Source organism: Hymenobacter mucosus, from assembly GCF_900188255.1.
Taxonomy (GTDB): domain Bacteria; phylum Bacteroidota; class Bacteroidia; order Cytophagales; family Hymenobacteraceae; genus Hymenobacter; species Hymenobacter mucosus.
The window spans coordinates 115344-230686 of the sequence record NZ_FZNS01000002.1 but is presented as its reverse complement, the minus strand read 5'-3'; the positions used below and the strand labels follow the sequence as shown (position 1 = coordinate 230686).

Sequence of the window (115343 nt, the reverse complement as noted above, 5' to 3'; positions counted from 1 at the left end):
GGGAGCCGTACTTTCACCAATGGCCACTGTTGGAACTAGACGCAATGGAACACCTAATCCTCCGCTATAGCCATAGCCTTGAGGGCTACCGCCCCAGAGGCCAACAAGATTCATGTATGATAAGGCCCGGATAGCACGTGCCTGCGCCTGGGTCGTTAACTTAGGAAAAGCTGGATCGGTTATTTTTTCGCTTTCCTGTATAAGGTAGTTGGCACGGTTAATTGTGGCATAGATAGCGTCCCATGTATTTTGGATCTGGACATTATCAGGTTGCGCCTGATTTTGCGCAATCAAACCAAGTGTGGTCGTAAAGGTACCAACATGTGCCACGTCACCTGATATCAGGTCAGAAATGGTAGGAAACCCCACACCATAGTAGTCAGTTAATTGCAACGCATCATATACACCTAGTAAACCTGCTGCGGCGTCTTCTTTGGTTGTAAACCCAGTGTCAGAGCTAATGCTATTACTGGGTTCAACATTAATTGCCTTATCGCAAGCAGCAGAACCTAAACCAAGACTTAACAGCAGTGCTGAGCGTGTGGCAAGTTGACGAAGGGAAAGTATTTGCATGATTCAAGTAAGTCGGAGAATTAGAAGCCGAGCGTAATACCACCAGTAATGGTGCGCGCCTGCGGGTAAGTAAAGAAATCAGTACCGATAGATGTATTAGAACCACTAAAGGTGCTCACTTCTGGATCTAGGCCTGAGTAGTTGGTAAACGTAACCAAGTTCTGAGCCTGAGCATATACACGTACAGTGCGTAAGTGTACACGGTTAACGATTGATTTTGGTAGTGTATACCCTAAAACCACGTTCTTAATACGAGCATATGATCCATCCTCCAAGAAGCGGTCAGAAGTTCTAGTATTGCCGTTAGGATCACCTGCTACAGCACGGGGTATGTCAGTGTTTGTGTTAGTTGGTGTCCAGCGATTCAATACAGTTGCATCTTGACCGTAATTAGTGCTCATTCCTTCTGTGTTAGAACGAGCGCTGTTATAAATGTCATTACCGACATTATATTGTAGAAAAGCTGAGAGGTCAAATCCCTTATAGCGCACTGTATTGTTAAAGCCACCAAAAAATTTGGGCTGGGCATTGCCAATAATTTCTTGGTCACCCGTAGCAGTTATACGGCCATCACCATCTAGGTCGCGGAACTTGATGTCACCTGGACGAGTCAAAGAGGATTGATAAGTACCGGTAGAAGATCCTGCATTCAAAGCATCAATTTCTGCTTGTGTTTGTAGAATGCCTTCTACACGATATCCAAAAAATGCACCTAATGGTTCGCCAGCTTTCAAACGGCTTGCGAAGCCTTGTGCAGTACCTGTCGGGCTTGGATCTGATACTTTCGTTACAAGGTTGCGGTTAAAGCTGATGTTAAAGTTGGTTTCCCAGTTAAAGCCGTCGCCCTCATTGCGGAAGTTTACAGTGGTAAGAGCAAACTCTAAACCCTTATTCTCAATATTACCAACGTTGGCACTATAGCTTCTGAAGCCGGTGTCAGAAACAAGCTGCTGAGCTAAAAGCAAGTCATCCGTTTTCCGCAAGTAAGCATCTGCTGAAACGTAGAAACGATTTTCCAAGAAGCCCAAATCCATTCCAACGCTGGTTTGCTTGGTGCGTTCCCAACGCAAATCTGGATTAGCTAACTGATTGAGTGATAAACCACCTTGTTCTAGGTAATTGAACCCAATCCCAATCAAACCGCGTGAGCCAAAATTACCAGTTGGCTGATTGCCTGTTATACCGTAACTACCACGAAGTTTGAGTTCACTCAATACATCTTGATCCTTAAGAAAATCTTCTTCAATGATACGCCAGCCTAACGATGCGGCAGGGAAGTAACCTACTTGGTTGTTCGCACCGAAGCGAGATGACTGATCTCGACGTACTGAAGCCGTGACGAGGTAACGACCCTTGAATGAGTAATCAACTTTGCCCAACAAACCAAACAGTGCATTGCCAGTTGCTGTTGACGATGCAGATGTTTTAGTAGCACCAGCCGCTAGTTGACGAATTGAATTACTTGGAAAGCCAGTAGCCTGAGCATACGTATCACTATACGCATCGCGTTGGTACTCTGCTACAAATAAAGCGCTTAGCGTATGGTTATCACCGAAGTTTTTAGCGTAGTTAAGAGAGCTAATATGGTTATAGTTTATGTCCTGAAGGGTTGCAACAGTTGCTTCGCCCCTCACGTTAGCCCCGGCATTGGTTAGAGTAGAGTAAAATCTATCATCACGGCCGTACGTGAAGTCTAATCCAAATGTGGCCCGGTACCTCAAGTTTTTGATGAGTTCGAACTCTGTGTACTGTGAACCAATTAAGCGATTATTAACGCTTTTGATGTATGGCTCATTAGCAGCTGCAACCGGATTTTCTAAAGATCCAACTTTATAATAAGTTCCGTTAGCGTTATAAATTGGTAGATCAGCAGCGTATAAGCGCGAAGTAGTTAATACTCCATATATACTATTGTCATTATTAATTCGATTGTTAATGCTGCTGCTCAAACCAATCGAGGTGCCCATCCGGATTTTCTCCGAAAGCTTATTGTCAAGCGATACTCGAGCGCTTGCTCTTTTATAGCCAGAGCCGATAATGGTTCCTTCTTGATCGAAATAGTTTAGTGCTACTCTATAACGGTTTTGATCAGATCCGCCTGAGAACGTCAACCCATAGTTGCTGATTGGAGCGGTGCGCAATACTTCATCAGCCCAGTTAGTAGAAGTAGAGGTGCTAGGATTCTGGAACTGGCTTAGTGGGCGTATTGGACCTGCATCAACATAGGAGGCTAAACCATTGGAAACAGCAGCATCCCCAGGTCCATATAAATAGGCCGCTAAGTCTTCTTTGCTACGAAAAGTAAGCGTTGATGAATATGGATAATTACCGTTCGCGTTTGCCGGATAACGGTTTACTGCTTGATCTATAAACAATAAAGTTTGTTGCTCTCCATTTAGGACACTGGGTTTCTTCCATACCGTTTGAGCACCAGTGTAATATTCCAAGTCAACTCTCGGCGTACCTGCTTTCCCCCGCTTTGTAGTAATAATTACTACTCCGTTAGAGCCTCTAGATCCGTAGATTGCAGCTGAAGCCGCATCCTTTAATACCTCAATGCTTTCAATATCATTGGGGTTAAGATCATTAAGCCCATTGGTTAGCTGATTGCCAGTGCCTAGTTGTGTCGTATTACCACTAATTACAGGTAATCCATCAACTACATACAATGGCTCATTGCTAGCTCCTATCGATGCCGCACCACGCACGCGCACAGCAATGCCAGAGCCGGGTGTTCCTGAACTCTGCGAAACCTGAACACCAGCCGCTCTACCTTGGAGGGCTTGATCGACACCAAGAATAGGTTGGTCTTTAAAATCTGTAGCTTTAATTGTAGCAATAGAGCCAGTTATATCCCGACGCTCTCGCTGCTGGCCATAGCCAGTTACATATTACTTCGCTAAGTTGCTTGGTGTCTGCACTCAGTCCGATATTGACCTGGTTGGTTGAACCGATGAGTTGTTCAGTGGAGACATAGCCAACGGAAGTAAAAACAAGTGTTCCTCCATCGGCAGGGGTGGTTAGAGTGAAAGAACCATCACTATTAGTAGATACTCCGTTGGAAGTACCCTTTAATAATACGGTTACTCCTGGTAATCCATCCCCAGTGCTACGATCAGTTACACGACCTGATACTTGCCGAGTCTGAGCCATTAACTGTGTTGCACTTAGCACAGTTAGTGGTATGAATGAAAGTAAAATTCTGCGCATGTGAAAATGCATTAGGTGAAGTTTGTAATGATGATCAGAACAAGTAAGTGGAATACTTCTGTCAAAACTAAGTACCAAAATATAGATTATTGCCAAATAAATCGTTAAAAAAATAAAGATTTATAATTGGTAAGTTTTTAAATATAAATATACGTATATAATATATTGATATATTGCTTTGTGTAATTACGATAGTAGCAGAGCTGTGAAATAGCATGCAGTTAAATAACTGAGACTATTAGCCTGATACATAGGTTTGCTACTTCGGTCAATACTACTAATTGAAACGAGGACGTTGTGTGTGAAAATTTACTTACGTAATCTTGTACATTACGAACTTGATTGTGTTATTTAAATACAATTATATATTGATGAATTCTTATTCTATCCATTGTGTAACGTAAGAATACCATTATGATACTCTTTAAATCTATGATGAATACCTTAGTGAATACATAGGCTTCACGCTGTAAAGACTTTAAGGCCACCCATTAGTATATACAGGTCTTGATTCTTGTGATCTTTAGTTGACAATGCTGATGTGCAAGGTGTATTATGTAGTAATCAATAATATACGTCAGTAATTATTATATTTCAATAATAACTGTTATAAATTAACATTATTACATTAAACATGGCCTATTTATATTAAATCGTATATTTTACGATGGATTATAGTGATACATGCTTAGGCGTAACGTGATGATTGACAATTGATTAGTTCAAGTTGAAAGGGGGCTGCTTACGGGCTTGATGCTGTAGCTAATGACACGTGCTTGGTTTTGATACTGTTTCAAGCACCGCTAGGTAGATAATTCTAATGACTAGAATTTTTTTCTAAATTGCGGTTCCAGGACCTTTGAGCAATGTGCTAATTGATTGTGTACAGAGTATCTGTTGGTTGAGCACACTTTTTTGAATAATTTCGAACTTCTATTAACAAACTTCACTCACTCACACTCAAATGCGGAAAATTTTATTGAGTGCGCTTCTGACCGCGCCCGTGCTGTTGCAGCAGGCGGCCGCGCAGAATCGCCAGATTTCGGGTAGAGTAACAGATCGTACGACGGGTCAAGGTTTGCCCGGCGTTACGGTTCTAGCTAAGGGTACCAGCAACGGTGTGTCAACTAACTCGGATGGCACTTACACGTTGTCAGTACCTTCTTCTGTTACTACCCTCACATTTACTTCTATTGGTTTTATATCGATAGAACGGCCAATCGGTGATGCCACTTCAATAGATATTGGGTTGGCTCCTGATACCAAGCAATTGGGTGAAGTAGTAGTAACGGCTCAAAACGTCGAAAGAACTCGTAACTCATTGCCTTACTCTGCAACGCAAGTTGAAGGCGAGAACATTACAAAAGCACGTAACCCTAACTTCATCAACGGCCTTTCTGGTAAAGTTGCTGGTGTTCAGATCCGTCAGAGCAACTCATTGGGTGGTTCTACCAACGTGTTGATTCGTGGTACTAAGTCACTGTTTGGTAATAACCAGCCGCTGTTTGTGGTAGATGGTGTGCCGATCAGCAATGCTAACACGAACTCTACTGATCAGCAAACAGGCCGGGGTGGCTACGACTACGGTAACGCAGCCGCGGATATCAACCCAGACGATATTGCATCAACCACTGTCCTGAAAGGCGCCGCTGCCACTGCACTATATGGTGAACGTGCCGCCAACGGGGTTATTCTGATTACTACCAAAAAGGGTCGCAAAGGTCTAGGGGTAACAGTTAACCTCGGCGCTACCGCTGGGCGTATTGATAAGAAGACCTTTATCAAGTACCAGAAGGAATATGGAGCAGGGTATGGCCGTTATTATATTGATAACAGCAACAACCCTGCTGATAACCCATATTTTCTTGACCGGGATATCAATGGTGATGGTGTTAATGACTTAGTTACACCGTTGTCGGAAGATGCGTCTTATGGTGCGGCGTTCGACCCCAATCTCAACGTCTATCAGTGGGGTTCGTTTGATCCTACCTCGCCTACGTACAATCAAGCTACTCCTTGGGTAGCAGGTAAGAATGGCCCTGAAGAATTCTTCAAAACAGCATTGACGTTAAACAATAGCGTTTCTATTGATGGCGGCAATGAAAATGGATACTTCAAGTTAGGCTATAATAACATCCGGGATAAAGGTGTTCTGGAGAACAGCGAAGTAAACAAGAATATTGTCAATTTTGCTGGTTCGCTCAACCTAACGCCCAAGCTAACTACGACTGCTTCTATTAACTACACTCGTGTAGATGGTAAAGGTCGTTACGGCACCGGATATGGAGATGGCAACGTGATGACGAACTTCCGTCAGTGGTGGCAAACCAACGTTGACATAAAGGAGCAAAAAGAAGCGTTTGAACGGACGGGACAGAATAGGACCTGGAATTACTCTAGCCCTTCTGATCTATCTCCTATCTATTGGAATAACCCCTATTGGGTTCGATACAAGAACTACGAAACCGATAGCCGTAACCGTTTCTTTGGTAACGTAACTGCTACCTACAAAGTAGCAGACTGGTTCAACATCTTGGGCCGAGTTACTGCTGACTCATACGATGAAATCCAAGAAGAGCGTAACGCTATTGGTAGTGTAGGTCTTTCTAGCTATAACCGTTACAACCGTACTTCACGCGAGTATAACTACGATCTGATTGGTAACTTCTCTAAGAACGTTACTGAGTCGTTCAGCTTGCGCGGTTTGATTGGTGCTAACTTGCGTCGTCAGTATGTTAGCAGCATCTACGCCGCTACTAACGGCGGTCTGGTAGTACCCGATTTGTACTCTTTGACCAACTCGGTAAGTGACCCTCTACCTCCTACCGAGAACGAGACCCAGATCGGTGTTGACGGTATTTTTGCCAGTGCTACACTTGGCTTTAAGGAGATGCTGTTTCTTGACCTGACAGCCCGCCGTGACAAGTCAACTACACTGCCAGCTAAGAATAATACATTTGTTTATCCTTCTGTGGCAGGTGGTTTCGTGTTTTCTGAACTGCTAAAGGACGTTTCGTGGCTGTCTTACGGTAAGGTGCGTGCGAACTATGCAGAAGTAGGTCAAGGTGCTGCTGCGCTGTCAGTATTCGATGTGTATACCAAGGTGTCAACCTTCAATGGTAACGCTCTATACTCGGTGTCTGGTACCAAAAATAATCCTGACTTGAAGCCCGAGCGCACGAAAAGCGCAGAAGCTGGTTTGGAAATGAACTTCCTGCGTAGCCGCCTGGGTTTTGACCTGACTGTGTATCAACAGAATACACAGGACCAGATCATTCCAGTTACGCTTTCCACTGCTACTGGATATAACTCCCGTTATGTAAACTCAGGTGAGGTTCGTAACCGTGGTGTAGAAGTTTCGGCCTTTGTGTCGCCCATAAAAAATGCGGACTTCTCATGGACACTGAACGCTAACTGGACTCGAAACCGCAACGAAGTAATCTCACTGTACGAGGGCGTGCCTAACATTGTATTGGCTAGCTACCAAGGCGGTGTAAGCTCCAATGCAACAGTCGGTGAAGCTTTCGGCTCTATCCGCGGATCAAATTATGTTTACCAGAACGGCCAAAAAGTAGTAGGAGCCAACGGATATTACGCTCAGTCTGCTACCTCCAATGAAGTGATTGGTAATCCTAACCCAGATTGGACGGGTGGTGTATCAAATACCTTGGCTTACAAAGGCTTGTCCCTGTATTTCTTGGTTGATGTACGCCAGGGCGGTGATGTCTTCTCATTGGACCGTTACTACGGTCAAGCTACTGGTCTAACTCCGGAAACGGCTGGACTAAACGACTTGGGTAATCCTTCACGTAACACAATCGCAAACGGTGGTGGTGTGATCCTGCCAGGTGTTTTGGCAGATGGCACACCGAACACGCGTCGGGTAAGCAACACGAACTACGGCTTGTACGGTTACCTACGTAATCCTGCTGCTGGTTTCGTATACGACGCTAGCTTCGTGAAGCTTCGTGAAGTTACACTAACCTATTCCATTCCTACTTCTATTGTGTCTAAAATAGGTGCTTTCAAAGGTGTTGACCTTTCGCTGGTAGGACGCAATCTGTGGATTATCTCCAAGAATCTGCCGGATGCCGACCCAGAAGATGCACTGAGCTCAGGTAACTTGGGCCAAGGGTACTCTTCAGGATCTTTCCCTGCCATCCGTTCGTTTGGTGGTAACATCCGCTTAAGCTTCTAATTCACTGTACTAATGAAAAAATCACTTCTCTTCATTCTGCCGGCGATGGTGCTTGCCACCTCTTGCGTCGACACGCTGGATGATTACAATATTGACCCTAAGCGTCCTCAAGCAGGCGAGGTTCCTGCTACTACTCTTGTCTCGAGCGCTGAACGCAGCTTGGCTCGCACAGTAGTTAGTCCTAGTGTAAACTTGAACCCTTTCCGCCTGTATACGCAGTATTGGGCTGAAACTACCTACTTCGACGAGAGTATTTACGACATCAAGACTCGTAATATCAATGGTGGATTTTGGTCGGCAATATATCGTGATGTGTTGCGCGATCTGCAGGAAGCAAGAACCATCATCAATGCCAATACCGACCCAACCTTCGCACCAGCTGTAAGAGCTAACCAGCTTGCTGCAATTGAGGTGTTAGAGGTATACGCATGGGCTACTTTGGTAGACGCGTTTGGTGATGTTCCCTATTCAGAGGCGCTAGATTTTGCCAGACCACAGCCCAAGTATGATGATGATGCTGTTATCTACAGCGACTTGATTACTCGGTTGAATACTGCCATCGGCAAGTTCGATACTTCTGCTGAAGGGCTTGGATCTGCAGATCTAATCTACGGTGGTGATGTAGCTCATTTCGCTCAGTTTGCTAATTCTCTGAAGCTGCGTTTAGCTCTTACCATTTCTGAGGTTGATGCTGCTAAGGCTGGCACGATGGTAAAGGAAGTGCAGGGCAAGCTATTCACTTCGAATGAAGATAATGCTCAGATTGCTTTCCAGACTGCCAATCCAAACACGAACCCTCTGTTCGAAGATTTAGTACAGAGCGGTCGTAACGATTTTGTCGGCACAAGCTTCTTCATTAACAAGCTGACTACGCTGAATGATCCACGTCTGAATGTATACTTCCAGACTCGTGATGGAAAGTATGTAGGAGGTGAATACGGTTCGAACAACAGCTACGAGTCATTCTCTGCACCAGGTGCTGCATTAGAGAGCCCTACTTTCCCAGGTGTTCTACTATCGTACTCACAGGTAGAGTTCTTACAAGCCGAAGCAGTTGAGCGCGGTTTGGGTGCTACTGGTAGCGCTAAGTCACATTACGATGCTGCTGTAACCGCGTCTATTTTGGAGTGGGGTGGTACTCAAGGTCAAGCTACTGCTTATTTGGCCCAACCGACAGTAAATTATTCGAATGCTGCTAGTGGTGCTTCCTTCAAGGAAAAGATTGGTATCCAGAAGTGGATTGCACTATATGGCCAGCCAACTGACTCGTACCGTGAATATCGTCGCTTAGACTATCCTGTTTTAACAAAACCAGATCAAGCGCTATCGAACATTCCGCGTCGTTTCTTCTACCCTGTAGTAGAGCAAAATCTCAACGCTGCTAACAACAGTGCTGCTGCTGCTGCCATTGGTGGTGACAATGTAGATTCGAGAATTTTCTGGGATAAATTTTAATTCATCTCAGGTCTAAACAAAAGGGGCTGCCAATTTTGGCAGCCCCTTTTTGTTTCCTCCAGATCCAACTAGATTTTAGTTCTGCATCAAATAGCCTTTGATATATTCCTCTAAATCCCCATCCAGTACGTTCTGCACATCGGTGCGTTCAATGCCGGTACGAAGATCTTTAATCAGTTTATAAGGGTGCAAAACGTAGTTGCGAATCTGGGAGCCAAAGTCGATACGCTTCTTGCCTGCTTCTACTACTGCTCGCTCCGCATGACGCTTGTCCATCTCAATCTGATAGAGGCGCGACTTGAGCATGCGTAGCGCGTGCTCCTTGTTCATGAGCTGGCTGCGCTCAATCTGCACGGCGATGATGATGCCGGACGGGGCGTGCGTGAGACGTACAGCCGTTTCTACCTTGTTCACATTCTGGCCACCAGCACCACCAGCTCGGAAGGTATCCCAAGAGATGTCAGCAGGGTTAATCTGAATGTTAATCGTGTCGTCGACTACTGGGTAGGCGAATACAGAGGCAAATGACGTGTGGCGACGTCCGCTGCTGTCAAAAGGAGAGATACGCACGAGCCGGTGAACCCCGATTTCGCTCTTTAGGTAGCCGTAGGCAAACTGCCCATCTATTTCCAAGGAAGCAGATTTGATACCAGCGCCTTCGCCCGGTTGATAGCTAACCTGCCGGACTGTGAAACCTTGCTTCTCACCCCACATGATATACATGCGCATGAGCATTTCGGCCCAGTCTTGGCTTTCTGTACCGCCAGCTCCTGGATTTATTTCAATGATGGCGGACAACTGGTCTTCCTCATCGGAGAGCATGCGTTTAAACTCAAGGCGTTCCACAGCTTGTTGAGCTGTATCGAACTCCTGTAGCATCTCCTGCTCCGTGACGTCGCCCTCCCGGTAGAAGTCGTACAGTACCTCTACATCGCCAACAGCCTTTTCAACCGTTTCAAAATCATCGGTCCATACTTTTATGGACTTGATTTCCTTCATGGTTGCTTCTGCCTTCTTAGAATCATCCCAGAAGCCAGGGGCAGTAGTTTGCTGTTCAGTGGCTACTACTTGGGCTTTACGGTTATCGTAGTCAAAGATACCTCCTCAGGGCCTCAGCGCGGCCCTTCAAGTCCTTCACCTGCTCGTGTGTCATGGGGGACAATAAATGTGAACGAATAAGAACAAAATGCGTGATGAGGCAAAGGTCCTCATAAAAAACGAAGCCGGTCTCATAAGAGCCGGCTTCGTTTTTGGCGGTGTGCCTAAATTGCTTCTATTACACGCGTACCATCCAGCCGTGTGTATCAGGTGCCGCACCGCTGCGGATTGCCGCTAAGGCTGCAGAAACTCGGTGCGAGAAAGAATCGGCGGGAGGAGTAGGCAATGCGTAGTCCTCACCTTGATGGCCAATGCTTGCAATAGGCGCAATGGTGGCGGCAGTTCCTACACCGAAGGCTTCCTGCAAGGTACCGTTAGCTTGGGCTTCTAGTACTTCTAAAGCTGATACTTTACGCTCTTCTACGGTCATACCCCAGTCGCGGGCAAGCTGTAGGACGCTGCGGCGTGTAATGCCATCTAGTATGGAAGTGCTGAGTGCGGGAGTGATTACGCGCCCATCAATTACGAAAATGGCATTCATAGTACCCGATTCCTCTACGTACTTGTGCTCAGAGGCATCAGTCCAGATTAGCTGGTTGTACCCTTCCTGCTGAGCCATTTTGGTCGGATACATGGCGGCGCCGTAATTGCCAGCATTTTTAGCGTATCCAGCACCACCTTCGGCCGAGCGTACGTATTTTTCCTCGAAGCGCACGCGTAATGGTTTGCTGTAGTACAAGCCTACGGGGCAAGTAATAACCATAAAGCGGTACGACTCCGAAGGACGTACACCCAACATACCATCGGTAGCAAACATGAAAGGGCGGATGTACAGCGCGCTGCCATCAAAGCTGGGAATCCACTCTGCATCTAGACGGAGCAACTGCACCAAACCCTGCATAAAGACTTCCTCCGGAACGCGAGGCATGCACATGCGGTCTGCGGAGCTATTCAGTCGATGAAAGTTGTCGTAGGGGCGAAACATGAAAATTTCGCCCTGCTGGTTTTTATAGGCTTTCATGCCCTCGAAAATGGCTTGGCCATAATGCAGAGCTGAATTGGCAGGGCTAACGGAGATGTCGCCGTATGGCACAATATGCGGTTCCTGCCATTCACCGTTTTGGTAGTCCACCACCAACATATGGTCGGCGAAAGTTTTACCAAATTCGAGGGTAGCAAAATCTACTTCAGGCAGGCGTGTAGCAACAGTAGGCTGGGTGCTGATGGCAAGCGTGTCAATCATGGGGAAGTGAAAGGAGGGTGGGAAACGATATAGCACATCGAGCACAGGTCATAAAAACCAGACAATTTCCTAATTCGTTGTGCTGAGAATTGGGTGGGAATGGACGAGTTCGGTGGGATAAAGATGCAGAATTTCTAACGAACAGTTGTTAGGAAGGTAACTGCTATTCCATTCGAGGCTTCCATGCTATTTCTTCGACTCCTAAATCGTGCGCCATTTGGCGGCTGAGCACGAAAAGGAAATCGGAGAGGCGGTTGAGATACATCACAACTAACTCGGCCACAAACGACTCTTCCTGTAACCCAATAACGAGGCGCTCGGCTCGGCGACAAACGCATCGAGCTACGTGAGTATACGAAACGGCTGGATGGCCCCCAGGCAAGATGAATACACGCAACTCAGGGAGAACTTCGTTCATACGGTCCATTTCTTCCTCCAATAAGGTAATGTCCGCCGCGTGTAAGTCCGGAATTTTCATTTTCGACTTATCCGGATCGGAAGCTAGAGAAGCTCCGATAGTAAATAAGCGGTCCTGAATTTCTTTCAGCAGGGGCCGACGCGCCAGGTTTACTTCTTGGTCGCTCACCAAGCCTAGGTAGGAGTTAAGCTCGTCTACGGTACCATAGCAATCAATACGCAAGCTAGATTTGGGTACACGCGTACCTCCAATAAGGGAGGTAAGACCTTTGTCGCCAGTTTTGGTGTAAATTTTCAAGGGCTACGGATGTAAGAAGGAAGAGTACCAAAGACAAGTGGCCGGCGCAAATGTTGCGGCCGGCCACTAAAGCAATTACCTAAGGTAGTAGCACCAAACTACTTCCCAATTAAATCCTGATGCGAAGCGACGTCCTGGTTAATCAAGTCAGACTCAATAAGGCCGTCTCGGAGGCGCACTACCCGGTGAGCGTAGCGGGCTATGTCTTCCTCGTGCGTTACCATGATGATGGTATTGCCCTTCACGTATAGTGCCTCGAACAAATCCATGATTTCGTGGCTGGTCTTTGAATCCAGAGCACCGGTAGGCTCGTCGGCCAGAATGATGCTGGGGTCGTTTACTAAAGCCCGAGCAATAGCTACGCGTTGTCTTTGGCCGCCACTAAGCTCATTTGGCTTGTGCAGGGCCCGTTCTGCCAATCCTACACTTCGTAATGCCTCGCGTGCCTTCTCCTGGCGTTCTGATTTGCCGTAGCCAGCATAGATTAACGGTAGTGCTACGTTATCTAGCGCAGTGGCTCGGGGTAGCAAATTGAACGACTGAAATACAAAGCCAATTTCTCGGTTTCGCACGTCGGCTAGTTGATTGTCGGTCATGTTACTGACATTCTTGCCGTTGAGAATGTAGCTGCCACTACTTGGAGTATCCAAGCAACCCACAATATTCATAAGAGTGGATTTGCCAGAACCAGAGGGTCCCATAAAGGCGACGTACTCGCCTCTTTGAATAGTAATCGTTACAGATTGGAGGGCGTGAATTTCCTCCGTTCCCATGCGGTAGACCTTGGAAATATCAGAAGTTTCGATGACAGGATTCGGCATAACCAGTCCAAGGGATTAGTTCCAGGGGGCTCCGGAAGCAGCCCGCGCATCGCGCCGTTTAGCCACCTCCGAACGAAAGGTAGCGTATTCTTCAGGTGAAAGCAAAGCACCAAGGTGCTCCAAGGGTACAATTGTATATTCGTTCAGTCCTATGGCAATGGCTGCCAAGATGTATTCTTTCAGCAAAATCGTTGATTCTGGGTCATATTCGATGCCTCGGAGCAACGTGTTGTAGGCCGCATTGAAATCACGCCGGGTGGTATGAAAATTTGCAGCAGCAGCTACCCCAGCATCCACGTAAGGAGCTTCTCGCACTACTTGCGCATACAGGCGAGCCGCTGCTTCTGGTTTTTTTTCGGCTTCCGCAACTGCAGCTTGGAAGTACACCAACCACCCTCTGTCAAGGCCGGTGAATGTGCCTGTACGCGTCAGGTCACGTAACGCAGTCCAGTTACGCTGACTCGCATACAACTCCCCACGAAGTACATTCCAAGGTGAAGCTTGCGGAGTAGTTACAGCCGGAGCGTACTTCTGGAGTACCTGAGCTACTGCTGATAGCTGGTCCGCCCGAATGGCACGTGGCAACTGGGCTAATAGGGCAGCATTTCGTCCTGTGGGGGTAGTGCTGATTTGAGCGGCCGTAAGAATATCAGCGGCCGGTAATTCATCACCCCGTACTACAAGGTATTGGACCCGCAACGAATCAGGAGCCTGCGTATACTGGTTTCGGAAGTCGGGGTCGAGTATGGCAAGAAGGGTTGCTGCACCCGATGATGCAGAAGAGCCAGCGCTGGCCATAAGCTGACGGGCAATATGCCGTGCCGAGTCGGGCTGGTTGGTGAGGGCTAGCGCGTAGGCCGCGGGCAATGCAGCGGCCGTGTTGCCATTCTGCCGGGCCTGCTCTAAGCGCCCGGCTGCCAGAGCTGGTAAGTGCTGTTCTAACAGCCACAGGCCCTGCAAGTGCTGGTAGTAGGCAGTTCCAATGCTAGAACCCGTGGCGAGAGGCGTAAGTGTGGCCTGCGCTGCTACCGGACGCCCACCGTAGTGCTGGGTGTAAGCGCGCAAGAAAGTCAGCTGATCGAGGTAAGGAGCATTGCCAGGGTGCTGGCCCAAGGCTGTAAGCACAGGTGCAAAGCTAGTATCTACCGTAGCCTTGGTTAACTGGGGACGTAGGAGGGCGGCGTGATAGAAACGTGCGAATTGCGTTTCTGTAAGAGCTTGCGTTGTGTCAGGCTGTGGCCACTTGGGGCCACCATTCGACGAGTTGTGTGGTAGTTGGTGCCACCGTAAAAGCACATTGCTTTGAACAGCGTCATCCTCTTCGTCAAGTAGCTTATCAACTAGCGAGCGGTCTTGATCCTGCGGGGCGACAGTAATTTGGGCGGCAAGCTGGTTTGCTTGCAACACGTGCCTTGTTACCGCAGTTGTGGCGTAGGCTTCTGCCCGCTTCTGGTAGAAGGCCACAGAATCGGTGAGTGACGTACGTGAGTACAGTTGAGCCAAATCACTATTGAGAGCAGCGCTTTGTGGAGTGGCCTTCAGCCCTTCGCGTAAGGCAGCTAAGCGGTCAAAGAAATCAGCAGGCTGGTTGTAAAGCGCAGCCAAGCGCAAGGAGATTTTCTCGGAAGGGCGCCGACCTAAAGCGCGCCGCAGAATATTGATTTCATTCTGCCGCTGAAGCCGAAAACGGTATAAGGCCGCCCGGCCCAAGCTAGCTTTGTGGTTATGAAAGTCTATGGCATCACTTTCGGCGTAGTAGCGCTCTGCCAGCAACGCTAGACCTTCCTGCTCAGGGGCTAGCTCGCTTTGCAGCCGAGTGAGGTCACCCAGGTTGTTGAAGTACGCAGCTCGGGCTTGGTCTACTATAAAAAAGTTGTTGCGCAATTCTACCGCGCCTAGGGCTGCTAACCCAAGCAAGTACATGGCAAAGAAGGGAAAGCGGCGCGGTTCGTAGATAACTCGGTAAACGGGTAGCTTTTGCCGTAGCAGTGGCCCAAAATTCACGAGTACATACAATAAGAAAGAGGACCCAATCGTCAGAAAAGCTAGTGCAATTACATCGCGCGCTGCCGTCAGCAACGGGTCATTGGCCGTGGCGAAGGCGTAGCCTAGTACCGTAGCTGTTAGCAAAACCAGAGTAATGTACAGATAGGACATACCAGGCCAGTAGGGTACCCACTCCGCATACGTAGTAGCTCGCCGTCGCAAGCCCAGCCAGCCAATAGCTACTGCGGGTACTAGAAGCACGAGAGGGTCGAGGTGCCAGCCAGGCAGGATTAGCAGTTCGCCATTGTTCCAATAGTACAAGAAGCAAGTGCCTAGGTACAGAAGGCTAGTTAGGAGAAAGGGTAGCAGCCCAAAGCGGCCACTAGGAGCATCAGCCTGGGTGTTCAGCCACAGCAACCCGTGTATGTTTTCGTATGCTACCCACAAAATCAGCAGCAGTACTGCTACCGCCCCGCTCATGGTAAAAAAGGCTGTGAGGTGTAGGGCAGTTACGTCGGCTGGATAATGGCTGCGTGCGAAGAGCAGCGTACCAAGAGCTGCCACCAGAACCGCGAAAGTCAAAAGCCTCTGTCCGAAGCCTATCTGAGGCCAGAAGGCATGGAAAGCAAAGGCCGGCCCAATCAGTAACAGCAGGCTCATTATAAGGAAGTACTGCTCCCGCTCCGCAAAAATGCCCAACAAGTCAGCGTTGAGGGACATCAGCAAGAAAATCACCAACCCAATGCCTGCTACAAAAGCTGGCCTTTCCAGCGTACTTACTACCGCAAGCCAATAGGCTAAGGCCACACCTAGCAGGCCCACCAGTATAAGGGCTGCCGTAGGCTGCACGTAAGGACCGGCTACATCGTAGGTTTGCGTGATAACATAGCCATTTGCCTGCACAGGGAGTTTTTCCAACCCCACTGCTACGGTGCCTACTGTAATAGGGACGGGCGTTAGCTGGGCTACGGGGCGGATGGGTAGTACTTCATCATCACCCGTGAAGTAGTGCCAGCCTGCTAGCCCTACGGCTAATGCCGTAAGCAGGGCCAGTAGCAGAAAAGGCCCGCGCCACACAGATTTCTGTTGGGACGCAGGCGGAAGAGAAAAGGGAGCCGACACTAGCCTTATTCGAGTACTTTGGGTACGCGGAAGTAATCAGAGTCTTTACGCGGTGCGTTGCTTAAGCCTTCTTGGTGGCTTACCGTGTTGTGCGCCTCATCGGGCCGTAGCACGTTGATTTCGTGGGACAGGTGCACCAAGGGCTCAATAGTAGCTGTGTCGAGCTGACGGAGCTGGTCAACCCAGTCCAGAATCTTGTTGAGGTCGCCCAGCATTTCCTGCTCTTTGGTGGCGTCAAATTCTAAGCGGGACAAGTGGGCCAGTTGGCGGAGAGTGGCGAGGTCGGTGCTCAAAGTAGGGAGGAGGTAAAAATTAGAGTTAAGAATTAGGTGCTTTTGCCTTCTCCGCTGGGTCTGGGGCCGGCGAGGCCGGAGTAGGGCTAGCGGTAGGGCGGCGCCAAGAGCTGGGGGCCGGAATGCCGGCTGCCTCAGGCCGGAAGGCACTGGCAATGATGTCGTGAGTTCGTTGCTTTAGCGCTGGGGCATCGGCGGCAGTGAGGCCAGCCGTTGGGATTGGCTCGTGCAGCGTAATGGCCAGGCGCGAGTACCGCACCCGCAGTCCGGCAACGTCAGGCATGAAGCGGTGGTTCAATGGCATAGTAACGGGTACAATGGGTACACCGGTAGCAATAGCCAGTTGAAAGGCTCCATCCTTAAACTCGCCCATTTGCACGCCGGGCGTTTTAGAGATGGAGCCTTCCGGAAAGATAACAACGGAACGGCCAGCTTCCAGGGTACGACGAGCCTGCACCATAGCCCGGCCTCGGCTCACGGCACTATCTCGGTCAACTGTAATGTACACCCGCCCAAAGATGGGCCCCCACAAGGGCACTTTTGCCAAAGACTGCTTGCCCATGATGTTGAGCCAGCCAGGAATGGTTTTGAACAGCAGCGGAATATCAATATATGAGCTGTGATTGGCTACGTACACGCAAGGTTGCCCTGCTGGCATAGGCTTCTTACGGACTATTTCCACCGGCATACCCCACATTCGAATGAATAGCAGGCTCCACACGCGGTTGAGAGCGTGCAGATACCGATGCCACTGCGGCCGCTTACTAAGAGCCAACTGCAGCGGGTAGGTAACCAGAAACGGCATCACAAACCAAAAGGTAGCCCAAGTGGTGTACAGCCGGTGTCCAATGTACTGCAGCATACGACGCATATCCGCAAATTTAAGCCCCTATGCGGAAAATGCGGACATTCTCGGCGTGGCGGGCTGCTTCGGTACCAGACTAGTCCAGTAGCGTGCTGACACTTACTTATGTAGCAGCCGTGCTGCTTTCAGCAGGCCTGCCACGCTAACGGCGTCCGTAATGCGGTTATCCATTACCATTTCAACGGCTTGTGAAAGCGGTAATTTCCAGATGCGGAGGTCTTCTGTTTCCTCTGGCTCCGTGTCACCTTGTTCCAGATCTTGCGCGAGAAAGACAAAACCTTCCTCGTCAGTTACGGAGTTGGACGTATGCACTCGGGCGATGTTCGTCCACCGCTTGGCTAATAAGCCTGTTTCCTCCTTCAGTTCCCGCTGCGCCGACTCCAGAATATCGAGCTCTACTGGCCCGCCGCCCATAGGAATTTCCCAGCAGTACTCCTTCAGCGCGTAGCGGTACTGGCCTACCAACCAGGTATTCCCTTCCTCATCTACCGGAATGATGCCTAAAGCTTTGTTTTTCATGGATACTACCCCGTACACACCGGGATTGCCAGCCGGATTGATAATCTGGTCTTCCCGCACGCGGATCCAAGGGTTCTCGTATTTGACAGCCGTACCTAGCGTCTGCCAGGGGTTGTGATGCGGATCGTATTCAGGGGCTGAGGTAGAGGACATAAGCCGGAATGAGTTGTCTTGAAAGAGCCGCAAAGGTATAAGGCATTTTGGGGTTTAGTGGCCCCAATTAATCACTTACCGGTTAGAAGCTTTCATTGGTCGGGTCAGGGCTGCAATTGGTCCAATATCCCAGCGGGGTGGGGGAGGGCTGCTGTACATTTGTCTTAATAAGTAATCAACGCGAGAAGAGTTTATGGAAAGGAAGGCTTTTCCGCGTTGTGTTGCTGACGGCAAAAGGAGTAGGGTGGATGAATGATTTTGCCGGCAGTAACACGCCGAAATGGCCGCTACCTTTGGTAGCGGCTTTTCTTTTTTACCCCGGGATGGTAAGTAATACCGCCCAAAATCCTGTAAGGCGTCCTTCTCAACCTCTCAGCTATGGCCTGCGTACCATAAAGTAATCGGCCGTTCACATTCCGGTCGGTGCCGTGTTTTCTATGGCTCAGCAGCCCAAAAACCAAAACGCCCAGCCTCAGCCCGGTGACCCGCTGTTCAATCTCAAGCACGCTCAAGCCGAATCCGAACTAGCACAGCAAACGGGTGGCCTAGGTCCTACCACCAACGTATATACTACCAACGATGAAGACGAGGCCCTTGATGAAGGACCCCGCGACAAGCAAGGCACCCGTCGTGGTGAATCGGGTACTACCGAAACCGGCTCTACAGCTGGTCGCCACTAGAAATGTAGTTTAGATTACCTTCCAGAAACGGCCTCTCCGGGCGCTACGGCTACCGGGGAGGCCGTTTTGCGTGCAGTAGAATACTAATGAGTGCAATAGAAGATTGCCATAGCAAAATGAATTACCAAGGCAAAGGGTAATCCTCGTTGTGTAACGCCACGCGTGGGAGTGGTACTTTTGCTCCTATGTTACTTGCCTCTCATACTAGCCAGCCACTCGAAGCTGGTCTTGACGAAGCCGGCCGGGGCTGCCTTGCCGGGCCCGTGTTTGCGGCGGCCGTGGTGCTGCCTCCCGATTTTGCTCCGCCTTTTCTCAATGATTCTAAACAGATGACGGCTCGTCGGCGGGAACTGCTGCGCGTGGAGATATGCCGGGAAGCTATTGCTTGGGCCGTAGCAGAAGCGTCGCCGGAGGAAATTGCGAGCATCAACATTGCCCAGGCTAGTTACCTAGCTATGCACCGGGCAGTAGCCGCCCTAAATGTGATACCAACCCACTTGGCAGTCGATGGCAACCGGTTTCGGCCTCACCCAACACTACCACACACTTGCATTATCGGGGGCGACGGCATCTACCGGAACATTGCTGCCGCTTCCGTTTTGGCCAAAACCTTCCGCGACGACCGAATGCGGGAGTTAGCCCAGCTTTACCCGCATTACGGATGGGAGCAAAATGCGGGCTACCCTACTGCTGTGCACCGAGCCGGCATCCGTGACCATGGCCCCACGGAGCACCATCGGATGGGCTTTCGGCTGCTCTAAGGGTAGCCTATTGAACGGAAAAAGCCCGGTAGCGCCTCCCTTTTTGTAGTGGATGAGATGCTGCCGGGCTACACGATAGAGGTGAACTACCTTGTGTGCTAATCCTTTAAGCGCAACAGGTCCAAGAATAAGCTAAACCCATCAACGGTAGTGCCGCCTTCCCCAAAGCTGTCAAAGCTTAGGGGTTTGATGATGTATCCGCTAACTGCCAAGTCCTGCGCCTTCAGACGGTCAGATTCGAGGTCGGAAGTAGTGGTAATAAATACATTCAGGTCTACAAACTCAGGGTCGGCCCGGAGAATCTCGAGCAGTTCCAAGCCATTCATGCGGGGCATGTTAATGTCGAGCATGATGACGTTCGGCATGGGTATTTTCGCCTGGCCATTCTCGCCCCGAAGCATGTTCAGTGCCTCTCGGCCATTGCGAGCCACATGCAGAGGTACATTCACATTATGCTTGCGCAACTCGCGTTGCACGTTCATCACGTCCATCTGGTCGTCTTCAACTAGCAGAATGGTGGCTTGAGAATCGGTGGTGGTCATAAGGAGCGAAAAAACAAACAGTACGGCGAGAGGCCTGGGGGCTATACGTGAGTTGAGGCGGTAGTGGCTGCATTACCCGCCGCTTTTGCCTCAATGCCACGCGCTTCCTGCCGCCGCTGGCGCTCTTTAGACCAGGTAAACAGAAAGTTGGCGCCCTGGCCTTCGGCCGACTCTACGTGGATAGTACCGCCCTGGCGTTCCACAATTTTCTTCACAATGGCGAGGCCCACGCCGGTGCTTTCCAGCGTGTCACGTTCCGTAAGAGTTTGGAAAATGACAAAGATTCGCTCGTGATACTCTGGGGCGATGCCCGGGCCATTGTCACGCACAGAGAAGGTATAGTGCGTGCGTTCTTCACGGCACCCAATAAGAATGGTGCCAGTGGCGGGATGGTCGTGATACTTGAGCGCGTTGCTGATAAGGTTGCTGAACACTTGGTGCAACTGTACCCGGTTGGTGGTAAGAGTAGGTAAGTAGCTGGGAAGCTCCATGCGGAATCCCTCGGGTGGGGCCAGCGAATCAATGATTTCTTGTAGCAACTCTCGCACGTTCACGCGCTCATCGGCCTGGGACGTGCGCCCTACCCGCGCTAGCTCTAAGATGCCGCTAATCAGGTTTTCCATACGATGGACGCGGGTGCGCATCAACAGCAAAAACTCGCGGATGTGTTCAGGCAACTCCTGGCCCATGTCTTCCTCAATCCAACGCGACGCTGTTTCAATACCTCGTAATGGGGCTTTCAGATCGTGCGATACAACGTAGGCAAACTGATCGAGCTCTTGGTTGCGGCCCTCCAGCTGCGTGATGTTGCTGTTAATAGTATTCGACATCACATTCAGTGAGTCGGTTAGCTCGGTCATCTCGTCCTGCTCCGGGTCGTGCACGGTGGTGTAGTCGCCATCGGCAATTCGGCGCGAGAGGGTTACCATTCCTCCAATGCGCTGAGAAATCTGCCGCACGAGGTAGGAGGCGTACAGCAAGCCCAGGAAAATAGTAGCCAGGGTAATGCTGATAGACAAAATGCGGGTTTCGCGGATGCTAGCTTGGAGCTTGCCTCGTTGTCCAAGCCGGGAGGTGGTTTCGTCGCGCTCAAAGGCATTAAACACCACCCGAATCTGATCCATGAGCAGCTTGCCTGTAAGGTCGGTGGTAAGGCCACGGTGCTCCAGTCCCTCTAGCGCTATTTGGTTGGGGTCGCGCCGCCGGGCCTCCCGCTTCTCGCTGATGAGCAAGTGCGAGTAGGCAGTCCACTGCTGAAATAAGCGTTGAGCGCGCAAAATGCGCTCGTACTGTTCTGAGCCTACCGTCAGTTCGTTGCGCAACTGAGCAAAGCGGCCGAGTAGGTTTCGCTCGCCCTCGTAATAGTTCTCCAGCAGAATTTCATTTCCAATGAGTAGGTAACCCCGAAAACCGGTCTCCATGTCAATGATATTGCGTAGCAAGGTGGTAGCCTCCCCAGTAATGCGCTGAGAGCGTTCTACCCGCTGAGAGTTGCGCAGCACTTTGCGCGAAAGCTGGTAGTTGATGAGCACTACCGCCGCGAATAGAATGGAAATGGCAACGAAGCCAGCAAAGAGTTTGGTAGAAAGTTTAAGCTTCATGCAGGGCGAGCAAAGCTACTTAGTTGGGTAAGCGGCGACCAGCCTACAAGTCAGCCCGAAGCTTCGCTTCCATGGTCCGCAGCAAGCGGGTCACTTGGTCGGCCAGCTGGTTAACTTCAGCCAGGCCGTCGATAGCAGCGTCGGCTTGGCCCCGTTTGTGAAGATCCATCAGACGGTTGGCAGCCTGATGAATCTGTAAGTGCACGCGGTCTAGTTGCTGAGTTTCGGGCAAATGACGGTAATCGGGCAAGGCGCGCTCCAAAATCCAGCGGCCGAAAGAGCAGGCGCGAGGGTCCCGGATGGGCTCTTCGCTAGTACCGCTACCGTAGAGGAAGGAGCGAAGCTTAGATTTAAAATGCAGGTGCTTAACTAAGGCTGAGTCAAACTCCTGTTTCAGTTCGTCATTCATGAGGGGGGGAGCAAGGGTAGAGCAACACCCAGCGTTATCAGCAGCGCGTGAATCCCAGGTTGGCAAATGCCTTTTGCCAAAAGCAGATACTGGCTTCTTACGTACTAGGGACTAACAAAGATAACAGGATGCTAGTAGGTTGCGGCACGCTAGTAATTGGCTAATTTCGCCCGGCCAAGTATGGCACCAGACTAAAAAGCTTCTGCACACGCGGCCACGCCAAGCGCAACAGTAGCTGGACTTCTTCTTTCTTACTACCACCCTCCTTTCTTCTGATGGCTGAAGACCTCAAAACCGTCCCGCTGAATGATGTGCACCAGCAACTCGGCGCTAAAATGGTGCCATTTGCTGGCTATAATATGCCCGTGCGCTATTCCTCCGACCTCGATGAGCACCACACGGTGCGGCGGGCAGTAGGCATCTTCGACGTGTCGCACATGGGCGAGTTCCGGGCCCGCGGCCCCCAGGCACTCGACCTGATTCAGCGCGTGACCAGCAACGACGCCAGCAAGCTTCAGCCCGGTAAGGCCCAGTATTCTTGCCTGCCCAACACTGATGGCGGCATCGTAGACGACCTGCTGGTATACAAGCTGGCCGAGGAAGACTACCTGCTGGTAGTAAACGCGTCTAACATTGAGAAAGACTGGAACTGGATTCAGCAGCACAACACCGAAGGGGCAGAGCTGGAAAACGTGTCTGACACCATCAGCCTGTTTGCCGTGCAAGGGCCCAAAGCAGTGCAAGCCCTGCAAGGCCTCACCGATGCTGACTTAAGCAGCATTCCGTACTACTCCTTCGTGCAAGGTACCTTTGCTGGTGCTCCCAATGTTATCATCTCGGCCACGGGCTACACTGGTGCCGGTGGGTTTGAGTTGTACGTGCCCAACGAATATGCCCAACAAGTATGGGCTAAAGTAATGGAAGCCGGCCGGCCGTTCGGGTTAAAACCCATTGGCCTAGGTGCCCGCGACACGCTACGCCTGGAAATGGGCTACTGCCTCTATGGCAACGACATTACCGACGAGACATCACCCTTGGAAGCTGGTTTGGGGTGGATTACTAAATTCACAAAGGAGTTTACCAACGCGGCCAACCTTAAGCAACAGAAAGAAACTGGGGTGGAGCGCAAGCTTGTGGGCTTCCTCATGGACGGCGCAGGCATCCCCCGCAGTCACTACCCCTTGGTAAACGAAGCGGGTGAGGTTATCGGGGAAGTAACCAGCGGCACTCAGTCGCCGAGCCTAAGCAAGGGTATTGGGTTGGGCTATGTAGAAACTGCGCTAAGCACGCCTGGTAGCAAAATTTTCGTGCAGGTGCGGGGTAAAAACTTGCCTGCTACCATCGTGAAGTTACCTTTCGTACCCGGAACGGAGGAAGCATAAGTAGTAAATAGATCCTCCTAAAAGAAACAGTCTGCCCTTGTGGAAGCACTTGCTCGCGCCGTTGGGTAGCACTGCTACTCGCCCGCCGGCTGCTTCTGCAAGGGCAGCACCACGTTTTGCTTGAACTGAAATAGCCCCGTTTGCATGCCTTCCGTTGATATTTGTTTTTCCCCCGAACTGCTTCCACTATATAACCTCCAGGGCCGCGTGGCAGTGGTAGTAGATATTCTGCGAGCTACGTCGTCTATGGTAACGGCGCTGGCGCAGGGTGTTACTTACCTAGTGCCGCACAGTGAACTGGACCCCTGCCGGGCTATGGCCGCCGAGGGCTACCTTACTGCTGCAGAGCGCGACGGCGTGCAGGCCGATGGCGTGGATCTTGGCAACTCACCATTCGGCTACCTAGATGGGGTAGTGCCCGTGCGGGGGCGGGCCGTGGCAATTACTACTACCAACGGTACTCGTGCTCTGCACCTGTCGGCGGCAGCGGAACACGTAGTAGTGGGCGCTTTCCTCAACCTAGGGGCCGTAGCTGAGTTCTTGCGCCAGCAGCAGCGCGACGTGGTGGTAGTATGCGCCGGGTGGAAGGGCATGTTTTGCTTGGAGGATACCCTCTTTGGTGGGGCCTTGGCTGCTCGCTTGGCCCCTGGTTTCGACACGACCAGTTCCGATGCAACCCTTGCGGCCCTTGACTTGTGGCAGGCCGCCTCATCCAACGTTGCTGGCTACCTGCTCAAGTCGGCGCACGTGCGCCGACTTAACCATTTGGAAGCGCACAAGGACATGGAATTCTGCGTGCGCCAAGACGTATATGACTTAGTGCCCGTGTTTCGGAACGGCAAAATTATCGTGGCTCAGTAGCCCATACTGCGAGTGTTAGTGCAGCTTGGGATTGTTGTGGTGGCGGTCTGCGTCGCGCTGGGTTTTCTTAGCCAAGTTGCGCTGGAGGGCCTGCGTTAGGTCTATCCCAGTTTGATTCGCTAAGCAGATTACCACGAACAACACATCCGCTAGCTCATCGGCCAACACCTTGTCTTTATCTGACTGCTTAAAAGACTGTTCGCCATACTGTCGGGCAATAATGCGGGCCACTTCTCCTACCTCCTCGGTGAGCATGGCCATATTCGTGAGTTCATTGAAATAACGTACGCCAGTAGTCTGAATCCACTGATCTACGGTCTGCTGGGCTTCTTCAATTGTCATGGTTGAGAAATGGGAAAAGGCGATGGACCTAGTTGCAATGCTGAATAGTACACTTGGCAGGGTGCCTAGCAACTGTACTGCTACCAGTTGTGCTAGCTCTTCCCCGGCGAGTCGAGCACAATGGTAACCGGTCCGTCGTTGAGTAGTTCTACTTGCATATCGGCGCCGAACTCTCCCGTAGGCACTGGCTGACCGAGCAACGTTTGCAGCAGTTGTACAAACTGCTCGTAAAGTGGAATAGCAATGGGGGGCGGGGCAGCCCCTACGTAGCTAGGACGGTTGCCCTTGCGGGCATCAGCTAGCAACGTGAACTGACTGACAACGAGTACCTGCCCGCCCACATCCTGCACCGAACGGTTCATTTTGCCTTCCTCGTCGGAGAAGATGCGAAGCTGAACTAGCTTACGGGCCATCCAATCGAGGCTATGACCATCATCGTCTGGGGCAAAGCCCGCTAGCACCAGTAGACCCGGTCCGATGTGGCCCGTAACGCGGCCTTCTACCGTGACGCTCGCCTGCTGAACCCGCTGAATTACGGTGCGCATGAACTGCAAGAGTTAGAAAGTGAAAAGAATTGGAGAGAGTGGTTTACGCGCGAATGCCGACCTTCGCCGCACGCGAGAAACGCACATGGCAGCCACGAAGAACGACATTCCTACCTCTACCCCCAACCTTGTCTGGCTACTGTTAGGACTGGCGGTTGTGGCAGCAGTGCGCCTCTACGGACTACAATACGTAGCTCTACCCGACTACGACTCCGTACGTAATTGGCAGATTGTGCAGGAAATAGCCCACGGCAACTTGCGCCATTTGTTTCATCATGGCAGCCCTGGCTTCTCCTTCCTATACGCGCCGGTTGCCTGGATTACCACCAATTTTCAGGTATTTCAGCACCTGAACGCCCTATTAGGAGTAGCGGCTCTAGGGGTGCTTATGCGTTTCGTGGCGCAGGAAGCTCGACTAGTAGGTTGGCAGTTGGTCTTGCTCACAGTGTTCACGGGCACTTCCGTGTTCCTGACCTTCTCGGGCCGCGACTTTACCATGAGTAGCGGCAGCTTACTGTGCTTCGCCGGCTTAGTCCAGGCGCATTACCGTCGCCTTCAGCACCCATCCCGGCAGGCATTACTCCGCACTACGGGTTGGCTGGTAGCGGGCTTGTGCCTGAACTATAAATTCATCCTGACGATACCGATTTTAGTAGTGCTAGAACTATGGCACGCCGATGGTCTGCTGTGGAATCCGGGCACGTTGGGCCGAATAGCCTTGCTGCTCTTGGCACCTTATATTGTGCTAGGAATTGTGGGGGTGCTGGCTGGCTTGCCCTGGTATCTTTGGCCCGCGGTGTATTATAAGGTGGCTTTTCCTGATGTGGCTAATGCTGCTGGCCGCGCTACCACTTTCCGCCTAGATGGGCTGTATTATCCACGCTACCTTCAGGATTTCGAATCCCCAGCATTGTGGCCAGGCTTGCTGCTTGGATTGCTGGGGCTACGAAGATGGCTGCCCAAATGGCGTACGCTGCTGCCTATCCAAGGGTATTTAGCCGTGTGGGCTACCTGCCTGGTACTGGGTATGTCGCTACTGCTGAAAGCGCCCCGCGGGCTGTTATGGGCCTATCCCTTGTTCTACACCTTGGCCTTTCTGGGACTTCGGCGGTTGCCCAGCTGGGCATTCGGCTCGGTAGTAGCCGTGGCCATTGCCTGGAATACTTACCGATTGCAACAAGAAATCTTCGACTACTCTCCTACGCGCTACCCTCAAGTAGCGGCCTGGTTGCAGGCCCATGGGGGCGGCCGAGTTGCCAGTACTGTGAGCCTAGGTTTAGCCCCATTTTTGCCCGCAACAGATACTGTACTCGCTATTACCGATGAGAAGCAACTTGCTACTTTGCGGCGTCGAGGCTTTCGCTACGTGCTGCTCGATGGCTACTGGCGCGTAACTGGTATCGCCCGTTTCGATTCGCTACAACAGCAGCGGCCCGTTGCTGCGTGGCCCGAACCCTTGCTAACAGCCCCATTGCTATTCTTAGAGCATTCCGAATACACCGGTCTGGGCTATCTTGAAACGACCAAACGTCAGCAGATTGCTCGCCAAGATAGCCTCCAACTGCGGTTATTTGTCCTGCCATAACCGCAGAATACTACGTACTACGAAGCCCGTACTAGCTTACCGCCTGATGCCTACGCTGTCGAGCATGTGCTGGTAACGGCGCGCGTTCTGCTTATGCTCGGCAAATGTTTCGGCGAAGTCGGAATACCCACTGCGGTCGGGGCGGGCACAGAAAAATACGTAGCGGTGCGCCGCTGGCTTCAGTACAGCGTCCAAGCTCTGACGGTTTGCGGAGGTGATGGGGCCCGGTGGCAGCCCTTTGTGCTTATACGTATTGTAAGGCGACTCCACGAGCTTGTCTTTGTTGAGCACCCGCTTCACGCCAAAATTGCCAATGGCCCAGAGTAAGGTAGGATCAGCTTGCAGGCGCATGCCTCGGCGCAGGCGGTTGAGGTACACACCCGCAATAATGGGCTTGTCTTCTTTCATGCTAGTCTCGCGCTGCACAATACTAGCCAAAACGTGCACTTGGGTAGGCGTGAGTTGCAGCGAATCGGCCCGCTGACGGCGCTGGGCGGTCCAGAAGCGTTGGTGCGTAGCCGCCGCCGAGTCTAGGAACTGCTTAGCCGACGTGTTCCAGAGCAATCGGTAGGGCCCTGGCAGGAACAGCGTGAGGATGGTTGTGGTATCCAATTGATAGCGACGCTCCAAAAAGGCATTATCCTGCAACAAGTGGCGCAGACTGCCAGAATCGGCCTCTAGTTGCCGCGAGATTTGGCGCGCCAACTGAGGCTTGTACTTAAAAGCGTTGAGTTCAAACACTACCGTGTCCTGTTCGCCACGCAGCAGCTTATCGAGCAATTCTTGGTTGCTGAGGCCTGGCGAAACCAAGTAGCGCCCGGGCTGCACATGCGTCGGATAATCGCGCCGGGCGGCCAGCCATGCAAAGGTTCTAGGCTCTTCTAGCAGATCATATTTTAGCAAGGAGTCCTGCACAGCAGCGTACCCTGTGCCCGTGCGGATGTAGAGGTAAGCGGGCCCAAAGGGAGAAACGCGCACATTAGGTTTCCACAACACGTACCATGCTGCTCCTAGCCCCAGTAGAAGTAGCAAACCAAGAGTTAGCAAAAAGGCAGGTAGGAAACGCCGCATGAAAAATGAAGTGGGGTGTATGGCAATGGAAGTGCTGTGCTATATGTCTAGGCCGCCTAGCACAGTACCAACGAAAGAGTACAGATTTTTAGTTGTACACAGCTACTGCATGTGCCAAGGAGTAGCTAGGCTCCGTTCACTAAGGCTGCCACAGCCTCTTCCAGTGCTTGTTGGTGCTGGCGCCGTTCAATTTCAACGGGGGCCGCGGCCCGTACTTCACAGTTGGGAATGGTGCACCGCTCGCACGTTTCGTTTACTTCCCGGTGCAGAATGGCGGGGTCGTCGAGGAAGCGGATCTTTTGGCGCAAGTTATCGTCGCAGAGCAGCCCCACGGTTACACTCACAGCGGGCTCCGTCGCCGAACCGGCCCGGGCTACTGTAATGCACAGGTACTCGTCGTTGTTAGGGTAGTGAGAGCGTTGGGCACCCAGCGTAAAATTGGGCGAAGTTCCGATGGGCTGTAGGCGCAGTTCCGAAAGCAGGCGTAATGAAATCCAGCGTCGGCAGTAGTGCTCGTGCAGCTCATTGCCGTGCGGGTTGTGCAAACGCGAAAGGTGTAGCTCCTTTGTAAGCTTGTAGCCCGCCGCCGCGTTGGCCTGGTCGAAGCGCAGGAAAAACAAGCTTTGTAGCCCAAAATGGCGCGGTAGCAAGTTGGTAATGCGCTGCATAAACATCTCCGGCGACACGTCATACTTCGTTAGCAAGTCGAGCAGCAGGGTAGGCTCCCATTTCTTGGCGGCAAAGAAGCGCTGTAAATCCCGCACCAAGGTTTCCTCCTCCATCAGCAGGGCTCCGGCAAAGTAAGATGCCCGGAAATTGTTGAGCACTTCCTCGAAGGAACGCACTGGGAAGTTGGCATTCACATAGGGCCGTTCGCGCAAGTTGAGGTAGTTGAAGGCTACCTCCCGGCCCAGTACAAAGCCCTCCTGCGCACCCGTTAAGCCGGGCCGCAAAAGCAAGCGGTTGGCTTTGGGCTGAAACACCGAGCGTAACCGCCCCAGGTTCGTGTACTCACCCAGCGCAGTTCGGTCAATGGTATAGCCGTACTTTTCTATTAGGACCCGCTCTAGCTGGCTCCGGTCGAAGGGAGCCGTAGCGTTCAGCTTGTGCTCGACGGTGAAGGTGCGCACATCTTGCTCCTGCTCCTCAAAGTAGTTGTCGTGCATTTCCTGAAAAGAGCGCAGGGCCGCCAGGAAAAAGTGCTCCTGACGCATTTCGTAGTTGCGCCCTATCTCGAAAAGCGTGCTGATGAAGGCATTCATCTTCGCTGGAGCGTTAGCAATCAGCTCTACAATGCGCAATGGGTCCAGCCCAAACATCTCCAGTGGAAACTCCTTCAGCAAATCTGATTGTAGCAACTCAGAAATAGGCTCTAAGCGGCGGCTGAGCGTGAGGGAAGTAAGCTGGTCGTAGCTAACGTCTAGCACCTTGCTCAGACTTAGAATCTTATCGGCCTTCGGATACTTTTTTCCTTTTTCTATCTCGTTGAGATAAGATACCGATACGTCGCAGGCGCGAGCCAGTTCCGTGGGCGTATAGCCACGCTCTTGCCGCAGTTCCCGCAGTTTCAACCCAAAAATCAACCGTACAACTTGGCCGTGACTCAACATAGGTGGGGTAGTAGAAAGCAGGGGAGCCCAGCGGGTAATCGAGTCCGAAACTAGCTGCCAACTACCAGCCTGTGGGGTTCCTACCTGCCTGCGCAAGACAAACTAGCTGGCAAGCAAGTATTAAAATCAGCATTCTGCAAATCTACGCCCACCTACATCCCAGTGATATTCAGAGAATATTCGCTCATAGAACAAAACCAGCCGAAGTAGCTCTAATCCGTTCACTGTGCTGCTTCTTAGTGCCGATATCAGTGGACACTAGCGTTCGTGCGTTATAATAGAACATCGAGCCTTAGCCGTCAAAAATCAGCCCAGCTGCTCAGGGAGCAGCCGGGCTGGATGGTACTGTATAAAAGATAGGTTAGTCGATGAGTTGAAAAGGCGCCGCAATCTGACTGAAATCCAGATCATGGCGAGAAGCGGCCTCTTGCAAGAGCTGGTGCTGCCAAGGACGCAACGTTTGGTTGGCGCCCTGCTCAATGATGTCGGCAATCAGTCGGTTGCTAAGAACTAGGTTAGCCAGAAACGTATTGTGGTCTTGCGCCAAATGGGTTTTTAAAGTCATCAGGAGCGCTTCGCGGGCATCGGCTTGGGCTGCTTTGGCACCGCTGAGGCGACGGCGGAAGGGAAAGCGGCGCTGCTCTTGCGACAGGGGCTGCTCGGGCGCCAGCTCATCATGAGCCAGACTAAGGAGACGCTCCGCAAACGGGCTGCGCTTCAGCTCGGGGTGCAAACCAGGAGCGTTACGCAATTCGCCGGTACTAGTAAGCGGTTGGCGGGTAAGTTCGGCTAGCCGGTCGTTGCTGACAACCATGTAGGTCGGGCGGTCAATGTGGCGGGCTACCTCGTCGCGGAGCAGAAACAGGTCCCGGAACATAGGCATCTCCTGGGGCATGATGCGGTATTTGCCTGCTAGGCGCAAATGGGGCCGGTCGTCGCGGGTGTATCGCACATCTTCCAGGGCTTTGTTCTCCTGCTCCGACCACGCCGTGCGACCTAGCGCATCTAGTTTTGCCTGAAGGCGGTCAGCCAACTCAAACAGATACAGGACATCATTGGCGGCATACTGCTTCTGCGCTTCCGTAAGAGGGCGCTTTAGCCAGTTGGATTTTTGCTCTCCTTTGTCTACTTCCAGCCCTAGCTCGGCTTGGATGAGGCGACCCAGGGAAATGTTATTATCAGCCTCCGCTAGCAACGTATATTGTACGCTCGTGTCAACAATGTTGCGTACGTGTACTCCGTAGAGCTCATCTAGAAGCAGAATATCTGACTTACAGCTGTGAAATACCTTCGCCACACTTGGGTCGCGCAGAATAATCCAAAGGGGCTCTAAGTCGTGAGCTGGGTTCGTGAGGGGAAGAGGATCGAGCAGGTAGACCGTGTTGCCATCATACAGTTGAATCAGGGCGAGGTTGCGGCCATAACGGTGACGCATATCATCGAACTCCAAATCAATAGCTATGCGGGCAGCAGTACGCAAGGCCTCGGCAACTTGCTGTACCTGCTCGGCAGTCGTCAGGTAATGAATATCAGGCATTCGTAAGAAAAAGAGCGTGACAGGGGCTCAGAAGCCGTGGGTGTGGCAAGCAGGGTAAAGGTAGGGAGGGGGCAGGGCCAAAACTAATTTGGATGATTCTATGGAGTAAAACAGGAAAATTCGATTACTAATTTGAACAGTGCGAATTCGTATTTCATGCTCATACATATGATTTTAAGTAAACAATACAATTACAGCTAGCTATGCTGGAGAAGGGGTGTATTAAAAATATTTACACGTTTTGTGATTTTTGACCCTAATTTGCATGGGGTAACGCTGATTATTTGCGGATATACCAACTGTTGGTAGTAAAATAGAGGGGGGAAGGCATTGTTCAACTTAATGGGTTTTAAACCTGATGGCATGAAAAAACATGTACTCATTCTTTCTGCATGCGGCATTGCCTTATCATCGGCGGCCGTAGCACAAACGCGCGCAATAAGTGGCCAGGTAACCGATGGTGGCGGTAGTGGCTTACCAGGTGTTACTGTACTAGAGCGCGGCACCACCAACGGAGCCAGCACTGATTCTGATGGCAGATTCTCCCTATCTGTACAACCAGGCGCCACTCTTGTAATCAGCTCTATTGGTTTTGAAACTCAGAATGTGGTAGTAGGTGACCGTACTACTATCCCTGTAACGCTGAAAACGAGTGCTACCACTCTTGGCGAAGCAGTAGTGGTAGGATACGGTACGCAATCGAAGCAGGACCTAACAGGCTCAGTAGTGCAACTAGGTGCCAAGGAAGTTGGCAACCAGCCAGTGCAAAGCTTCGAGCAGTCTATTCAGGGCCGAGCTGCTGGTGTATTTATTGAGAACAGTAGCGGCAAACTGGGTCAAGGTATTCGGGTGCGGGTGCGCGGAGTTGCTTCCATTAGCGGTGACACCCAGCCGCTTTATGTGGTAGATGGCATCCCGGTGCTGGCTGATAATCTTTCTTCAACCTCAGCCGCAACGAACCCGATTGCGGATATTAACCCCAATGATATCGAGAGCATCAGCGTATTGAAAGATGCTGCAGCTTCTGCTATTTATGGGTCGCGCGCTAGCAATGGAGTAGTACTGGTTACTACGAAGCGGGGCAAGGCTGGAGCTACTCGTTTTACCTTAGGCTTTCAGGCGGGCACTAGCAGGCCCACTAATAAGCGCGAGTTTTTGAATGGGGAAGAATATGTCACGCTGCTGACGGAAGCTTTGGTAAACAGTGGTCGTTCTGCCACTGCTAATGCCACTCGCTTGCGTACATACGCAGCAGGAGCTGACCCACTTACCTACGACACTGACTGGCAAGATGAAGTATTCCAGGATGCATCGTTTAGCCAGTACGATTTGGGCGCTAGCGGAGGAAATGATAAAACTAGATTCTTTATTTCCGGCCAGTATAGTAACCAGAAAGGTATCATTGTTAGCAACAAATATGAGCGGATATCCACTCGATTCAATGTTGACCATCAAGCCACTGATAAGCTGAAAATTGGTATAAACGCGGCACTTTCTCGCTCGCGTAACCAACGCTTGCCTAACGACAACGCCTTTAGCAGCCCTATGCAAACTGTGGCATTGGCTCCTATAACCCCGCTCATTGACCCCCGCACTAACCTGCTGAGTGGGGCGCTAGACCCAGCTACGGGTAACCCTAACTCTACTTTCCCATTCTATTATAATCCCCTGTTGGGCGTAGATAATGGGTCATATACGACTATTATCTACCGGACACTAAGCAATGTGTACGCTCAACTGGATATCCTTAAGAGCCTGTCATTCCGCTCCGAACTAGGAATTGATGTGCAAAATCAGAGTGAAGATCAGTTCTTAGGTAGAGTTACGTCTCGCAACACTGGTCCTACGAACGGTTATGGTTTCAGTGCGCGTGCTACCAATGCACGGGTAGTAGTCAACAACTTTGCTACTTACCGCAACACGTTTAATGATTTACATAACCTAGAGTTTACTCTTGGTACTTCGTACGAGTCAGCGCAGCTCACTAGTAATAACGTAACGGGTACCCAGTTTGCTTCGGATGCTTATAAAACCTTAGCTAACTCTAGCTTAATCACAGGCGGCAGTTCAAGCCGCACAAACAATACGCTCGTATCTTACTTTGGGCGTGCTAACTATGCCCTAGCTGGCAAATATCTGCTGGGCTTAAGTGCTCGTTATGATGGTTCTTCACGCTTCGGAACCAACAACCGGTACGGATTCTTCCCGGCCGCTTCGTTAGGATGGCTAGCTACTGAAGAGTCGTTTTTGAGTGACAACAAAGTTCTAAGCCTGCTGAAACCTCGCATAAGCATTGGTCGCACGGGCAACCAAGGTTTCCCCAACTTTGCTTCACGGGCATTATTTGCTGGTACTTCCGGCTACGTTGGTATCCCGGGTCAACGGCCCCAGTCACTAGCTAGCCCAGACCTGACTTGGGAGTCTACTACGCAAGCTGATGCTGGTATCGAGTTTGGCTTTTTGCAAGACCGCATCTCGGGTGAGGTAGATGTGTACGAGAAGCGCACAACGGACCTGGCATTATTTGCGCCTGTAGCGGCTACTAGTGGCTTTACTTCCTTGTTCCGCAACGTAGGCAGTATGCGCAACCGCGGTGTCGAGTTCACACTGACTACCCGTAACCTAGTAGGCGCTTTCACGTGGACTACTAACTTCAATGCATCGCGCAACGTCAACCGCGTTACTGACCTCGACGGACCACCTATTTTAGGGAGCTTCTTGAGCCGTGCTCAAGAAGGACAGCCTCTTGGAGTATTTGTTGGCCCGGAGTACGCTGGAGTGGACCCTGCAAACGGTGATGCTTTATATTATCTGAACTCAACGAATTCGGACGGTAGTATCAACCGCAGTACCACCAATGATATCAATGAAGCTACGCTGGTACCTGTGGGCGACCCAAACCCCAAGTGGACGGGAGGGCTTACAAACACGTTCTCCTTTAAAGGGTTTGATTTAACGGCTACTCTAGTAGGAGTATTTGGCAACAAAGTTTTTGACGGTGGTGCACAGTATTATTCGGTTGGTTTCAACAATGGCCCGGATAATCAAACGCGTGACCAATTGCAGCGTTGGCAGAAGCAAGGTGATATTACCAACGTGCCCCGTGCAGAGTATTTAGGGGGCAATGGCATTGGTTTGTCGTCTCGCTTTGTGCGCGACGGTTCCTACGGACGCCTGCGTACGATTGTATTAGGCTATAACTTACCCGCCGCTATTGCTCAAAAGGTGTATCTCCAATCCCTACGAGTTTTTGTGCAAGGACTAAACTTAGTCACCTTCACGAAATATAAAGGATGGGACCCTGAGGTAAGTACTGACTACCTAACAGGCTCAGCTAGCCAGAGCCAAAACAACATCAACCAAGGTATTGACTTCTATACCGCTCCACAGCCCAAGACCTTCACCATTGGTGTCAACATTGGGCTTTAAGCTTGGCTTTACGTGCCGGTGTCCGTCATTTTCCTAGCTAGCATTCTACCATGAAAAAAATACTGTTTGGCCTAATAACGGCCTGCCTACTCACAGGAACATTTACTGCTTGCAACAGCAAGCTTGATGTGGAACCTACGGATTCCATTGATGCCAGTACTGCCCTTACCACTTCTGCCGACGTAGAGGCTGCCCTTATTGGGTGTTATGCTGGTATCCAAAACGCAGAGGCATACGGCGGCTACATTCAGCTAATGTCAGACCTCCTCGCTGACAACGGTGACATTTCCTTCGTTGGAACCTTTATTCCACCCAACCAAATAGTGCGCAAGCAAATTCTGCGAGACAATGGCTTTGTAGAAGCTATTTGGGTAAATGCCTATAATGTTATCAACCGTACAAATACGGTATTGTCCAACTTGGATAAGTTGGACACCCCTGCTAAACAGGCTCGGGTAGAGGGAGAAGCAAAATTTATCCGCTCCTTACTTTACTTTGATCTAGTGCGCTTGTATGCTCGCGCTTGGAACGATGGTAATCCTACTACCAACCCTGGCGTACCACTAGTACTCACGCCTACTACAGTTATTACGGCCGAGAGCCAAGTGAGCCGTAATACCGTAGCGCAAGTGTACGAACAGGTGCTCACCGATCTAACTACTGCGGAGGCGCGGCTAATTACGGCTAACCCCACCAACAACAATGGCTTTTTCGCCAATCGATACGCCGTAGCCGCACTGTTGTCACGAGTGTATTTACAGCAAGGCCGGTTTGCTGAGTCAGCTGCCGCCGCTACTCGCGTTATTAGTTCAGGTCGTTATACCCTAGTGCCAGAATATGCCGATGAGTTTAGCTCTCCTAACGACTTATTAGCTAATTCTACAGAAGACATCTTCGCTGTTCAGGTTTCCTCGCAAAGTGGAGTTAACGAGCTGAATACTTTCTACTCCGTTAATCGTCGTGGCGACGTGAACATCAATGAGCAGTTAATCAATCTTTTTGAGCCTGGCGACGAACGACTTGATTTATTTCTTATCGACCCGACTGGAGGAGACCCAACTTATTCTGGCAAGTATGATGTGCTGTACGGCAATATCAAGCTGTTTCGCTTAGCAGAAATGTATCTGAATCGAGCAGAAAGTAACTTTCGTGCGGGTACAACCACAGGTGCTCGTCCTCTAGATGATATCAATATCATTCGCAGCCGTGCAGGTCTGAATCCTCTCACAACCCTTTCTATAGAAGATATACTGAAGGAACGTAGATTAGAATTGGCGTTAGAAGGTTTCCGTTTGGGTGACCTAAAGCGCAATCAAGAATCAACGGTTGACTTAAGCTCTACTCCTGTTGTGCTTCCATACAACTCACCTCGTCTGATCTTCCCTATTCCATTGCGAGAAATCAACGCCAACCCTAACCTAGTGCAGAACGAAGGCTACTAACTCCTGTCTTCTAGTAACAAGAGAGGCCGCTCCACACTAATGGAGCGGCCTCTCTTGTTCTATCGAGTTGGTAATACTACTCCTCGTCGTCCTCGTCGTGGTGGCTGAAATCAAGCTTGGGCGCTAGGATTAGGGCTTCTCGGATAACAGCGTCCATGAGGGGTTGGGTGTCTGCGTCGAGAGCACGCTCAAACAATCCTAGCAGCTGCTCACCGTCTTCGTTCACGTAGAGGTTCGTGTAGAGCTGCTCAAAAACCTTTGCATCTTTATTGATGGTGGTGTCAATTTCAGTAACAGAGCGCGCCCGTAGTGCCCGGTGTAATACATCTAGCACCCGGCGGGCTTCCTCACTATCGCCAAGGTCAGCCAGAAGTTTCATTAACGCCAAGGCTACTCCCAGCCGCACCCGCTCGAAGCGGAAGGGCAGCTCAGCAGTGTCGGCTTGCTCGAAGGTGCGGTAGGCTGAGATAGTGGTGGCATGCAAATACTGAGTAGCATCGGCCGGCTTCGTAAAGGCAGCCTCTAAGAGACGCTGGTAGGGAGGAACAAGCATAGGCAAAGACAACGCCGCGCAAAACGGCTGGTAAATGTGGGAGCAACTGTAACCCCGGCACGCAAAGGTACGATTGAAAGGATGCGTGTTTGTACGGTCTATGCACCGGCTGTGCTTACCGCTGTGCTTATTTCACTCTTTGTTTCTTTCACTATGACACACAAAAAGAAGTCGTTGCTCTTCGCCCCGGCTGGGCTGATGACCATTGGGTTTGGCACCTGCCTAGTACAATGGGCCACTAGCTTGCAGCAGAAAAAAGTGCCAACTGCGCAATGGGTTGGCGCGGGTACTTTGGCCCTAGGTGTCTTTAACGCAGGCATCTGCTTGTTCGGCCGTGGCGTGCTGGAAAGTGCACTACACGAGGTGAACAAAGAGCACAAAAAGGCTCAGGAGAAAGTAGAAGGTTAGCTTACGAAAGCAGGTTTACAATCATAAAAGACCCATTCAGCTACAGCAGACGGGCCTTTTATGATTGTAAACAGTAGGTAGCGTGGAACTGCAACTATTTCAGCACTTTCACTACTAGTTGAGAAGCGTGCTGAGGTGAGTGATATAACCGGTGAGTAGCTAACTGAAAATCCTTCTCGTCAGCCTCGAAGATATTGGGTACAAAGGTTTGGGGGTTGCGGTCTACTAATGGAAACCAGGTGCTTTGCACCTGCACCATCAAGCGGTGCCCCTTGCGGAAGGTGTGGCACAGGTCCTGAACAGTGAACGGAACTGCGGTTACCTGGCCCGGCACAAACGCCTCGGGCTTTGAAAAGCTGTTGCGAAAGCGGCCGCGCATTACTTCTGAGCGCACCATTTGCTGGTAGCCGCCCAGGTGCACCATTGGGTTTAACCGAGCATTATCAGGCGTGTCATTGGGGTACACATCAATAACTTTTACTACCCAATCTGCATCAGTACCAGTGGTAGCTACTTGGAGCAGGGCCTCAATTGGACCTGCTAAGGTTAGATCTTCTGTGAGTACATCGGTTTGGTAGGTGAGCACATCGGGGCGGCGGGCGGCAAAGCGCTGGTCGTCGGTCATATATTCCCGGGTCATTCCTACAGTAGTGGCTTCTGAAAAAGGAACGGGGTGGGCCGGGTCACTGACGTACTGATCAAATTCGGCGCCTGCAGCTGGCTGCTCAAATCCAATACGACCTTGAGGCTGGAAATACAGAGTCCGGGTTTCGGCAGCCGTGGGCGGCCAGGCAGCAAATGTGCGCCAGCGGTTGGTGCCGCCCTCAAAGATAGTAGCCTCGGGAGTAGAGGCGGGCTTGCCATCCTTAAGATAGGACTTAAAGAAAGGGGCCTCAATTTCCTTCTGGTAGTACAAAGAAGGGGATTCACCGTAGGCCGCATTGCCCACTAACTCTCCCGTACCGCGGGCCCAGCCGCCGTGCACCCAAGGACCCATGACTAGGCCATTGCGCATGCCTGGGTTTTGCTTCTCAATGGCCTCATATGTCTTCAGGGCGCCAAACAGATCCTCGGCGTCATTAAAGCCACCCACCGTTAAGACGGCCGTGCCTCTGTTAAGATTCTTGAGGTGGGGGCGTAGGTTGCGCGCTTGCCAAAACTCGTCGTAGTTTGGGTGCTGGGCCATTTCATTCCAGAAGGCCACTTTGCCCTGGTAGTACTTGGCGTCGGCATTTTTTAGCGGCCCCATTTGCAGAAAGAAATCATAGCCATCGGGCGTGCCGTGCTTGAAGCCGGGGTTGCCGGTTGGCGTGGGCTGGGGGCGAGCTAGCCCGAAGGAGGCCAGGAAATTGAAAGCGTGGGGTAGAAAAAAGGCCCCATTGTGGTGAAAATCATCCCAGAACCAGTCGGCAATTGGGGCTTGGGGCGAGGCAGCTTTCAGCGCTGGGTGGCGACTCAGAAGGCCCGTGGCCGTGTAGTAACCGGGGTAGGAAATGCCCCACTGGCCTACCCGCCCATTATTCTTCGGGCCATGCTTGAGAAGCCATTCAATGGTATCGTACGTATCGGTTCCCTCGTCGATGTCCTGCTTGCCCTTGTGGGTATCCTTTTCCGGGCGCACATCCACAAACTGCCCCTCCGACATGTAGCGGCCGCGTACGTCCTGGTACGCGAAGATGTAGCCCTCGTGCAGCATGGTACTGCTGGGCCCTAAGGCCTTCTTGTACTTGCCGGTGCCGTACGGCCCTACGGCATAGGGCGTGCGGTTGAGCATGATGGGATACCGTACCTTGTTGGCGTCGTTAGGCGCATACACTACCGTATATAGCTTCACTCCATCGCGCATCGGAATCTGATATTCCGTTTTGGTATAGTGCTGCTGAATGTATAGCGTGTCGGCTAGTAGCTGGCTGAGTTGTGCTTTATCTGCCTCAGAAGGCAGAGGATATGAAACGGGGCTTTGTGCCCGTGCCGAAGCTGCCAAGGCGAGGCCCAGGCCTACCACTAGAGCGGTACGATAGTAAGAGTGCGACATTGGAAGGAGGATAGAAGGTACGCGAATAGAAAAGGGGGCGCGCAACTACAGCGCTTATTAGCAAGATAAAGGATGCTGCTAAACAAGCTCCTGCGGGCTAGGCCACGATTGATGACGAGTAGCTCAATTGCTGCAAAAAGGCAATATAGTGCTGTAAAATCAAGGTTTTCTGCTTTCTTTGACATTCACCTTTCCGCAGGATTTCTCTGTCAAACCTGTACTCTTGCCCGTGTTAGTTTCTCGTTTCCGCGCCAGCTGGCTGCTCTTGCTGCTGCTTTGGGCGCCGTCCCTCTTTGCCCAGTCCTCTGCCGATGGGCCGCTTCTCACACCCGCACAGTTTCTCGGCTATGAGTTAGGCGCCCGCTTCACTCCCCATGCCGAACTACTGCGCTACGTAGACCACGTAGTACAGCATGGCCCCGGCCGGATGAAGCTGCAGCGCTACGGCCAAACCTATGAAAATCGGCCGCTAGAGCTGGTATTCGTAGCTTCTGCTGAAAACATGGCCCGTTTGGATGATCTGCGCCGCGACAACCTGCGCCTGGCTGGGCTAGAGCAAGGTAACGCCCAGGGTCCCAAGCCGGCAGTGGTATGGCTCAGCTACAATGTGCACGGCAATGAAGCCGTGTCATCGGAAGCGGTGATGCAGGTACTCTACGACCTGGCAAACCCCCAGAATGAACAGATGCAGCAGTGGCTGCGGAACTTGGTCATCATTGTGGACCCTTGCGTAAATCCTGATGGCCGCGACCGGTATGCGCAGTGGTACAACCGCGTCCGGAATCAGCAGGCCAATGCGTCACCGTATGCCTGGGAACACCGGGAGCCCTGGCCCGGTGGGCGCTACAACCACTACTATTTCGACCTGAACCGCGACTGGGCGTGGCAAACCCAGCAGGAAAGCCGTCAACGCATTACGGTGTACAACCAGTGGCTTCCGCAGGTGCACGCCGATTTTCACGAGATGGGGCCAAATAATCCTTACTACTTCTCACCGGCAGCCCGCCCGTTCCACGCCGACCTTACTCCTTGGCAGCGTAAGTTTCAGAACATTATCGGCGACTATAACCGGCAGGTGTTCGATAAAAACAATTGGCTGTATTTCACCCGCGAAACCTACGACCTCTTTGCTCCTTTCTACGGCGACACGTGGCCTTCTTTCAACGGCGCCATTGGCATGACTTACGAGCAGGGCGGTGGTGGTCCTGCTGGCGTGCAGTATATCAAAACCGATGGCGATACGCTGACCCTGACGCAGCGCATTGCTCATCACCATGCTACTAGCTTAGCTACCATTCAAGCTGCCGCCGACCGCCACGAGGAACTAGTGCGCGAGTTTCAGAACTTCTACACCACAGCCCGTACTAAGCCTAAAGGCGACTATAAGTCGTTCGTGCTGGCGGGGAACAGTGACCCCGGCCAGATTCGGGCCCTTACCGAATACCTCGACCGGCAGCAGATTAAGTACGGGTACGCTACCAAGCGCAGCAAGCGTACAGGCTTCAACTATGCCACTGGCAAAACTGAAACCGTGCAGCTGGAGCCGCAAGACGTGGTGATTAGCATGTACCAGCCCAAATCGACGCTGATCAAGGTGCTGTTCGAGCCACAAGCTACTCTCGAAGATTCTCTAACCTATGACCTCACGGCGTGGTCGTTGCCGTATGCTTTTGGGTTGAAAGGATACGCTCTCAAGGACCAACTGCCTGCTGCAGGAGTAGCCCCCAAAAACGCCAAAAACCAGCCAGCTGCTATCAGCAACACAGCCTCGACAGCCAACAAACCCTATGCCTACCTAGCCCGCTGGAACAGCCTGCCTGATGTTCGTTTTCTGGGTCGTTTGCAGCAGATGGGTGTGAAAGTACGGGTAGCTGATGAGCCCTTTGAAACTGAGGGAAAGCAGTACCAGCGGGGTACTCTCATTATCACTCGCACAGGCAATGAAAGCCTTGGTGCCCGCTTCGATCAACTAGTACGCACCCAAGCCGACTCAGCTGGCGTGGCGGTGCAGGCGGTGCAATCGGGCTTCTCTACCAGCGGCGGCGACCTAGGCTCGCGCTCCGTGCGCCCCCTGAAGCAGCCCACAGTAGCCGTGTTGGCTGGCCCCGGCGTCGATGCCAGCGCATTTGGTGAGGTATGGCACTTCTTCGAGCAGCAGCTTCAGTACCCCATTACGGTCTTGGGTACGGATTATTTCAACAGCGTACCTATGGGGCGCTTTGATGTGTTGATTCTGCCCGACGGCAACTACCTGGATATTCTGCCGGAACGTACGCTCGAAAGCATTAAGACTTGGGTGCGGAACGGGGGGCGGTTGATAGCTCTGGAAGGGGCCTCGCGCTTCTTGGCGGGGCGCAAAGACTTCCTGCTAAAAACGAAACCAACTGATAGCACAGCCGCCAAAAAAGCGTCTCCCTACGCCAGCCTACGCCGCTACGCCGATTCGGAGCGCGAACGGTTGAGCGAGCAAGTGCAAGGCAGTGTGTACCGCGTGCAACTAGATAACACGCACCCTCTGGCATTCGGGTACGGCAGCACCTACTACGCCCTTATTCGTGACCCCTTGAACTACCGCTTTATGCCCGAAGGTGGGTGGAACGTAGGTGTGTTGAAGAAGGACAGCTATGCCTCCGGGTTCACCGGCCGTAAGGCTCGCCGCGTCCTCACCGATACGTTTGTGCTCGGTACGCAGGACATGGGCCGTGGCCAAGTAGTATACCTCGGTGATAATCCCTTGTTTCGGGCCTTTTGGCAAGGCGGTAAACTGCTTTTCGGTAATGCAGTGTTTATTGTAGGACAGTAATTTTCTCAATAACAGGTGCATAAAAAAAGCCCCGTTGCATACCGCAACGGGGCTTTTTTGTAACTACTAGGGGTAGATTAGTCTACTACGTCCTCAGCTTTGTTTTTCACTGCTTTGGCACCTTTCTTCACGGCTTTTCCCGTCTTCTGAGCGCCTTTCTTCACCACGCTGCCAGTTTTTTTGCCAGCGTGCTTTACGTCCTCTTTCGTATTGTAAGCCTTTTGGCCAGCCTTAGTACGGCCCGAACGAGATTCTACTTTTACAGTGCCGTTGTCGCGCTCTTCTACTGTGGTTTTAGCACCCGTAGCATCGTCACGAACGGTGGTTTTATCGCCCTGGGCGAAAGCGGCCGTCGAGAAGATTACGGCGGCGGCAAGCATTACTATCTTTTTCATGGGAAAGAATCAAATGGGAAGTGAGTCTGAGCCCTTATACGCGCCTCTCGAAATAAGTTGTGAGAAGCCACCGTACTTGGTGGTTAGTGAAATATACTTACCCAAGAACTACCTCATGTCATGAAGTTTATATGAATTGCCCGGCCTGCATAATCCACTAGGGTAGGAGCAACGAACTGTCGCCGTAACTTAGAAAACGGTAGTTGTGGGTTAACGCGTGCTCGTAGAGCTGTCGCCAAGTGGGGCCCACCAAGGCGGCTACCAAAAGCAGCAAGGTACTTTCAGGCTGGTGAAAGTTTGTAACCAGCCCCCGCACAAGCCGGAACTGATAGCCCGGAGCAATAAGTAGCTGCGTGGTAGCGTGCAGTTCTTCTACCCCGTTTGCCTCTAAATGATGCAGTAAGGCAGTTAGTGCTTCGGCGGCAGAAACTTCGGTAGCGGCTTCGTAGGGCTGCCACTGGCGTACGTGCCATACTGGGGTGTTGGGATGCTGGGCCAAGTAAGCCCCTAGCCAGTACAAGCTTTCCAAAGTTCGTAGGCTGGTAGTACCTACGGGAATGATAGGCGCAGGGAGATGAGCTAACAGCTGACGTAGTGTGGCTGCTGTCACGCTGATGGGCTCCCCGTGCATGGGATGCTCAGCCATTTGAGCCGCCTTCACGGGCTGAAAGGTGCCAGCGCCCACGTGCAGCGTAACGCGGGCACTACTTATGTGGCGCGCGCGCAACTCGGCTAGTACTGCTTCTGAGAAGTGCAGCCCGGCAGTAGGCGCTGCTACGGCTCCTTCGTGTGCAGCATACACAGTCTGATATCGTACGGCGTCTACGTCCGTATCGGCACGGTTGAGGTAGGGAGGTAGAGGTAAATGACCCGCCGCTCGCAGCACTTCCGCAAAAGGTAGGGTAGCAGGCTCCCAACTGAACCGGATCAGCGCGTAGCCTTCACCGTGTTCGACGCGTTCAGCAGTCAGGGTAGCCGACTGGCCTTGCACTGCAAATTCTAGCTGTACGGGCCCGCTTTTCCAACGCTTGCCATTACCCACTAAGCATTTCCACACGCAACTGCCTGTTTGTTGCATGGCGGGCTCAATGGCCCGGTGCGGTGCTACGGGCTCTAGGCAAAAAAGCTCTACTATTCCGCCGGTAGGCTTTTGGGCAAATAAGCGGGCCCGCACCACCTTGGTATCGTTGAACACAAGTAGCGTAGAGGGAGGCAGGAGGGAGGGTAGGTCCTGAAATTGCTGGTCGTGGATGGTACCGCCCTGGTAGTAAAGCAAACGCGACTGGTCACGGTCGGGGAGGGGCTCTGGGGCAATACGCTCCGCAGGCAGCTCGTACGTGAAGTCGTGGATGGAAAGCTGGCGCGGATCGGGAATGGCTGGTACGGACATACCACAAAGGTACGGCCGCCCTCTAAATGGAGCACAAGTCTAGCCTAAGAAGCAGGCGGGGCTAGGCTCGTCTACTGTAGTTGCGCATCGGGCTATTATGAGCCAAGAAACTGCTAGCGGGCGCGCCGGAAAAACATCAGGTGCTGCTGAGGCAAGGTTTCTACCGTATCTGCCAGTTCTAAGCCTACTGCCGCCATTTCGCGCCGAGCCTGGGCTACCGACATCTTATGGATGCGCTTGATTGGCACATTGGGGTCTTCGGCTCGGTATTCCACTAAGGCTACCCGCCCATTGGGCGTAAGTGACTGCCGAATAGAACGCATCATTTCGCGTGGGTGGTCAAACTCGTGGTAAGCATCCACAATGAGCACCAGGTCTACACTATTAGCAGGTAGGTTCGGGTTCTGAGTGGTTCCCTGCACGGGTTCTACGTTCGTTGCCTTCGTGCGCGTTTTTGTTTCGCGCAAGGCAGCCAGCATTTCAGGCTGAATATCCACGGCCAGCACTTTCCCCTTGGGCACAAGCGGGCTGATGCGAAAGGTGAAAAAGCCCGTGCCAGCACCAATATCAGCTACCACGTCCGTGGGCTTCAACTTAAGCTCTCGCAGCAGTACGTCGGTGCCTTCTTCTTCTCGGCGGTCGGAACGCTCTAGCCAAGATGCGCCTTCGTGGCCCATAACGTGGGCTATTTGGCGCCCCAGGTAGTATTTACTGATACCGTTGGGGTCTTGGGGGCCACGCCGTTCGTAGCCGCTAGTATCAGGAGCCACCGGACGCTGCTCCTGATCGGCAAATTGGGCCGTGGTACTCTCAGTAAGGGATTGGGCGCAAGCGATGGACAGCAATAGCAGACCAGCGCCGCACGTCCGCAATAACATCAGGGAGGAAGAGGGCATACGCACGAGTGCAAATAAAGGGCGTTGCATTAACATCTGCCCGCCTAGAAGCGTTCGGGTTGGCAAAAAACAGCGGAAAGAAACCGCAATGTAACTGCCTACGTAACCGACGAATACCTTGCTACAGTAAGCTGAAGCAAAGATTTAATTGTTTTTTTCTTGTTGTCATCTTCTACCTTGGTCCGTATAAGGGCCGTTTGCTTACCATTCACAAAACCCATTTTTCATGAAACACCTATCCGGAATCATGCGCAAAGTGACGGCCGTAGCTGCCGTAGCCGTAGCCCTGACTAGCTGCAACCGAGCTGAGTATGCCATGTTGCCCAAGACGTCATCAGCGTACCATGGCACCCAGCGCGCTACTATTGTGAAACCGGCTCCGGCAGTGGCTGCCAACACGGACCAAACGGCTTCTGTCGCTCCTGAGGCTATAGTGGCCGAGGCGCAAGCTCCCATCGCCGCGCCTCAGACTGCTCCCGCAACCGAGCGTGCTGTCGTAGCAAGCGCACCAGTAAAAGAAGCAGCGGCAAAAAACACTGAAGCGCCTAAAATGAGCTTTGCTCAGAAGGCTCTGGTACAGAAGGTAGCCCAAAAGGCAAACAAACTAGCTGCCAAAGCGCAAGTAAATAAGAAGTCGGAAGTTGCTTCGAAAGAAGATACCAACGCCATTAGCCGCAACATCAAGCTCGGTATTATTCTGCTGCTTGTTGGCCTGCTGCTAGGTCTTGTCAGTGGTATCCTTGGGTCCATTGTAGCCATTATCGGTATCGTATTTATCGTCCTTGGTCTACTAGACGAGGTGTAGTACACCCTGTAGCCGCCTTTACTAAAGCCCTGACTGCCAACTGGCGGTCAGGGCTTTATTTATATCTATAAATTCTCGTGCTTTGAAGCTGAACTATTCTTCTGCCTATTTACTAAGCTTTATTCTAGATCATGAAATTTCAACTTTGGGGATTGTTAATAATCCTGATTTTAGTGGGAGGCTGCCAGACAACTCGGGTTTCTGCTTTTCTCCCAACAGCTCAGGAATATGGTCGCCCGCTGTCTTTGAAGTCTTCAGCCTCCGCTGCTTCTATAGCCGAATTACCTGAACTGATGGCCGATGCCTCCAGTGATACTAGTACAACGGCGTATCAGCGTCAACTACTACCCGTTACTTATACTAGGGCAATACCACTGGCGGAAGCACACCCAAAGGCGCCACTTGTTTCACCGGATACGGTAGTAAGTCGGACAATTCCCCAACCAACGGGGCCAGATCCACACACTAGTAAAGTAAACATGCTTGGTGGGTTACTCACCTTCACAGGGTTGATAGCCTTATTAGCTGCCGTATGGAGTGAAGCTTCTTGGGGTAGCATTCATTTAGGGCTGGGAGCGTTAGCTCTGATTCCTGTGGGAGTAGCCCTGCTGCTTTATCAAGGTAAAAATGGCCGTTTGCGGCTGCGGCGTCAGGCCCGACGGGAAGCTCGTCGGCCTACCAAGGTCCCTGATGCAAACACAGGTGTTCCAGCAGCTACGCCTCCTGTGAAAGGCAATCCGCACTTACGCAAGGTGGGCTCTGTTCTCTTAATCCTAAGCGCAATACTCTTACTAATCGGTGCCCTTCTTGGAACAGTCTATTCATTGTTCTTCTTTGGGCTGCCAGCTATTATTATTGGGCTGCTAGGGTTAATTGTTGTAGTAGCGTCCTTGTAACATGCTAAAGCTCCCGTCTGAACCCTGCCTACTACATTGGGTCCACGTCGGCCGCAATACGTACCTGCTTAAAGTCCTTCTGGTCGCGGACGATATTCATAGCATCTTGGATATCGGCCTTGGCCGCGCGCAGTACGGTGTGTTCCCGGCTGAGCTTGATGGTGATTTCCTGAAGGTAGAAGTTTCGAATGCGGAAAATATAGGGGGCCTCTGGCCCTAGTACCGCCTCACGTCCGAGGCGGTCTACCAGTTCCTGGGTAAGCAAAATAGCCGCTCGTTCTGCTGCTACGGGATCCACGTGCTTTACCGTGAGGCGAATAATACGCATGAAGGGTGGGTAGCCATGCTCCCGTCGTTGCCCTATCTCATATTCATAGAATTCTAGGTAATCATTACGAATTACCTTATCGAAAATCACCTGCTGGGGGTCCGCCGTTTGAATGATAACCTTGCCTTTCTTGCCCTTGCGGCCCGCCCGTCCACTTACCTGCACGAACATCTGGAAAGCCCGTTCGTGAGCCCGAAAGTCGGGGTAGTGAATGATTGAGTCGGCATTGATGATACCAACCAAGCTTACATTGGCAAAGTCGAGGCCCTTTGTTACCATTTGGGTGCCGACAAGTACATTGGTAGTTTGCTTCTCGAAGTCCGAAATGATTTGCTGGTAGGCGTTTTTCGCGCGGGTGGTATCCAAGTCCATACGCTGCACAGTAGCCGCCGGCAACATCACTTTCAGGTCATCTTCCAGCTTTTCTGTTCCGAAGCCCACTGTTTTGATATTGCGAGAACCGCACGCAGGGCATTCCACGGGCATGCGGTCGTGGTAGCCGCAGTAGTGGCAGCGTAGTTCGTGGGCTTGCTTGTGGTAGCTGAGACTTACGGCGCAGTTTTTACACTTCGGAATCCAGCCGCAGTCAAGGCAATTGATGAAGGGTGCATATCCCCGGCGGTTCTGAAACAGAATGATCTGCTCTTTGAGACTGAGCTTGGTTTCCATTTCCTGCATCAGCTCCGGTGTGAAATGGTTGAGCATGGTTTTCTGCTCCCGGCTTTTGCGGGTGTCTACCAGCTCTACTTCCGGCAAGCCAGCCTCACCGAACCTCTTAGTAAGCGAAACCAGCCCGTAACGACCCGTGCGGGTTTGGTAAAATGTCTCCACCGAGGGGGTAGCAGAGCCAAGTAAGGTCTTAGCGCCCTGAAAGTTCGCCATCATGAGGGCTACCTCACGGGCATTGTAGCGCGGCGTGGGGTCATACTGCTTGTAGCTCGATTCGTGTTCCTCATCCACGATTACTAGGGACAGGTTTTCGAAGGGTAAGAACACGGAGGAGCGTACCCCAATTACTACCTGAAACCGGCCGGATAACACGCCGTTCCAGACTTCTACCCGCTCGTTGTCGGAGAACTTCGAGTGGTATACGCCTAGGCGCGTACCAAATACCCGCATTAGGCGAGTAACGATTTGAGCAGTAAGAGCAATTTCGGGAAGTAGGTAAAGCACCTGCCCACCACCTTCCAATGCTTGCTGGATAAGGTTGATGTAGATTTCTGTTTTGCCCGCGCCCGTTACGCCGTGCAGGAGCACAATATCCTTGGTTTGAAACTGCTGCATGATGTCGTCCTGCGCCGTTTGCTGGGCCTCACTGAGCGTGAAGTGCAGGTTGGCCTGGGCGTCATCCTCCATCGGAAAGCGGGAGACAATCACGTCAAACTGCTCCAAGATGCCGTTTTTGATGAGCGTATTCACCGCCGATGGCGAAAGGTGAGGCGCACTGGTAAGCGCAGCCTTTTCCATGCCTTTGTGGTTGCTGTGCTCGTTTTGGTACACGGGTACGCGCTGAAGGTAGCGCATCAGCACATCCAACTGCTTTGACTTCGAGGCCAGCTGTGCAAATAGCTGTTCGAGGGCAGCCTCAGCTACAAAGCGGTGAGCCAAGCGTACCTTCTTGACGACTTTGGGGGTGTACTTATCCTGCAAATGCTCGAACAAGAATACCACGTCCTTTTGCATCAAGGACTTAATGTACTTGTGGAAAGACGTAATGCTGAGCAGGTCGCCTACCTCCGTAAAGGTCATGGACTTTCCTTCCTCCCCAGTACTCAAGGCTTCTACAATCTTTTGTTCCTGCTCGCTGAGAGGGTAGGGGTTGGTATCAGGCTCGAAGGCAGGGTGCAGTTGCACGCGGCTCTCAGAGCTAAGCTTCAAGGCCGAAGGCAACGCCGCGTTAATGACTTCGCCCAGAGTGCAGAGGTAGTAATCGGCCATCCAGCGGAAAAGCTTGAGCTGGGGCTGAGTTACTACAGGCGCGTCGTCGATAAACTCAAGGATGTATTTCGCTTGGTAGTTAGTAGGCGGCGTTTCGTGGACGGCCGCCACAATGCAGCTAAGGGTCTTCTTCGCCCCAAACTGCACAATTACACGCCCCCCAATTACAACTTGGTCGTTTAGTTCAAAGGGGACGCGGTACGTGTACAGCCGAGGAAGGGGTAGCGGCAGAATCACGTCCGCAAATAGCGTAACGCGGTCGGCGGCACTACCAGCCGATTCAGGCTGTGGCTGTACAAAGTCAAACGTGAGGCTCAAAAGGAAATAAAACTGAAGGCGGACAGTAAAGATAACAGGATGCAGCGCCGGGTAGTGCCCTACGTCAGGAATCTGAAGTGGTACTGACTGGTAGCGTACGTGTTATAGTTGGGCTAGTGCTTCGGCCACAGAATGTACTGGCTGGTGGCACGTTCGGTTGAAGCAGACATAAATGGTGGTAGCACCTGCACGCGCTTCCCTTCCAGCTAGTAGCGGCAAGCTGCTGACGCTTGCAGTACCCGCTAGAACCACATTTGGGAGATAATGATGACTAATATCCCGACGAAACTCCTCTACTTGGGAGCCAACCACCGCAATTTCAGCGGTAGGGCGTAATAGGTTAGCGTACAGAGACGCCCAGTTTGCCATGTTCTGAGGTTCTTGCACTACCAGTTCTTGCACTTGCCGTAGCATGGTAGCCGCCAACTCAGTGTACTGACTGTTCTCTAAGTGCAGACCCAGCCGATGTAGGTTGTGGGCCATCACAGAGTTGGAGGCCGGTATTACATTATCGAATAGCTCTTTCTTACGCGCTATAAGCTGGCTTCCACGGCCGTTGTCAGCCGTGTCGGCATCCGTGAAGAAGAACAGGTTCTCGGTCGGGTCGAAGAAGTGCGTAAGGGTAGTTTCGGTAAGCTCCTTTGCCAGGTTTAGCCACTCGGCTACAAATGTTACTTCGTACAGGCTGATGAGAGCCTGAATGACGAGGGCATAATCTTCTAGAAACCCGTCGATGCTGGCGCGGCCGTGCTTAAAGCTGCGAAATAGCCCTACCTGGGCTACACCCATGAAATGGCGCTTGCACGTGAGATTATCCCGAAGAAATACGGCGTTGCGTTCGGCCAACGCCAAGAAATCCGGATCAGCAAAAGCACGATAGGCATCCGTCAGGCCTTGTAGCATCAGAGCATTCCAGGCAGTTAGTACCTTATCATCAAGTCCCGGATGAGGACGCTGCTCCCGGGCTGCTAGAAGCTTCCGCTGCCACCCTTGCACGAGTTCTGCTACTACGTCAGGCGTGAGTAGATGGCGGCGAGCAAACTCAGCATCGGTTTCCGCCCGGTGTAGGATATTGAGGCCATGCTCCCAATTGCCAAGGCCTGTACAGTTGTAGTAATCCGAAGCCAAAGCTTCTTCGTCGCCGAGGGCCTGCTGAAGCTCCTCCCGGGTCCAGACGTAAAACTTCCCTTCTTCCCCCTCACTATCGGCATCTAGAGCGGAATAGAAGCCGCCTTCCGGGCTGGTTAGCTCCCGCTGGACAAAACCAATAGTGTCATACACTACTTGTCGGTATAAGTCGTTGGGAGCAGCCTGGTATGCCTGCGCGTATAGGCTGATAAGCTGGCCGTTGTCGTACAGCATTTTCTCAAAGTGAGGCACCAGCCATTCCGCATCCACAGAATAGCGGGCAAAGCCTCCCCCTACCTGATCGTAAAGTCCTCCCCAGGCCATTTCGCGTAACGTAAGCTCTAGCTGACGAAGAATGGGAGCACTGCCGCTTAGCGCATGCGTACGTAGCAAGAACTGCCAGATAGCAGGCATTGGAAATTTGGGCGTGCGGTCAATTCCGCCCAACTCCCGGTCAAACTTTGCTACTACGTTATAGACCAGTAGCTTGAACTGTTCGTCTGATACGCCTTCCGTAGTAGCAGGAATACGGTATTTCTCCAACTCACTTGTTTGCAATACCTGTGTAAACTGTTGTGCTGAGGCGTCTAGCTCCTGCCGGTATTGTCCCGCATACCCTTGCCCAATACTAGTAAGTAACTGTTCCCAGTTTTTGGGCGGAAAATAAGTGCCACCATAGAAAGGCTTGGCCTCAGGGTTTAGGAATACATTCAACGGCCAACCACCCTGCACACCCATTGCCTGGATAGCATCCATATACACCTGGTCCACATCGGGCCGCTCCTCGCGGTCTACTTTGATGCATACAAAGTACTTGTTCATCACCTGCGCAATGTGCGGGTTCTCGAACGATTCTCGTTCCATAACATGGCACCAATGGCACGCGGCGTAGCCTATACTCACCAAAATAGGTTTCTGCTCAACCTTAGCTAGCTGCAATGCTTCCTCACCCCAAGGGTACCAGTCAACTGGGTTGTGAGCATGCTGAAGCAAATAGGGGCTAGTCTCTTGACTAAGACGGTTTGTGTGGGTTGGTTGTGAGGCTGACGACATACTAGGCATGGTTGGAAATACAAAACCCGGCCATGCGGGGCCGGGTTTTGTATTTCATTTATTCAGGCTGATTATCGGAGGCGGGCTTACGACGGGGTGGTCGTGGCCGGCGCTTAGGTGCTGGTGTGGCATCCGTTGGCTCAGGTTCAGCAGGCGTTTCTGCTACCGGTGAAGGCGCAATAACTTCTACGGGGGGTAAAGGAGCAGCCTTACGGCTTCGAGAAGGCCTTTTTTTCGGCTCAGCTACTAGTTCTTTTGCTGGAGTAGCAGGCTCCTCAGGCGTTACAGCCGGTGCCTTCGTGCGCCGAGTGGTTCGCTTTGGTGGCAAAGGAGTATCCGCGGCGGAATTGTCCGTAGGAGTTGGTGCTTCGGTCGTCGTCCCAGCTGCAACCTGTGGCGCTTGCGAGCGGCGCGACGAGCGTTGGGGTGAACGGCGCGGCGTGGATGAAGCAGAAGGTTGTTCTGCTACGGGCTCAGTTAAGGCTTGCTCTGGCGTAGCAGAAGGCGTGGTTTCCGGATTCGTACCTACCTCGCCAGCAGCCGTTTCAGCCGCTTGGGCCAATCGAGAAGCGCGTGCTTTTCCTCGATTGCGCGGTGGACGAAGCGCCTTGTTATCAAGAGTTACCGGTTGATCTGCCTCAACAACGGGCATAGCAGCTTCGGCCAGTGGTGCTACGGGTACTACCTCAGCTACCACATCGGCTAGAGAATTGCTATCCGCAGCAGCATCGGTAGAGCCTGTTTCTGTCTCTTCACCCGACGCATACAGTACCGGCCGGCTCGTTTTACGTCCTGCACGGTCTTGGCGGCGAGGTGGCCGCTGGCGCCGATTACTACGCTCATACGGGGAAGGTGCTGGCTCCGCTTCCTCTTCTTGTGGCGGTGTGTCACCCGGCTCGTCTGAGGTTGCGGCAGCCTGTTCAGGCATCACCACATTTTCTAGAGGCATTGCTTGACTGTTATTGAACAGTTCCGCTTCTGTGATGTAATTGATGCTGTCAGCTTCAGGAGTTGCTTCTTCCACGCTGGGAGTAGGAGCCTCCGCAATGGGGCTTACGTCGGTAGCAACTTCACCAGCCAAAGCCGCCGCCTCGGCAGCTAAGCGAGCATGTTTCTTCTTGGTACGTTTGGCACCTCCGCGCGACCGGCGTTTTTTCTTGCGCACCGGTGATTCTCCTACTTCAATGGTAACGCCCGCAATAGTTTCTTCGGCTTCTATTTCTTCCTCTTCGTCCTCACCATCTAGTATAGAGGCCGTGTAGGCAGTTTCGTAGGCGTCGTCTGGGTTTACTTCGGTAGTGGCAGTTTCCTCAGCAGATTCTTCTGCTTCAACTAACATACCAGCTCCCAGACGCACTAGCGTCGCCTCCGACGAAGATTCCATTATCTCGGAGCCTTCTCCAATATCGATACGCTCTTCGTCGTCCTCTTCCTCAGCTTCTGGTGCGGGTGGGAGAGGAGGTACTGGTAAAGCCGCTAACTCGCGCTCTATGTGGAGAAGCTCCATCCTGACATCGGCTTGAGAACTAATCCGCTGTAGACGAGCTAGGGTGTTTTCCAAGAACTGACGATGCTCTGGAGCTGCTGCATGCAAAGGCCGGTGGCCTAGCGCTTGGCGTATCCCTTCCCATTCTTTTTTGAAACGACCGAAGGCGCCGTCAAAATACGTACGAGTGAAACGCTCCCATATATATTGCTCCGCCACTTCCGAAGGATGAAGCATGTCGGCAGCGTAGAAGCGGTAGTCGCGCAAGTCATCCAACAGCAACTCGTAGGCCGGAAAGTAGGCTACATCCGGGAGTAGCTCGCTTAGGTAATGGCACGCTACGCGTAACATCGACTTGCTAACTGAGCTTAAGGCTAAGGTTTCCTTCAGGTGTCGAACCGGACTTACGGTCAGGATAAACCGCAAGCGCGGATTAATCCGCCGCAGGTAGGCGTGCGTTTCAGCCACTGCGGCAATAATCTCATCAGCCGTCAGTAGCTCCTTCTCGAACTTCTCGGCCGGAACCTTATGGCAGTTGCTGATAATTTCCTGGGTTTCCCGCAGCCGATAAGCGAAGCTAGTGCCCAACGTCAGTACAACGGCGTCAGCAGTAGCTAGGAAAACTCCCGTCTCTCGAACAATGCCCTGGATGCGCTGTAAAAGATCTACCGGAGTATCAGCACCTATATCAGCGTGCAGGTCGTAGCTCTGCCACCTACCTCGGGCCTCTACTACGTGCTGCTGCCAATCCATATCCTCGCCAGCAGCGGCACGCAGGAGCCGACAAGCTGACACAGGATTGAATACGGTGCCGAATGGATTAACTAGCGCGGCTACTTTATAATCAAGTAAGCGGCGGCCAATAGAATCCGAAAAACAGGAACCTATCGTCAGTATCCGCGCCGAGTGGGGCAGCTGTTGCGGATGCGGCGTAAGTGGTAGTTCAGTGCGAAACATTTCTCTCAATACGGCCTAAACAAGCCAACGGACAGGCAACCTACTCAACAACCTGCGTTCAGCCAAAATCACAGGTAGTAGTTACCCGATGGCGTACTATGCAATGAGCAGGGAAAGCAACACTATGGACGAGACAAAAGCATAGTTATTGCTTGGTAACCAATAATCTCGAAGAAAAAAGCCCGGCTACCAAAGCAGCCGGGCTTTTTCTTGTCCAATAAGGCAGCTTATTCAGCTACTACGTTGAAACGAACTTTGTGCTTCACTTCGCGGTGCAGATCTACCGTAGCGGTGTATTCACCAACTGCGCTAGGCTCCGAGTCAAATGACAGGCGCTTGCGCTCTACGTCGATGCCTTTTGCTTTTAGAGCATCAGCAAGCTGTAGGGTAGTTACACGGCCGAAGATGCGGCCGCTTTCACCTACTTTAGCTGGGATGTCCAGGACCACGTCACCGATTTTGTCAGCAATAGCTTGCGCATCGCCTTTGATCTTGTCGGCTTTGTGAGCAGCCTGACGAATGTTCTCGGCTACAATTTTCTTGTTGGTTTTGTCGGCCAAAATAGCCAAGCCCTGCGGGAGCAGGTAGTTCCGACCATAGCCAGGCTTCACAGTAACGATATCGTTCTTGTAGCCCAGGTTCTTTACGTCGTCTTTCAGAATTACTTCCATGTCAGTCTCAGTAAGCAGGGTTTACTTTAGCGAGTCAGTTACGTAGGGCATCAGCGCCAGGTGACGAGCTTTAGCTACAGCCTGAGCAACCTTACGCTGAAATTTCAGGCTGGTGCCGGTGATACGACGGGGCAGGATGCGGCCCTGTTCGTTTACGAACTTCAACAGGAAGTTCGGGTCCTTATAATCTACGTACTTAATGCCGTTCTTCTTGAAGCGGCAATATTTCTTACGCGTATCCTGCTTGTGGATTTTTTCGTTGGCGAGGCTCATCTTCTTACTACTGGGCTACAGCTTCCGATTGTTTTGCTTTCTGCTGATTCATCTCGCCCTTACGACGACGCTCACCGTAAGCTACGGCATGCTTGTCCAGAACGGTGGTCAGGAAACGGATAACACGCTCGTCACGACGGAAAGCAATTTCCAGCGTGTCTACGATGTTGCCCGAACCGGTAAACTCCACGAGGAAGTAGTACCCAGTGTTTTTCTTCTGAATTGGATAAGCCAGCTTTTTTAGGCCCCAAGCTTCAGTGTTGATGATGTCGGCGCTATTTTCCTTAAGCACCTGCGAGAACTTCTCGACCGTCTCTTGCACCTGGCTCTCGTTCAGAACGGGAGTCAAAATGAAGACCGTCTCGTAATTTCTTACTTCCATTACGACGGGGTGAAATGTGTGTGAAAAATCAAATGAGGGGCAAAGATAAGGAAAAGATGAGTTCGTTCGTGCTGCCCTACACTATTTAATTATAATGTGTAAAGTAGTAATAGCTTGATAGTCAAAAGCAGAAACCTTTAGGCGAATAGGGTAGTTGCTTTTAGGTAGGTAATCAGGAGAAGTAGGTTAGGAGCTGTTACCGAGCATCGCTTACTGTAGTTCTTGAGCGAGCAACTATATTATAAGGCCCAACCGTGCTTTTTTAGAATCCTTCTAAGCAAGCTCCAAAGGCCGAAATTTACCAAATGGCGGTTTGTTCTCTGGGTTTCCCGACCTACATTTGTGGCCTTGAAGCACCCCCCGCGTTTCTTTTTTTCAGTCAAATTGTGCTATGAATAGCATCCGACTTCGTCCCCTTTCCCGCCTCTTTCTCGCTCTGTTCCTGACATTTGCTGCCGTAGGTCAATCTTCGGCGCAAGATGTAGGCGCGGCTCCAGCCGTGAGCAAGGAAGGGGTGACGCCTGGCGCTACGGCCGGCGCAACTCCCGCCACGGCGGCAGCACCCGCCGCTGGCGGTGGTGACGCTGCTGCAATTGCCGCTGGCGATGCACTTTTCAAAGGCAACTGCGCCCAGTGCCACGCCGTGAACGACGTGGTAGTAGGACCTGCTCTGGCAGGTATTACAAAGCGTCGTCCTATGTCATGGATTATTCCATGGGTGAAGAACTCTAGCAAACTTGTTGCCAGCGGTGATGAGTACGCGGTGAAGCTCTTCAATCAGTACCAGAAGCAGCAGATGCCTAGCTTTCAGCTGTCGGACCAAGAGATTACTTCTATTGTAGCCTGGGTTACCTCGCAAGAAGGCCAAAGTGCTGGCGCTCCTGGTGCTGCTACTAACATTAAGCCAGCTGACGGAGCAGAAACTCCTGGTACTGGTGCGGCTGGTGCAGAAGACGGGAAGTACATGAACGTACTTCTTATTGTACTAGTAGTAGTACTCATTGTGTTGGTGGTAACGCTGGTTATCATTGCCAACATCATGAAAGATGTACTACGTGGCCGCAAAGACCTTGATGGCCGCGACGTAGAAGTAGTAGAGCAGCGGTTTGATCTGTCGAAAATATATAACTCTACCGCAGTACGTGCCATTGTAGGTATCGTCTTCGTGCTAGCTGTTCTATATGAGTCGATTCAGGGTGCTATGGGCGTTGGCCTTACGCAGGGCTATCAGCCTACTCAGCCGATTGCCTTCTCCCACAAGCTGCACGCTGGTGAGCACCAGATCAACTGCGCCTACTGCCACACGTCGGTGTACAAGAGCAAGTCAGCTAACATCCCTTCAGCTAACATCTGCATGAACTGCCACTCGCAGATCAAAACAGAGTCGCCTGAAATCAAGAAGATCTACCGCGCTATTGAGCGTAAGCAGCCAATTCAGTGGGTTCGTATTCACAACCTGCCCGACTTGGCTTACTTCAACCACTCCCAGCACACCCAAGTAGGTGGACTTGAGTGCCAGACCTGCCACGGTCCTATCCAAAACATGGAGGTAGTATACCAGTACTCGCCTCTAACCATGGGCTGGTGCATTAACTGCCACCGCGAGACGCCTCTCAATACGAAAGGCAACGCTTACTACGACAACCTAGTGAAACTGCACGACACCAAAAACGGCGCAGTACCTTTCACGGTATCGTCGAACGGCGGTACGGAATGCTCGAAGTGCCACTACTAATTGGTTAGTAGCCTACACGTAGCTTTACGCCACGTGTAGGCTTACGCCTAAAGCCTCTAACATAAGACAAGCATTGAACTTGTGGACTACAGTGGGTCAAGAAAAGACCCCAAGTCCCAAGACCCTAAGTCCCAAAACAAATGCAAGAGTCGCCTAAGTACTGGAAGGGAATTGAGGAACTAGAGAACTCACCGGAGTTCGTGAAGAATGCACTCACCGAGTTTGCTGACTTCCTGCCGGTGAAAGATTCTCATGGCACCTCGGATGCCACAGTGGCTCCGCGCCGCGACTTCCTCAAACTCATGGGCTTCGGTATTGCCGCGGCCACCCTCGCCAGTTGCGAAACCCCTATTAAGAAGGCTATTCCTTACCTCAACAAGCCCGAAGAGGTTGATCCAGGTATTGCCAACTATTACGCTTCCACTTACTTCACTGGTGAGGATTATAACAGCGTACTAGTAAAAACCCGCGAAGGCCGCCCAATTAAGCTCGAGGGCAACCCTGAGTCGCCAGTAACGCGCGGTGGTCTATCTGCTCGGGCTCAAGCTGCTGTGCTGAGCTTGTACGATGGTGGCCGTCTTCAGCACTTCGCCATAAAGAAGGGCACTGGTGAAAAAGCGGAACACGCTAAAGCGGACAAAGACCAAGTAGATCAAGAAATCCGTACGGCTCTGGCTTCGAACACTGGCAGAATTGCTATTGTGTCGCCAACCATCATCAGCCCTTCTACTAAGAAGGTCATTGCAGAGTTTGCTGCACGTTTCCCGAACACAGAGCACGTAATGTATGACGTTAACTCTGCGTCTGGGTTACTGCGTGCCAACGGAGGCGTGCTGCCAGCGTACGATTTTAGCAAAGCAAGTGTTATCGTAAGCTTTGGCGCTGACTTCCTCGGTACGTGGTTGTCACCAGTGGAGTATGCGCAACAGTACATTACTAACCGTAAAGTATCGAGCGAAAAGAAGACTATGTCAAAGCACTACCAGTTTGAATCTGGTTTGTCACTGACTGGTTCCAATGCTGATGTGCGGGTAGCAATTAAGCCTTCGCAAGAAGGTCAGGCTGTGTTAAAGCTATACAACCTTGTTGTAGGGGGTGGTGCAACTTCTACCTATGAGGAAGGTAAAACCCAACCCCTAGCAGAAGCTGCTGATCGTCTGAGGAAGGCTGGCAGCAGTGGCTTAGTAGTATCAGGCTCCAACGATCCGGCGGTCCAAACGCTGGTGACAGCTATTAACCGCGCCCTTGGTTCTGCCGCTGTTGACGTAGCTAACCCTTCGTTCATTCGTCAAGGTGATGATGCTCGGATGAGTACTCTGATTGCCGATATGAATGCTGGGCGAGTTGGTACGGTAATTTTCTATCATGCCAACCCTGTCTTCAACCATCCAATGGGGGAACAGGTGTTGAGCGGCCTGAAAAAGGTAAAGACCACTATTTCACTGAATGACCGTCTTGATGAGACCGGTTCTCAGTGTACGTATGCTGTTCCTGACCATCACTTCCTAGAGTCGTGGAATGACTTCGAGCCGAAGCGCGGTTTCCTGAGCTTAGCTCAGCCTGCAATTACGCCTCTATTTGCAACTCGCCAAGCTCAAGATTCTCTTCTGACTTGGGCTGGTAATCCAACAAGCTACTACAACTACCTGCGTACGCAGTGGCAAGGAGTACTAGGCGGAGATTTTCAGAAGGCTTGGGATAAAGCAGTGCATGATGGTGTGGCCCGTGGTACGGCAATGCCCGCTCCACTAGCAGTTGCTGCCCCTGATGTAAACGCTGCGTTTGGCGCTATTAGCCCAATCGGTACCGGAGTAGAACTGGCCATCTACGAGAAAGTGGGTATTGGTAATGGTACTCATGCTAACAACCCATGGCTGCAAGAATTGCCTGATCCAGTATCTAAGGCCACTTGGGGTAACTATGTAGCCGTTCCTCGTGCCATGGCCGAGAAGAACAAGTGGGAGCAAGGTGATGTATTAGAGGTTACGGCTGGTGGTAAATCCATTAAACTGCCCGTTCTAATTCAGCCTGGTCAAGCTGCGGATAGTGTGAGCATTGCCATTGGTTACGGCCGCACGAAAGCAGGTAAAGTAGCGCAAGATTGCGGTGCAAACGTGCTGCCATTAGCTACTATGCGCAACGGTGCTATCATCTATAGCAACACCGTAACGCTGAAGCACACCGAAGAAAAATCGCCTATTGCTCAGACTCAGACTCACCACACCATCATGGACCGCAAGCCGGTGGTGCAGGAGTCTACGTTGGCTCAGTACATAGCAAACCCCAAGGAAGTAACTGAGTACGAAACGATTTCTACTCCTGAAGGACCACAGAAGCCTAATAAGGTGTCGTTGTGGCAGGACTACGAGTATAAGAATCACCACTGGGGTATGGCTATCGACCTCAACTCATGCATTGGCTGTGGCTCTTGCGTGGTTGGTTGCCAAGCCGAAAACAACGTAGCAGTAGTGGGTAAGCAGGAGGTTATCAACCGCCGCGAAATGCACTGGCTGCGTATTGACCGTTACTATAGCTCAGACGCTCACAAAACGGACTTTGAGACGAAGGGCAAACTAGATACATATGAGGCAATGGAACACCCCTCGGACAACCCGAAGGTTATTTTCCAGCCCATGCTTTGCCAGCATTGCAACCACGCTCCTTGCGAAACGGTTTGCCCTGTACTGGCAACTACGCACAGTTCGGAGGGTCTAAACCAAATGACCTACAACCGTTGCGTAGGCACACGTTATTGCGCAAACAACTGCCCGTACAAGGTTCGTCGCTTCAACTGGTTCTCGTATTACACTAACGAGAAGTTTGAAAGTGTAAACGGCCATATGTTCACTGATCTTGGCCGCATGGTTTTGAACCCCGATGTTACGGTTCGTGCTCGTGGTGTAATGGAGAAGTGCTCGTTCTGCGTGCAGCGTATCCAGTTAGGTAAATTGGAAGCTAAGAAACAAAAGCGTCGTCCCCAGGACGGAGAGATTGTTTCAGCTTGCGCCCAATCTTGCCCAACGCAAGCAATTGTATTCGGTGACATGCGTGACCCCGAGTCTCGCATTTCGAAGCTGTTGCGTCGTGAAGATGGTGAGCGTGCTTTCCACGTACTCGACTCTATCAACGTGCAGCCAAACATCACGTATCTGACCAAGATTCGTAACACGGACGAAGCAGTTCGTAACGCCTAGAAACTGAGCCATCAGGGAGGGCAGCAGCGCCCACCGCTTTGCTGCCCTCCTCCTTTACTCCTTTAAGTCAAAAACTATGCAGCACGTATCGCCTGTACGGGAGCCGCTCGTAACCGGGGGGAAAACGTACCACGACGTCACCCAAGACATCAGCCGTCAGGTGGAGGCCGCGCCCAACATCCGCTGGATGGCAGCCCTGAGCGTCGCACTCTTTTTTCTCGGTGTGTTCTTCTACTCTGTATATCGCACTCTATGGTACGGTATCGGTGAATGGGGACTCAACAAAACTGTTGGCTGGGCCTGGGATATCACCAACTTCGTATGGTGGGTAGGTATCGGTCACGCAGGTACGCTGATTTCCGCCGTTCTTCTGCTGTTTCGCCAGAAGTGGCGGACATCTATCAACCGCGCTGCTGAGGCAATGACCATCTTTGCCGTAATCTGCGCTGCTATGTTCCCTGTGCTTCACATGGGCCGTCCGTGGCTAGCTTTTTGGGTGTTTCCTCTCCAGAATACGTATGGTTCACTTTGGGTAAACTTTAACTCACCTCTACTGTGGGACGTGTTTGCCATCTCCACGTATTTCACAGTGTCACTGGTATTCTGGTACACTGGTCTAGTACCTGATTTCGCTACTATCCGCGACCGTGCAAAAGGTCCTATTGCTAAGGTAGCCTACTCATTGCTCAGCATGGGTTGGAAAGGGTCTGCTAAGCATTGGTCGCGTTATGAAACCGTGTCCTTGATCTTGGCCGGTGTTTCTACTCCGCTGGTACTCTCGGTGCACACCATTGTATCAATGGACTTTGCTACCTCAGTAGTACCAGGATGGCATACTACCATCTTTCCCCCCTACTTCGTAGCAGGTGCTATCTTCTCTGGCTTTGCTATGGTACTTACCCTCATGCTCATCACGCGGGTAGTATTTAAACTGGAAGATTATATCACTATTGAACACATTGCTCTCATGAATAAGATCATGATGGTAACAGGTTCTATAGTAGGTGTTGCTTACATCACCGAATTCTTCATTGCATGGTACTCACAGGTTGAATTCGAACAATACGCATTCATCAACCGTGCTACTGGCCCTTATTGGTGGGCTTACTGGTCGATGATGACCTGCAACGTTATTACTCCACAACTGGTGTGGATTCGTCGAGTGCGCTACAGCATTCCGCTGACGTTCGTGCTGTCGATTATTGTGAACATTGGTATGTGGTTCGAGCGCTTTGTAATTATTGTTACTTCGCTACACCGCGACTACCTGCCTTCGAGCTGGGTAATGTTCTCTCCTTCAATTATCGACATCGGTATCTATGTAGGTACGATGGGCTTGTTCTTCACCCTATTCCTTTTGTTTGCCAAGTTTTTCCCTGTGATCAACATGGCAGAGGTGAAGTCGGTCTTGAAATACACGGTAGATAATGGCCCAACTTACACCGGTCATGATCCTCATCTCGGCGCTACTCATCAACACTCCACCCACGGGGTTCCAGCCTCGGCTCCTGTAAATTACAATAAGCATGACTAAGCGCTTCGCCCTCGGCATCTTCGACGACGAAGATGTGCTGTTGCACGCTGTGGAAAACGTCCGGGAAGCGGGCGTGAAGATCTACGAAGTATTCTCGCCTTTCCCAATTCACGGGATAGATGATGCTCTCGGCATTGAACGTTCTCGCCTTCCGATTGCTGCCTTCTTCTTGGGCATGACAGGTTTGGCCTTCGCTCTATGGTTGCAGATCTACACGCTAGGTTTCGACTGGCCAATGATCATCGGTGGTAAGCCTCACATTGCTTTACCTGCCTTTATTCCAGTTGCTTTTGAGTTGACGGTATTCTTTACCTGCCACGGCATGGTAATTACCTTCTATACCATCAGCAAACTGTACCCACGATGGAAAACTCCTGTACTAGATGTTCGCTCTACCGATGACAAGTTTGTCATGGCTATTGAGCTAAAAGAAGGTACCGATATGGGTAAACTGACCCAGTTGTTGCGCAACAACGGCGCTTCGGAGGTGAACGAAAAAGAAATGTCTAAGTTCTAATGACGCATTCGCTAAAAGTTAGTTTGCAAGCGTCGGCGGTTCTGCTGGCATCGGTGTTCACCACCGCCTGCAACCGCGCCGATGATCCTGGCGTTGAGTACGCCCCCGAGATGTACTCCTCGATTCCGTACGAGCCTCTGAAGCAGGAGAACAACAACCGAGTAAACCCAATGGGTACTAATATGCGGGTTCCGGCAATTGGTACTGTACCACGTGGTAAGCTCAACTACTACACTCACATTGGCAAAGATGACATCGCAACTGCGGAGACATCTTTGCGCAACCCTTATACTTACACCAAAGACAATCTGCAGGAAGGTCAAGCACTATACTTGCGTAACTGTCAGCATTGCCATGGTGAGCAAGGAGACGGGCAGGGGCCAGTGGGTGTCAAGTTCAAGGGTGTTCCGAACTACTCTGCAGGAGCTTATAAAACTATGAATGATGGACACATATATCACGTCATTCAATGGGGTAAAGGCCGCATGATGCCACACGGTTCTCAGGTCAATCCAGAGGAACGATGGAAAATTGCCATGTATGTACGCATGCTACAGCAAGGTAAAGGCGCCGAAGGAATGGAAGACTTCTTAAAAGCGCAAGGTCAAGCATCAGGCCAAAATTCAGAATCAACTGATGCTACCAACCAAAGTCCAGTACAAGAAGCTCAGGCTAACAAAGCTTCTGATACGCCAGGACAGGGTACTGAGGCAAGAAACGGAACAGCGAACTAACTCGATATGGCAACTCTGACGCATCACGAAAGCGCCACGGCTGAATACCTAGAGGTTTCGCCCCGCGCTCGTAAAACTTTCATCTCCATCATCGTTGCTGGTGTTGTACTGTTAGCCATTGGTTTGATAGTAGCAGCATTTGGTATTGGAGCTGAGCACCATGAAGGAGCGGCAGCTGCTCATGGAGCTGCATCCGCTCATGGAGCAGGCCATGAAGGCACTGGTCATCATGGTAGCCCTTCTTGGCTGAAACGCCTGATTGTAAGTTTATGGCACAGCAATGTGTTCTTTACCGGCGTTTCGGTAGTGGGCACAGTATTCATGGCTATCCAATATGTTGCTTATGCTGGATGGTCAGTGCTGATCAAGCGCGTAAATGAAGCTCTCAGCGCATGGGTACTGCCTGGTGGTGTATTAATGGTTCTCATTTTCGGACTAGGCTTAATCAACAACGATATCTTTCACTGGACACTGCCTGGCATTATGACCAAAGGCAGCGCTACTTATGATGCTATCATTGCTGGCAAGTCAGGTTTCTTGAGCGTTCCATTCTACCTGATTCGGACCATTTCTTATGTAGTAATATGGGTGGTATTCACCAATAAGCTTCGTTCCTTATCTCTAGCTGAGGACCTGAACGGTGGCACTGAATACTTTCATAAGAGCATTACTGCTTCAGCTCTGTTCTTAGTACTGTTTGCAGTAACCTCCTCAATGTCGGCATGGGACTGGGTGATGTCAATTGATACGCACTGGTTTTCGACGATGTTTGGTTGGTATGTATTCGCTTCTTGGTGGGTATCAGGAATTGCTGCTACCACTCTATGCGTAATCTTCCTCAAGCAGGCTGGTTATCTGCGCTTCGTGCAAGCAGGCCATCTGCATGACTTGGGTAAGTTCATGTTTGGCTTCAGCATTTTTTGGACTTACGTATGGTTCGCCCAGTTTATGTTGATTTGGTACGCAAACTTGCCCGAGGAATCTGTGTACTACAACCAGCGTTTGGGTGGTTTTAACAACCAGTACACTTGGATCTTCTTTTTCAATCTGCTTATCAACTTTGCTTTCCCCTTTCTTGTTCTAATGACTAGGGATGCAAAGCGTCAAATGATCATGTTGAAAATCGTTTCTATTGCCATCTTGATTGGTCACTGGTTCGATTTTTATTTAATGATCATGCCAGCAACTATGCAGGCTGAGAATGGGTTTATCATTGAGATTGGTACTGCTATGGTTTTCCTTGGCTCTTTCCTCCTCCTGATAACTAAGCGCCTCTCACAGGCTTCGTTGATCCCCATTCATCATCCTTTCTTGGATGAAAGTGTGCATCACACGACCTGATTTTAGACCTGAGTAAAGAGAAGCGAGAGTAGATCCTCTATCTCTCGCTTCTCTTTACTCACTTCTCAGTTTTCACTTCTACATACAGATAATGACTGCTCTTGGTATTCTTCTGGTGCTGGTGTTGCTGCTGGTCGTGTTTGGCCTGCTGTTTCGCCTCCAGATCCTCACCTCAATCTTCTCGGGTAGCTCTACACGTGAGATAGGGGTTAGTAATCGCGTTAATGCTATTTTATTCATCATCTTTTTGGTGGTGGGTGGTTCAGCATTCGCTTGGTCCTTCGTCGATAACTTCGATGCTATGAACCCACCCATTGCCTCTGTTCATGGTCATGCCACTGAGCGGATGTTCTGGACAACCATGATTATCCTGGGTATTGTATTTACGCTGACGCAGATTTTGCTGTTCGTGTACTCATACAAATACCAGCATAAGGAAGGCCGTCGGGCTTTCTTCTTCCCTCATAACAACAAGATTGAAATTATCTGGACGCTGATTCCAGCGGTGGTAATGGCTGCTCTTGTATTTGCAGGCTGGAAAGAGTGGTCACGTATTACTGGTCCTGCGCCTCAGAATGCTGTGGTTGTAGAAGTAATGGGTAAGCAGTTTGGATGGCTTCTTCGTTACCCTGGTCGCGACTCTAACTTAGGCGTAGTTAACTACCGCCTAATTGATGCGACAAACGACTTCGGTCTCGACTTGAGCGACAAAAGCTCATTAGATGATATCACTTTCCCATCAGGTGAATTGCACGTTCCGAAAGGTATTCCAGTGCTTTTAAAGATTCGTTCGCGTGACGTTCTGCACGCTGTATATATGCCTCACTTCCGTGTGCAGATGTATGCAGTACCAGGTATGCCCACAAAGTTTTGGTTTACTCCTACCAAAACTACTGATGAGATGCGTGCTCAAACTGGTAACCCCAAGTTCAACTATGAGCTTGCTTGCAATCAAATTTGCGGCCGCGGGCACTTTGCTATGAAACTGAACATTGTAGTAGAGGAACCAGAAGACTACGTTGCTTGGCTAAGCCAGCAGAAGTCGTTCACGGAACAAAACCCTGATGTTTTGGCTAGCTTCAAACAGAAGTCGAGTGGTTTGACTCCGAAAGCTGAGGCTGCTCCTGCCGCCGCTGCTGTAGTTCCTGCCGCCAAGGCTTCGCTTTAATTCATCTAAACGCACGCTTCTTACATGGCTGCTAACCTTCCTACTCACGCGCAAGTGCAAGGCGGCATCGGAGTGACCGAACCTGGTCACGACGTGCACGAGCACCACGACGAGCATCACGAGCAGAGTTTTCTGCAGAAGTACATTTTCAGTACCGACCACAAGGTTATTGCTAAGCAATTCCTGATTACAGGTATCTTTTGGGCTATCCTAGGTGGTACTTTATCTAGCCTGTTCCGCCTGCAACTCGGCTGGCCAGAGTCTACTTTGGAGTGGCTTAGCCCATTTTTAGGCAAATGGATTGAGGCAGGTAAGCTGAATCCAGAGTTCTACTTGGCCTTGGTAACCATGCATGGTACCATCATGGTGTTCTTCGTGCTGACTGCTGGTCTTTCAGGAACGTTCTCTAACTTCCTAATTCCTCTACAGATTGGCGCCCGCGATATGGCTTCGGGCTTTATGAACATGCTTTCGTATTGGTTCTTCTTCCTGTCGAGCGTGGTTATGTTCTTGTCTCTGTTCTTGGAGACAGGTCCTGCCGCAGCAGGTTGGACAATCTATCCTCCTCTGAGTGCATTGCCGCAAGCAATTCCTGGCTCAGGTATGGGTATGACGATGTGGCTTGTGTCAATGGCTCTGTTCATTGTATCGCAGTTGCTAGGTGGTGTTAATTATATCACTACTGTTATCAACCTGCGTACCCAGGGAATGAGCATGAGTAAACTGCCGCTTACTATCTGGTCTTTCTTCTTGACCGCAGTACTAGGTCTGCTTTCATTCCCTGTGTTGTTCTCGGCTGCCTTGCTGCTAATCTTTGACCGTTCTTTCGGTACTTCCTTCTTCCTCTCTGACATCTACATTGCTGGCCAGGCTCTACCGAACACGGGTGGTTCGCCAATTCTATTCCAGCACTTGTTCTGGTTCCTAGGTCACCCTGAGGTGTATATCGTTATCATGCCTGCGATGGGTATGGTGTCGGAAATTATGGCCACCAATGCTCGTAAGCCTATTTTCGGCTATCGTGCAATGATTGGGTCACTTTTAGGTATCTCGTTACTGTCGTTCGTTGTGTGGGCTCACCACATGTTCGTAACAGGTATGAACCCCTTCTTAGGATCGGTGTTCATGTTCTTGACGTTGATTATTGCAGTTCCTTCCGCAGTAAAAACGTTCAACTGGCTAGCTACTTTGTGGCGTGGTAATATCCGCTTCACTACTGCAATGCTATTCAGCATTGGCTTTGTGTCTCTGTTCATTGCTGGTGGTTTGACGGGTATTGTACTCGGTAACGCTGCTCTTGACATCCAAATGCACAATACTTACTTCGTGGTAGCTCACTTCCACTTAGTAATGGGTTCTTCTGCTTTCTTCGGCCTGTGGGCTGGTGTTTACCACTGGTTCCCGAAAATGTTTGGTCGTATGATGGATGAGAAGCTAGGGTATGTACACTTCTGGCTCACTTTCTTGGGTGTATATCTGGTATTCCTGCCTATGCACTATGTAGGTATTGCTGGCTTCCCACGTCGTTACTACTCTTGGACTGGCTTCGATACTTTTAGCCAGTTTGCTAACCTGAACAAGTTCATTTCGGTGGCTGCAATCCTGGCGTTCTTCGCCCAATTTGTATTCATCTTCAACTTCTTCTACAGCATCTTCCGTGGCCGTCGTGCTAGCGAAAACCCTTGGCGTTCTACTACGCTGGAGTGGACTACCCCAGTAGTTCCGGGTCACGGCAACTGGCCCGGCGCTATCCCAGCTGTTCACCGTTGGCCTTATGATTATAGCAAGCCAGGTGCAGCTGATGATTTCATTCCTCAACACGTACCGTACTCTCAGACACAATCGTCTAATTTACCGTACGAGCGTGAGATGGAATAATCATAAGTAGTGTTAATCCTCTGAAACGGGCCGCTGTATTTACGGCGGCCCGTTTTGCTATTTTCAAGAGGGACCCCGGCCTCGGCAAAGCCGGGCCGGGGTCCTTCTCTCGTTCTGAGGTAAATCAGACCAGCATAACGCTAGTACATAAATAATTCGGCAAATATGTCAACTCCCAGCTTTGTGCTGCGCTTCCGATTTGTGGGCATCCTGACGGTTGTGGCGGTATATGTTCTAATATTGGTAGGAGGGATAGTCCGGAGCACAGGCTCAGGTATGGGCTGTCCTGATTGGCCTAAGTGCTTTGGTACATGGATACCACCTACCCAAGTAGGCCAACTGCCTCCTAACTATAAGGAGGTGTATACTGCACGAAGGGTGGAAAAGAATAAGAAGCTTGCTGCCAAGCTTGAGCGTATGGGCTTTCACCAAGTAGCAGGTGATATTTTTGCCCATCCAACGCAGTATATCGAGACGGACTTCAACCCTGTGAAGACGTGGATTGAGTACGTTAACCGGTTGGTGGGAGCCCTTATTGGCGTTTTTGTGTTTCTTACAGTAGTGTTTGCATTGCCTTATTGGAAGCGCGACAGAGTGGTCTTTTGGCTTGCCTTGGCATCTTTTCTATTGACAGGAATACAAGGCTGGCTTGGCTCCCTTGTTGTATCTACTAATCTGCTGCCTGTCATGGTTACTATCCATATGGGGTTAGCACTAGTAATTGTAGCAATGCTAATTTATGCCGTAGAACGTTCACAACGTGAGTACAGAACAGTGGAACGTGTGCGGGCACTACCAGGACTTGTTGGATGGTTGTGGGTAAGCGCGCTGCTTACGTTTATGCAAATTGTCTTGGGTACTCAGGTCCGGGAGGAAGTAGACATGGTTGCATTTGCTGCTAACTATCTAAACCGCACAGAGTGGGTAGAGCAGCTAGGTTCTATTTTCAAAATACACCGTACATTTTCAGCTGTATTGCTGCTACTAAACGTGTACATAGCCTACCGGCTTTATCTGCTGCCCTCAAAACGCCTACATCGGTTGGCTACAGCAGTGTTAGCTTGTATTGGACTTGAAATAGTAGCGGGCATTACTCTCGCGTATTTTGCACTGCCAGCTATAGTGCAGCCAGTGCACCTGACGGTAGCAACCTTGCTATTCGGCTCCCAATTTCTAGCTCTTATTGCTTACCGTCGAGCTACTAAGTTGCAACAGCAGGCTAGTACTCCGGCGGTTGTTGCGTAACTTTGCGGCCCCGTTCCGGGAGGGTTTCGCTCGGCCATTTGTTTGTACAGTTGATGACTAAAGCCAGGGCTTTCTTTCAGTTACTTAAATTCCGGTTGGCGCTAACGGTAGCCTTTTCAAGTGCTATCGGTTACCTTCTCGGAGCCCACGAGCTGGACTTTAGCCGGGCCCTATTGGTATTGGTAGGGGGATTGGCTGTAACAGGTTCAGCTAATACTATCAATCAGATTTTCGAGAAAGACTTAGATAAGCTGATGAAACGTACGGCCAAGCGACCTATTCCGCTTGGCATAGTCAGTATTCGTGAGGCATGGGTATTCACGGCAGTGCTAGGGGTAGTAGGGTTAGGACTGCTGACGTATTTCTTCAATCCATTGGCTGCGGCTCTTTCTCTACTTTCGCTAATTCTCTACGGCTTTGTCTATACTCCTCTAAAAACTATCTCGCCCATCTGCGTGGCTGTAGGTGCTATTCCTGGCGGCATGCCTCCACTTATTGGGTGGGTGGCAGCTACAGGGTTCTTAGGCGTAGAAGGGTGGATTCTATTTGGAATCCAGTTTATGTGGCAATTTCCTCACTTCTGGGCCATTGCCTGGGTGTTGGACGACGATTATAAAAAAGCTGGCTTCAAAATGCTCCCTACTCCTGGCGGTAAGGATTTGCGCACGGCTATTCAAATCATGACTTATACCATGGTGTTGATTCCGCTGAGCCTGTTGCCTTTTTACTTTGGCATGACTAGCACAACATACCCGATGGTAGCTGCTATCTGTGGTGTGCTATTCCTCATGCAAACCTTCTACTTGATGCGTACTGTCAGCAAGAAGGCTGCTATGAGCATCATGTTTGGCTCGTTTCTGTATTTGCCAATTGTGCAGATAGCTTTGGTTCTTGATAAAATGTAATGACCTCTGGGAGTAAGGAATTATGATGGGCGAGATGAGACAAACTCTCATACCGTTATGTTATAAAGTCATACTTCTTTCCTGCATCTTTCACGCTCAGCCCTATGCATACTGCTGAAACTTTGAATACCAAGGAGCCGTCTACGGGCATTCACCCTACGCGCTTCTTGTTGATGTTGATGATCGTCAGCATCTTCATGATTTTTGCCGCTTACACGAGTGCTTACATCGTTCGGCGCAACGAGGGTAACTGGCTTGAGTTTGACCTGCCAGCTGGCTTCTTAATTACATCCCTCATTATTGTACTGAGTTCAGTTACAGTACAGTGGGCTTGGTTTGCTGCTCGCAAGGACGAACTCAATCAAGTTCGCTTGGCTCTGGCCTTGACCTTGACCTTCGGGGTGGCATTTTTAGTTGGTCAGTGGCTCCTCTGGGGGCAATTGGTAGATAGTCGTATCTTTTTTGGGGGTACAGACTCTAACCCTTCTGGCTCATTTCTGTATGTACTTACTGGTGTACACGGTTTTCACTTGATTACAGGCCTCATCTTTTTGCTGGTGGTGCTACGTAAAAGCTTTAAGTATCAGGTGCATTCCCGCCAAATGCTCTCAATAGGTAATGTCACTATCTACTGGCACTTCCTTGGGGCTCTTTGGTTGTACCTGTATTTGTTCCTACTTTTGAACCACTAGATTTTCGTCAACCCCCGCACGCTATGTCCACCATTTCCACGACGCAGACGATTCCTGATTCCGCCCTGGATAAGCCGCGCACCGGCACCTGGGACGGCGGAAACGAGCCCTTCAAAGCGAGCTACGGCAAGCTAATGATGTGGTTCTTCCTGCTGTCGGACGCTTTCACGTTCGCCGCCTTCCTAACCACTTATGGCCTTATCCGTCATCGCTATGCCGCGTATGATGAGAAAATCCATGGCGCCTTCAAGTTCTCCTCGGACTACTGGCCAATTCCTGACAAGGTGTTCAACGCCTTCCCTGGAATGGGCCACGCAGATGTTCCACTAGGATTTGTGGCTCTGATGACCATGATTCTCATCTTTAGCTCGGTTACTATGGTACTGGCTGTGGAAGCAGGACATCGGATGGATAAGAAGGACGTCCAGAAATGGCTGTTGTGGACTATTTTGTTTGGTGCTACCTTCTTGTGCTCTCAGGCTTGGGAGTGGAGTCACTTCATCGGTGGCCATGAAGAAGGAACCAAGATGGCTGATGGTACTGTGTTCCACGGTGCTAACTTGGCTATGAACCAATACGGTCCAGTGCTGTTTGGCGACCTGTTCTTCTTCATTACTGGTTTCCACGGTACGCACGTGTTTTCCGGCGTTTGCTTGTTGGTGTGGTCTTTCATTGCTACCACCAACGGTACCTTCGAGAAGCGAGGGCACTACGAAATGGTGGAGAAAATTGGTCTTTACTGGCACTTTGTAGACTTGGTGTGGGTGTTTGTATTCACCTTCTTCTACCTAGTTTAAAAACACCTGACTGCTGATGATAAGGGCACCCCCTCTTATTGTCAGCAGTCGGCTTTTGTACTTCAAATTTCATCACAACACTCATATGGCTCATCACGCCCCTGCAGCCGATACACACGTAGGAGAGATTCCGAAGCCAAACACCGGCTGGATCTGGAAAACGTTCTTTGTCCTTGTTGGTATTACCGCACTGGAATTCGTGTTCGTGTTCTTCATGGATCCGGGTACTATGCGTAATGCTATCTTCATTATCCTGACCATCTTCAAAGCTTTCTTCATCGTAGCTGAATTCATGCACTTAAAGCATGAAACGAAAGGGTTGATCTGGACCATTCTTATTCCCATGGCGCTGCTGATCTGGCTGCTGGTTGCCCTAATTACTGAGGGTAACGCCATCGGAGCTGCCGTCCACAACTTTCTTAACTAAAGAATGCGGCCGGCACAGACGTTGCTGCTGGGCCTAATTCTGCTAGTTCCGGTACTGGCCTTTCTGTTTCTGAAAAGCTTCGGTACAAACCGTTACGCGCTGCCAACCTTCCTACCTGACCACGTGGACTCCACGCAGGTGAGCGGAAAGTGGCAGCGCGATACTGTTTTTCACCAAATTGGTGACTTCCGATTTCCGTCTCAAGCCGGGCGAGAGATAACTCAAGCGGAGTTAGCAGATAAGGGCCTCTATGTGGCTAATTTCTTTTCCACAACCTGCTCCGGTATCTGTCCGCAGGTTAGTGCGCAACTTTCGCGAGTACAAGAGAAGTTCCGGCAGGAACCTAGAGTACGGCTTGCATCTTTCACGGTAGATCCAACTCATGACTCCATAGCAGTGCTGGCTCGCTATGCGGAGCAGTATGGCGCTATTGCTGGCAAGTGGTTTTTTCTTACTGGCAACCAAGCAGGTCTCAATCAATTGGCTGCGCGTGAGTTTCGTTTGTCTATGGAAGGTAGTAGCCTAGTTCAAAGCCAGAAGATCTTTCTGGTAGACAAGAACCGGCAGGTGAGAGGGATGTATGACGGAACCAGCGAAAAGGAAATAAATCGGCTCATCACCGAAATTGGCGTGTTGCTCTACACCTATGACCACGAATAATACGGCCACTAACCCTGGCAATTTTACAAAGTACAAAGTACTAGCCGCGGTGCTAGGCGCAGTAATTCCAATAGCAGTTGCTATTCTGTATTACTTTCCAAACGTGTTCCGCATTGAAGGAGCGCAAGTGAAAGCGTTGCCAGCCGTAAATGCAGCATTAAATTCCCTAACGGCTGTCTTTCTGATGTTAGGGTATTACTTCATCCGGCGCAAAGAGGTGGCGAAGCACCGGGCCATGATGGGCATAGCTTTCTTGCTAGGCTCCTTGTTTTTGGTGTCGTATGTAGCGTATCACTCGCAGGTAGAAAGCACTAAGTTTGGTGGTGAAGGAGCAATCCGGTTTGTGTATTACTTCATTCTACTAACTCACATTGTGCTGGCCGCTATAACTGTAGGGTTAGTATTGTTTACGTTGTACTTCGCCCTTACCGAGCAGTTTCAAAAGCATCGTCGTATTGCCCGTTGGACGTATCCCATCTGGCTATATGTGTCCGTAACAGGGGTTATTGTATACTTCATGATTGCGCCCTATTATACCTGAGAGCGTGATTCACCTTTCTGCTTCTAGCAGGAAACTTTGCCGGGATGCCGGTGTTATTTAACCATGAAAAAGGCTGCTACTACCGGATTGATTGCATTTGTACTAGGCTTGCTGCTTAGTGCTTTGCCCCTGCAAGTGCAGGCTCAGTGCACTATGTGTAAAACACAGGTGGAGGCCTCGCGTCAGGAAAAGGACGGCTACGATACTACGGGCCTCAACAAAGGGATTCTATACCTAATGACGATTCCGTATGTGCTTATAGGCACGGTGGGGTACTTCTGGTATCGTAATAGCAAGAGAAAGAAAATTGCGGGCAGCCGCTAATACCATGACCTTCGCTGTAGATCGGCGCTAAAAGGTTGATAAATAGGAAATGCCGCCCTTTGGCGGCATTTTTGTTGACAGCTTGTCTGTCCTGTGCTTTCTCTTATCCGTTGAAATTCGTACGCCTTTCTCCTGTCCTGTTACTGGTGCTGGCCATGCTATGCTTTGTGGGTGCTTACCTAAGCAACCGCTATGCACAGACGCCGCTCGTAATGCTACGCACTGCTACAGCCCGGTTGCAAACAGCGGTACTTGATGCGGAGCTGTTAGGAGAACACGAAGCTGATAACTTGGCGCAGGAGCTCGTTGCAAACAAGATTCGGTTTCAAACGCTGACGGGTAGCACTACATATCCGGTCTTCGTATTCCGGGGCGAGCGTTTGCTATTTTGGTCAGAACACACCGTCCGGCCGGAGCCCGAGCATGCAACCCAGCAGTTTGACGATAAGCTGGCAGAAACCAAGTTCGGTAAGTTCTTGGTGCTTCGCCGGGTAGCGGGGCCCTACGTGATTCTGACGTACGTACCACTTGAAATTACTTACGGCATTAGCAACCGCTACCTGCGGGAGGGTACCAATAACGCCCTTTTTCAAAACCTGAATGTTCGCCTACTAGTAGAAACTACGCCCTCTGCTCGCCCGCGTATCTATTCGGAAGAGGGTACCTACTTGTTTTCAATTGAAAGCCTACAGGATGACCCTATTACAGGCCGCTACCTCCCATTAGGGCTCCTGTTGCTCGGGTTCGGCCTATATGTATTAGGATGGTCGCGGCTGGCTCAGCGCTTCTTTCAGCAGGGGCAAACGTGGCAGGGTGTCGTAGCGGTGCTGCTACCTCTGGTAGCATTTCGGGCAGGAATGCTTTCCTTGGGGTTGCCCTTCTCCTTTATCGAGGTGCGTCTCTTCGACCCTCGTTTATATGCTGCTTCCTGGCTTTCTCCCTCGCTGGGCGACTTACTGCTGAACGCCATAGTGTTGATTATAGCGGCTATTTACGGCTTGCTGCTGTTTCGGCGGTATGGGCTACTGCGTCGGGTGTGGCAGGTAAAAGACTGGCGACAGCGCGTAGCATTAGGGGCCGTGGCAGTACTGGGGTTTTATGGCTTATTAGAACTTCTATTCGACTTTTATTCCAGCAGCTTCAACAATTCCCTGCTGGTACTCGACATCACCCAGGATATTCAGATTAGTACCTTCAAGATCCTGCTGGCACTAGCCATAGCCCTTCATACGGGGGGGTATTTGATGGGCTTCTATATTCTTTCCCAAGTATTTGTGGGAATTGTGCGGCCATCTACCCGCCGTACGGGACTGGTGCTGCTGCTGCTTTGCACCGTGTTGTTCTTGCCGGTGGGTCTAGCCATTGGGGAAGTGCATAGTACGTTGCTGGGCATTACGCTGCTGTTTTTCCTGGTACTGCGCTTTACTGGGTTAAAGTCAGCGGGGGCAGTGCTACCGTATCAGCTGTACCTATTTATCTTCCTAATGCTGGGCTTAAGCTCTGGTATTGGCGCGCTGGCTCTGTATGAGCACTTTGATAGACAGCTTCTGCTCAACAAGCAAACCATTGCCAGCAATTTGCTGGTCGATAATGACTTGCAGGGGGAATATCTGCTGGCCGAACGAGCCCTGGACATGTCGCACGACTTGGGTTTACGGGTGATGTTGACTAGCCCCTTCGTAAACCAAGACCTGATTCGGCAGAAAGTGGCGAAATACCACTTGCGAGGGTATTTCGATAAGTACGAAGTAGCCATAACGCTATTTGGAACCAATGATTTGGCCGTAGGAATGCCCGGCAATTTGGCGCAGATGCAGCAGTATCTGTTGCGTCAGGCAGTACCTACCGAGCATCCTAATATCTACTTGCTTCGGAGCGGCGCCGCATCGTTCGTGAGCCGACGCTACGCGGCCTTCGTGCCAGTACCCTCCGCCGATGGTGATACCAGCCACATTGTACTGGAACTCTCCCTGAAGAAACTAACTGCCAACAGTGTAGTGCCAGAACTGTTGGTTGACCAGAAATTCTTTCAGCCTGGTCTTGGCACCGAGCTTAGTTACGCAGGCTACGAAAACGGGCAATTGGTGTACAACGAAGGCGACTTTGACTATATCAATAAGCTTACCCCAGCCCAACTACAGCTTCCCAAACTGTACACAACGGGTCTTTCCGTGGATGGCTTTCAGCACTTGGGCGTTAAGGGCACGGCTGGTCGAGTAGTCGTTGTAACCACCGCCATGTACTCGTTTGGCGATTGGCTAGCCAACTTTTCCTTTCTGTTTCTACTGCATACCGTGTTCTGGGTGGCTGGCATTGGGGGCTACCTGTTGGTGCGGGGGCGGTACGTGGAGGTGCTCCGGACTAATTTCAGTACGAAGATTCAGCTCTTTCTTAATGTAGGTATTCTGGTGCCGCTCATCATCGTGAGTATCGCTACTGCCAGTCAGGTAACTAACTCCTACAAGCGGGATTTGCTACGCAACTATCAACGACGGGGGCAGGCAGTACAGGAAAACCTACTGAAGAACAGCTCCCTACTAGCAGACTCAGCCGACCGAGCCGAACTGGTCGATCTTGCCGAAAACGTATCCTCGCTCACCGAGACCGACCTTAATCTATACGATTCGCACGGTGAGTTGCTCGTTAGCAGTCAGCCTCTCATCTTTGAGTCGGGCCTGCTGAGTACCCTCATGAACCCGCAGGCAGTAGCGGCACTAGCAGAGGAGGGGCAACCCCGTCGGCTGCTCACGGAACGGGCCGGTACACTTTCGTTTAATTCCCTCTACTTGCCCCTGCGTGCGGCAGCTATCCAGCCGGGAAGGCCTGGGGAGGTGCTGGGGTACGTTGGTATTCCCTTCTTCGATTCGGAAAAAGACCTCGATAATAAGCTGACGGAGCTTATTTCCACTATCCTGAACATCTTCACGGTGATGTTCATCTTATTCTTAGGGTTGGCTTTCCTGGCTTCGCGCATTCTCACACAACCGTTAAAAATCATCACCGAGAAGCTGAAGCAGACTACCCTGACGGGCCAGAACGAGATGCTGGTGTACGACTCAGAGGATGAAATTGGGCTGCTCGTACGTGAGTACAACCAAATGCTGCTGAAGCTGGAGGAAAGCAAGCAGGAGCTAGCCGCGCAGGAAAAGGAAGCTGCTTGGCGCGAGATGGCGCGGCAAGTGGCCCACGAAATCAAGAACCCGCTTACGCCCATGAAGCTGAGCTTGCAGTTCCTGCAGAAAGCCATTCAGGAGCGGCGTGCGAATGCGGAGGAACTAATCAGTCGAATTTCCCAGACGCTCATCACTCAGATTGACGTGCTATCTGACATTGCTACCTCATTCAGCACGTTTACCAACCTGCCTGCAATGCGGCCCGAGCGGCTGGATGTCGTGCCCGTTATACGCCGCTGCGTAGGCCTCCACCAAGGTAGTAGCCAAGCCACTATTGGTTTGGAGCTGCCCGAGGACGCTGACACGGGGCGCTACGTGGTATTTGCGGATGAAAACTTATTGGTGAGAACCTTCAACAACTTGCTTATAAATGCCCTGCAAGCCGTGCCCTCTACCCGCCAGCCCGTTATTGAGGTGAAGCTAGCGACGTGCGATGCTAGTCGTATTCGAATCTGTATTCAGGATAATGGCACGGGGATTCCGGCGGAGGTTCGAGACAAGGTATTCGTCCCTAATTTTACCACAAAGGAGAAGGGGTCTGGTATTGGTTTAGCAGTAGCACGCCGGGGTATCGAAAGTGCCGGCGGGCGTATTTGGTTTGAAACGGAAGAGGAGCAAGGAACCCTGTTTTGCATTGAACTGCCACTGGCTGGCTAGGTACCAGAGGAAACCGATCATCTACTCATCTGCTATTTATCCTGCTCGTGGGTATATGCTGAGCTACGGCCAATCAATAGAGGCTACCTGGCACGAATTCAGTGGAGTTTATCGTTGTGTAGCCGCCACATTTCGCGTCGTAATGCCACTGCATGATTAGCAGCTTTCCGCACTATTTCCTGCGCTTTTGGGGGCTGCTGGTAGTATGGCTGGGCTGCGTAGGAATGGTACGAGCGCAGCAACCTAACCAGCCGCCCAATACTAGGCGGTGCGTATGGGTACGGCTGCCTGCCGGGCGCGATACGGTAGATTTCACTTTGCGCGACACCCTCACCATTGTTCCCGCCTCAGTGAGCCATGAGGGACGGGCGTTGAGTTACAACGCCCGTACCAACCAGTACCGCTACGTGCGGCCGGCTACTCGTTTCCCATCGCCTGAGCCCGGCCAACCCGATTTACTGCTAACAAGCGGCCCCGACTCCGTGCTGGTCTGCTACCGGGTGCTGCCAGTACAATTGTCGGCGGCTCGCTACCTGCGGGCCCGCACCCAGATGGACAGCCTAGATTTCCGGCAACGCGTATTTGGGACGGAAGATTTTGCGGTAAAAGAGCAGATTCTGAGTACGCCCGGCATCAACAAAACCGGAAACCTGTCGCGTGGGGTGTCGTTCGGCAACGCGCAGAATGTATTCGTCAACTCCTCTCTTAACCTGCAACTGGAAGGTCGTCTCACAGACCAGATTACCCTCACTGCGGCTATTTCCGACCAGAACGTGCCCTTTCAGCCGGAGGGCAATACGCAACAACTGCAGGAGTTTGACCGCATCTATATCACACTTACCCATCCGCGCTGGAGCCTGACCGCTGGCGACGTAGTACTCCGCAACAAACCCGATTACTTTCTGAAGTTTTACAAGAACATTCAGGGCGCAGCCCTAGAAGCCAACTTTGGAAAATTACCTACGGGCGGATTTGGGGGCGGCGCCATTGGGCCGGGCATCAGTAATTCGCAGCTACTACCTTATTCCTTGGCGAGTGGTACTAGCACTGGCACTTTTGCTACCAGTCCCCCGACGGTGCCTACGCCGCCAGGGGTTGGGGGGCAGGCGGGTACTACCCCGGAGGAGCGTAGCCAAACGGTAACTACTGCTGGTGCCGCTACGGGTGCGCCCCGCCCTGCAACCCCGGGCCCAGGGGTGCGGGGCTTACTCAGCGGGCCCACGTTTGCCACAACCACTGCGGCAGCCGGCGTGGCCAAGGGAAAGTTTGCTAGTATTGAAGTAACCCCGTTGGAAAACGTGCAGGGCCCGTACCGCCTTCGAGGACCCAATGGCGAGCAGTTTATCATTGTATTGGCCAACTCCGAGCGGGTGTATCTTGATGGCCGGCTGATGGTGCGAGGCTTCAACTACGACTATACCATCGACTACAATCAGGCGGAGGTCACATTTTCGCCTCAGCATTTGATAACGCGCAATTCTCGCATTCGAATTGACTTCGAATACTCTGACTTTAACTATGCGCGTTCGTTGTTTCAGGCGAGCCACTACCAGCAGATTGGCCGATTGCAGGTCCACGCGAATTTCTACCGGGAGGCCGATAACCCAGACAACTCGCCCAACCTCACGCTGACGGACGATGATAAGGCCCTGCTGCGGACCATCGGCGACAACGTGAGCCGAGCCGTGACAGATGGTGCTACTGTTGCCGAGTACGACCGGCGGCAGGTGCAGTATAACCGGGAAGAGCGCACCGTGAATGGGCAGCTAGTAGAACTATTTACGTACCCGCCCGATTCATTACGCCAGGTATACACGGTGCGCTTCACAGAAGTAGGCGTCAACCAGGGTAGCTACGTGCTCAGTACACTAAATGCCAACGCCAACGGACGAGTGTACGACTTTGTAGGGGCCGGTTTGGGCAATTACGCTCCGGTGCGGGTGCTTCCTACGCCCATTCAAAAGCAGCTCGTGACGGTAGGCGCAAACTATCAGCTAGATGCCAACACAAGCGTCTTTCTGGATTTGGCGTCCTCCAACCTCGACTTGAACCGGTTTTCCGCAGAGTCAGCCGAAGGCCGGGCAATGCGGGTGGGCTATACCGTGCAAGATCGGGCCATCAACTTACCGGGGCTGCGGCAGTACAAGTTGCGGAGCACGCTCGATTACGAGTATACCAGCCACCGCTTTGCGCCCATTGACCGGTACCGCGACATTGAGTTTGACCGCAACTGGAGCACGAGCAGCACGCCTACTAACGTAACCGCTGCGCAGGCTCGGGAGGATAATATTCTGAATTTTGCGGTGGGCGCCGTGAAAGACGCCAACAACTCGCTGGGCTACCGGGTAAGTCGGCGCTACCGGGCAGGAGAAGTAAGCGGCCTGCAGCACTGGGTAGATGTAGCCCACCAAACCGGCAACGTGCAGCTACGCGGTAGTTTATTTCTGCTCAACTCGGAAGTAGGGCGCCGCCATTCTAGCTGGGCGCGGGGCGAAGCCACCGGGCGTTACGTGGGTGGCCCCGTGGTACCCGGCTACGCCTACCGGTTCGATAAAAACCGCGTAGCCCTTCCCAGTGGTGACTCGCTGACCTCAGCCAACTATTTTGATGAGCACGCCCTATTTGTGCAAAGCCGGGACTCCGCCCGTACCCGTTTCCGAGTAGACTATACCTACCGCCGCGACCAAACACCCACTACTGACCTGCGGGACTTGCAGGAGCGGGGTCGCGCTCAAACCTGGCAGGGTACGTTAGCCACGCACATAGGGCGCAATCAGGACTTGGCAATTCTGGCTACCTATCGCGACTTAAGTGCGCGCGACAGCGCCCGCCAACGAACCGTACTAAGCAAAATTGACTGGAACGCGACGCTGTTTCAGAACATGGTGCGCTCGGAGTTGAGCTATGCAGTAGCTACCGGCCGGGAACTGCGGCGCGACTATTCCTTTCTGGTAGTGCCTAACGGCCAGGGCACGCACTACTACGGTGGTGATGCCAACCGCAACGGTCGCCAGGATAAGGAAGAATTCTTTGAAGCTCAGACGGTGGATGCCCAGTACCGCACCCACATCAAGGTGTACCTGCCCACAGACGAGTATATCCTGGCCTTCACCAACCGATTCAGTTACCGCCTTACCACCAATGCACCGCGCGGCTGGCGGGAACTGCCCGGGGTACGGGGTTTTGTTGGGCGCTTTTCGGCCGTGAGTACCATTACTTTAGACCGCAAAACCACTGATAAAAGCCTGTCGTCGCGCCTAAACCCGTTTGCATTTCAGACGAATGATCCGCAACTACTCAGCTTAAATAAGCTGCTGCGTAATACGCTTTACTTCAACCGATCCAATCCAATTTTTGGGTCGGAATTCACCGTGCAGCAAGCTCAGCAGAAGGTGCTACTCAGCCAAGGCTCCGATACGCGCAACGTGGCCAGCCAGAGCCTGCTACTTCGGCGTACCCTAGCGCAGTCGTTCACGGGCCGCCTGACACTAACACGCAGCATCCGCCAAAACATCACCGACTACCTTGACACCCTTTATACCCGCAACTTTCGGTTGCTACAGTACGAGGTAGCGCCCGAAATCAGCTACCAGCCTACGCAGGCTCTGCGACTTACGGGTACATATTTGCGCACATCTAAGCAGAACACCCAGGAGGGGGAGTACCTTAATATCCGCGGTACTTTCGATGAGCTGGGACTAGAAACCCGCCTGAGCCAAGTAGGTAAGCGTACCCTCTCCGCCACGACGCGCTACGTACGCGTGGTATTTGATGGCGACGCAGGCGATGAATCCTCGCTCGTGGGTTTGGAAATTCTGAACGCGCTCCGCCCAGGTAGCAACTTCACCTGGAACCTCAACATGGAGCAGCGGCTCAGTAACGGCCTCAATATTACACTAGCCTACGACGGACGTAAAGCTAATGGCCTGAGCGTAGTGCACACGGGTCGTATGCAGGTTTCCGTGCTGTTCTAGCACCCCGGCAGAGAGGTAAGCAACAAGCACAACTATACTACTTGAACTGCTACTATCTCCGTGGGCTGCTACTTATAAAGCGTGGCGGGGTAGGGAAAAGCAACTGATTGATCTGTTGGAGCTACTTCAGTTGTCCTACCTATTATTTGACTTCTACCAAGCGCCGAATAGCGGGCACAACGGCTAGCTCAGTTTGACCAGCAGGTGCTTTGGCGGCATCTAGTTGCTTTAGTGCCGCTGCTTGCCAGGCAGCAGTAGGAGCTTGCCCTTTCTCTAGTTGCTCCAGGCGCTCCAGTGCTAGCGTAGCAATAGCTCTCAGTTGGCTAGATAAAGGGGCGTACTCCTGAAGAGTAGGGTTTTGCTGTAATACTGGCTGCACCAGCACATCATTGTTTTGCCACAGCCGGGCCTGAGTTGTGAGGTAGGCCAGCAGCGCCCGGCTAGGTTTACCCTGAAAACGGTCGGCAGTGGGTGCCAGCTTCAAGTACTCCAGCATTCCATCCACGGCAGTACCAAATTCTCGCGCCACGTCTGACTCCGCCGGGGCTGCATCTACTAGGCGGTTGAGAGGCGTTTGGGTAGTGTATTTGAAGCCCTGAAAGTGGCGTTTATATTCCTTTACCGGCTCCAGCACGTTAGCTAACGTGCGCAATGGCACTAGAGCGGTGGGAGTGCCAGCCAGTTGGCGTAGTAGCTGCTCAGGGGCGCGGCGGTGTTGTAGCCCCAAGGCCTCCAATTCCTTACTTACCAAAGCCAACCGACGATACATATCGGGTACATCGGTGATGGTGGCGCTGCTCCACAGTCGCTCCGCTACTGCGGCTGTGCGCGGCCAGATGCGCGAGTCGATGATGACTGAATCGGCAAACTCGGCCCACATGGTAGCTTCGCCACCTAGTATTAATTGCTTTTGCTCGTTGGTTAGCGGAGCGTCTTGTGGGAGTGGGTCATTGGCGTAGTGGGTAGCCGCGCTATAGTTCAGGTCAATATAATATCCATTGGAAAGGATGGCTGGGTGACCTTCTTTTACTGCATCGTAGAGCCCTTTTCGCCCCCGCCAACTCTGAATAACGGCATCAACTGGCAAACCGGGACCCAGAATTTCATCCCATCCTACCATTTTCTTCTGGTACCCGGTCAGCATTTGCAGTAAGCGGCGGTTGAAGGCCGTCTGCAGGGCGTGCTTATCCAGTTGGCCCTTGGCCGTCACCATCTTGTTGTCGCGCATGTACTGGGCAATGCGCGGGTTACGCTTCCAAAAGCGGCCATCGTTTTCATCGCCCCCAATGTGAAAGTAGGGGTCGGGAAACAAGGCCGTCATCTCCCCCAATAGAGTATTGAGTAGCTGATATGTGGTTTCCTTGGTAGGGTCAATAGCAATGTTGAGCACGCCCCAGCGCTTCGCTACGCCATAGGTGGAGTCGTTGGAGGCTAGTTCAGGATGAGCGGCTATCCAGGCGGTAGTATGGCCGGGCAAGTCAAACTCCGGTACCACCCGAATGCCACGGCGAGCGGCATAGCGCAGCACCTCGCGCACTTGCGCTTGCGTATAAAACTGTCCCTCGCCGCCAATAGTGTGCAGGCGAGGTAACACGTTGCTTTCCACTCGGAACCCTTGGTCGTCGGTTAGGTGCCAGTGGAGGACGTTCAGCTTGGTAGCCCACATGGCGTCCAGGTTGCGCTTGACCACGGCCACGGGCATAAAGTGCCGGGCAGCATCGAGCAGCAAGCCGCGCCAAGCAAAGCGAGGCTTATCAACAATATCTACTTCTGGCAGCCAAACAGCTCTTTTTTCTGTTGTAATTAACTGCCGCAACGTAGCCAAGCCATGCAACACACCTAGGTGAGTAGGCGCCGTAAGGGCTACCGCCATAGGTGTTACCCGTAGCGAGTACGATTCGTCCTCGCCTACTTGCAGCAAGTTGCCTATCCGTCCGTATTGAATAATCAAGTTGGCAGAGGGTAGGGGAGTAGTTAAGCGGGCCTGCCGTGCCATCTCCGCCGTAAAGGGGCGACCAGGCGTGAAACCTGGCAGCACTAACCGACTAACTAGCTCCGTAATAGCGGAGTCGGCAAGGGCAGTGCCCGCACCAAGCGCTTTTTGCTCGGGTTTGAAAACCTGCCAAGTAAAAGCCTGCTTCACTGCAAAACGCCCCTGGCCCCAAGTGGTTTGTAGGGGTACTGGCAGCAGTGCGCGGGTTTCGGAAGGCTGAGCCTTGAGAGGCTCACATAGCAAAAATAACAACAGAAGCAGAAGCGAGCGGATGGGCATTGGAAACGGGTGCAGGGCGGAAGGTGTGAGCCCCAAAGTAAGCAAGCTTCGGGCCGAGGCCAGAAACTGGCAGTTTTTTCTCATTTTGCAGCGCATTATGCCTTACGCTATTTTGTTTTTACTGCATGAAGTCGCCCTCTCGTTTGGCTTGGTTCTTTTGCTCTGTTTTTATCTTACTAGTTTCGTTTGGCTACTATCCGAAGTGGAATAAAAAGGGAACGGAGGCTCTGTTATCATGGGATGCGTATGGCTATTACATCTATCTGCCTGCTGTTTTCATTCACCACGACCTGAAAGATTTACGCTTTGGGGAGGGCGTCATTAAGGAATTCCAGCCGACCATTGCTTTTGATCAAGCGTTTCGCCCACCGGGCAGCAACCACTATGTGCTGAAGTATTCTTCGGGTATGGCCCTGCAGGAACTGCCATTCTTTATGGCAGCCCATGCGCTAGCTAAGCCCCTAGGGTATCCTGCCAATGGCCTTTCCGAACCGTACCAATTTGCGATTCAACTAGGTGGCGTATTAGTAGGCCTGTTAGGGTTAGCACTGGTACGTCGGGCGCTAGTACCGCGCTTTGGGGAGTGGCCTGCTGCACTAACTATGATTGTGTTAGTGCTAGGTTCCAACTATTTAGAGTATGCTGCCATAGGTGGTGCCATGACCCATATTTGGTTGTTTACGTGGTATGCAGTGTTACTTACACTTACTCCGAGTTTCTATCGTCGGCCCACTATGGGTCGGGCAGTGGCTATTGGTGCAGTAGTGGGCATCATGACGCTCACGCGCCCCACTGAAATCTTAGCTACGCTGCTCCCTTTATGCTGGGGCCTGCGACCTACCGCGGCAGCCTTTCGGGAACGGTTTCTGTTCTGGGGTCGGTACTGGCCTTATGGACTATGGGCTCTCGTAGGAGGTGCTGCCTTCGTACTAGTTCAGCCGTTGTACTGGCATTATGCTAGTGGCAACTGGATTGTGTATAGCTATCAAGATCAGGGCTTTAGTTGGCTGCGTCCTCATTTGTGGGAGGGGTTATTCAGTTACCGCGCAGGTTGGTTACTCTATTCGCCTCTGTTATTTACTGCTCTGTTTGGGTTTGGTGCACTTCGGCGGCAGGTTCCAGAGGCTTTTTGGGCCATGCTGGTGTTCACCATTCTGTTTATCTATGTCACCTTTGCTTGGGACATCTGGTGGTACGGCGGCTCATTGGGGCAGCGGGCAATGGTACAAAGCTACGCGGTACTGGCATGGCCAATGGCGGCCGCCTTGCGGTGGCTACTCGCTCGTCCTAAGGCAGCGCTAGCATACGCAGTAATGGCCCTACTGGGCTTCTACTATAATATCTGGATGACGCATCAGGCACACCGTGGTGGTTTGCTAACGGGTGAGATGAGTAGGGCTTACTTCTGGCACATCGTAGGGCGCTATAATGTGTCGCGCAATGCACGGCTGCTACTAGATAGCAATTCGGAATATACTGGCTCTACAAAAGATACCCGTGTACTATTAACCGAAGATTTTGAGCAGCAGCCCGCCGAAATGTGTGCCACGCCAGCCCTAGCAGGAAAATGTTCCTTGGTACTAGACAAAGACCACCAGAATAGCCCAGACTTTTCCGTTGACCTAAAGCCGGGCGACGTAAAGTGGTTACGCGCATCCGTACAGGCCCGCACAGATGAGCCAGTTTGGAATACCTGGGATATGACTCAGCTCTTTATAACTTTTCGTAAAGGAGATAAAGTAGTCAAGGAAAAGTCGGTGCGCCTACAGCGGGCGTTGGAATTAGGGTGGGCAAGTACGCTGCCAGTTGATATCAAGGCCCCGCAGGAGCCCTATGACCGGGTAACGGTGAAACTGTGGCACCCTAACACAACGCGCTTAGTGGTGGACGAACTGCGCTTGGAGGCATTCCCTCAGTAGGAAAGAGGCCACTTATAGTAAGCCTCGTGCCTTAAATTCCAAGTACCGATTGATGGTGTTGGCGGTAAGCTGCTGCGGGGGCGTGAGAAGGGCGTGAATGCCGTAGCGGTTGAGCTCCAACACAATCTGTCGCTTCTCCTGCGCAAATTTCTCGGCAATGGTTTGGTTGTACACGTCCTCCGTAGTAGCAGCTGGCGTTTCTAGGTATTCGCGCAGTTCGGTGTTCTCGAAAAACACTACCAGCAGCAAGTGAGACTTAGCCAAGCGGCGCAAATAAGGCAGTTGGCGCTGCATGGCACTGAGCGTCTCAAAATTGGTGAAAATAATCAGCAGGCTGCGTTGCCGAACCTGGGTACGGATTTGCGTGTAGAGCGCTTGGAAATCGGTTTCCAGATACTTAGTGCGCTGTTTGTAAAGTACCTCTAGCAACTTGCCCAAATGCCCCGGCCGGCGCTCAGCGGGCACTAGGCGGCCGGGTTTCTCGGCGAAAGTGAGTAAGCCCGCTTTATCATGCTTGAGCAACGCAATATTGCTGACTACCAGCGTGGCATTGATGGCGTAGTCTAATAAACTCAAGCCTTCGAATGGCATGCGCATTACCCGCCCTTTGTCAATGAGGCAATAGACTTGCTGGGCCCGCTCATCCTGGTAATGATTGACCACTAGAGCGTCGGCAGCCTCGGGCGTGGTTGCGCGGCGAGCGGTAGCCTTCCAGTTGAGAGCTCGTGGGTCGTCGCCGGGCACGTAGGGGCGGATCTGCTCGAATTCTTGACTGTGGCCCACTCGTCGGATGCGCTTCACTCCCACATCGGTAAGGCGGTTGTGTATGGCTAAGAGCTCATAGTGGCGCATCTGGAGAAACGACGGGTACACGGGCACCATCTGCTCTTGTCCGAACTGGAAGCGCCGGCGTACCAAGCCCACCGGAGAAGTTGCGAAGACATTCAGCAGGCCAAATACATACTCCCCACGCTTTACTGGCCGCAACTGGTAATGGATAACGTGGGTTTTCCCGGACTCTACTACCGCCCGAAACCGTACGTCGCGGCGCTGAAACTGGTGCGGAATCTCGTCAATAGTTGTCGTGCGAACCGCAAAGCGGTAGTAGTTCTCCAGGTAAATAGCCACGTCATTGTCGGAGCCATTAGCTAGCTTATCGCCCAGCACCCGGCGGCCAAATAGGGGGCCAGGGCTTCCAGCGCGGCTTGGACCATACAGAAGGCCAGCGTCCAGAGCCGTTAGTAGCACTAGCAGCCCCAGTACCACCTGCAGGGGAACCAGCAAGCTAGGTACCAGAAATGCTACTACAAGGCCCGCCACCAGCAGGCCCAGCACCAGGAAGAAGCGGCTGGTCAGGAAAAAGCTTTTCAAGCAAGTAGTTTGGTTAGCGCGCGCACTGCAGCAGGTCTATCTTACTGCTTATGTTATCTATAGTGCACAAATGGCTGGTGAGGCGGTCTTGGCAGGTAGCTGGTGCCATAGGCGGAGCCTACCGGGGCACCTCAATCTGTTGCATAATCTGCTTGACGATATCGTCCGTTGTGCCGCCCTCTATTTCGCGCTCAGGCGTAAGCTGAATGCGGTGGCGTAGGACAACGGGGGCCAAATACTGAATATCCTCCGGCGTCACGAAGTCGCGGCCACGCAAGGCAGCTAGGGCCTTGGCACCGTTTAGAAGGGCAATGGACGCCCGGGGCGAAGCTCCCAGATACAGGCCTTTGTGCGTCCGGGTTTGGCCAACCAAGCGGGCAATATATTCCAGTAGTTTGGGCTCGATGTGCTGCTGGCGTACCTGCTGGCGCATGTCGGCTAGTTGGTGGGCTGATAATACGGGCCGGACTACCTCCGTAGGTACGCCTCCAAAACCACTGTGGTGGCCTTGTAAAATAGCCACCTCCTCTTCGGTAGAAGGGTAGCCTACGTTGAGCTTAAATAAGAAGCGGTCAAGTTGAGCTTCCGGTAGGCGGTAGGTGCCCTCTTGCTCTACGGGGTTTTGAGTGGCCAAAACCAGGAAAGGCTCAGGCACCGGGTAGGTGGTACCATCCTGCGTAACATGGTGCTCTTCCATCACCTCAAACAAGGCCGATTGGGTCTTGGCCGGCGCCCGGTTGATTTCATCAATAAGCACCACGCTGGCGAAGATAGGACCGGGCCTGAATTCAAATTCGCCGCGTTGGGGCCGGAAAATAGAGGTGCCTAGTACGTCAGAAGGCATCAGATCGGGCGTGAACTGGAGGCGGCTGAAGGACACCTGCAGCGTACGAGCGAGCAATTTAGCGGTTAGGGTTTTGGCAACGCCTGGCACGCCTTCTAAAAGTATGTGCCCGCCGGCTAGCAGGGCTGTCAGCATCAACTCTACTACCTCGTGCTGGCCCACAATTACCTTCGCCAGCTCGCGTCGTACGGCCTCAGTAGCCGCCGAGAGCTGACTGAAATCGGTGCGTTGCCCAAAATCGGTCAGCGGAGCGAGGCCAGCGCTACTATCCACGTTCACGGCATCCGCAGTAGTGCCCTGGGCTAAGGGCGGAGTAGTAGGTTGAAGAGCGTCGGAGGAAGTATCTAGAGGGTTTTCCATAAGTTGCACTACAGAGAAAAGTACGCGAGAGTGTACCGGAATTATATAAATGTGTTCATTCTATATATACTTGAAAACACAGCTGGTAATGGCAAAAGTGCTTTCGCGGAATAGTTATATACTTGATAAGTTACAAAACGAGATACAATACAATTTTTTCATTTGGTAGATTACGCTGTTCAAGTTCGCTGGAAAGTAGGTAAGAAATAGATGAGATAGGGTAGTAAGTAGGTTAGCATAAGAAATAGGTCAGAAAGCAGCGGCGCTAAAGCTGCTGATAGCACGGCTTAGACGAAGCAAATCGGCATCTGAGACTTGTGGTGCCGTTTGTGCCTTATGTATGAGCTTAATAAGTTCATCAACTTGCTGACGTGGGACACCCGCCTTCTGGGCCATTCGGTCGCGGGTTGACTCATCAAGCAGGTCCAGATTTGGTTCTTGCAGGCGTAGCCGTAATTGCTCTCGGAATAAGTTGATTTTTTTGTTGGCAATGAGGGAATGATCGGACCCTTGCCGGTAGAGAGAGGCGACAGTGCGCGTAAATAGCAGTGTAGTGTTGGGCAGCGGCTTAATAATGGGAATAATGCGCTGACGTCGCCGCGCCTTGAAGCCCACAAAAATCAGCAGGCCTACCAAGCCAGTGTACCAAGCCCAGCGTAAAGCTTCGTGCTGCCGTATTACCCGCAGCAACGACTGTTCGCCTGTAGGGCCCTGCTTTTGGTATTCGTCCCAGAGGACCGCCTGATTGGCCGGTAACTGCGACAAAGCGGCAAAGGCATACGGGGCAGTGCTTGGTTGAAGCAGGGCCACGTTGCTAAACGCCGCCGGGGTAGAACTCAGAATGAAAGCTCCTTTGCCAACGGGTACGCGCACCAATACCGGGTTATGGCTCCTATCTCGGGCTAGCACCGTGGCTCGGCAGTTTTCCAAGGCTACGAAATGCCAACCTACGTCAGGGAGTGGAAACCGAAAGCGGCGTGGACTGCCAGGAGCCGGATTTACCAGTTCTAGCGTGGTAAAAGTTGCTTGGGCGCGCTTGCCTTTGGTGTGGAGAAGCATGCGCTGCCGAAGAATGCTGTCCAGCCGCAGACTAGAGCGGATAAACAAGTGTAGGGTATCAGCCAATACATCGTCAAGCGACTCGGCGGCAATGAACACTGTATTGCCGCGGGCCGCGTACCGCAGGAGCGCATCCTGGTCGAGGCGTGAGCAAGCAAAATGGCCGTCAACGAATAGGTACGATGCTCGGGCCGAGGTAAGCGGCGGCAGGTAGGTAGATGATACTACCGAGTCGGGGTCGGTGTTGGCATCCAGAGTCGGAAGAAGCTGATTAGCAATGGGCAAGCGCGTCGTACGGATGTCTTGCCCCGGAAATAGATCGGGTAGCGCATCGTAGAGCACGAAGGTGCCATAGGGAATCTTATCCCGGTTGATGTAAGTGGGCGTCCAATCCGTCGGCTGAGGTCGGAAGTATTCTACTGCTACGAATGCCACGAACAGCACCCCCAACGTTAGCAGAAACAAGCGGAATCGGCTCATGCGTGGCTACGCGGCAGCGCGGGTAAGTAGCGAAAGAAAATGCTCACGGGTTTCGCGCAGAGCAGGATAGGCCGTTGCCGTAAGCGCTACCTCCCCGTACCACACATATTCAAACTGGCGGGTGAGAACAGTAAAGTCAGCTGCCCAGCGGGTGCCAGCTACTTCCCGCACATACTCGTAGTTGGTTTTGTCTGGTTGCCATTGAATCAAGCCCTGCTCAGTTAGCCTGCGCAGAACCAACAGGTAGCCTAGGCGCACCGCTAGGCGGTAATTGCCGGCCACTTCGGCGTCCGCTAATGCTCGGCCGAAATCAACCGCGTGAATGTTTTCGGGCATGGCCTCGTAGGGAAAAGGCAGGGTACGAGCACGGCGGCCTAGCACGGTGGTCAGGTCTAGCTTGAGTAGGCGCAGCACAACATACAACAGGGCTGCCCCGAACAAGCCGTATATTACGTAGCGCCCTTTCGTCTCATACGTGGGCCCCGAAAATAAGCCGCCTAGCCATTCCCAGAGTTTGCTCCAGAACAACGACCACACGCTGGGCGACTCTCGGTTCTCCTCTATTTCTACGTACTGAAATGCACGCTGCTCGCGGAGCGCCCGTAGGCGGGCCGCCCTGGGCTGGCGCAACGCGGTAGGAGGTCCCTGCGCAAGAGGCAGCACTATTGGAGAAGCCCTTTTTCGCACAGAAGCTTTTAGTGAGTCGCGTGGGAGTACCGGCGGCTTGGGGGGTAGTAAGGGCTTCGGCCGCTGCACGCCTGGGCGAGTCGCCTGGGCCCAGGCTCGCTCGCAGGCTCCAGCTACTAACAGCACAGATAGCAGTGCTGCCAGCAGTGTCCGGCTTACGCTAGTAGTAACTATGCGACAGAGAAAGGATAACGGCACCACAGCCACGGCAAAAGCAGAATAAGGCGAAAAACGACGGTGGTTAGCTGTTAGTACTCACCCTCCTCATCAGGCTGTAGAACACTAGGCGCTGCTGCCGGAGGCGCCTGGCCCAGGCTAGCTAGCTGTAGATACAGGCCTTCTCCGTCGTGGCGCTCAACCAAGTTGAAATACTGAAAGCAGATGGCTAAGATAAATACGGGGAGAACACCGAGCATTGCAAGGGATTGTAGCGAGGCAGCTACAATCAAGAGTAGTTTAACCAGCTGATCAGACAGTTGGCTTAGCTGCTTTACAAAGGGGAAAGCCATGGCCGCAAGTACACTCAGAAGAAGGACCATAACTGTTGTAGTAATGAGGCCTACCACAATCAGGAGGCCAAACGTAGACCACCATTTGCCTTTGATTAGTTGAAAGCAGCGCCTAATGCTGGCAAACATTCCCTTCCGCTCCCGTAGCCACACAATGAAGAATAAGGAAAGCGTAACGCCTATGTAGGCAATAGCTATATAAGTGAGTGGGATAATAAGGAAAAAGGCTCCCGATGAACTGAGTGTTGCAAGGCCGCTGCCCAGTAGCCCGAAGAAAAGAGACAGCAGCATGCTGGCCACTAAGAATAGTAGAACAAGGCTCAGGGATACGCCTAGCATACCCAAGAAGCGTTTCCTGACCATTTCCCACACCTCGCTTATGGTTACTGGGACTGCGGGGGAAGGCCGGTTCATGCTTACGAGCACGTAGCTATAGACCGTAAGCTGCAATACTACAAACAGCAGCATTCCACCCAGAATAGTAAGCGAGTAACTGGGCGAAGTCAGTAGGTCATTTACAAAACCAATAGTGCTATTGGGCTGCGTGCTCACGTTTCTTATAGCATTTATTAGCTTGCTCTGGAGCAGGCCCGACGCAATGCCCGTAACGAGGGCCAAGGGCAACACAAGAACGACCAGTACCCGTAGGAGAGGCCGGAAATGAACCCGCAAAAAATCGAACGTAGCCTCTATCTTCTGCCCGAAGTTTCGTTCCTGTAAAAAATCTGACGGTTGCGTGAATGACGAGTGGCGCATGGTAAGCAAGCAACAATAATTAGACAGCAGAAGAAACTGGCAGCCCTAATCCACGGCGGTATACCCACCAAGGATACACCACAAAGTAACCCAGAATAAGCGCGGCTGAGAGGCCTATGATGGTGAGGCTAGCCCACAGAGGCATTTCGGTGTGGCGCGTAACAAATCCTTCCAGAAACCCCGCCATGATGAATATGGGCACTAAGCCTAGGGCCAGCTTCATGCCGTCGCGGGCACCCCGGCGGAGGGAGTCGCGGCGGGAATAGGTACCTGGAAACAGCAGGCTGCCTCCCAGTACTAAGCCCGCTCCTCCGGCAAGAATAATGGCTGATATTTCTAGGGTGCCGTGTATCCAAATAGTGAGTACCGACGGCAGTAGTACACCCTGTTGGTAAAAAAAATACTGAAAGGAGCCCAGCATCAGCCCATTACTGAAAAGCAAGTAGGTAGTGAGGAGCCCACCAGTAATGCCGCCCGCAAAGGCATAGAGCGACACTTTAATATTGTTAAGAGTGATGGTCAGGAACATCAGCGTTTCATCCTTGCCCTTGTACACGGCCATGGGGTCACCCTTCCGAATATTGGCTAGGGTCTGATTCACGTAGGAGTCACCCAGCACTACGCGTACAAAGGTGTCATCCAGCGCCGCCGACAAGGCCCCAATAATGGCACACAGCAAAAAGAACAGAAAGCTGCCGAGCAAAGCGTAGCGGTGACGAGCTACCAGCAGCGGTAGCTCCCGGCGCCAGAACCGCCCAAAGCGCCCCGCATCTTCCTTTTTGTTTTTATACAAGGCCTGGTGTAGCTTGCCCGTCAGGCCATTGAGATAGGTCGTAGTGGTTGAACCTGGATAGAAGGTGCGAGCATACGACAAATCATCGGTCAACTCCACAAAACGCTGGGCTAGTTCATCGGGACCCGCGGCTGGCTGTGTTTCATACTGGTGCCAGCGCTCTTGGTTCTGGCGGAGAAATACCGCTTCACGCATATGCAAAACTGCCGATAAGACAAGTAAAATACGGGTGCCACGTAGTGGCACAGTCCAAATATACAGGTTTCGGGGTGGCAGCCACCGGCCAACTTCTTTTTCTATTTTAAATGAGTACAATTCGCATTCAGACTGCCCAAAACGTGGTGGTGGAGTATGAAATTGCCAGCGTGGGCGAGCGGCTGGTGGCCCATATCATCGATAGCCTAGTACTCGGAATCTACACTGTAGTGTGTGGATTTGTGGTACAATACGGTCTGAACTCTAGTACCTCTCAGGGTATTCTGGCCATTGCTCTTATTGTCATTCCGGCCTTGCTCTACCATCCTCTGTGCGAAATCTTCTTCGGAGGGCAGAGTTTGGGAAAGCACATGCGCCACATAAAGGTGACGCGCGTGGATGGTACCCGCCCCTCCGTAGGCGACTACCTGTTGCGCTGGTTGCTGGCCCTCTTTGAAATTCAAATGACCAGTGGGGTAGTAGCCCTGCTGTGCATTATCATAACTGGCCGTGGGCAGCGCCTCGGCGACCTGGCCGCTGGTACTACCGTTGTGAGCTTGCGCCCCGCCGCCCCCGATGAACTCAATCTCGGTAACGTACCACCTAACTACCAAGTAGTATTTCCTCAGGTAGCCCAGCTTACCGACCACGACATTGCCCTAGTGCGCCGCCTGCTTGCGCAAGCCCTACGCCGCGACAACTTTGTGCTGCTGAATGAGGTAGCTAACAAGGTTAAGACGCTCACTGGCATTCATACGGACCTCCAGGATGAGCCTTTCCTACGCACCATTCTTCGCGACTACACCGCGCTAGCTCAGCAGGAAATGACCCTCTGAGCAGGTGCCGCTTGATACACCATATACCAACAAGAAAAAGCCGGCTCACGCAGTGTGAGCCGGCTTTTTCTTGTTAAGTAAGGAATGACTACTGTACAAACACGCGCTGCGTGCCAGCAGGTTGGCCATCTAAAGAGAGACGCACGAAGTAGAGGCCCGTAGTGCGTGAGCCTGGCTGCCAGCGCACCGAATGCGTACCAGCATTCAGCTTGCCTGGGCTGAGGCGTTCCACAGTGCGACCCAACGCGTCAATTACAGTTAGTTCGGCCTGGCCAGCACGGGGCAGAGTGAAAGCGGCAGTAGCTTCGCCCGCTACAGGGTTTGGCGATAGAATAAAGCCAGTGGCCAATTCTGCGGCCCGGGTGCTGGTAGCAACGCCAGCCGCGCCTGCAATGGCAATATCGCGCACCGTAATGCCATTGCCGATGTTCCCCACCAGCGTAGCGGCGCCAGTTGTCAGGTTGAGGGTATAGAAGCCACTGTTGGGCGAGGTGCCCGTAGTAGCTACTAAGTAGCCCGTGTTTACGCCCGCGCCGGTGCTGTAGATGTCGATGTCTACGTTAGGAGTAGTTGTGTTTACGGTGATGCCGGAAGTGCCTACTGCCGTCAGCTGCCCGTCCATGGGAGGATTGGCCGTGCTTTGGGTGTTAAGCTGGTTCAAGGTCTCATCGTAGTTGTACAGGGTAGTACCTGAGGTAGTACTTGCCCCAGTGAAGCTGTTAGTGTAAGCCACCGCCCCAATGTTTGGCGTACCACCTCCAGCGTAGGATAACACGCCATCGGTAGCGGCTAGCGTACCGGTTACGGGGTTTAGGCGGTAGTTATTGCCATTGGCACCTACTACCCGAATGCGGTCTACCGTCGGGTTAAAGTCGAAGCCAATGCTGCCCGTACCTAGCGCCAGGGCCAGTGAGCCGCTAATGGAAGTAGCTGCGCCTGTGGTAGCGTTGATAGCATACAGCTGCCCAGTTTGGGTAGTAGCATTGTACCCCAGCGCATACAGCGCATTGTTTAATGGGCGCACATCCAATCCCACTAGGGTTTGGGCTGCGTCAATGCCCGTAATTCCCACCGAACCACGGATGGTGGTAGGTAGTGCCGTGTCAAACGAAATTAGGTTGGTGCCAGCAAGAGCGTAGGCCAACTGACCCGTAATAGCAGGCAAGGTAGGCCGGTCGATGGCAAACGCAATGTCAGAAATAACCACCAATGGGCCAGTGCCCAGCAGGCCAACAGACGTGGTAGCACCCGTGGCTAGGTTAACCGTGTACAGCGTGGAGGTAGCAGCAGTAAGGCTGGTGATGGTGGCCGTGCTGAGGTAAGCTACGTTCGTGCTAGTAGTTGGATTGAAATAAATATCCAGGTCGGAAATCTGGCCTGCCCCATCGGTAGCTATGCCTAGGGGCCCTACCGTAACCAGAGTGCCATTGTTTGGAGGACGCTGGATGACCAGGCGGCTATTAGCCTCATCAATGTCGTAGAGGTCTGTGCCCGTGCTACCAATGTAGCTATTGGTGTATGCTACCGAGCCTACGCTTGGCGTTTGGCTGGCATTGGCATCTCCAGTTGCGTAGGCCAAGTTGCCGTCGGTAGCAGCTAGGGCACCGTTGTTGGGGTTCAGGCGAAAATCGGTGCCGGCACCGCTTACTACCCGAATGCGGTCCACCGTAGGGTTGAAGTCAAAGCCGATGCGGGCCACGTTCGTACCTAAGTTCAAGGTCAGGGCCGTGCCCACAGTTGTGGCTACGCCTGTTGTACGGTCAATGGTATACATCTGTGCCTGAGTGCCCGTTGGGTTGTAGCCGAGCGCAAACAACTGGCCCGTATTGGGGCGCACATCAATACCAACAATCGTTTGGCCAGCAGTAACCCCCGTAATGGGTACCGTAGCCGTGAATGTACCTGGGGTAGTAGCGTTGAAGGTAACTAAGCTAGCAGTAGTTGTACCAGTAACAGAGAGTCCATAAACCGTTTGCGCTTGCGCCGCGCCCACTGTTAGCCCTAAGGCGGCTAGCCCTAAGGCGGCTTTGCGCAGAGAAGACATCCGGAAAGTAGATTTTGTGTTCATGCTAAAAAAGAATGGTGAAAAGGAATAGAATACGGGGTATAAGCTCTACCCTGCAGCTTGCATACGGGGACAGATTGTAAAATGGATTTATTTTAATATGCTTTTAATCTTCTCAAAATGAACGCCTTGTCACACTGAATTGAGTTCAGTAAGCTAAAATGCTGTTGCTGAGCTAGCCAACAAACGAAGCGGGTGGTCCCCAAATGGGAACCACCCGCAGGCATGCACAAAAATTTGTACTACCCTACCACGGCACGGGCTGCCCCTGCCACGTCAGGAAGCTGCCGTTTTCCTCGGCGTGTAGCTGATCCGTAAGGCGGATAATACCCCGGGCCGAGTCGGAGGGGGAAAGGGTAGCAGCACTGCCTCCCATGCCCGTACGTAACCAGCCGGGGTCTACTACCACCGAAATGACGCCCTGGTGGCCTACCTCAGCTGCCAAAGCGCGCATGTACATGTTCAAGGCTGCTTTGCTAGCTGAATAATGGTAAGGCTCTCCGGAAGCTTTCCAGGTGAGCGAGCCTTGCCCAGATGAGAGACTAACAATGCGAGGCTTGTCGCCGGCCTTTAGTAGGTCGAGGAAGGCTTGCGTGACAAGCAGGGGCCCTACGGCATTCACTTGAAATACCGTAAGGGCATTGTCCGAAGTAAACTCGCCCAAGCGTTGGTTGGCAGGGTCTTCTGGCCCGGCACCGGGGAAAATACCAGCATTGTTAATTAGAACGTCAAGGCCCGCCGTAACGGCCCGCACGGCCCGGCGCGCCGTCCCAATGGAGGCTTCGCTTGTGATATCAAGGGCAATGAGGTGCAGCTTGCCTGGGTGGCTGGCCGCAAGTGCCTGCAGATCAGCGGCAGCTTGAGGCTGGCGGCTGGTGGCAAACACGGTGTTGCCCCGCTCCAAGTACTGGCGGGTAAGTTCAAGGCCCAGGCCCCGGTTGGCCCCGGTAATGAGGACGCGCTTCATGGAAGAAAAGAGAATAGGTGACGTTAGGGGGCCGCAGTTTACATCAAAAACAGCAGGCTCCGTACCTATTCCCGAATTCTGTACCAACAAAAAAGCCCACCACATAGGGCGGGCTTTTCAGTAAGCGTGAAAAGAGCGTAACTATGGCGCTACCAGGGGGGTACTAACCAGCAGACACGGCTTTGCGGCGGCTGGACGTTTTAGGAGCGCGCTCCTCACCTTGGGCTAGCAACTCATCGTCCCGCTCGGTTTTCTTTACCCAGCTCACGGAGTACAAATCCTTGCGTCGGTCGCGCAGGTTGCGCACGGCTCCGCTGGTGTTTAAGTCCTTCAGCAGGTCCAGGTCCAAGTCGGCAATAAGAGTCATCTCCGTATTCGGGGTAGCCTCGGCCACGATGGCATCGTGAGGGAATGCAAAGTCCGATGGGCTAAATACGGCACTCTGCGAGTACTGAATGTCCATGTTCTCTACGCGCGGTAGGTTGCCTACGGAGCCCGTAATAGCCACATAGCACTCGTTTTCGATGGCCCGTGCCTGCGCGCAAAGACGCACACGCTGGTAAGCATTCTTGGTATCCGTCCAGAAGGGCACGAACAGGATTTTCATGCCCTCGTCGGATAGCATACGGGCCAGCTCCGGGAACTCGGCATCGTAGCAAATCAGAATGCCGATTTTGCCGAAGTCAGTGTCAAAGCACTTTAGCTTGTCGCCACCGCGCATACCCCAGTAGCTAGCCTCGTCGGGAGTTACGTGCAGCTTATACTGCTCGTCCACGGTGCCGTCGCGGCGGCACAAATAGCTTACGTTGTACAGCTTGCCATCATCGTAAAGCGGCATGGACCCAGCAATGACGTTGATGTTGTAGCTCACGGCCAACTCCATCATTTTGGTTTTGATGGGCTCCGTGAAAGCTGCCATGGAGCGAATAGCAACGGCCGGTGACTCTTCGTTGGTGAGGGCCATCATGGGCGCATTGAAAAACTCGGGGAACAGCACGCAGTCGGCCTTATAGCCCGAAACGGTGTCCACAAAGAACTCCATTTGCTGGAAGAAGTCCTCCAAGTTTTGGGTAGCTCGCATCTGCCACTGCACAATGCCAATGCGCACATTGGACTTCTGGTTGCCGATAAGCTTGTCGGCTTCCTCATCGTAGTACACATTAATCCACTCTAACAGCGTTGCGTAGGCTTTCGATTCGGAGTCGTAGGGCAGGTAGCCCCGGATCAGCTTCCGCACGTAGAAGTCGTTGGCCAGTTGGAAGGTGAGGATAGGGTCCGTCAGTTCCTTGTTCCGTACCATTTCCACGTACTTGGCCGGCGTCATCTCGTTGGCATACGCCGCGTAGCCCGGAATGCGTCCCCCGGCTACCATAGCGCGCAGGTTGAGGTTTTCGCACAGTTCCTTGCGCGCGTCATACAGACGGCGGCCCAAGCGCAAGCTCCGGTACTCGGGGTCCACGAATACGTCAACGCCATACAAGGTGTCGCCATCCGAGTCGTGGGTGTCAAACTTGCCGTTGCCCGTAATCTTGGCGTAAGTGTGCTTGTCGCCAAACTTGCTGTATTCCACAATAATGGCCAGCGCCGCGGCCACTACCTGCCCATTATCCTCAATGCAGATCTGCCCTTCAGGAAACTTGCGCAGTAAGGCGTTGTACTCATCCTGAGCCCAGGCACCCTCCATATTGGAGTATACCTTGTCCATGATTTGCTTCACTGCCTTAAAGTCAGCTTTCTTTAGGGTACGCAATACCAGCCGGTGGGCCGGAATAGCGGTAGGAGTCATCAACTCTGGGGCAGTAGGCATACCCGGTAGTGTAGTCTTTTTGGCGGGGCCGCCGCCAGATTTTGCATGAGAACCAGTGGCCATATACGAAGTACAAAATGTCGGTAGAAAGAAAGCAAACCTACCGCGCCCGACGCGACAGTAGGTCCGTTTTACGGGTGCACAACAACTTTGGCGGCAAAAAAGCTCAGTAGCTCTGCGAATGCTCCGCGGCGGAGTGTACTACCGGAGAAGCAAGCGCAAGAGTCTGCAAGCTACCATCAATAAGTGTCTAGTAAATAATTACTGTCAGATATAGAAGCAGATGAATACCGCAGCGTCAATAATACTCGGCTTATTTCCAGTAGCCTTTGTAGGGTTGTGGCTACTAGTAATTTGGGTTGTTTCCCTCGGAGGCTAAGCCCGGTTGGCTCAATACTTCCGTTTGTTGCCTAATAACTCAGTCGTGTATGTCGAGTCAGCCGGGTTTGAGTCGGGCACGTTGCGCAACCAATGAAGAATCGGTCCTGGTTCGCGCTACCGTGGGGGCCTAACGCTTCGCTTCGGCACAGCTGGGTTGGGGTTGGCCGTGCTCTTTCTGTTTCGCCTCAATCACCCTCCGTTGCACATTCCCTGGTCGGCAATTGGCCCGGTGGAGGAAAAAACTGCCTTGTTTGGCTTGAGCCACCAGTACCAATTACTCGTTACCCTTCACAATGACTTGGGAAAAGTAGAATTGCACTTGGTGGGTAAGACACCGGTGGAAAAAATAGAATCTTACAAGCAGTTGGCAAGTCTAGGAAGCCAGCAGAGATAACCACACAACACAATCCGTGGTTGAGCCTTGATGGTCGTTAGGTACATCATTAACTACACGGATGGTACACCTAGTAAGCTGCTTGGTGGTGAACTGCACCCGATGAGATGAGTATAGGCTACAGGGATGGTAGCACCGCTGAAAAGATGGTTTTCAAGGCAACGTTGGAAAGGAGTACAAGCAGGAACAAAGGCACTACCTCACATTGTAAAGCCAGCCGTACCTTTCTGTTGGTTCGCCCGTCCGGGCGCCGTGTTGTACCTTGCGCTATGCTACCGCCCGAAGAACGTCGTTTTCAGACTTTAGGAAGTCTGTTGGCTGCGCCGGAATCTTTTCCGGCTACGGCTTGGCTGTGCGCGCCGGCCGCCGTGGCGCAGTGGCAGGCTACTACCCCAGCCGCGGTGCTACTTGTGGCGGCCGCCGGCCAAGCCGTGCCAGCTCCTACGGGCCTGGCCCGCATCCTGTTCATGGACGAAGTGCAGCTAGTCATGCGCCGCCTATTAGAGCAGGTGCCCGGGGCCCCCGACTGGCTACGGGTAGAAATTTTGGCCCGGTACAAAACCGAGCACGAGTTTCCAGCCCTTACCGGCCACCCCGATATTTTAGCCGACTATTTGGCCGAAGCCGTACGCGGCGGCGGCCTCAGTGCCAGCGCCGCCTTGGCTCATCTTCAGCGCTACTTTTCCCATTTCACGCGTGAAGCTGCCGAGCGTATTATGGCGCAAGCCTACTTTCGCACGCGCTAGTTGCAAGGATGTATTCCGCTCAGTAGGATAGATTAACTGTGTTGCAATGGTGCTGGCCGCTCCTCAAAACACAAGGCCTAACAGTAATGGGTTACCGTCCTTGCTAGGGGGTAGGTAACCCATTACTGTTAGGCCTAGCGTTCGGAGAAGCGCACAGGGTGAGACTATAGACTGTTTACAGGCCCAATAAAGTCGGGTTATAGCACCATTTCGGGTACTTCGCCGGGTACTACCAGCTTGCCGGCTGTTGCGGCTTGAATTTGCTCTACACTCACTCCAGGCGCCCGTTCGCGCAGTACAAAGCCGTCGGGCGTCACATCGAGAACCGCCAGCTCCGTTACTATTTTCTTGACGCAACGCAGGCCCGTGATGGGCAGCGTGCAGGCCGGTAGCAACTTGCTGCTGCCATCCTTGGCGACGTGCTGCATAGCCACAATAATATTTTTGGCCGACGCCACGAGGTCCATGGCGCCGCCCATGCCCTTTACCATTTTGCCCGGAATCTTCCAGTTGGCAATATCACCGGTTTCGGAAACCTCCATGGCTCCCAGAATCGTCAGGTCCACATGCTCGCCGCGAATCATGGCGAATGAATCAGCGGAGGAGAAGATACTGGAACCCGGTAGCGTCGTAACGGTTTGCTTGCCCGCGTTGATGAGGTCGGGGTCTACCTCCTCATCGGTGGGGAAAGGCCCCATGCCTAGCAAGCCGTTTTCCGACTGCAACTCTACGTGAATGCCCGCGGGAATGTAGTTGGCTACCAGCGTAGGAATGCCAATACCCAGATTAACGTAAGAATTGTCTTGTACTTCTTGTGCAATGCGCTTGGCAATGCCGTGCTTATCGAGCATAGGGGTGGGAGTAAGAACAGGGTGGGAGAGAAGGTAGAAGTGGCTATTTCGCCGGTGAGGCGGGGGCCTCAATCACCACCTGACGAACCAGGCGCTTGAACTTGCCAGCCAAGTCGCCACCGGCAGAGTTGGGGTATTTCTGGGTATAGACCAGGGCCACAATTTTCGCCTTTGGATCAACCCAATAGGTAGTGCCAAAGATGCCGCCCCACTCGAAGGACCCCTCAGAAAGGCCAGTTTGCGCCGCCGAGGTAGCTGTAGTCAGGCTAAAGCCGAGCCCAAATTTGTTTTGCCCTTGATTGACGGTGCCAATTTGGTTGCTGGTTATGAGGCGCACCGTGGCGGGTTTCAACAGACGACGCCCTTGGTATTCACCACCATTGAGCAGCATTTGCAGAAACACGGCGTAGTCATCGATGGTAGACGACAGGCCGGCGCCCCCCGAGAAGTAGGTGCCAGCCGCTTTGGGGTAATCTGGCGTCATGCCATCGCGCGGCCCCATTTTAGCGGTTTTCTTGTTGGCGTCCTCGGTGTACAGCACGGCCAGGCGCGCCTGCTTGGCGGCGGGCAGGTAGAAGTAGGTGTCGCGCATGGACAGGGGCTCGAACAAGCGCGTCCGAAGAAACTGGTCGAGCGTTTGTCCCGATACTACTTCGATTAGGTAGCCTAGCACGTCTACGCTCAGGCCGTAGGTAAACTGCTCGCCGGGCTGGTGCATGAGCGGCAACGGTCCCAGCCGGTTCATGGCGGCGGCAAGGGTGCCGCCCGGGGTGCCAATACCACTAGGAATCTGCGCTTTCGCATAAATAGCCCGTGCCTCTTTCGTACCGATTACGGGGTAGCTGATACCGGAAGTATGAGTCAGCAGCTGGCGGATGGTGACCTCACTGCGGGCCGGTACGCTGGTGTAAGTAGAATCCTTCTCGTTGAACGTGGCTAATACCCGCGGATTGCGAAAAGCCGGCAGATACTTCGAGATAGGGTCGTCGAGCTGAAACTTGCCTTGCTCATAAAGCATCATTACGCCCACGCTCGTTATAGCCTTTGTTTGGGAGGCAATGCGCAGAATGGCGTCCTCCCGCAAGGGTTTTTGAGTTGCCTCATCATCCACCCCAAAAGCCTTGCGGTACACGATCTTTCCGTCGTGGGCAATGAGAGCTATAGCGCCGGGCACGCGGTTGTCGGCCGTGTACTCCCGTAGTAAGGCATCAATGGCTGGCAGTGAAGCCGGAGCTGCTTTCAGCGTAGTAGCGGCGCTGGAGCGAGGCTTGGCGGGGGCTACCGTTTGCGCCGAAGCGCCAACGCCACCGAACAAGAAAAGAAGTGCGAGGGTTGTCTGTTTCATAAAAGAGGCAGGTAAAAAGGAACTGAATTGAGAGGCTGCCTACCCCTGCCGCACCGTGCGTTGTTCAATACGCTTTTCGTAGTGCTGGCCCTGAAAGATGCGCTGCACAAAGATGCCCGGTGTGTGGATATGGTTTGGGTCTAGCTCGCCGGCGGGAACCAGTTCTTCTACCTCCGCCACCGTAATTTTGCCTGCCGTGGCCATCATGGGGTTAAAGTTGCGAGCCGTACCCTTGTACACCAGGTTGCCCGCCGTATCGCCCTTCCAGGCTTTCACAAAGGCAAAGTCGGCGTGCAGAGCAGTTTCCAGCAGGTACATCTTGCCATTAAACTCCCGGCTTTCTTTGCCTTCGCCCACTTCTGTGCCGTAGCCGGCGGGCGTGTAAAATGCTGGAATGCCCGCACCACCTGCCCGCACCCGCTCCGCCAGGGTGCCCTGCGGAATCAACTCTACTTCCAACTCGCCCGACAGTAACTGCCGCTCGAACTCGGCGTTTTCGCCCACGTAGCTGGAAATCATCTTGCGGACTTGTCGGGCCTGTAGTAGGCGGCCAATCCCGAAGTCGTCAACGCCCGCGTTGTTGCTGATGCAAGTGAGGTTTTTCACCTTGAGGCGCAAGATTTCTTGAATGGCGTTTTCGGGAATGCCGCATAGGCCGAAGCCACCGAGCATTAGGGTCATGCCGTCGCAGAGGCCGTGAAGGGCCGTGGGAGCATCGGCTACTACTTTGTTAATCATGGAAAGAAGGTGGGTGGGAAAAGGATGGTTAGCGAACAGGTGCCGCCGAAGTGGGCGGAAGATAATCAGTGGGTAAAAATTCACCCATTTTCTCGAACCCCCAGTACCCGTCCGTGAAAACGGCCAGTGGTTCTAGCAATTGCCCGTTGGCTTGTACCTCAGCCCGCAGTGGGTGCAGCATTAGGGTAGAAACCTGCTGGGTAGGTGCGGGCAGAGAAGGAGCACCTACAGGCCGCACGGGCTGATAGTTGGGGTCGGGGGCCTCATGCCGATACGTTATCTGTACATAATCACGGAACCGAAGCCATACCCTACCAGAGTCCGTTTCTCGCAGGCTGTCGATGGGGCGTGGGGCCGTGTATAGTAGCGAAAAGGCCCGCGGGACTTTCGTCCAACGAGCTATGGAGTCCTGGTCGGCGGGGGAGAAAGGCTGGTTGTGCCGCGCCTGGCGTAGGGCTTTCGCCAGGCTGTCGGCCCGGGGAAAGCGGGGGTTGGGAACGACGCGCATCTTTTGAACCAGAAAACCCTCGGCGGCTACCTGGTTCAGGTACACGCTCCGCAGAAAATGAGGCAAGGAACCCCGGTAGGCCCGCTGCCGGTTCTGCAGCCACTGCTGGCGCTGTCGTTCGTTGCGGGGCTTCATTTCCTGGAATACCGGCCATCCGTAGAACGACATGTACTGCTCCCGAAAATTGAGCGTAAACTCCAGACTGTAGTACTTGATGCGGTAGCCCAGCGCTGCGTTGTCGACTTGCAGGAACGTAGGGCTGCTGGCCGTTAGCTCATTCCTGTCCGCGTTGTACTGCACGTACACGGCCTTGGGGTTGCGAATTCGGCACTGGCGCGAGAAAACAGTGCGGCCCAAGAAGGTTTCGGCAAACTTTTCGTAGTCGCCGGGGCGGTTTGAGCCGGGCCGCACGACTACCTCTTGGAGGTGCTGAGTTGAAGGTTTTAGCTGCAAATCCAGCGTTTGCGGGCCGTTGCCCACCGTGATGGTGCGCTTGTAGAGCGAATAGCCCAGGTAGGAAATAATGAGGTCGTACTGCCCAGCCGGTACATTCCGAACACTGAACTGGCCCTTGTCGTTGGTGCTGGCGCCGTAGGTGGTGCTGGCCAGAAAGATACTGGCTAGCTCCAGCGGTTCCCGCGTGAGGGAGTCGCGCACGATGCCGCTCAGGGTTCCTTGTCCGTGGGCCTGGTAGCTTCCTGCCCCCATCAGCAAAGCAAGCACCAGGAAGCGTATGCGCAGTATGGAAGCTACCATGAAGCAAAAAGTACGAGGCCTGGAGAAGCGCCGCCAACGACGAAGACCGTTGCCGGGGCCTAGCCGCCTAGCAAGTGTCGGCGGGCATCTTCGGCGTCCTGAAAAAGCTGAGCCTTCAGAGCATCCAGGCCCTCAAACTTCTGCTCGTCGCGTAGGCGGGCCACAAACTGCACCGTGAGCAGCTGGTCGTACAGGTCGCCATCAAAGTCGAGCAGGTGCGCTTCTACAGTTTGGGCCAAGTTGCCACCTACGGTAGGGCGCACGCCAATGTTAAGCATGGCTGCATGGTGAGTGCCGGCCGCTGTGGTAGCCATTACGGCATACACTCCCCGGGCAGGAATCAGCTTCAGCGCTTCCGCACATTGAATGTTGGCCGTAGGCCAGCCAATGGTACGACCTAGTTGGCGGCCTTTCACTACCGTGCCCGTCAGCGGGTAGCTGTAGCCCAAATGGCGGTTGGCGGTGGCTACGTCGCCAGCTTCCAGGGCCTTACGGATGCGGGTACTGCTTACACCTACGGCATCTACATCCTCCCGCGGAATTTCTTCCACTTGCATACCGTAGCGGCCGGAGTGTTGGCTGAGGTAATCGAAGCCACCCTCGCGGTTTTTGCCAAAGCGGTGGTCGTAGCCGATAACGAGGGTCCTGGTGCCCACCGTACGCAGCAGAATAGTTTGGATGTATTCTTCCGATGTCCAGCTGGCTAGCTCCCGGGTAAAGGGTACGATAAGCAGGTAATCTACGCCAAACTCGGCTAGCTTCTCAATTCGCTCATCCAGGGTATTGAGCAAGTGAAGGTCTAGGGGCTCGGGGTGAGAAAGCGGGGGGGCCAGCACTAGGCGGGGGTGAGGCCAGTAGGTGATAACTACGCTGGGACCTCCGCTCTGCCTGGCTGCCTCGCAGAGGCGGCGCAAAATCTGCTGGTGTCCTAGGTGCACCCCATCAAAAGTGCCCGTCGTAACAACGGCATTGCCCAAGTGCGGAAACTGCGCGGGGTCCCGAAAAACGTGCATCAGGTGTGAAGATGAGGTGGTAAAAATGAAGCTGGGACAAAGATGCAGTACAAACCGCAAAAAAGGCACGAAGCGGTGCTCCGTGCCTTATACGTACTTCTAAAATCAATAGGATAGGGCAGCCAATCGTTTGGGTGCCTCACGAAGCTGGCTCTGGGGCGGCGCCTTCTGCGCCGGGGGCAGTAGTGCTAGCGTGGTAGTACTCCAAGCCGGCGCGGCGCTCGGGCTGCCGTTCCCGCCGCGGGCGCGGCGGACGGTCTGTTTCACCTTCCGGGCGGGGCGGCCGCAAAGCCTGAATGTCATCAATGGTTAGGGAGTCTGTGAGCTTGTACTCGCCAATGCGCGTGCGCACTAGCTTGGTCAGGTGCGCCCCTACCCCAAGAGCGGCGCCAAAGTCGCGAGCAAGGCTCCGGATATAGGTGCCCTTAGAACACACCACCCGAAAGTCTACTTCGGGCAGGGCAACGCGCGTAAGCTCAAACGTGGTAATGGTGACTTGTTTGCTCTTAATTTCGGCCGCGTCGCCGCGTCGTGCTACTTCGTACGCTCGCTCGCCGTTCACCTTTACCGCCGAAAATAGCGGGGGCGTTTGCTCAATGAGGCCCATGAACTGGGGAAGCGCCGCAAGCAGGTCAGCCTCTGAAAGGTGCTGGTAGGGCAGCTCGCTATCCACGGGCGTTTCTAGGTCGAAGCTTGGAGTAGTTTGACCTAGGCGGAAGGTGCCCGTGTATTCCTTCTCCTGGGCCTGAATCTGATCAATCTGCTTGGTTTTCTTGCCTGTGCACAAAATCAGCAAGCCAGTGGCCAAGGGGTCGAGGGTGCCGGCGTGCCCAATTTTCTTGATGCGCAGCGTATTCTTCACCTTGCGCACTGCGTCAAAGGAAGTCCAGGTCAGAGGCTTGTTGAGAAGTAACACTTCCCCTTCTTCAAAATTGAAGCGAGGAGTAGCGGCCGGTTGTTGTGCGTCGCTCATACAGAAGGTTAAATAATCTGGAGCGGAATGCCCAGCGCAATCATTACCAGAATAACAATGCCTACCACAATACGGTAGAGCCCAAACGCACGAAAGCCATAACGTGACACAAAATCTACGAAAGACTTCACGGCCAACAGCGCCACAATAAAGGCTACCACGTTGCCAAACAGCAGCAGCTTAATGTCCTCGGCACCGGGCGCGGCTACTTTGTAGGTCTTATACAGTTGGTAGGCCGTGATAACAAACATGGTGGGTACCGCCAGCAGAAAGGAAAAATCGGCGGCCGAGCGCCGGTCGAAACCCTGGGATAGTCCGCCCACAATGGTAGCCGCCGAGCGGGATACGCCCGGAACGAGGGCCAAGCACTGAAACAAGCCAATCTTGATGGCCTGCGGGAAGCTTGGGGTAGTCACTTCCTTGCGGGCACCCGAAAACCACCGGTCGATGAACAACAGCACAATACCGCCTACCACCAGCGAAGCAGCTACTACCGTTACACTTTTCAGGAGTTCCTCAATGTAGTCCTTGAGTACGAAGCCCAGAAGGCCGAAGGGAATAAAGGCTGCCGCTAGCTTAAGATAGAAATCGAAGCTCTGCAGAAAACGCCGCCAGTACAAAACCACTACCGCCAGAATAGCACCAAACTGAATGGACGTGATGAAGGTATCGGTGAAGGCAAACTGACCAATACCGAGCAAGTTGGCCACGATAATCATGTGGCCCGTGCTAGAAACGGGGAGAAACTCGGTGAGGCCTTCAACAATAGCGAGTAGCAGCGCGTGCCAATACGACATAAGGAGGAGCTTGAGGGGGCGTGTAAGACGTAGACTTGATTAGAAAGCTACCGATACAGTAGAACGTCATGCTGCGCTTGCTAGGTAGCCGCTCTGGTGACTGCTAATTCATTGATTAGCCAGGCAGAAGCTGCTATAGCAAGCGCAGCATGACGTGCTGCGTGGAGTGGGTAGAGGCGGCAGATTAGCGCTTGTAAGTAGGCGCTTGCGGAGCGGCGGGCGTAGCAACGGGTGGCACCGGTTGCGACGGAACGGTGCTTGTCGTAGCCACGTCGCGGGCAATAGGAGCCGCCGTTGATTTAGCCATGATGGCCCAAAATTCAATTAGAAAGCCAATAGCTAGCAGTATAGGGCCCAAGGTGATGCCCAAAAATCCTTCGCCGTAATCCTCTTTGTCCAGCGTCATGGTGATGAAGCCAGCCGCTAACACCGCTAGCCCAATAAACATAAGCCGGTAGTTGCGGGGCCCGAAGGCGAAGCGAGGAGTGGTGTTCTGTTCCATAGCGCAAAGGTAGGAAGGTTCCGAACAAGGGTTGACGCAAATTCAACCAACCCGGTATTTCATTAATACAACTCGTCCAGCGACATCCCCGAATACTTGCGCACTGCTCGCCAGGAACTAAGGAAACCAATGCCCATGCCCAGGATAACCAGCGCCACTACCAAGGCCCCAATAAGGCGCTCATCGCGGAACAAGCGTAGCTCTTCTAGCTGCAGGTAGGCGTATTGCAGCAAAGCCAGCAACAGCAACCCAGCCAATAGGCCGCTGACCAAACCTTGCCACACGGCCCGCCGCAAAAAAGGCCACTGAATAAACGACTGAGTAGCCCCCACCAACTGCATAGACCGGATCAGGAAGCGTTGCGAAAACAAAGCTAGCTTGATGGTATTGTTGATTAGAACTACTACCACGAAGGTGAGCACCACCGCAAAGCCTAGCAGTACTAAGCTCACATTGCGCAGGTTCTTATTGACGGACGTAATAAGGCTTTCCACGTACTCTACTTCAAATACTCCCGGCTCCTGCCGCAACTCTTCCCGAATGCGGCTCAGGTTCTTAGCGTCGCCGTAGTCGGCATTGATTTTAAGCAGGTAGGCGTCGCGTAATGGGTTGTCGCCCAGAAACTGCTGGAAGTCTTCGCCCGTCTGATCAATGAGCTGCTTGGCCCCCTCTTCCTTAGATAGAAAGCGCACTTGCGGCTGCTGGTCCTTGTAGGCAATGTAGGGCTTGCGCGAAAAGTCCTGCTGTAGGCGCAGAAGCTGCGTTTCTGGCAAGTTGCGGTCTAGGTATACCTGCATTTCCAGGTTTTCCTTTACCAGCGTTGAAAGCTTCTGGGCGTGGATCAGTAGCATCCCAAACAACCCAATTACCAGCAGCGCCAGCGTAATGCTAAACACTACCATGGTGTGGGGGTAGCTGCCTAGTTTCTTCTTGCGGGTCGGTCGGGTTTGCATTAGGTGCGGGGTAATGGGTGATATATAGCGTGGGTAGGCGCACGGGGCAGGTAGCTTGCCGGGCCGACCGCACGCTAGTTACATACTGGTGCGGGGGTCGTCGTCTATTTGCAATTCCCGGGCCTTGCGGGCGTTCTGGTCGCGGCGGCGGAGGCGGCGCCGGGCAAATAGCTCCCGGAACGAATCAAACTGCTCGGTGTGCACCACCGAAATACCAGCCCGTGCTTGGTTAGTGGCTTGGCCCAGAGCGGTAAGGTCGCGCGGGGTGGTTTCGTAGCGTAGCTTGGCCCGGAACTTACCATCGGGGCGCAGGTAGTATTCTAAGCTCAGGTCGCCAATGAGGGAAGTTTGCGTACTGGCGAGCTGGGGGTTGGAACCATTAGCCGAGGTAGAACCGAAGCTTCCTTCGCGGGTAATGCGCAAGCGCCCATTCATAAATGAGTAGCTAAGGCGCAATTGCAGGGCTTGCAAGTCCTCGGCTGTGAGTCCGTTCAGGTTAAAGCTAATTTCCAGGTTCGGGTCAATCTGCGACGTGAGCAAGCCTAGCTGGGTTGAAATAATCTGCCCAAGGCTGTTGCCCAGCGCATTGTTTTCACCCTGCAAACGTGTCACGGCTAGAGACCCTATTGGAGTCAGCTGGCGAAATACCACTAGGCTGAATACCTGGCGGTTTAACTCCTGCTCGTCGTTTCGCAGAGAAGAAAGGAACGGAGCCAAATCGCCCTCCAAGGACGACGGAATATCATTGAACTCCAGGTTCAAACGAATAATGGGCTGCAGGATGGGGCCCGTCAGGTTCATTACCGCCGTTACGGGTACCACCGCCGTGTTCGTAGCCAGAATGGGGGCCAAGGAAGTGCGCTGGGTATACGTTGCCGTTACGTTCATTTCGCCGGCTAGTGGGTCGCCATTCCAGGCAATCGTGCCGCCGGGCCGTACCACAAATTCCTTGTTCACCAAGCCTTGCAGCGTAAAGTTGTACGCTCCTCGCACAATCTCTACCTGCCCATACATGTTGAAGTCGCCGCGGGTATCAATGTTCAGGCGTAGCTGTCCGGTGGCCGTCCCGCGGATGATATCACCCGTGCTTTCATCCAAGAGAAGCTCTAAGTAAGCATCGGGCGTGATGTCCAGATTCATGTTCAGGCGGATGCCCGACAGGTCGGTGGTACCGGCTACTTCTACTGCCTGGCGGGCGCGGGCTGTGTCGGGCAGGTTCCGGTTCACAAACTTGATGTACTTGGCCTGTTCAGCTTTAGCGGCATTATCAAAGGGCAAGGAAATTCGGGTGCCTGCCTCGCTGCGCGCTGTCACGTTCACAAATAGGTTGTCGGCGGGGCCTCGCACGACGGCCGTGCCGGTGGCGTAGGCCTGACCAAAGTATAGCTCGTTGTCTTTGCGGGTGGTGTTGAGCACTTGCAGCTTACGGAAGGCCGCGTTCAGCTCCAACCGCATGTCCTGAAAGCCCTGCTCGAAGATACTGCCGTTCACCACCCCACTATTTCCTTGCGGGTCACGCACGGTGATGTTTTGCAGCGCGATTCGATCCTCCAAGAAGCGAATTCGGTCTGAGAACGTATAGGTAGTGCCGAGGTAGATAAAGGTCAGCTGCCCATCAGTTACGTCAATGTTGCCAGTAAGCACCGGCGCATTTAGCTTGCCCGTGAGGCGTAGGGTGCCCACTGCCGTACCCCCCAAGTCGCGGAATAGGGTGCTGAGAAAAGGCTCGGCCAGCTTAACGGGCGCTTGGTCAAGAACGCCCATCAGGTTTAGTTGTTGGGTTTCGGCTCCCGGCGTGTACGTACCCGTTACGGCTACCACCCGCTGCTTGTCGCGCTCCACGTCGAGGTTCACAGCCACGCGGCGGGCCGTATTGTCCCAATCGCCGCGGCCTTGCACGTTGCCAATGAGCACGTTGTCCATCTGCAACGAATCCACGCGTAGGGTTGAGTTAACTACCAGCTGACCATACACCCCGCTAATGGTACCCAGCGCGTTTACTCGGCCCGCAAACTTCTGCCCGCCCGTTAGGCTGCTCAGAGTGGTAAGCTCAAAGTCTTTCACCGTGAGGGCGAGGGGCTTGTTATCATCCTGGGAAATGAAGCCCTGGGCGCTGATGCTTTGGTTGCCGTTGCTGAGCGTAACGTTTTGGAAGTCGAACTCTTTGCCGCCCCCCGAAATTAGGAGAGAGTTATTGGGCGCTATTGTCCAGTCCTTGCCCAGCACATTCACCCCAGACTGGCGGAAGGTGATTTTTACGGCATTTTCGAGGAAGGCCAGGGCCCCGTTGATCTGGGCGCGGTTGGTAGTACCCGTTTGGGCCAATGAAGTTGAGAAGTTGATTTTCTCCTGGTCCCACACGCCTTCCACGTAAAATTTCTCGGTAGCCCCTAATCCTGGTACCCGCTGGCGCTCCGAGGTTACGCTGGCCTGGGCCAAGACTTCGGGCTGGTAGGGAAGCTTTGAGGTGTTAAGTTCAAAGTCGCTGTTTACTACCTGCACGCTATCGTAGCGCAGGGCGTTTACGTGACCCCCAAGCTGAAAAATGGAAGTCTGCCCATTTCGGAAAGAGCCATCAATGCGCGTAGAGTCCGATATCGTGAGCTGCGGCAGGAACAAGTGCAGCACGGGGTTAGGCTGCTTCAGGTACAGGTTCAGGGCAATCTGATAGTCGGGAAGGGTACGCTGGCGCTTGCGCCGGTAGTAGGCGGCAATGGCAGCATCGTTGCTACGGAAGTTGAGGCGATACTCCTCGATAAGCGTGGTCACGTCCTGAATAACCGTGCTGGGCGTAAAGTTGCCCACTAGCCCTAAATTCAGCACTTCCGAGCGCACGGACACTTGGCGTTGCCCGGCTTGGTAGCGGCTGATGATGTCTAGTGTATCTACGGGAACGGCCCGGCCCGCGTAGCTCACCCGAGAGTTGCGCAGGCGGGCATACCCTAGTAAGGCATCCAGAGTCAAGCCCTGAAACTTCACGTCGGCGGTGGTGGCAACTACTACGCTCTGCTTGGTGAGTCCTAAGGCCCGCAAGTCGGCCCGGCGAATACGGGCGCGCAAATCGAAGGCTTGGCGCGCTTTGTTTACGTCAATGGTGCCGTCCGCATCAAACTGTAAGCTTGGGTCGTTGGCAGCAATTTTACCCGTGAAAGACTCCCGGCTAAAACGCCCGTTTGTGGTGATGTTGCGGTAGCGGTAGCCGTTCAGCCAAATGCTTTGCACGGTGGCATTGGCCGTTAGGCGGGCCGTGCGCAAGTCAAACCCTACCCCTTCTACCTTGCCGTTCATGGTCACATCGCGCACGGTGCGCTCATCGCCCAGCAAGCGTCCCAACTGAAAGCCCGTAGTGCGCACCTGGCCTTCGTAGCTGGAGTAGCGCGGGTCGTTCTTGAACTTCAGGTTCACGTCGGATACCACCGAGCCCAGCGCGGTTTGGAACGAGCCGTTGGCTACAAAGTCGTTGTAGAAGCCCAGGAACTGGCCTTGGAGCTTCACCGTACCTAGGCGTTGCACGTAGGGCCACCCCGAAGCTGGAATGTAGCGCCGAATATCGCGCCCATCTACTACTGACGGCTGCAGGCGCATCTCCACAAAGCTCTCCTTAATATTGGGAAGACCTTCTACGTTGATGTTGCCTCTCACCCGGGTAGCACGGCCGTACTGAATATCTAGGTTGCGGGTAGTGAAGTTGCGTACGTACCCCTTGGCATCACCCGAAATCAGAACGGTTTCTTTCAAGTCGCGCATGAATGGCTGCGGCGCAAACTTGGCAATGTCGTCGGAGTTTACCCGGCTGGGCTGGAGGCGGGCAATTACCTTTACCGAGTCGTTGAAGTCGGTGAAGTTCAGGAAGTGGTCGTACTCGAAGCGAATGTAGTTGCTAAGCTGGCTGTTCTGCACGCGTAGCATCAGCTTATCAAATTCCCAGAACTTGCCCGAATAGGTCATATTCGAGGTCAGTTCGCGCAGGCGCGTGCCCGATGGGGTATCCACGGTGCGCAGCCCGCTGATGTTAGCGTGAATCGTGTCGCCCTTAATCCATAGCTGGTCAGCGTCGGCATAGATGCTGTCCAGGTACATGTGGGCGTAGTCCATGGTACGCCCATACTCCGGAATGCGCGGCACATTCTGGCGTTCCAACACGAAACGGCCATTGCGCAGCGCAATAGCTTCAATTTTGAAGTCGAAGGGCTTGCTGACTTTGGTTGTGTCGGAAGGGCCAATCAGGCGCTTCACAGCCCTAATAAACTGGTCTAGGGAGGTAGAGTCGGGCTGATCCTTGTACGTTACCAAGTCAAAGCGAGGCTCTTCCAGGGTGAGCTTGCCCACGTGGAGGTGGGACGGGTCAAACACGGAGAACAGCCGGATGTCGGCATCGGCCCGGCCAATATTGAACAGCTCATTGCCGCGGCGGTCTAGCACTCGCACGCCTTCCAGTAGCACCCGCGAAAACGGACGGATATCTACCCGGTTCACAATAACCTTCTGTCCTAGCTTTTCGGTGAGGATGCTGGCGGCCCGCTGCGCAACCGAGGTTTGCACGCTTGGCACCCGCAAGGCCAGTAGAATTCCCGCCACGGCCAGCACCACTACCACCAGCAGGGCAAACAAAACCTTAAGAATGACGGATAGGAACCGGGGCACGGGCAGGAAGAGGGAGAGAAGCCAGGAGCGAGTCGCAACAAAGATACAGGGTTGACCCCGACCGTTGCCTACGCATCTGCCCCGCGAAAACGTTTAGGATGGCGTTTGGGTTAGCTAGAAAACGCTGTAGTCGGCAATCTGGTGTTTTGCTCCGACCTTTACAGTCAAAACAAGCCATAAATACCGGCTCTCCTCGCGCCAGGAAGGCCTAAGAAATGGCACGCAGTTATCTTTTCCTTTTTAGAGAAGTAGCGCAGATGCTCCTTCACTAGGTTCACTGAACATATGCATCCTACCATTCTGGCCATCGAATCTTCCTGCGACGACACCTCGGCTGCTGTGCTGATGGGGGGCGAAATCCGCTCCAACGTGGTGGCAACCCAGCAGGTGCACGAACAATATGGGGGCGTAGTGCCTGAGTTGGCTTCCCGCGCCCACCAGCAGCATCTTATTCCGGTGGTAGAAGCCGCCCTGCAAAAAGCTGGCATCACAAAACAGCAACTTGATGCGGTGGCTTTCACACAGGGGCCGGGGTTGCTGGGCTCCCTACTGGTAGGCGGTATGTTCGCCAAAACGTTGGCCCTCGCCTTGGGCAAGCCACTGATTGCCGTCAACCATATGCGGGCCCATATTCTGGCTCATTTCGTGGAAGAGCCCCGGCCCGTATTTCCCTTCCTGTGCCTGACGGTAAGCGGCGGCCATACCCAGCTAGTGGTAGTGCGTAGCGCCTTGAATATGGAAATCATTGGCCAAACCATTGACGACGCGGCCGGTGAGGCCTTCGATAAAACGGCCAAACTGCTCGGCTTGCCCTACCCCGGTGGCCCCCACCTCGATGCGTTGGCTCGGCAGGGTAACCCTACACGCTTCCCATTTCCGGTAGGAGCTATGCCCGGCTATGATTTTAGCTTCAGTGGCCTGAAAACGGCGGTGCTCTACTTCTTGAAGAAGGAAACGGCCCAAAACGCCAACTTTGTGCAGGAAAACGTGGCCGACCTGTGCGCCAGCATTCAGCACACCATTATCCAAACACTTTTGCGTCAGTTACGCCGCGCTGCCGCCGACCAAGGCCTTACCCAAGTAGCGTTGGCCGGGGGAGTAGCCGCCAATAGTGGTCTGCGCCAAGCGTTGCAAGATGAGGCTGTAGTGCAAGGCTGGGCGGTATTTATTCCCGCTTTCCAATACTGCACCGACAACGCGGGCATGGTGGCCAAAACCGCCGAGTTTCAGTACCAGGCCGGTGATTTTGCCGATCAGCTCGTTAGCTCCGACCCTCGCCTGAAGCTAGCATAGCTTCATCTTACCTTCTTTACTTAGGTAGATTTCGCAACCTTGCCCCTCGCATTTGCGAATCTTGCTTACGCCGCTCTCACCGCGGCTCTTTCCCATGGCCAAACAAAAAGACGATACGCCCAAGCGCGTCAATATTCTAAACCGTCGCGCTAGTCACGAATATGCGTTCATTGTAAAGTACGATGCGGGCATAATGCTACAAGGCACCGAAATTAAGAGCATTCGGGATGGCAGCGTGCAGATCCAAGACGGCTTTTGCTCCTTCCACCCCGATGGTAGCTTGTGGGTGCACAACCTAACCATTGCCAAGTACACCGAGGGTACATACAACAACCACGAGCCTACCCGGGCCCGCAAGCTGCTACTCACTAAGCGGGAGTTGAAACAGCTGGCTAACAAAAACCAAGAGCAGGGCCTCACTATTATTCCCATCCGTATGTTCGTCAACGACCGGGGATTTGCCAAGCTGGAAATTGCCCTAGCCAAGGGCAAGAAGCTGTTCGACAAGCGCGACGACCTGAAGGCCAAAGATCAGAAGCGGGAGATGGACCGTGCCCGGGACTACTAGCCCTACCTGCGAAAGGAGTTTTTAGGTAGATATTTGGCTAGTTGCATTTTAAGCGGGAGCTTCGTGCAAGTATAACGAGAGCAAGCGCGAGGAAAGCCTTTCGTTTGCCCATGACGAGCAATGGCTCCTCATGTCACCATTTCACCTTCCCATTGTTTTGGAACACGGAATCTGCGCCCTGAGCGTAGTGCCGGTACGCGCCGAGCCTTCCGACAAGGCCGAAATTGTTACCCAGTTACTTTTCGGCGACTGTTATTCTATCCTACTCGTTCAAGGAAACTGGTACCAGGTACGGGGCGCGGCCGATCAGTACGTGGGCTGGATAGACTTCAAGCAGCATACGCCGGTATCGGCCGAGTACTTGCAGGCGTGGCTCGCGCAGGATCATCCGCGTACGTTGGACGTAGTGCAAATGGTAAGCGACGAGAAGACACGCCTGCCCGTGAGCTTGGGCGCGCGCCTACCATTCTTTGATGGCATGACCCTGCGCCTGGGCGAGCGGCAGCTATTTTACAATGGAGCCGCCACAAATCCCGCCAACGGACACGGGCCCCATGGCCCCGTAGACCAGCGCCTGCGCTTACTGCAGAAAATGGCTCTTACCTTCCTTAAGGCGCCGTACTTGTGGGGCGGCAAAACATTGTTCGGTATCGACTGCTCGGGGCTGATGCAGCAGCTGTACGGGCTCATTGGCGTGCAGCTTCCGCGCGATGCTCACCAGCAAATCCAGCTTGGGCAGGTTGTGCACTTCGTAGGCCAAACGCGCCCCGGCGACTTGGCTTTCTTCGATAATGCCGAAGGGCGTATTGTGCATGTGGGGCTCATGCTGGAAGAGCAACAAATCCTGCATGCTAGTGGGGAAGTACGCATTGACCCCCTCGACCACAACGGCATCTTCAACCGTAACCAGCAGAAGTACAGCCATAAATTGCGTCTTATTAAGCGCATTCTCGTCGATTAGAACCAGTCCACCAGCAGGAGGCTGACCGGGCGCTGCTAGCAGCACCAAGTTCAGCCCTATACGTCTTGCATTCTAACTGAATCTAAACGCGACGCCTGTTGTTAATACGCTAAGAATCATCTAGCTTTCTGGCAGACCAGATTCCTTTTTCTTAGCGTGTATGGACCAAAAAGTGCTTGTGTTGAACGGCGACTACACCGCTATTACCCTGTGTAGCGTGCAGAAAGCTTTTGTGCTGCTGTTTTTAGAGAAAGCCGAACTGATTGCCAAGTCGGATGGCGTGTTGCGCAGTGTGAGCAAGGCTTTTCCAAAGCCTAGCATCATCCGGTTGCAGCGCTATGTGCGCGTGCCTTATAAAGGCATCGCCCTAAGCCGGCATAACATCATGAAGCGTGACCATTTTGAGTGCCAGTACTGTGGTTCGACGAAAAACTTAACGCTCGACCACGTGCTGCCCAGGAGCAGGGGAGGCGACTCCAGTTGGAGTAACTTACTTACCGCTTGCTCCCGGTGCAACCACGCCAAAGGGCACCGCACCCCGCAAGAAGCTGGCCTTACCATTCGCCAACAACCTAAAAAGCCTACGCTTTCGGGTTTCTTGAAGCTAAGCGCTGGCACTCTCGACGAAAACTGGCACGCATACCTACACTAAAACCGGTTGCCCTCGGGCAAACCGGTTTTTTTGTGCGTATTCATGGCACAAAAAAGGCCCCGCGTATCGTACGCGGGGCCTTTTCTATA

The 115343-nt window shown here is 52.6% G+C and carries 88 protein-coding genes (1 of these 88 only partly in view); 38 read left to right on the top strand and 50 right to left on the bottom strand.

Annotated features, from left to right (window positions below; genetic code table 11):
* The 3 genes in view from CHB83_RS04915 to CHB83_RS24360 are tightly spaced (at most 20 nt apart) and all read right to left on the bottom strand, a layout consistent with a single transcriptional unit that may run on beyond the window.
* Positions 1 to 573 carry the beginning of a RagB/SusD family nutrient uptake outer membrane protein gene (locus CHB83_RS04915; RefSeq protein ID WP_089331871.1) on the bottom strand. It extends 780 nt beyond the left edge of the window, so 573 of the gene's 1353 nt are visible here — the first part of the coding sequence; its start codon is at positions 571 to 573; its stop codon lies off the left edge, out of view.
* Positions 574 to 593: 20 nt separating this feature from the next.
* On the bottom strand, positions 594 to 3404 hold the full coding sequence (locus tag CHB83_RS04910) for a SusC/RagA family TonB-linked outer membrane protein (RefSeq protein WP_245855298.1): 2811 nt from the start codon (positions 3402 to 3404) through the stop codon (positions 594 to 596).
* Positions 3400 to 3726 carry a carboxypeptidase-like regulatory domain-containing protein gene (locus CHB83_RS24360; protein WP_394340141.1) on the bottom strand — a complete coding sequence of 109 codons (327 nt, stop codon included), beginning with the start codon at positions 3724 to 3726 and terminating at the stop codon, positions 3400 to 3402. Before CHB83_RS24360 ends, CHB83_RS04910 begins: the two co-directional genes overlap by 5 nt.
* A gap of 1021 nt (positions 3727 to 4747) precedes the next feature.
* Between CHB83_RS24360 and CHB83_RS04900 the strand changes: the two genes are divergently transcribed.
* Positions 4748 to 7981 carry a SusC/RagA family TonB-linked outer membrane protein gene (locus CHB83_RS04900; protein ID WP_089331868.1) on the top strand — a complete coding sequence of 1078 codons (3234 nt, stop codon included), beginning with the start codon at positions 4748 to 4750 and terminating at the stop codon, positions 7979 to 7981.
* Positions 7982 to 7993: 12 nt separating this feature from the next.
* Positions 7994 to 9436 carry a SusD/RagB family nutrient-binding outer membrane lipoprotein gene (locus CHB83_RS04895; protein ID WP_089331867.1) on the top strand — a complete coding sequence of 481 codons (1443 nt, stop codon included), beginning with the start codon at positions 7994 to 7996 and terminating at the stop codon, positions 9434 to 9436.
* A 75-nt stretch (positions 9437 to 9511) separates the two neighbouring features.
* On the opposite strand, the gene prfB is transcribed toward CHB83_RS04895, so the two are convergent.
* The 8 genes from prfB to CHB83_RS04855 all read right to left on the bottom strand — a co-directional run bounded on the left by prfB (position 9512) and on the right by CHB83_RS04855 (position 18251).
* Positions 9512 to 10589, bottom strand: a protein-coding gene (prfB, locus tag CHB83_RS04890) for a peptide chain release factor 2 (RefSeq protein ID WP_179225456.1) whose coding sequence is annotated in 2 segments (ribosomal slippage) — positions 9512 to 10528 and positions 10530 to 10589 — 1077 coding nt in all. Because the reading frame shifts where the segments join, the coding sequence is not laid out codon by codon here.
* A 123-nt stretch (positions 10590 to 10712) separates the two neighbouring features.
* Positions 10713 to 11777: a branched-chain amino acid aminotransferase gene (locus tag CHB83_RS04885; RefSeq protein WP_089331866.1), complete on the bottom strand. Its 1065-nt coding sequence runs from the start codon at positions 11775 to 11777 to the stop codon at positions 10713 to 10715.
* 163 nt (positions 11778 to 11940) lie between these two features.
* On the bottom strand, positions 11941 to 12492 hold the full coding sequence (locus tag CHB83_RS04880) for a cob(I)yrinic acid a,c-diamide adenosyltransferase (protein ID WP_045687847.1): 552 nt from the start codon (positions 12490 to 12492) through the stop codon (positions 11941 to 11943).
* A 98-nt stretch (positions 12493 to 12590) separates the two neighbouring features.
* Entirely contained in the window at positions 12591 to 13313 is a 723-nt protein-coding gene (locus CHB83_RS04875; protein WP_055562221.1) for an ABC transporter ATP-binding protein, read from the bottom strand.
* Positions 13314 to 13328: 15 nt separating this feature from the next.
* Positions 13329 to 16376 (bottom strand): DUF3488 domain-containing protein, encoded by a 3048-nt coding sequence (locus tag CHB83_RS04870; protein ID WP_089331865.1) that lies wholly within the window; start codon positions 16374 to 16376, stop codon positions 13329 to 13331.
* Positions 16377 to 16426: 50 nt separating this feature from the next.
* Positions 16427 to 16714: an Asp-tRNA(Asn)/Glu-tRNA(Gln) amidotransferase subunit GatC gene (gene gatC / locus CHB83_RS04865; protein ID WP_045687842.1), complete on the bottom strand. Its 288-nt coding sequence runs from the start codon at positions 16712 to 16714 to the stop codon at positions 16427 to 16429.
* 25 nt (positions 16715 to 16739) lie between these two features.
* Positions 16740 to 17585, bottom strand: coding sequence for a lysophospholipid acyltransferase family protein (locus tag CHB83_RS04860; RefSeq protein ID WP_089331864.1), 846 nt, complete (start codon positions 17583 to 17585; stop codon positions 16740 to 16742).
* A 93-nt stretch (positions 17586 to 17678) separates the two neighbouring features.
* Positions 17679 to 18251 carry an NUDIX domain-containing protein gene (locus tag CHB83_RS04855; RefSeq protein ID WP_089331863.1) on the bottom strand — a complete coding sequence of 191 codons (573 nt, stop codon included), beginning with the start codon at positions 18249 to 18251 and terminating at the stop codon, positions 17679 to 17681.
* A 437-nt stretch (positions 18252 to 18688) separates the two neighbouring features.
* Here CHB83_RS04855 and CHB83_RS04850 point away from each other — a divergent pair, with 437 nt between their 5' ends.
* A complete protein-coding gene (locus CHB83_RS04850; RefSeq protein ID WP_089331862.1) occupies positions 18689 to 18931 on the top strand; it encodes a hypothetical protein in 243 nt (80 codons plus the stop codon).
* 185 nt (positions 18932 to 19116) lie between these two features.
* A complete protein-coding gene (locus CHB83_RS04845; RefSeq protein ID WP_089331861.1) occupies positions 19117 to 19692 on the top strand; it encodes a ribonuclease HII in 576 nt (191 codons plus the stop codon).
* A 98-nt stretch (positions 19693 to 19790) separates the two neighbouring features.
* Here the strand turns inward: CHB83_RS04845 and CHB83_RS04840 are convergent, their stop codons facing one another.
* The 3 genes from CHB83_RS04840 to CHB83_RS04830 are packed head-to-tail and all read right to left on the bottom strand — an operon-like array spanning position 19791 to position 22244.
* Positions 19791 to 20234 carry a response regulator gene (locus CHB83_RS04840; RefSeq protein WP_045687836.1) on the bottom strand — a complete coding sequence of 148 codons (444 nt, stop codon included), beginning with the start codon at positions 20232 to 20234 and terminating at the stop codon, positions 19791 to 19793.
* Between the two features lie 41 nt (positions 20235 to 20275).
* A complete protein-coding gene (locus CHB83_RS04835) occupies positions 20276 to 21835 on the bottom strand; it encodes a sensor histidine kinase (protein ID WP_089331860.1) in 1560 nt (519 codons plus the stop codon).
* 43 nt (positions 21836 to 21878) lie between these two features.
* A complete protein-coding gene (locus CHB83_RS04830; protein ID WP_045687835.1) occupies positions 21879 to 22244 on the bottom strand; it encodes a CZB domain-containing protein in 366 nt (121 codons plus the stop codon).
* A gap of 275 nt (positions 22245 to 22519) precedes the next feature.
* On the opposite strand from CHB83_RS04830, the gene gcvT reads away from it, so the two are divergent.
* Together gcvT and CHB83_RS04820 are read left to right on the top strand one after the other, a co-directional pair.
* Positions 22520 to 23626: a glycine cleavage system aminomethyltransferase GcvT gene (gcvT, locus tag CHB83_RS04825; protein WP_045687834.1), complete on the top strand. Its 1107-nt coding sequence runs from the start codon at positions 22520 to 22522 to the stop codon at positions 23624 to 23626.
* Positions 23627 to 23770: 144 nt separating this feature from the next.
* Positions 23771 to 24487: a 2-phosphosulfolactate phosphatase gene (locus CHB83_RS04820; protein ID WP_055562225.1), complete on the top strand. Its 717-nt coding sequence runs from the start codon at positions 23771 to 23773 to the stop codon at positions 24485 to 24487.
* A gap of 15 nt (positions 24488 to 24502) precedes the next feature.
* Here CHB83_RS04820 and CHB83_RS04815 read toward each other — a convergent pair whose 3' ends face one another.
* Together CHB83_RS04815 and dtd are read right to left on the bottom strand one after the other, a co-directional pair.
* Complete coding sequence (locus tag CHB83_RS04815; protein WP_089331859.1) at positions 24503 to 24829, bottom strand: nucleotide pyrophosphohydrolase; 327 nt, start codon at positions 24827 to 24829, stop codon at positions 24503 to 24505.
* Positions 24830 to 24921: 92 nt separating this feature from the next.
* Positions 24922 to 25374 carry a D-aminoacyl-tRNA deacylase gene (dtd, locus tag CHB83_RS04810; RefSeq protein WP_089331858.1) on the bottom strand — a complete coding sequence of 151 codons (453 nt, stop codon included), beginning with the start codon at positions 25372 to 25374 and terminating at the stop codon, positions 24922 to 24924.
* An 85-nt stretch (positions 25375 to 25459) separates the two neighbouring features.
* Between dtd and CHB83_RS04805 the strand changes: the two genes are divergently transcribed.
* Positions 25460 to 26959: a hypothetical protein gene (locus CHB83_RS04805; protein WP_089331857.1), complete on the top strand. Its 1500-nt coding sequence runs from the start codon at positions 25460 to 25462 to the stop codon at positions 26957 to 26959.
* A 36-nt stretch (positions 26960 to 26995) separates the two neighbouring features.
* On the opposite strand, the gene mltG is transcribed toward CHB83_RS04805, so the two are convergent.
* The 3 genes from mltG to CHB83_RS04790 all read right to left on the bottom strand — a co-directional run bounded on the left by mltG (position 26996) and on the right by CHB83_RS04790 (position 31177).
* Entirely contained in the window at positions 26996 to 28030 is a 1035-nt protein-coding gene (mltG, locus tag CHB83_RS04800) for an endolytic transglycosylase MltG (RefSeq protein WP_089331856.1), read from the bottom strand.
* Between the two features lie 125 nt (positions 28031 to 28155).
* Positions 28156 to 29640 carry a helix-turn-helix domain-containing protein gene (locus CHB83_RS04795; RefSeq protein WP_089331855.1) on the bottom strand — a complete coding sequence of 495 codons (1485 nt, stop codon included), beginning with the start codon at positions 29638 to 29640 and terminating at the stop codon, positions 28156 to 28158.
* Between the two features lie 361 nt (positions 29641 to 30001).
* Positions 30002 to 31177, bottom strand: a complete 1176-nt coding sequence (locus tag CHB83_RS04790) for a ribonuclease D (protein WP_089331854.1) — start codon at positions 31175 to 31177, stop codon at positions 30002 to 30004.
* 363 nt (positions 31178 to 31540) lie between these two features.
* Between CHB83_RS04790 and CHB83_RS04785 the strand changes: the two genes are divergently transcribed.
* Positions 31541 to 34606, top strand: a complete 3066-nt coding sequence (locus tag CHB83_RS04785; protein ID WP_045687882.1) for a SusC/RagA family TonB-linked outer membrane protein — start codon at positions 31541 to 31543, stop codon at positions 34604 to 34606.
* Between the two features lie 50 nt (positions 34607 to 34656).
* A complete protein-coding gene (locus CHB83_RS04780) occupies positions 34657 to 36048 on the top strand; it encodes a RagB/SusD family nutrient uptake outer membrane protein (protein WP_089331853.1) in 1392 nt (463 codons plus the stop codon).
* Between the two features lie 76 nt (positions 36049 to 36124).
* On the opposite strand, the gene CHB83_RS04775 is transcribed toward CHB83_RS04780, so the two are convergent.
* Positions 36125 to 36601 carry a hypothetical protein gene (locus CHB83_RS04775; RefSeq protein ID WP_052695081.1) on the bottom strand — a complete coding sequence of 159 codons (477 nt, stop codon included), beginning with the start codon at positions 36599 to 36601 and terminating at the stop codon, positions 36125 to 36127.
* A 153-nt stretch (positions 36602 to 36754) separates the two neighbouring features.
* Between CHB83_RS04775 and CHB83_RS04770 the strand changes: the two genes are divergently transcribed.
* Positions 36755 to 37009, top strand: coding sequence for a hypothetical protein (locus CHB83_RS04770; protein WP_089331852.1), 255 nt, complete (start codon positions 36755 to 36757; stop codon positions 37007 to 37009).
* Positions 37010 to 37103: 94 nt separating this feature from the next.
* Here CHB83_RS04770 and CHB83_RS04765 read toward each other — a convergent pair whose 3' ends face one another.
* Positions 37104 to 39044: a CocE/NonD family hydrolase gene (locus CHB83_RS04765; protein ID WP_089331851.1), complete on the bottom strand. Its 1941-nt coding sequence runs from the start codon at positions 39042 to 39044 to the stop codon at positions 37104 to 37106.
* Between the two features lie 229 nt (positions 39045 to 39273).
* Between CHB83_RS04765 and CHB83_RS04760 the strand changes: the two genes are divergently transcribed.
* The gene (locus CHB83_RS04760; RefSeq protein ID WP_089332133.1) at positions 39274 to 41847 is read left to right on the top strand and encodes a M14 family metallopeptidase; all 2574 of its coding nucleotides are present in this window, start codon (positions 39274 to 39276) and stop codon (positions 41845 to 41847) included.
* A 77-nt stretch (positions 41848 to 41924) separates the two neighbouring features.
* On the opposite strand, the gene CHB83_RS04755 is transcribed toward CHB83_RS04760, so the two are convergent.
* The 3 genes from CHB83_RS04755 to CHB83_RS04745 form a co-directional block, all read right to left on the bottom strand.
* Positions 41925 to 42242 (bottom strand): hypothetical protein, encoded by a 318-nt coding sequence (locus tag CHB83_RS04755; RefSeq protein ID WP_045687827.1) that lies wholly within the window; start codon positions 42240 to 42242, stop codon positions 41925 to 41927.
* A 157-nt stretch (positions 42243 to 42399) separates the two neighbouring features.
* Positions 42400 to 43632 carry an S-adenosylmethionine:tRNA ribosyltransferase-isomerase gene (locus CHB83_RS04750; RefSeq protein WP_179225455.1) on the bottom strand — a complete coding sequence of 411 codons (1233 nt, stop codon included), beginning with the start codon at positions 43630 to 43632 and terminating at the stop codon, positions 42400 to 42402.
* Between the two features lie 113 nt (positions 43633 to 43745).
* Complete coding sequence (locus CHB83_RS04745; protein ID WP_245855283.1) at positions 43746 to 44528, bottom strand: class I SAM-dependent methyltransferase; 783 nt, start codon at positions 44526 to 44528, stop codon at positions 43746 to 43748.
* Positions 44529 to 44754: 226 nt separating this feature from the next.
* On the opposite strand from CHB83_RS04745, the gene CHB83_RS04740 reads away from it, so the two are divergent.
* Both CHB83_RS04740 and CHB83_RS23485 read left to right on the top strand, forming a co-directional pair.
* A complete protein-coding gene (locus CHB83_RS04740) occupies positions 44755 to 45333 on the top strand; it encodes a hypothetical protein (protein ID WP_143436995.1) in 579 nt (192 codons plus the stop codon).
* A 131-nt stretch (positions 45334 to 45464) separates the two neighbouring features.
* Positions 45465 to 46229, top strand: coding sequence for a hypothetical protein (locus tag CHB83_RS23485; RefSeq protein ID WP_143436994.1), 765 nt, complete (start codon positions 45465 to 45467; stop codon positions 46227 to 46229).
* A 31-nt stretch (positions 46230 to 46260) separates the two neighbouring features.
* Here CHB83_RS23485 and priA read toward each other — a convergent pair whose 3' ends face one another.
* The 6 genes from priA to rpsF form a co-directional block, all read right to left on the bottom strand.
* On the bottom strand, positions 46261 to 48813 hold the full coding sequence (gene priA / locus CHB83_RS04735) for a replication restart helicase PriA (protein ID WP_089331848.1): 2553 nt from the start codon (positions 48811 to 48813) through the stop codon (positions 46261 to 46263).
* A gap of 102 nt (positions 48814 to 48915) precedes the next feature.
* Complete coding sequence (locus tag CHB83_RS04730; protein ID WP_089331847.1) at positions 48916 to 50994, bottom strand: thioredoxin domain-containing protein; 2079 nt, start codon at positions 50992 to 50994, stop codon at positions 48916 to 48918.
* A 58-nt stretch (positions 50995 to 51052) separates the two neighbouring features.
* Positions 51053 to 53437, bottom strand: a complete 2385-nt coding sequence (locus CHB83_RS04725; RefSeq protein WP_089331846.1) for a GSCFA domain-containing protein — start codon at positions 53435 to 53437, stop codon at positions 51053 to 51055.
* A gap of 227 nt (positions 53438 to 53664) precedes the next feature.
* Positions 53665 to 54108, bottom strand: a complete 444-nt coding sequence (rplI, locus tag CHB83_RS04720; RefSeq protein WP_045687823.1) for a 50S ribosomal protein L9 — start codon at positions 54106 to 54108, stop codon at positions 53665 to 53667.
* 21 nt (positions 54109 to 54129) lie between these two features.
* Complete coding sequence (gene rpsR / locus CHB83_RS04715; protein ID WP_045687822.1) at positions 54130 to 54381, bottom strand: 30S ribosomal protein S18; 252 nt, start codon at positions 54379 to 54381, stop codon at positions 54130 to 54132.
* Positions 54382 to 54388: 7 nt separating this feature from the next.
* Complete coding sequence (rpsF, locus tag CHB83_RS04710) at positions 54389 to 54763, bottom strand: 30S ribosomal protein S6 (RefSeq protein WP_045687821.1); 375 nt, start codon at positions 54761 to 54763, stop codon at positions 54389 to 54391.
* 391 nt (positions 54764 to 55154) lie between these two features.
* Between rpsF and CHB83_RS04705 the strand changes: the two genes are divergently transcribed.
* The 18 genes from CHB83_RS04705 (at position 55155) to CHB83_RS04620 (ending at position 80259) form a co-directional block, all read left to right on the top strand.
* The gene (locus CHB83_RS04705) at positions 55155 to 56498 is read left to right on the top strand and encodes a cytochrome c3 family protein (protein ID WP_089331845.1); all 1344 of its coding nucleotides are present in this window, start codon (positions 55155 to 55157) and stop codon (positions 56496 to 56498) included.
* A 140-nt stretch (positions 56499 to 56638) separates the two neighbouring features.
* Complete coding sequence (locus tag CHB83_RS04700) at positions 56639 to 59692, top strand: TAT-variant-translocated molybdopterin oxidoreductase (RefSeq protein ID WP_089331844.1); 3054 nt, start codon at positions 56639 to 56641, stop codon at positions 59690 to 59692.
* 76 nt (positions 59693 to 59768) lie between these two features.
* On the top strand, positions 59769 to 61226 hold the full coding sequence (nrfD, locus tag CHB83_RS04695) for an NrfD/PsrC family molybdoenzyme membrane anchor subunit (RefSeq protein WP_045687819.1): 1458 nt from the start codon (positions 59769 to 59771) through the stop codon (positions 61224 to 61226).
* A complete protein-coding gene (locus CHB83_RS04690; protein ID WP_045687818.1) occupies positions 61219 to 61743 on the top strand; it encodes a DUF3341 domain-containing protein in 525 nt (174 codons plus the stop codon). Before nrfD ends, CHB83_RS04690 begins: the two co-directional genes overlap by 8 nt.
* Positions 61743 to 62477 carry a c-type cytochrome gene (locus CHB83_RS04685; RefSeq protein WP_045687817.1) on the top strand — a complete coding sequence of 245 codons (735 nt, stop codon included), beginning with the start codon at positions 61743 to 61745 and terminating at the stop codon, positions 62475 to 62477. Before CHB83_RS04690 ends, CHB83_RS04685 begins: the two co-directional genes overlap by 1 nt.
* 6 nt (positions 62478 to 62483) lie before the next feature.
* Positions 62484 to 63818 carry a hypothetical protein gene (locus CHB83_RS04680; RefSeq protein WP_045687816.1) on the top strand — a complete coding sequence of 445 codons (1335 nt, stop codon included), beginning with the start codon at positions 62484 to 62486 and terminating at the stop codon, positions 63816 to 63818.
* A gap of 91 nt (positions 63819 to 63909) precedes the next feature.
* Positions 63910 to 64986: a cytochrome c oxidase subunit II gene (locus tag CHB83_RS04675; RefSeq protein ID WP_089331843.1), complete on the top strand. Its 1077-nt coding sequence runs from the start codon at positions 63910 to 63912 to the stop codon at positions 64984 to 64986.
* Between the two features lie 24 nt (positions 64987 to 65010).
* Positions 65011 to 66864, top strand: coding sequence for a cytochrome c oxidase subunit I (locus CHB83_RS04670; RefSeq protein WP_245855282.1), 1854 nt, complete (start codon positions 65011 to 65013; stop codon positions 66862 to 66864).
* A 165-nt stretch (positions 66865 to 67029) separates the two neighbouring features.
* Positions 67030 to 68109 (top strand): COX15/CtaA family protein, encoded by a 1080-nt coding sequence (locus CHB83_RS04665; protein WP_089331842.1) that lies wholly within the window; start codon positions 67030 to 67032, stop codon positions 68107 to 68109.
* Positions 68110 to 68162: 53 nt separating this feature from the next.
* Complete coding sequence (cyoE, locus tag CHB83_RS04660; RefSeq protein ID WP_089332130.1) at positions 68163 to 69014, top strand: heme o synthase; 852 nt, start codon at positions 68163 to 68165, stop codon at positions 69012 to 69014.
* Between the two features lie 104 nt (positions 69015 to 69118).
* A complete protein-coding gene (locus CHB83_RS04655) occupies positions 69119 to 69706 on the top strand; it encodes a cytochrome c oxidase subunit 3 (protein WP_089331841.1) in 588 nt (195 codons plus the stop codon).
* Between the two features lie 23 nt (positions 69707 to 69729).
* Positions 69730 to 70503, top strand: a complete 774-nt coding sequence (locus CHB83_RS04650) for a cytochrome c oxidase subunit 3 (RefSeq protein WP_055562400.1) — start codon at positions 69730 to 69732, stop codon at positions 70501 to 70503.
* Between the two features lie 85 nt (positions 70504 to 70588).
* Positions 70589 to 70930, top strand: coding sequence for a cytochrome C oxidase subunit IV family protein (locus CHB83_RS04645; RefSeq protein WP_045687809.1), 342 nt, complete (start codon positions 70589 to 70591; stop codon positions 70928 to 70930).
* Between the two features lie 3 nt (positions 70931 to 70933).
* Positions 70934 to 71590 (top strand): SCO family protein, encoded by a 657-nt coding sequence (locus CHB83_RS04640; protein WP_089331840.1) that lies wholly within the window; start codon positions 70934 to 70936, stop codon positions 71588 to 71590.
* On the top strand, positions 71577 to 72131 hold the full coding sequence (locus tag CHB83_RS04635; RefSeq protein ID WP_045687807.1) for a DUF420 domain-containing protein: 555 nt from the start codon (positions 71577 to 71579) through the stop codon (positions 72129 to 72131). Before CHB83_RS04640 ends, CHB83_RS04635 begins: the two co-directional genes overlap by 14 nt.
* Positions 72132 to 72194: 63 nt before the next feature.
* Positions 72195 to 72455, top strand: a complete 261-nt coding sequence (locus CHB83_RS04630; protein WP_045687806.1) for a hypothetical protein — start codon at positions 72195 to 72197, stop codon at positions 72453 to 72455.
* Between the two features lie 110 nt (positions 72456 to 72565).
* Positions 72566 to 76285: a sensor histidine kinase gene (locus tag CHB83_RS04625; protein ID WP_143436993.1), complete on the top strand. Its 3720-nt coding sequence runs from the start codon at positions 72566 to 72568 to the stop codon at positions 76283 to 76285.
* A gap of 152 nt (positions 76286 to 76437) precedes the next feature.
* Entirely contained in the window at positions 76438 to 80259 is a 3822-nt protein-coding gene (locus tag CHB83_RS04620) for a hypothetical protein (protein WP_089331839.1), read from the top strand.
* Between the two features lie 142 nt (positions 80260 to 80401).
* Here CHB83_RS04620 and CHB83_RS04615 read toward each other — a convergent pair whose 3' ends face one another.
* Complete coding sequence (locus tag CHB83_RS04615) at positions 80402 to 82531, bottom strand: beta-N-acetylhexosaminidase (RefSeq protein WP_179225454.1); 2130 nt, start codon at positions 82529 to 82531, stop codon at positions 80402 to 80404.
* A gap of 125 nt (positions 82532 to 82656) precedes the next feature.
* On the opposite strand from CHB83_RS04615, the gene CHB83_RS04610 reads away from it, so the two are divergent.
* On the top strand, positions 82657 to 84450 hold the full coding sequence (locus CHB83_RS04610; RefSeq protein WP_089331837.1) for a hypothetical protein: 1794 nt from the start codon (positions 82657 to 82659) through the stop codon (positions 84448 to 84450).
* Between the two features lie 12 nt (positions 84451 to 84462).
* Here the strand turns inward: CHB83_RS04610 and CHB83_RS04605 are convergent, their stop codons facing one another.
* The 6 genes from CHB83_RS04605 to CHB83_RS04580 form a co-directional block, all read right to left on the bottom strand.
* Positions 84463 to 85821 carry a DUF58 domain-containing protein gene (locus CHB83_RS04605; protein ID WP_089331836.1) on the bottom strand — a complete coding sequence of 453 codons (1359 nt, stop codon included), beginning with the start codon at positions 85819 to 85821 and terminating at the stop codon, positions 84463 to 84465.
* A gap of 118 nt (positions 85822 to 85939) precedes the next feature.
* Positions 85940 to 86911 carry an AAA family ATPase gene (locus tag CHB83_RS04600; protein WP_394340140.1) on the bottom strand — a complete coding sequence of 324 codons (972 nt, stop codon included), beginning with the start codon at positions 86909 to 86911 and terminating at the stop codon, positions 85940 to 85942.
* Positions 86912 to 87274: 363 nt separating this feature from the next.
* Entirely contained in the window at positions 87275 to 88564 is a 1290-nt protein-coding gene (locus tag CHB83_RS04595) for a DUF4350 domain-containing protein (RefSeq protein WP_055562398.1), read from the bottom strand.
* Between the two features lie 6 nt (positions 88565 to 88570).
* Positions 88571 to 89227, bottom strand: coding sequence for a DUF4129 domain-containing protein (locus tag CHB83_RS04590; RefSeq protein WP_143436992.1), 657 nt, complete (start codon positions 89225 to 89227; stop codon positions 88571 to 88573).
* A 272-nt stretch (positions 89228 to 89499) separates the two neighbouring features.
* Entirely contained in the window at positions 89500 to 90516 is a 1017-nt protein-coding gene (locus CHB83_RS04585; protein ID WP_089331833.1) for a hypothetical protein, read from the bottom strand.
* 19 nt (positions 90517 to 90535) lie between these two features.
* On the bottom strand, positions 90536 to 91504 hold the full coding sequence (locus CHB83_RS04580; protein WP_089331832.1) for a stage II sporulation protein M: 969 nt from the start codon (positions 91502 to 91504) through the stop codon (positions 90536 to 90538).
* 110 nt (positions 91505 to 91614) lie between these two features.
* On the opposite strand from CHB83_RS04580, the gene CHB83_RS04575 reads away from it, so the two are divergent.
* Positions 91615 to 92340: an RDD family protein gene (locus CHB83_RS04575; protein ID WP_045687799.1), complete on the top strand. Its 726-nt coding sequence runs from the start codon at positions 91615 to 91617 to the stop codon at positions 92338 to 92340.
* 88 nt (positions 92341 to 92428) lie between these two features.
* Here the strand turns inward: CHB83_RS04575 and CHB83_RS04570 are convergent, their stop codons facing one another.
* The 3 genes from CHB83_RS04570 to CHB83_RS04560 all read right to left on the bottom strand — a co-directional run bounded on the left by CHB83_RS04570 (position 92429) and on the right by CHB83_RS04560 (position 97179).
* Entirely contained in the window at positions 92429 to 94408 is a 1980-nt protein-coding gene (locus CHB83_RS04570; protein WP_089331831.1) for a DUF4394 domain-containing protein, read from the bottom strand.
* A 244-nt stretch (positions 94409 to 94652) separates the two neighbouring features.
* On the bottom strand, positions 94653 to 95372 hold the full coding sequence (locus CHB83_RS04565) for an SDR family oxidoreductase (RefSeq protein WP_045687873.1): 720 nt from the start codon (positions 95370 to 95372) through the stop codon (positions 94653 to 94655).
* A gap of 163 nt (positions 95373 to 95535) precedes the next feature.
* The gene (locus CHB83_RS04560) at positions 95536 to 97179 is read right to left on the bottom strand and encodes a bifunctional GNAT family N-acetyltransferase/carbon-nitrogen hydrolase family protein (protein WP_236704941.1); all 1644 of its coding nucleotides are present in this window, start codon (positions 97177 to 97179) and stop codon (positions 95536 to 95538) included.
* Between the two features lie 1044 nt (positions 97180 to 98223).
* Here CHB83_RS04560 and CHB83_RS04550 point away from each other — a divergent pair.
* Entirely contained in the window at positions 98224 to 98700 is a 477-nt protein-coding gene (locus CHB83_RS04550; RefSeq protein ID WP_089331829.1) for a hypothetical protein, read from the top strand.
* Positions 98701 to 98897: 197 nt separating this feature from the next.
* On the opposite strand, the gene CHB83_RS04545 is transcribed toward CHB83_RS04550, so the two are convergent.
* The 10 genes from CHB83_RS04545 to CHB83_RS04500 all read right to left on the bottom strand — a co-directional run bounded on the left by CHB83_RS04545 (position 98898) and on the right by CHB83_RS04500 (position 111780).
* Positions 98898 to 99551 carry a CoA transferase subunit B gene (locus CHB83_RS04545; RefSeq protein ID WP_045690266.1) on the bottom strand — a complete coding sequence of 218 codons (654 nt, stop codon included), beginning with the start codon at positions 99549 to 99551 and terminating at the stop codon, positions 98898 to 98900.
* Positions 99552 to 99594: 43 nt separating this feature from the next.
* Entirely contained in the window at positions 99595 to 100896 is a 1302-nt protein-coding gene (locus CHB83_RS04540) for a serine hydrolase domain-containing protein (protein WP_089331828.1), read from the bottom strand.
* A gap of 39 nt (positions 100897 to 100935) precedes the next feature.
* The gene (locus CHB83_RS04535; protein WP_045690264.1) at positions 100936 to 101634 is read right to left on the bottom strand and encodes a CoA transferase subunit A; all 699 of its coding nucleotides are present in this window, start codon (positions 101632 to 101634) and stop codon (positions 100936 to 100938) included.
* Positions 101635 to 101662: 28 nt separating this feature from the next.
* Positions 101663 to 102898, bottom strand: a complete 1236-nt coding sequence (locus tag CHB83_RS04530; RefSeq protein ID WP_089331827.1) for a carboxypeptidase-like regulatory domain-containing protein — start codon at positions 102896 to 102898, stop codon at positions 101663 to 101665.
* 59 nt (positions 102899 to 102957) lie between these two features.
* Positions 102958 to 103911 carry a bifunctional riboflavin kinase/FAD synthetase gene (locus CHB83_RS04525; RefSeq protein WP_055562392.1) on the bottom strand — a complete coding sequence of 318 codons (954 nt, stop codon included), beginning with the start codon at positions 103909 to 103911 and terminating at the stop codon, positions 102958 to 102960.
* A gap of 139 nt (positions 103912 to 104050) precedes the next feature.
* Entirely contained in the window at positions 104051 to 104884 is an 834-nt protein-coding gene (gene truB, locus CHB83_RS04520; protein ID WP_089331826.1) for a tRNA pseudouridine(55) synthase TruB, read from the bottom strand.
* Positions 104885 to 104892: 8 nt separating this feature from the next.
* Complete coding sequence (locus CHB83_RS04515) at positions 104893 to 105681, bottom strand: undecaprenyl-diphosphate phosphatase (protein WP_089331825.1); 789 nt, start codon at positions 105679 to 105681, stop codon at positions 104893 to 104895.
* A gap of 184 nt (positions 105682 to 105865) precedes the next feature.
* Positions 105866 to 106183, bottom strand: a complete 318-nt coding sequence (locus CHB83_RS04510) for a DUF3098 domain-containing protein (RefSeq protein WP_089331824.1) — start codon at positions 106181 to 106183, stop codon at positions 105866 to 105868.
* 62 nt (positions 106184 to 106245) lie between these two features.
* Positions 106246 to 107136: a cell division protein FtsX gene (locus tag CHB83_RS04505; RefSeq protein ID WP_045688524.1), complete on the bottom strand. Its 891-nt coding sequence runs from the start codon at positions 107134 to 107136 to the stop codon at positions 106246 to 106248.
* Between the two features lie 78 nt (positions 107137 to 107214).
* Complete coding sequence (locus tag CHB83_RS04500; RefSeq protein WP_089331823.1) at positions 107215 to 111780, bottom strand: translocation/assembly module TamB domain-containing protein; 4566 nt, start codon at positions 111778 to 111780, stop codon at positions 107215 to 107217.
* A gap of 285 nt (positions 111781 to 112065) precedes the next feature.
* Between CHB83_RS04500 and tsaD the strand changes: the two genes are divergently transcribed.
* The 4 genes from tsaD (at position 112066) to CHB83_RS04480 (ending at position 115254) form a co-directional block, all read left to right on the top strand.
* On the top strand, positions 112066 to 113073 hold the full coding sequence (tsaD, locus tag CHB83_RS04495; RefSeq protein ID WP_045688521.1) for a tRNA (adenosine(37)-N6)-threonylcarbamoyltransferase complex transferase subunit TsaD: 1008 nt from the start codon (positions 112066 to 112068) through the stop codon (positions 113071 to 113073).
* Positions 113074 to 113167: 94 nt separating this feature from the next.
* Positions 113168 to 113641 (top strand): SsrA-binding protein SmpB, encoded by a 474-nt coding sequence (gene smpB, locus CHB83_RS04490; RefSeq protein WP_045688520.1) that lies wholly within the window; start codon positions 113168 to 113170, stop codon positions 113639 to 113641.
* Between the two features lie 157 nt (positions 113642 to 113798).
* Positions 113799 to 114602, top strand: a complete 804-nt coding sequence (locus CHB83_RS04485; protein WP_236704940.1) for a C40 family peptidase — start codon at positions 113799 to 113801, stop codon at positions 114600 to 114602.
* Positions 114603 to 114762: 160 nt separating this feature from the next.
* Entirely contained in the window at positions 114763 to 115254 is a 492-nt protein-coding gene (locus CHB83_RS04480) for an HNH endonuclease (RefSeq protein WP_045688518.1), read from the top strand.
* Positions 115255 to 115343: the final 89 nt, after the last annotated feature.

Excerpts from the sequence above, each read along its gene's own strand:
- CHB83_RS24360 (WP_394340141.1), bottom strand. The coding sequence starts at position 3,726 with ATGGCTCAGACTCGGCAAGTATCAGGTCGTGTAACTGATCGTAGCACT.
- CHB83_RS04900 (WP_089331868.1), top strand. The coding sequence starts at position 4,748 with ATGCGGAAAATTTTATTGAGTGCGCTTCTGACCGCGCCCGTGCTGTTG.
- CHB83_RS04895 (WP_089331867.1), top strand. The coding sequence starts at position 7,994 with ATGAAAAAATCACTTCTCTTCATTCTGCCGGCGATGGTGCTTGCCACC.
- CHB83_RS04885 (WP_089331866.1), bottom strand. The coding sequence starts at position 11,777 with ATGATTGACACGCTTGCCATCAGCACCCAGCCTACTGTTGCTACACGC.
- CHB83_RS04875 (WP_055562221.1), bottom strand. The coding sequence starts at position 13,313 with ATGCCGAATCCTGTCATCGAAACTTCTGATATTTCCAAGGTCTACCGC.
- CHB83_RS04860 (WP_089331864.1), bottom strand. The coding sequence starts at position 17,585 with ATGCGTCGTATGCTGCAGTACATTGGACACCGGCTGTACACCACTTGG.
- CHB83_RS04855 (WP_089331863.1), bottom strand. The coding sequence starts at position 18,251 with ATGTCCTCTACCTCAGCCCCTGAATACGATCCGCATCACAACCCCTGG.
- CHB83_RS04850 (WP_089331862.1), top strand. The coding sequence starts at position 18,689 with ATGGCTCAGCAGCCCAAAAACCAAAACGCCCAGCCTCAGCCCGGTGAC.
- CHB83_RS04845 (WP_089331861.1), top strand. The coding sequence starts at position 19,117 with ATGTTACTTGCCTCTCATACTAGCCAGCCACTCGAAGCTGGTCTTGAC.
- CHB83_RS04840 (WP_045687836.1), bottom strand. The coding sequence starts at position 20,234 with ATGACCACCACCGATTCTCAAGCCACCATTCTGCTAGTTGAAGACGAC.
- CHB83_RS04835 (WP_089331860.1), bottom strand. The coding sequence starts at position 21,835 with ATGAAGCTTAAACTTTCTACCAAACTCTTTGCTGGCTTCGTTGCCATT.
- CHB83_RS04830 (WP_045687835.1), bottom strand. The coding sequence starts at position 22,244 with ATGAATGACGAACTGAAACAGGAGTTTGACTCAGCCTTAGTTAAGCAC.
- gcvT (WP_045687834.1), top strand. The coding sequence starts at position 22,520 with ATGGCTGAAGACCTCAAAACCGTCCCGCTGAATGATGTGCACCAGCAA.
- CHB83_RS04820 (WP_055562225.1), top strand. The coding sequence starts at position 23,771 with ATGCCTTCCGTTGATATTTGTTTTTCCCCCGAACTGCTTCCACTATAT.
- CHB83_RS04815 (WP_089331859.1), bottom strand. The coding sequence starts at position 24,829 with ATGACAATTGAAGAAGCCCAGCAGACCGTAGATCAGTGGATTCAGACT.
- dtd (WP_089331858.1), bottom strand. The coding sequence starts at position 25,374 with ATGCGCACCGTAATTCAGCGGGTTCAGCAGGCGAGCGTCACGGTAGAA.
- CHB83_RS04805 (WP_089331857.1), top strand. The coding sequence starts at position 25,460 with ATGGCAGCCACGAAGAACGACATTCCTACCTCTACCCCCAACCTTGTC.
- mltG (WP_089331856.1), bottom strand. The coding sequence starts at position 28,030 with ATGCGGCGTTTCCTACCTGCCTTTTTGCTAACTCTTGGTTTGCTACTT.
- CHB83_RS04795 (WP_089331855.1), bottom strand. The coding sequence starts at position 29,640 with ATGTTGAGTCACGGCCAAGTTGTACGGTTGATTTTTGGGTTGAAACTG.
- CHB83_RS04790 (WP_089331854.1), bottom strand. The coding sequence starts at position 31,177 with ATGCCTGATATTCATTACCTGACGACTGCCGAGCAGGTACAGCAAGTT.
- CHB83_RS04785 (WP_045687882.1), top strand. The coding sequence starts at position 31,541 with ATGAAAAAACATGTACTCATTCTTTCTGCATGCGGCATTGCCTTATCA.
- CHB83_RS04780 (WP_089331853.1), top strand. The coding sequence starts at position 34,657 with ATGAAAAAAATACTGTTTGGCCTAATAACGGCCTGCCTACTCACAGGA.
- CHB83_RS04775 (WP_052695081.1), bottom strand. The coding sequence starts at position 36,601 with ATGCTTGTTCCTCCCTACCAGCGTCTCTTAGAGGCTGCCTTTACGAAG.
- CHB83_RS04770 (WP_089331852.1), top strand. The coding sequence starts at position 36,755 with ATGACACACAAAAAGAAGTCGTTGCTCTTCGCCCCGGCTGGGCTGATG.
- CHB83_RS04765 (WP_089331851.1), bottom strand. The coding sequence starts at position 39,044 with ATGTCGCACTCTTACTATCGTACCGCTCTAGTGGTAGGCCTGGGCCTC.
- CHB83_RS04755 (WP_045687827.1), bottom strand. The coding sequence starts at position 42,242 with ATGAAAAAGATAGTAATGCTTGCCGCCGCCGTAATCTTCTCGACGGCC.
- CHB83_RS04750 (WP_179225455.1), bottom strand. The coding sequence starts at position 43,632 with ATGTCCGTACCAGCCATTCCCGATCCGCGCCAGCTTTCCATCCACGAC.
- CHB83_RS04745 (WP_245855283.1), bottom strand. The coding sequence starts at position 44,528 with ATGCCCTCTTCCTCCCTGATGTTATTGCGGACGTGCGGCGCTGGTCTG.
- CHB83_RS04740 (WP_143436995.1), top strand. The coding sequence starts at position 44,755 with ATGAAACACCTATCCGGAATCATGCGCAAAGTGACGGCCGTAGCTGCC.
- CHB83_RS23485 (WP_143436994.1), top strand. The coding sequence starts at position 45,465 with ATGAAATTTCAACTTTGGGGATTGTTAATAATCCTGATTTTAGTGGGA.
- CHB83_RS04730 (WP_089331847.1), bottom strand. The coding sequence starts at position 50,994 with ATGTCGTCAGCCTCACAACCAACCCACACAAACCGTCTTAGTCAAGAG.
- CHB83_RS04725 (WP_089331846.1), bottom strand. The coding sequence starts at position 53,437 with ATGTTTCGCACTGAACTACCACTTACGCCGCATCCGCAACAGCTGCCC.
- rplI (WP_045687823.1), bottom strand. The coding sequence starts at position 54,108 with ATGGAAGTAATTCTGAAAGACGACGTAAAGAACCTGGGCTACAAGAAC.
- rpsR (WP_045687822.1), bottom strand. The coding sequence starts at position 54,381 with ATGAGCCTCGCCAACGAAAAAATCCACAAGCAGGATACGCGTAAGAAA.
- rpsF (WP_045687821.1), bottom strand. The coding sequence starts at position 54,763 with ATGGAAGTAAGAAATTACGAGACGGTCTTCATTTTGACTCCCGTTCTG.
- CHB83_RS04705 (WP_089331845.1), top strand. The coding sequence starts at position 55,155 with ATGAATAGCATCCGACTTCGTCCCCTTTCCCGCCTCTTTCTCGCTCTG.
- CHB83_RS04700 (WP_089331844.1), top strand. The coding sequence starts at position 56,639 with ATGCAAGAGTCGCCTAAGTACTGGAAGGGAATTGAGGAACTAGAGAAC.
- nrfD (WP_045687819.1), top strand. The coding sequence starts at position 59,769 with ATGCAGCACGTATCGCCTGTACGGGAGCCGCTCGTAACCGGGGGGAAA.
- CHB83_RS04690 (WP_045687818.1), top strand. The coding sequence starts at position 61,219 with ATGACTAAGCGCTTCGCCCTCGGCATCTTCGACGACGAAGATGTGCTG.
- CHB83_RS04685 (WP_045687817.1), top strand. The coding sequence starts at position 61,743 with ATGACGCATTCGCTAAAAGTTAGTTTGCAAGCGTCGGCGGTTCTGCTG.
- CHB83_RS04680 (WP_045687816.1), top strand. The coding sequence starts at position 62,484 with ATGGCAACTCTGACGCATCACGAAAGCGCCACGGCTGAATACCTAGAG.
- CHB83_RS04675 (WP_089331843.1), top strand. The coding sequence starts at position 63,910 with ATGACTGCTCTTGGTATTCTTCTGGTGCTGGTGTTGCTGCTGGTCGTG.
- CHB83_RS04670 (WP_245855282.1), top strand. The coding sequence starts at position 65,011 with ATGGCTGCTAACCTTCCTACTCACGCGCAAGTGCAAGGCGGCATCGGA.
- CHB83_RS04665 (WP_089331842.1), top strand. The coding sequence starts at position 67,030 with ATGTCAACTCCCAGCTTTGTGCTGCGCTTCCGATTTGTGGGCATCCTG.
- cyoE (WP_089332130.1), top strand. The coding sequence starts at position 68,163 with ATGACTAAAGCCAGGGCTTTCTTTCAGTTACTTAAATTCCGGTTGGCG.
- CHB83_RS04655 (WP_089331841.1), top strand. The coding sequence starts at position 69,119 with ATGCATACTGCTGAAACTTTGAATACCAAGGAGCCGTCTACGGGCATT.
- CHB83_RS04650 (WP_055562400.1), top strand. The coding sequence starts at position 69,730 with ATGTCCACCATTTCCACGACGCAGACGATTCCTGATTCCGCCCTGGAT.
- CHB83_RS04645 (WP_045687809.1), top strand. The coding sequence starts at position 70,589 with ATGGCTCATCACGCCCCTGCAGCCGATACACACGTAGGAGAGATTCCG.
- CHB83_RS04640 (WP_089331840.1), top strand. The coding sequence starts at position 70,934 with ATGCGGCCGGCACAGACGTTGCTGCTGGGCCTAATTCTGCTAGTTCCG.
- CHB83_RS04635 (WP_045687807.1), top strand. The coding sequence starts at position 71,577 with ATGACCACGAATAATACGGCCACTAACCCTGGCAATTTTACAAAGTAC.
- CHB83_RS04630 (WP_045687806.1), top strand. The coding sequence starts at position 72,195 with ATGAAAAAGGCTGCTACTACCGGATTGATTGCATTTGTACTAGGCTTG.
- CHB83_RS04620 (WP_089331839.1), top strand. The coding sequence starts at position 76,438 with ATGATTAGCAGCTTTCCGCACTATTTCCTGCGCTTTTGGGGGCTGCTG.
- CHB83_RS04615 (WP_179225454.1), bottom strand. The coding sequence starts at position 82,531 with ATGCCCATCCGCTCGCTTCTGCTTCTGTTGTTATTTTTGCTATGTGAG.
- CHB83_RS04610 (WP_089331837.1), top strand. The coding sequence starts at position 82,657 with ATGAAGTCGCCCTCTCGTTTGGCTTGGTTCTTTTGCTCTGTTTTTATC.
- CHB83_RS04595 (WP_055562398.1), bottom strand. The coding sequence starts at position 88,564 with ATGAGCCGATTCCGCTTGTTTCTGCTAACGTTGGGGGTGCTGTTCGTG.
- CHB83_RS04585 (WP_089331833.1), bottom strand. The coding sequence starts at position 90,516 with ATGCGCCACTCGTCATTCACGCAACCGTCAGATTTTTTACAGGAACGA.
- CHB83_RS04580 (WP_089331832.1), bottom strand. The coding sequence starts at position 91,504 with ATGCGTGAAGCGGTATTTCTCCGCCAGAACCAAGAGCGCTGGCACCAG.
- CHB83_RS04575 (WP_045687799.1), top strand. The coding sequence starts at position 91,615 with ATGAGTACAATTCGCATTCAGACTGCCCAAAACGTGGTGGTGGAGTAT.
- CHB83_RS04570 (WP_089331831.1), bottom strand. The coding sequence starts at position 94,408 with ATGAACACAAAATCTACTTTCCGGATGTCTTCTCTGCGCAAAGCCGCC.
- CHB83_RS04565 (WP_045687873.1), bottom strand. The coding sequence starts at position 95,372 with ATGAAGCGCGTCCTCATTACCGGGGCCAACCGGGGCCTGGGCCTTGAA.
- CHB83_RS04560 (WP_236704941.1), bottom strand. The coding sequence starts at position 97,179 with ATGCCTACTGCCCCAGAGTTGATGACTCCTACCGCTATTCCGGCCCAC.
- CHB83_RS04550 (WP_089331829.1), top strand. The coding sequence starts at position 98,224 with ATGCTACCGCCCGAAGAACGTCGTTTTCAGACTTTAGGAAGTCTGTTG.
- CHB83_RS04545 (WP_045690266.1), bottom strand. The coding sequence starts at position 99,551 with ATGCTCGATAAGCACGGCATTGCCAAGCGCATTGCACAAGAAGTACAA.
- CHB83_RS04540 (WP_089331828.1), bottom strand. The coding sequence starts at position 100,896 with ATGAAACAGACAACCCTCGCACTTCTTTTCTTGTTCGGTGGCGTTGGC.
- CHB83_RS04535 (WP_045690264.1), bottom strand. The coding sequence starts at position 101,634 with ATGATTAACAAAGTAGTAGCCGATGCTCCCACGGCCCTTCACGGCCTC.
- CHB83_RS04530 (WP_089331827.1), bottom strand. The coding sequence starts at position 102,898 with ATGGTAGCTTCCATACTGCGCATACGCTTCCTGGTGCTTGCTTTGCTG.
- CHB83_RS04525 (WP_055562392.1), bottom strand. The coding sequence starts at position 103,911 with ATGCACGTTTTTCGGGACCCCGCGCAGTTTCCGCACTTGGGCAATGCC.
- truB (WP_089331826.1), bottom strand. The coding sequence starts at position 104,884 with ATGAGCGACGCACAACAACCGGCCGCTACTCCTCGCTTCAATTTTGAA.
- CHB83_RS04515 (WP_089331825.1), bottom strand. The coding sequence starts at position 105,681 with ATGTCGTATTGGCACGCGCTGCTACTCGCTATTGTTGAAGGCCTCACC.
- CHB83_RS04510 (WP_089331824.1), bottom strand. The coding sequence starts at position 106,183 with ATGGAACAGAACACCACTCCTCGCTTCGCCTTCGGGCCCCGCAACTAC.
- CHB83_RS04505 (WP_045688524.1), bottom strand. The coding sequence starts at position 107,136 with ATGCAAACCCGACCGACCCGCAAGAAGAAACTAGGCAGCTACCCCCAC.
- tsaD (WP_045688521.1), top strand. The coding sequence starts at position 112,066 with ATGCATCCTACCATTCTGGCCATCGAATCTTCCTGCGACGACACCTCG.
- smpB (WP_045688520.1), top strand. The coding sequence starts at position 113,168 with ATGGCCAAACAAAAAGACGATACGCCCAAGCGCGTCAATATTCTAAAC.
- CHB83_RS04480 (WP_045688518.1), top strand. The coding sequence starts at position 114,763 with ATGGACCAAAAAGTGCTTGTGTTGAACGGCGACTACACCGCTATTACC.